Genomic DNA, 115343 nt, shown 5'->3' on the forward strand with positions numbered 1-115343 from the left:
GATGGCGATAGCGTGCGCAATGGCACCGAACCCGCTCTTGGCGAGGCGAGCCTTGATGAACTGATGGCGATCGGCAAAATCCCGAGGAGGTTGCCGTGTTCCGGTTCAACGAAGAACTGACGGCCCACACGCATCGCAGTTCGGTCGACTTCCGCATGGGCATCGGCGGGATGCCGATACTGGTCGAACAGGCGACCCGTCTGAACCCAATGATTTCCGCGCCGTTGCCTGCCTGATGCGTCTTCTCGCATCGGTTACTAACCAAGCTTGCTTACATGCCACGCCGGATTCGCTGCGCGATGATGCAGACAGGGCAAGTGGTTTGGCCGGGATTCGTGAGTATCTGAAGCTATGGATATTTGTGAATCCCGGCCGAGCCTCGGCAGGCCATCAGGGCTTGTATTCGAGAATCTTGAATACCTGTGTGAACGCTTGCCTGCTTCCTCGCAGGAGGGATACGCGCCCTTCGCGGAGCGCATGCGTAGGTGTGATTTCGCGCAAAGCCAGAGCCATGAACGTTTCCATGTCACACTGTATCTTGACGTCGGGGGGCTCTGCGCTGGGGCCGGAGCGGATCAGCACCTTCCCGTGGTTCACCGGGACATGGAAAACCTCCGCCCCCACATGGAACTCATACAACGTTTGCAAGGCGGCGCTCGCCGCAGGATCGCTCGACCCCGTCAAGCACAGTGCGATGAGCTCCGCACGGGCAGTGGACGGATCGATGCGTTCATCGAGCGGCAGGCGCAGACCCCAGAGCCCAAGCGCAATCACTGGTTTGCGCAGTTGTTCGCCCATTTCCGTCAGTTCATAAGCTGGCGCTGCGGCGGGCGTTGGCAACGTGGTCGGTTGGATAACATCGCTCTCTACCAGCATGGCCAGGCGCTCGGAGAGCCGGTTTGCGCCCATGGCAGGCAAGATCGCCAGCAGATCCTTGAACCGCTTCGGACCCAGCAAGAGTTCGCGGATCACGAGAAGCGTCCAACGATCGCCGAGGACGTCTAATGCCCGGGCCATTGGGCAAAGTTGACCGTAGGTTTTGTTTGGCATGTCACATTGTACAAGGCCCTGCTTAAGCAAAGCCGGTTGGAAGGCGATGGCCACGGATCAGGCAGGAAATTAGTGGCGCGGCCTCGCGGACACCTGCATCCGTAGTGCATCAATTTTCCAGACAAGGCGCGCCCTACCATCGCGGATCTGCCGTCGGGTTGGGTATTCGCTGAGCCATTTCCGGAAACTCCCCGGGGGCAACACGCCCAGTGCACACGCCTGGTCGTCCCAGAAGCCGATGACGGGCCATGCTATCGCCGCCGCAGCGAAAGGGACATTCATTGTCGTGGCTTCCCGCGAGGAGACGCCATAAGCCGCGCGGCGGTCCGATCGAACGGCAGCGATACCTCGAGGTCCTGCGATGTCAACGTCGCAACCGGACTCCTGCGTTTGTCCCAGTGTGCTGAGTGCACATCACACATTCTACTATACTATGTGTATAGTTGTAGTGCTATACTAAACGTATAGTATTGCGGTGATCGTAGCGTGGGTCCCGCATCTTTGCTCTTCGCCCCGTTCGGATCCTGTCCGACGCTGAGCCCCGACAAGCGCGGTGCGATGGTTGGTCGACTGAATGAGGACTTCGCACTATGACTATGGATGCCCGAATGAGGAGAAGACACGGATTTCATTCGTACGACTCGATCCCCCGAGATCGACGTCGATCGCGTTCCGTCGCCGACTACGCTGCTGCAGGAGTCCGCTAACAAGCCAGTTTTCCGGATCGGTGAACGAGCGCTGATCCATGCCGATGTCGACCGGCTCTCGTCTGCGTTTGCCGAGTACTTCCAGAAAGTGGTCGGGCTGAAAACGCGATTGGGTGTCCGTGATGCTGCCGCCCCCCCGTCGTTCCCGATTGCCTTCAATGCCATTGCAAAATCAGCAGCCGACTTGGAGGGGAACTCCACGACATTGTCGTGAGCGCGATAGGACGCAAAAGTCGGACTCTGAATTGTGACTACTAGAACCAGGAAAACGGAGACAAACGATGAAGGCCTTATTCGCTAATGTGCGCGTGGAGAGCCCGACCGGCGCAGGCTCGAGGTGCTCGCGATGAATACTCCCTATGAATTTGACTACATTGTCATTGGCTCGGGTTTCGGTGGTAGCGTGTCCGCCTGCCGCCTCACTGAAAGGGGCTATTCGGTTGGTGTGATGGAGATGGGGCGGCGTTGGACTGCAGAAGATTTTCCCAAGACCAACTGGGACGCGCGTCGCTGGATGTGGCGACCTGGTCTGAAAATGTTCGGCTTTTACAACATGCGTCTCTTCCGCCACGTCATGGTCCTGAGCGGGAACGCAGTTGGCGGTGGTTCCATCACATACGCGAACGCCTTGCTGGTGCCGCCCGACAAGGTGTGGGACGAGGGTTCGTGGGCTGGCCTGAAGGACTGGAAACGGATCATGCCAGAGTACTATGCCATGGCGGAACGAATGCTCGGCGTAACCGAGAACCAATTTCTGGGCGAGGCCGATTTTCGGCTCAAGAAGATGGCGGACTTGCAGGGCGTAGGCAATACGTTTCACAACGGCCGTGTAGGGACGTTCTTTGCGCCAAAAGGCGAGGCCGGCGGCAAAACCTATGCTGATCCCTACTTCGGCGGCGGAGGTCCGGAGCGCGGGACGTGCGTCGGTTGCGGTGGCTGCATGGTGGGTTGCAAGCACAACGCCAAGAATACGCTCGACAAGAACTATCTCTATTTCGCGGAGAAGCGTGGTGCGCAGGTTTTCGCCGAAACCAGGGTGGTGGACGTGCGCCCGCTCAACGGCAAGGAAGACGGAAGCGACGGCTACGAGGTCTTCACTGAGTGTTCGACTACCTGGTTCAACAAGCAGCGACGCAGCTTCCGCTGCCGCGGGGTGGTATTTGCCGCGTCTTCATTGGGCACGATGGAGTTGTTGTTCCGGCTCAAGCAGAGCGGCTCCCTGCCGCGCATCAGTGATGACCTCGGCAAGCGCGTGCGCACTAATGCCGAGTCTCTCGTCGGCGTGCGCTTTCCGGCGAATGACAAGAGCATGTCGCCCGGCGTGGCTGGAGGCGCAGGCATCTATATCGACGAACGGACGCACATCGGTGCGGTGCGTTACCCGGAAGGTTCGGACGCTACAGGTCTGATGATGACCTTGATGACTGGCGGGCGTGCCGGATGGACGCGGATTATTACCTGGCTATGGACGCTGGTGACACATCCGGTGAAAGCAATGCGCGTGCACAACCCTTTCGGATTTGCACGCCAGACCATCCTGTTCGTTGTAATGCAGACCGTGGACGCCTTTATCAACATGCAGTTCAAGCGCCGCTGGTACTGGCCGTTCAGAAAGCGATTGTGCACTGAGGGGGGCCCGATTCCCACCTTCATCCCTGAAGCCAATGCGTTTGTTGAAAAGGGGGCAAAGGCACTGGGCGGCATTCCTACCACCTTATTGACCGAGATCCTGTTCAACATCCCCACCTCGGCGCACTGCATGGGTGGGTGCGCGATGGCGGACTCTCCCGAACGCGGCGTGATGGATGTCCAGAATCGCGTCTTTGGTTATCAGAATCTACTGGTGTGCGACGGCTCGATGCTCAGTTCCAACCTGGGCGTGAACCCCAGTCTGACCATCACCGCGCTGACCGAGCACGCGATGTCCCACATTCCGACGAAATCGTCCCTTGCAACCTTCCATCCGAGTGCTCTCCATGGCCAATCCGTCCTCATTTAACGTCAGCCCGCTGAGCCAGCCGTTTCGCTTGCCCAATGGCAGCGTGCTCCGCAACCGTCTCGCCAAGTCATCCATGAGCGAGACGCTGGGTACCTATGACAACCGTGCGACACCCAGGCTCGTCGAGTTGTATCGGCGTTGGGCTGCTTCCGGTGTCGGCTTGCTGCTGACCGGCAACGTCATGATCGATCGCCGTGCGCTCGGCGAGCCTGGCAATGTGGTAATTGAGGACGAGTCCGATATGCTCGTCCTTAGGCAATGGGCTCGCGCGGCCACCGACCAGGGCGCGGCCCTGTGGGTGCAACTCAATCATCCCGGCAAACAGTCCCCCAAAGGACTAAACGTCAGCAACCTCTCGCCGTCGGCCATTCCGTTTCGCGAGGACATGGCGGCGTTTTTCGAGACCCCGCGCGAAGCCAGTACCGCAGAGATCCGCGATATTATCCAGCGCTTTGGGCGCAGCGCCGCGATCTGCAAGAGCGCCGGCTTCAGCGGCGTGCAGATCCACGGGGCCCACGGCTATCTGATCAACCAGTTCCTGTCACCGCATCACAATCGGCGCACTGACGAATGGGGCGGCAGCCCTGAGAATAGGCGCCGCTTCCTGATGGCAATCTACGCCGAGATCCGCCGCCGGGTCGGCAGCGATTTTCCAGTCGGCATCAAACTCAATTCTGCCGACTTTCAGCGCGGCGGCTTCTCCGAAGAGGAGTCGATGGCCACCATCCACGCGCTTGCCGATGCGGGCATCGACCTGATCGAGATTTCTGGCGGCACCTACGAGGCTCCGGCCATGAGCGGTGCTTTCCAGAAACCGCAAAAAGCGTCGACGGTGGCGCGCGAAGCGTACTTCCTGGAGTTCGCTGAGAAAGTGCGCACGAGTATACCGGTGCCTCTAATGGTCACTGGCGGCTTTCGGACGGCCGACGGCATGAATGCAGCATTGCGATCCGGTTCGCTAGATATTATCGGTTTGGCGAGACTGCTTGCTATCGACCCTGAAGCGCCGGTTGCGTTGCTGCAGGGTCGCGATAGCCCGCAGCGCGTACGGCCGATCACCACAGGGATTAAACCGGTGGACCGCATGGGCATCATGGAGGTCCTTTGGTACACGAGGCAACTCAGGCGTATTGCAGACGGGGGCAATCCACGACCCCAGGAAAGCGGCCTGGTGGCATTTCTCAAAAGCCTGATGCGCAGCAGTTGGGGCAACTATCGCACCAAGCGCATGCGGGCTTGATCGTTGACACGATCTTTCCACTATTACCGTCGTCAAAAAAGATCAATGGAGATTAGTGCAATGCGTCATGTACTGAAGTCAGGTGTCCTTGGAATAGTCCTGGCAGCAATTCTCATTTCCTCGACAGTGCGGGCGGCTGAAGTATCGTCAGATAACGCGACGATGAGTTTGCCGCCACAGCAACAGGAACACGACGTCAGCTGGAAAGACGTGCCAACGCAGACCATCACTGCAGGCGGAGTGGACTTCGCGTATCGGGAGCTTGGGAAGGAACATGGTGGCACACCGGTGATCTTCCTTACTCACTTGGCTGCTGTGCTGGACAATTGGGACCCTCGAGTGGTGGATGGCCTCGCGGCGGAGCATCACGTGGTCACATTCGACAATCGGGGTGTCGGAGCTTCCAGTGGCTCACCATCGAATTCGATTGAGCAGATGGCTGATGATGCAATCAACTTCATCAAGGCCATGGGGTTCAAGAAGGTAGATCTTTTTGGCTTTTCGATGGGCGGCATGGTTGCCCAGGAAATCGCGCTGAAGCAGCCGCAACTCGTCCGCAAGATTATTCTCGCGGGAACGGGGCCTGCTGGCGGGGAAGGCATCAGTGCCGTGACCAGCGTTACATTTTACGACATGTTCCGAGGTTTTCTCACCGGCCAGGATCCGAAGCAGTATCTGTTCTTCACCCGTACGCCGAACGGTATCGAAGCTGGAAAGGCGTTTTTGGCTCGCTTGAACGAGCGTTCTGAACACCGCGACAAGAAAATCTCCATGACCGCTTTTTTGGCTCAATTGGAGGCGATTCGCGCATGGGGCCGGAAAGAGCCGGAGAACCTGTCGGTGGTGCAGAACCCGGTGTTCGTTGTCAACGGCGATAGCGATCGGATGGTCCCAAGCAAGAACTCGGAAGATCTGGTGCAGCGCCTGCCGAACAGCATGCTCATCATCTACCCCGATTCGGGCCATGGCGGGGTGTTTCAGTTCTACGCCAACTTCGTGCCCAAGGCGCTCGAGTTCCTTGCCCAATAAGTTTGAAGATAGCGGCTACGCGAGCGCTCGATCGACCCAGGCAGGCTTGGGCGAAGAAAGGCACGTTTGAGGTAACAGACGTCTAATTTGCCAGTTCGCACCGAACATGGGCCTTTCACTTTCGAACTTTAAGAATCGTAAGGAGTCCAGCATGACTGATATTTCTCGTAGTCACGCATCTGCCGAGGGGCAGGCCGATATATTTAAAAAATGGGTTCAATATTTCGGTGCGACTGACCCCAGGGACCTCGATCTCGGAATCTTAATGGCTGTCCACGAGTGGGTCATGGACGGTTTGGAGCCGAATGGTCAAAGACAAGAACGATAGTCGGTCATGAACAGGGGGTATCAGTTGTCGGAGGTCCAGGCGGCCATTAGTGCTACGTGTCACTTTGGTTTAGCGGACTTGTCGCTACCATGATTGGGCGCCGGTTCGCGCCCTGTCGCGGACGGGCCCAGTGACGCGAGAATCTTGTCGCGGCATACAGTCAGGATTTCGTCGGCCAGTGGCGAATCATCCGGGCACGCGCGCGACATCACAATGGCACCGACCGCATGCGCCAGTATGTCGAGGCAGTTGGCTCGCGCCTGCGCCGAGTCTGCACCGTCTGAAGAACAACGTTCGTGGCGCAGCGCCTCCAGCAGTCTCTCGATGCCGTCCGCAAATGTGGCTCGGACCGCTTCAGGTTGACGCGCGGCATCCCCACCCAGCGCAGCCATCGTACAGCCGGTTGCGCGCGAGTCACGGTGCTCGCGCGCGAGATACAGCCGCACGAACTCCGACTCGTTCATACCAGCGGACAGCGCGGCGGTTTGCGCGATACCGCAGGCTGCCGATTCCGCCATCAGATCGGTCTTCGAGCGGAAGTGCTTGTAGAAGCCGCCGTGGGTGAACCCAGCGGCGCCCATCAGATCGGCTACTCCGACCCCATCATAGCCGCGCTCCCTGAACAGGGTGGACGCTGTTTCAACAACGTGGGCCCGGTTGGCCTGGGCCTGTGCCTTAGTGACCTTCACTTTTGCTCTCCCGTGGGCTTGTTCCTTCGTGAAGGCCTGACTATACATTGATGTTGGTCGTCATCAAAGCCTTGACACGTTAGATTATGATCGTCATCATTGCAGCCATTCCCAACACCAGACGCTGGAACAACATGTCCGAGAAAACGCTTTTCGAGCCATACGCCCTCGGTGGCCTGACGCTCACCAGTCGCATCGTCATGGCACCGCTGACCCGCAACCGTGCCGGCGCCGGGTTGGTACCCAGCGAGCTGGCCGCGACCTACTACGCCCAGCGCGCCACGGCCGGCCTGATCATTACCGAGGCCACTCAGGTTTCGGCCCAGGCCCAGGGCTATCAGGACACTCTCGGCCTGTACACGCCCGAGCAGATTGCTGGCTGGCGCAAGGTCACGGACGCCGTACATGCCAAAGGTGGACGCATCTTCGTGCAGCTGTGGCACGTTGGCCGCGTTTCGCACACTGACCTGCAACCTGGCGGGACGGCGCCGGTCGCACCTTCCGCCATCCGCGCCGAGACGAAGACGTTCGTCAACAACGGATTTGCCGACGTGTCCGAGCCACGCGCCCTGGAACTCGCCGAGCTGCCGGGCATCGTGAGCGACTTTCGACAGGCTGCGGCCAACGCTATTGCCGCCGGCTTCGACGGAGTGGAAATTCACGGCGCCAACGGTTATCTGCTGGAGCAGTTCATCAAGGACGGGGCCAACCAGCGCACTGACGCCTACGGCGGCTCGATCGAGAACCGTTCGCGCCTGTTGCTGGAAGTGGTCGCCGCAGTGGTCAAAGAAATCGGTGCCGAGCGCACCGGCGTGCGCATCTCGCCGGTTTCGCCGGCAAACGGCATTTCCTGCAGCGATCCGCAACCGCAGTACGACTACATCGCCGAACAACTCAGCACGCAGGGCATCGTCTATCTGCACGTGGTCGAAGGTGCGACTGGCGGCCCACGCGAGGTCGCCGCGTTCAACTATGACGCGCTGCGCCGCCGTTTCAAGCAGACCTATCTGGCCAACAACGGATACGACTTGGAATTCGCCACCACTCAACTCAATGAGGGCAGCGCCGACCTGTTCGCGTTCGGCCGTCCGTTTATCAGCAACCCGGACCTGGTCGAACGATTGAAGGCCGGCGCACCCCTCACGCAGCTCAACCCGGCGACGCTCTATGGTGGCGGCTCTGTGGGCTACATCGATTACCCGACCATCTCCGGCTAAGGCCCGCGCCCTTGATTGCACCTCCGCCAGAAGAACCCTTGCAAAGGAAGGTACCCGTGACCACGCTTCCAGCCGTTCTCATCACCGGGGCCTCCAGCGGCATCGGTGCCACCTACGCCGAGCGCTTCTCTCGGCGTGGCCATGACCTCGTCCTTGTCGCACGTGACAAGGCGCGACTCGATGCCTTGGCCGTGCGCCTGCGTGAGGAAAGCGGTGTGGCCGTGGAAGTGCTGCAGTCCGACCTGACCCAGTCCGCCGACCTGTCCGCACTCGAGACTCGGCTGCGCGATGACAATCGAATAGGTATCCTGATCAACAACGCCGGCGTGGCTCAGTCGGGCGGCTTCGTGCAGCAAACGTCTGGGAGCATCGAACGCCTGATCACGCTCAACACGACGGCGCTGACGAGGCTCGCAGCCGCGGTCGCTCCACGCTTTGTGCAGTCCGGTAATGGCTCGATCGTCAACATTGGCTCGGTGGTGGGTTTCGCGCCAGAGTTCGGCATGTCGATCTACGACGCGACCAAGGCATTCGTGCTGTTCCTGTCGCAGGGCCTGAACCTGGAGTTGTCGCCCAAGGGCGTCTACGTGCAAGCGGTATTGCCGGCGGCGACGCGCACGGAGATATGGGAGCGCGCTGGTGTCGACGTGAACATGCTCCCCGAAGTTATGGAAGTCGGAGAGTTAGTTGATGCGGCACTAACTGGGTTCGACCGTCGCGAGCTGGTCACGATTCCGCCACTGCACGTAGCCGGGCGGTGGGACGCACTGGATGGCGCGCGCCAGGAACTGATGTCGGACATTCGACAAGCACACGCGGCCGAGCGCTATCAGCGCGACGCCTGACTATTTCCGCTTCTGCCTTAGTCGAGAGTCAGGCCGTGCCTTATCTGCAAAAAGCCGTTTCTTGCATCCTGACGCTGCACGCGGCGGTTGTTTCACGGTTGGCCGTGGCCAGTAATGCGAATACAGCAAACGGCGGTACGACTGATACCACGAGAACTTTGCCCCCAAAGCGTTGGCACTCCTGGCGCAGTGAATTTGCGAAGCTCCGGCAACGAGACCGACATCTCGACAGAGGTTCTCAACAGGTGACTACATGACTGACAACCATATCACTACGCCCACTCGCTTCGTGGATGTCGACGGAACCCGATTCGCCTACCGACGCTGGGGTAATACAAACTCTTCGCAGCCGCCTTTACTGTTCCTGCAGCATTTCCGCGGTGGAATGGACAACTGGGATCCATTGATGACGGATGGCCTTGCTCAAAGCCGCGAAGTCATCCTCTATAACGGCCGCGGCATCGCTTCATCCGGCGGGCAACCACGAACACGCATTGAGGACATGGCCGATGACGCAGCGGCCTTCGTTCGCGCGCTGGGCGTGCAGCAAGTCGACGTTTTGGGCTTCTCGCTCGGAGGGTTTCAGGCGCTGGACCTGACCTGGCGCCATCCCGAGCTAGTGCGCAAGCTGATGCTGCTGGGCACCGGGCCACGCGGGGGCAATCCCGAAATGGAGCAGCGCGTGTTGACCACAGCGGTCAATCCGGTCCCGGAGTTCGAAGACTTCCTCTACCTGTTCTTCGGCCGATCAGCAGAGGCCGAGCAGGCAGCAAGGGAGTTCTGGAAACGGCGTCATATGCGAGCCGACCAAGATCCGCCATCCTCGCCGGAGGTCTCGATCGCACAGATCGAGGCCAACATGCTGTACATGCCGAGGCTCTCGGAAGACGATCCTTTCGCGTATCTGCGTAGCATCCGGCAGCCTACGTTCATCCTCAATGGCGTGAACGACGTGATGGTCCCGACGGTTAACTCCTTCTACATGGCTCGCAACCTGCCAAACGCCCAGTTGTTCATTTACCCAGACGCCGGCCACGCTGCGCAGTTCCAGTACCCGCAACGCTTCCTGGGTCACGCGGTCCAGTTCCTGAGCGAGTGACGCGACGGTCGTCATAGCCCGAAGGCACTTTTCTCAAATCTAAAGGATGTCCGAAATGCTCAAGTTCAAGTTCCTGTTATGGGCATTCGCCCAGATGCTGAAACGCAAGATCAGGACCGACTCCAACGCCGCACGCTACGTCGCGTCCAAGAGCTTGGTATTCCAGATTCGTACGGTTTCGGGTGCCGGCCGCTACTTTGTTATCAAAGATGGCACCGTCCGGTCCTTTGCAGGACTGGCAACGACTCCTCGATTCACGCTCACCTTTACTAGTGCCGCCAAAGGCTTCGAGATTCTGTCGGCCAAGGATGCCCAAGCGGCTTTCCTCAGGGGGGTGGGCAGTAAAGACTTAACCATCAGTGGCGACTTCCGGGAAGTGATGTGGTTCCAGGGCCTTACTGCCTTCCTGCACCTCCCGAAAGTCGTCTTGCCTTACGACCGCACCGCTTTCTGAGTTGCCATGAAGCCAGATCTGCTGAACCAGCGGTTGCGCCTGAACGTCATATGAAACGGTCCACGACGCGATCCAAGGAAGTCACGCACGAGCGCATCGTCGAAGTTGGCGCACGCGCGATCCGCCGCTGTGGATATGACGGCATTGGCATTGCGGACATCATGAAAGAGGCCGGCCTCACCCACGGCGGGTTCTACGCGCATTTCGCCTCGCGTGAAGCCATGCTGGCCGAGTTGGCGGACCGCGCAGGAGCCGAGGCCATCGCCACTTTTTTGCACTTCACGGCCGCCGTGCCTGCCGAACAATCCCTGCAGGCGCTGTTGCACGCCTATCTGTCCAAAGAGCACGTGAAAAACCCGGAGGTCGGTTGCCCGATCGCCGCCCTGGGAACGGAAATGCCGCGTCAGGCGCCGGTGGTTCGACGCGCAATTACCCGCCGCATCAAGGAAATGATCGACATGGTGTCCCGCCAATCGGCCGACTGGGGCAAGCCCGGTGCGCACATGCGCGCCCTGGCGACCGCCGCAACGATGATTGGGGCGGTCGTCCTGGCGCGCGCGGTCGACGAAGAACCGCTGTCCAGATCGTTGCTGGAGGCGGCGCTGGAGCATCTCGCCCCAGCGGCGGATTGAGTTTCGATCGGCTTTTTTTTCCCCGTCAGCATGATGCTCGACATATCAAGGCGGAACCCAAGGAATCAATGATGAAGAGCATCAACCCAGATACCCAATCGGCGACGTCCTATGCCAACGCACAGAACAACCAGGTCAGGGCGGGCGGAACCACCTTCGCTTACCGCGAACTGGGCCCGCGCGGCGGCATCCCGCTGATCCTGCTTAACCACTGGGGGGCCGTGCTGGACAACTTCGACCCGCGCATCGTCGATGGCCTGGCACGCAAGCATCGCGTTATTGCGATCGACTACCGGGGAATCGGTTCTTCCGATGGCATTGCACCCGTGACCGTGGACGAGATGGCTCGCGACACCATCGCGTTGATCCGCGCGATGGGTTTCGATCAGGTCGATCTGCTCGGCTTTTCGCTCGGCGGCTTCGTGGCGCAGGACGTGGCGCTCAAGGCGCCGGACCTGGTGCGCAGGCTCATCCTCACAGGCACGGGGCCCGCGGGCGGCCAGGGCATCGATCGCGTGGGGGCGATGTCCTGGCCTCTGATGCTCAAGGGCCTGGTGACGCTGCGCGATCCCAAGACCTATCTGTTCTTCACCGCCACCGCCAACGGCCGGCAGGCAGCAAGGGCATTCCTGAAGAGGCTCAAGGAACGCAAGGCGGGACGCGACAAGGGGCCGAAACCCGGCGCCTTGCTTCGCCAGCTCAAGGCGATCAAGGCCTGGGGCCAGCAGGCGCCGCAGGACCTCACCCGCCTGCACATGCCAGTCCTGATCGCCAATGGGGACAATGACATCATGGTGCCCACCGCATTGAGCCACGACATGGCCCGCCGCATTCCCAACGCGCAGCTCGTCATTTACCAGGACGCTGGACACGGAGGCATCTTTCAGTATCACACCGACTTCGTGATCAAAGCACTGGAGTTTCTGGCGCAATAAATCCTTTGCGATCAGCGACAGGTGAAGTCCCCATGACGCTCAGCAGAATATGCAGTTCGAACAGGTCTCGTCGAAGACAGGCCTTACCTTACTTCACAGAGATTTGGAGAAACAGATGAAAGCAGTCCGGTTTCATAAGACAGGCGGACCAGAAACGCTGATCTATGAGGAGGTGCCCGATCCGACACTCGCCGACGATGAGGTCCTCATCCGCGTCGAAGCAGCGGGAGTGAACTTTGCCGACGTCATGCGTCGGCGCGGCGACGACTATCCTGAGCCGTCCCCAACCCCCTTCACGCTGGGTGCTGAAGTGGCCGGCACGGTTGCCGCCGTCGGGAAGGCCGTGACTTCGCTCCCTGTCGGCACGCCGGTGCTGGCCGCCCCAGGGGCAGGTGGTTATGCACAGTATGTCCGCGTGCCCGCCGCCATCGTGATACCGCTGCCTCCGGGGCTCGACTTGTTACGCGCTTCGGCGCTGGTTGCCCATGGCCTGACCGCCGCGCTGGTCCTGCGCAAGGCCGCTCGACTGGCGCCGGGCGAAACCGTATTGGTGGAGGCTGCGGCAGGCGGAGTGGGGTCGCTCGCCGTGCAACTGGCCAGGCTGTATGGCGCCGGCAAGGTCATCGCGGCCGCCAGCAGCCCCGCGAAGCGAGCCCTGGCCGAGCGCCTGGGGGCTGATGCGTCGGTGGACTACACCCGCCCCGACTGGGCCGAGCAAGTGCGCGCACTGACCGACGGCAAGGGCGTGGACGTGGTCCTGGAGACGGCCGGCGGCGACAACGTCGCCGAGGCGTTCAAGGCATTGGCTTCGTTCGGGCGCCTGATCTTCATCGGCCAGTCCAGCGGCAAGACCAGCCTGATCGACCCGTGGAAGCTGACCGTCCCCAATCACACCGTCACCAGCTTTTACGTCGGCGCCTACCTGGCTTTCCCCGATCTGATCCAGGCGACGTTGACCGAACTCATCGGACTGGTTTTGTCGGGCAAAGTGACTCTGCAAACGGAGACGGTGTTGCCGCTCTCGCAGGCCGCCGAAGCACATCGCCTCCTCGAAGGGCGCAGCACGACCGGTAAGGTCGTGCTGCAGCCTTGGGCATGAGCTGGATTCCGTCCGAACTCTGCCCATAACTTAATCAACATTGAATTTAATGCATCATGAAAGCGCTCACCTTCAAACGCTATGGCAAGTCACCCGAGATCGGGTTCGCCGATGTGCCTCGCCCCACGCTCAAGCCTGATGAACTGTTGGTCCAGGTGCACGCGGCGGGATTGAATCCGATCGACAACATGATTCCGGCGGGAACGTTCAAACCCGTCCTCAAGTTCGAATTGCCGGCCACACTGGGCAGCGACATTGCCGGCGTAGTGGTTGAAGTCGGTAGCCGTGTGACGCGTTTCAAGCCGGGCGACGCAGTCTTTGCCAGCCTCTTCGATCTCGGTAGGGGCTCGATTGCCGAATTCGCGGCGGTGCCGGAGAGCGTTGCCGCGTCGAAGCCGGTCAACCTCGACTTTGTGCAGGCTGCCGCCGTTCCGATGGTCGGGCTCACCTCCTGGCAAGCGTTGAAGGAGCGCGCCAATCTTCGCGCTGGCCAGAAGGTTTTCATCCCCGCCGGGTCGGGTGGTATTGGCACGTTTGCGATCCAGCTGGCAAAGCACTTCGGCGCCAGGGTGGGAACGACCACGAGTACCGGCAACGTCCAACTGGTAACGAGTCTGGGCGCAGACGAAGTCGTCGATTACAAGAAGCAGGAATTCGAGAAAGTGCTGCGCGGCTACGACGTCGTGCTCGGCACTATAAGAGGTGATGCGATTGAAAAATCCATAGGCATCCTCAAGCCGGGGAGCAAGATTGTGTCGCTTATCGGGCCACTGGATGCAGCGTTCGCCCGCGCCCGCGGGCTGAACTTCATTCTGAGGTTTGTATTCGGGCTAATGAGCCGCAAGATCATGCGTCTAGCAAGAAAGCGGGACGTCACCTACTCATTCCTGTTCGTGCGCCCCGATGGCGGCCAACTCTCCGAAATTGGCGAGTTGCTCAAGTCAGAACGCATCCGTCCTGTGATTGACAAGATATTTGCGTTTGAGCAAGCGAAGGAAGCGCTTGAATACCTTGCCCAAGGGCGCGCCAGAGGCAAGGTCGTCGTCAAAGTCAAGTGACGCGCCAAACGGTTGGCTGCGGATGTACGTGCCGCAGCGACGCAGGCCCTTCCGTATGGCTGCAGGCAAGCGGGTCGGAACTCTGTCGACACCGGCACGACGTTGATGTTGCACGCGTGCTTTCCGCGCGGTGTCGGCTGTTCTCAAAGTCGCTGGCTCGGATTATCAGAGACTTCAGGGCTGCGAGGCGATTGCCAGGCCAGCACCGGAGTGAAGGCATGTCCGAACATGTGTACGTTGTTCTATATTTGAAACAATGACGCCAGCCGGGATTTCCCCTGTTGCGAGCGTCTGGAGGTGCCGCGCAACATGCGCGAACTCACATGCACTTCTCAGGAGCGCGTCAACATGTTTGTTGCGAACAGATCGAACCCGGTTCCCGAAAGGCTCCCCTTGCACGTCGAGGAAATCACGCCGTCGTGGCTGACGTCGGCGCTCGCGCGCGGTCATGAGGGCGTGACGGTCGAATCACTCACCGTGAGCGATGTGATGTACGGAACCGCTACCAAAGTCAGGGTGCATCCTGTCTACAACGCAAGAGGGCGCGAGCTAGGCTTGCCGGAGTCGTTGATCGTGAAGGGCGGTTTCGTTCCAGAATATCGGAATCTGAACGCCTACATATACGAATACGAGGCGAGGTTCTTCAAGGAAGTCCATCCTCACATGCACGCGAACGTACCGGCCTGCTTTTACGCAGAGACGGACGCTCGAAGCGGGCAGTCTATCGTGATCCTCGAAGATCTAAGCTCACGGAACGTTGAATTCTGCCGCGTGCAAAAGCCGCTCACATTTGCGCAGGCCGCGGCGAATCTGGACGCGCAGGCACGTTGGCACGCGGAGTTCTGGCAATCGCCGGAACTCGATAGTGGTGGTGAACTGGCCTGGCTGGCGCCGCAGGATCCGCTGCCCGATGGCGAGTCAGGCACGTATCACTGGGGCCAGTTGAAACCCGATGTTTTCGCAAGCTATACGCAGTTGCCGCGCGGGGCTGCCGTGCCAAAGCGGTTTCATGATCGGGACTGGATGGAGCGCGCGTTGCTCGATCTGCGCGCTTTCGACCGAATCGGGCCGATGACGCTTCTCCACGGCGACGTTCACCTCGGAAATCTCTATTTCGACCGCGACGGCACGCCCGGCTTTCTCGACTGGCAGTCGTATCGGCGCGGACCGTGGGCCCATGATGTCACGTATTTCCTGATCTCGGCATTGGACATCGCGGATCGACCGCGATGGGAGCGTGCGTTGCTCGAGCACTATCTCGAGCGGCTTGCGTTTTACGGGGTGAAGGAGCCGCCGTCATTTGAAAGCGCGCTCGAAGCGTATCGGCGGCACATCGTCTACGGACTGTTCTTCTGGCTCGTGAACCCGGTGGAATGGCAGGTGGAAGTCAACAATTGCGCAGTTGCCCCGCGATTCGCAATGGCAGCGCTCGATCACGAGATTCATGACCTTATCGGCCGATAACAACCTTCGGGGGCGTTGAGCGGCACGGCCAGGCGTGCCGCTACCGAAGCCGCATCGCGTATGGCGCTTGACGTTGTCTCCTCAGCAGGGTACATTTTTTAGACCATCATTCAAAAATGTGAATGATGTGATAATGATGAGGAGGCAAGCATGTCGGAGATGGTCGCTCGACGCAGCACGACCTGGCACAGGGTGTATGCGTGGGCTGCGCTCGGTGCGCTTTTCGCTTTTGCACAATTCTACGCCTACGTGGCATGGATTCGTTCGGAGGACTTCCGCCCCGTCGAACTGGGCGCGGACCCGATTCCGGAATCCGTGAAGGCGACGATCGACCATTACCAATGGGTCAGCGTGCTGCTATTGATTCCGGTGGCAATCTGGTTCATCTACGGAATCGTCAAAAGCCGCCGCATCGACGCGGTGCGTCTCATGATGATCGGCTGGCTCTCCGCATACTGGCTCGACCCGTGGTTGGACTTCCTTCGGCCGATGTTCACCTATAACGCCTATGCGGTGAATTTCGGCTGCTGGTGCCGATTCATTCCGTTCTGGCAGTCGCCGCATGCCCGCATTGCTGAGCCAGTCCTGATCGACGCGCCAAGCTACTTCTACACGTTCACAGGCACAGCGGTGGTCGCGCTATGGGCGATGCGTGCGGTCCGCCAGCGTTGGCCCCGTGCAGGTAACGTTGGACTCACGCTCGCGGGCTTCGCTGCCATCTGGATGACGATGGGTCTGCTCGACATCGCTGCCAGCCGCTTCATGGGATTCGATGCGTGGCCGGGCGCGTTTCAGCGTGTTTCGTTCTGGGGCGGTCACTACTACCAGTTTCCGGTTTACGAGTTCCTGCTGTTTCCGTCCGCCTTCGTGGCTTCTGCGTTCCTTCTGATGAGCGTCGACAACAACGGTTACACGGCGATCGAACGAGGCGTCGATCGTCTCGAGTGCCATTCTGCGGTTCGCACGGCGCTGCGCGTGCTGGCCTTCGTCGCGTTTTGCAATGTACTGAATCTTGCCTACACGACTGCAATGGGTGTGCACGCGGTATATGCGGATCCGTGGCCGACGGATGTGCCGAGTTGGCTGGCGAACAATCGATGAACAACCGGAACGCTCAGCGCTTCGACAACGTCGAGTATTACGTAGAAGACGACGTGGCCGTCGTCGCGATGAGCCAGCCGCCGGTCAACGGGCTGGGCCTCGGAGTTCGTCGCGGGCTCGTCGCTGCGTTCGAAGCGGCGCGGCACGATCCGGAAGTTCGAGCGATCGTGCTCAAAGGCTGCGGTCGTGGCTTCTCTGCAGGCGGCGACATCCGCGAATTCGGCACGGCCGCTGCGGCGGCAGCCCCCGCGTTATCGCTGCATGTTCATCCGGTGATCGAGGCGAGCGAGAAGCCGGTTGTCGCCGCTATTCACGGATTTGCCATTGGCGGTGGGCTGGAAACGGCGTTGGTCTGCCATTACCGGCTTGTCGCAGACAATGCGCAGATCGGGCTGCCGGAGTGCAGGCTTGGTGTGATCCCTTTGTCCGGGACGCAGCGTTTGCCGCGTGTGCTGGGCCTCGCAAAATCGATCGAGTTCATTCTCGGCGCGCAAATCGTGTCCGCGAGTACGTTCGCCGGAACAGCGCTATTCGACCGAATCGTCGAGGGCGATGAGCAGCACGTGTTGCGCCTGACGATCGAACTGGCGCGAGAGAAGATCGGCAGCGCGGCGTTGCCATTGATACGCCGGTTGCCGTTGCCGGACCACGATCCGGTTTCCGTTATCGCTACGGCGCGCGCGCGCCTCGCCTGTGGCGATGCGATAGAAAGCAAGTGCCTGGATGCCATCGCTGCCGCCGCCGAGTCGGCTGATCTCGAAGCGGGCCTGGCCGCGGCGCGTACGATTTACGATCGGCTCGCTGCGTCCGATGAGGTGTCGAGGCAGCGAGATCGTTTTTTCAAGTCGCGCCAGGACAACCACGCGCGATAAGTGCCGACTGAACTGCCGTTACGTGGAAAGCTGCTTGCGCAGGTCGCCTTTTCGCACTTTTCCCGATGGCGTGCGCGGCAGTTCTGTAACGATGCAAAGATGCTCGGGGGTCTTTTGCTTCGCCACGCCCGCGGCGGCAAAGTGGGTCTGAACTGCGCTCAGGTCGAGTGCCGAGTGTTCGTGCAAGACGACTACGGCACAGACTCGTTCGCCGTATCGGGCGTCGGGTTGCGCCACGACGGCGACATCGCGTACGGCGGGGTGAGTGGCAAGCACGCGCTCCACTTCGAGCGACGAGATGTTTTCTCCACCGCGAATCACGATGTCCTTCTTTCGGTCCGTGATGGTCAGGCAGCCGCTTTCGTCGAGATGGCCAATATCGCCAGTCCGGAACCATCCGTCGCGAGTGAATGCCGCCGCATTGAGCGCCGGGTCGGTGTAGCCGACGAACAACTCCGGTCCCTTGATGAGAATCTCGCCGTCGTGTCCCGCAGGCAGGTCGCGGTCCAACTCGTCGACAACGCGCACCTGAGAACCGGGCTGAACGCGCCCGTCCGAATTGGCTCGAATTTCAAAAGGCGAATCGGCCCAGCCAACGCTCACCGTCGAGTGCTCGGTCAACCCATAAGCGCGTGTTCCCGTAAATCCGGCGCGGTCGGCCAGCGCGACGTGCTCGGGCGTGACGCCCGTGCCGCCCAGACCGTAAGACACAAGCGATGCCAGGCTGCGGCCGTCGTGATGAGCGGCATCAAGGAGTCCTTGAAGATGGAACGGCGTGCCGCCTGAAAGGCGCACGCGATGCTCTTCGATGAGTCGCGCAGCGAGCGAGGCGTCCCATCGGTCCATGAACACCATCTCCGTGCCGGTGACGAACGGGCGCAGCAGAAAATTGAAGCCTGCGATATGTCCGGCGGGGAAGGGTGTGAGGTAAGGCCCAGACCCGTCGATGAACGGAATCTGCCACTCTGCGCCAACGGTGCGATGCGAGTGCTGAACGCCTTTGGGTGAAGCCGTGGTCCCCGATGTGTACAGCAGCAGGCAGATGTCTTCCGATGTTGGCGCGTCCCCGAGATGCCGATCGTGCGTTGTCGCCGCGAGCCGTCGCAGCGCATCGAACGTGATACCGTTCGCGGGCGCCCGATTGCCAACGACGATAACGCGCTCCAGATCGGGTGGGTCGCCTAGCGCCGCGACACGCTCCAGGTAGTCCGTGCCGCACCAGAGGTCGGGTACGCAAAGAAATCGGGCGCGCGACTGCCGAAGGATGAAGCCGACTTCGGCTGGACCGTAGATGTGGACGATCGGTACGAGCACGGCGCCGATCTCGAGTGCAGCCAGATACAGAAGCGCAGTCTCGCGTTGTGTGGGGAGCTGTATCGCGATCACCTCGCCTCGACGCAGGCCGATCGCTCGCAGCGCCTTGCATATTCCTCTCGCGTCGTGCAGCAAGGACTGCGTGGTGCACGTGTAGGCGCCGCCCTGGGTATGAAAATGGAGCGGCGTGGCGCCGTGCTGTTCGACGGCGCGCGCGATCAGAGCCGAGAGAGGCAACTCACTTGTCCAGGTTGCAGTTGTGTCGGGTTTCATGCCAGCAACGCTCGTAAGAGGCTCACCAGCGCGAGTGGCTGGTCAAGCATCATGTGATGGCCTGCGCGCGACATCGTGATGGGTCCCTTCGCGCCAGGAATCGCCGCTACGATGTGGCGCGCGCGATCCGCGCTGACCACGCTGCTGCACTCGGCGTGAACGTAGCTGACGGGAACCGTGATGCGGGTCAGCAGGTCTTCCTCGCCTTCGACCGGCTGGAGATCCCGCAGCTTCGGGTCGAAACGCCATACCCAACCTTCGGCGGCTTGGCGAAGCGATGTCTGCGCAAGATGTTCAAGAAGCCACGGCTCGCAATCCTGCTCGGGGATGAGGCGAAACCGGCTGACGGCGGTTTGCCAGTCCGGATAGGGGCGTGGAGGCGGGCGTCGTTCCACGGCAGGCAAGCTATCGCCGCGTAGCATGAAATACGAATCGAGCACGATGGCATGCGAGAGACGATCGGGAAAAGTCGCGCACGCCTGCAGGAGACGAGATCCGCCGAAGCTGTGGCCGACTGCAACGCACGGACCGGAGCCGATTGCGTCCACGACGGCTACGAGGTCGCGCACGAAAATGTCTGCGCTGTATTCCTGCCTGTAGCCGCTGTCACCCATGCCGCTGAAATCCAGAGCGAACACGCGAAAGCGGTCGGTGAAAAACGGCGCAATGAAGTCCCACCAGTGCGTGTGTCCTAGAAATCCATGCGCGAAGACGAGCGGAGGTTTGCCTGTGTCTGCGGCGTTCCAGGAGACATAGTGCACTGCGGCCCCGCTGGCTTCGGTGAAGTGGGAGCGGCGTGGCTGGCTCATGGCGAGATCGAACCAGGAGGGGGCACTGACATTCATTGCGGCTCTTCCATTGCTCAAGGATTGTTTCGCAGACCTGTCACGCAAGCGGGATGTGCTGTCGATTCGCGTCGATCCAGTCTGTCATCGAGGTCAGCTGGATACCACGTTCGGAGAGCGAATCGATGTCGACGCGATACCCGACCGCGTTGATCCATTCCTGCGCGTTCACCCAGCCCGGTGCGAGGCCCTTTGCTCGCGCTTCGTCCGGCGAGACGTGCGAAACGCCAATCTGTGTGCCAAGAACCTGACCGAGGCGAGCTCCCACTGCGGACATCGTGAGCTTCTCCGAAGCCAGCGGCACAGTCTCGCCATGCCAGCGTTGCGCGTCGTTGAGCGCGCTGGCTGCGAGCGCACCCACGTCGTCGGCGGCGACCCAGTCGAGCCGGGTATCGGGCAGCAACGCGCTGAGCAGCAAGCCCTCGCGCAGGTGCGGGAACATCGCGCGCGCTTTCGGCTCAGCGAGATTGTCCATCATGAATGCCGGTTGCAAGACCGTCCATGATTCGAAACCCGCAGAGCGAACGGCCTCTTCGACGTCCCATTTGTCCGTCCAGTATTTTTGATTCCAGCGCTTCTCGTTCCAGTCTGGAAACGTCAAATGATTGCCTGCCTGCGCCACGGAGGTATGAACGAATTGCGGGACGCCCGCGTTGCGCGCTGCGTTGATGAGCGCGAAACCCTGGCGGCGCTCCCTGTCGCTGCGATCGAAATCGGGGAGGAGAACGGAAAAGACGGAGCTGACGCCCTCCATCGCTTTTTCGAGCGACTCACGGTCGTCCAGATCCCCCCTTAGGCCCTGCGCATGCATTTCGATGAGTGCCCGTGCAGTCGGCGAGTCTGGATCTCGTGTCAGAAAGCGCACTGTACGTCCAGCCGCAAGGAGGCGACGAGCGGTAGCACCCCCTTGCGCGCCAGTAGCGCCGATGACGAGTGTCGCGTCGGATGAATCGGTCATGATTTTCCGGTGGTCGAACTATAGAGGTAGGCCAGCCGTGTCGTGGTTGGGCACATAGCGCACGAAGTCACTAGCCATGCGACCGGTCATTGAGGAATCGCCTGGAATCGCGCTTGTGTTCTAATATTAGCACGGTGTTCAGAAAAATATGCGGTGGCGAATGCGCGGGCGCCAAGGGGCGCGGAGCGGAAAGACGAAGCGTCGCCTTTCCGCGCGATAGCACGATCAATGCTGCGGTCGCAGCGTTTGAACGAGGCCGCCTTCATGTGCGACGATCACTTCGCAGCCCGGCTGATAAACGTCGGCAATCTCGTCGCCGCGTACGCGGTTGCCCTGGAAGCCGCGCAAATAGCTCGTATCGTCGAGCCGCAAGACATGGTCGCCATCCGCGTCGCGCACGACGATCTGGTCAGGCGCGATAGACGTCAGCGTGCCCACATAGGGCAGCCGCGGCGCGAACGGGAAACTGCCGCCTTGCGGCAGGATGCGCGTGTCGAGCGAAAGGCGGAAGCGGTCGGAATGATTGCTGAGCCCGGAATGCGGCGTGCGCCGGCTCATCAACAGGACGTCGCCCAGACGGTAGTTCGTGCGGCGCCATGCTTCTTCGGGCACGCTCGCAAGGTCGATGGGAATGATCTTGTCTCCGTCCTTCTTATGCAGGCACGGAAGCTTGTGCAGCCCTTCCGCTACGGCCAGTCCACCAACTTGCGCGTCGATATCGCTGAGTGGAATCCAGCAAATGATGAAGTCGAGGCGGTCGCTGTAGATCGCATCTTCGTGAATGAAGTCGAAGCGTGTGCGGTTTTTGTCGATGGCGGGCGGCGAAGTGCGGTATTCGGTAAACGGCACCCAATAAAGCGGTACGTCGAAGAGCCGCTGGAAGAATGCGCGAGTTGCGGGATCTTCCATCACGGTTCGCGCTGCGCGCTGCTCATTCATTTCCTTCACGGGAAAGAAGCTGAAATTTTCGCGCTCCTTGCCGGTCCATCGCACGTCCCGATCGTTACGGTCCACGAAACCGTTGCGGTCGAGGTGGTCAACGAGCAGCGCGCGCATGCGTTCGAGCGGCTCGTGGTCCAGTACGTCGCGGAAGAACAGGTAGCCGTCTTCGTCCCAGCGTTGTTGCAGCGCGGCGTGATCGCCGAGCAGATCGTTCGAAACGTTGAATTCGCGCATCGTCGGCACGATATCCACGATTGGTGTGCTCACAAATTGTCTCCTCAGGTCGCGGGGGCGCTTTGCCGCTGTCTCACAGCAATCCGCGTTCTTCCGAAGTGCGGGTGGTAGTGTCGATGCCCAGTTCCCGCAGCGTCTCGAGTACCGCCGTGGTGGCGGAGGCGACAGCCGGGAAGCCTGCATACGGCAGCGCCTGGATGAGCACACCTTCGAGCTCTCGTGCGCTCAGACCGTTGCGTACTGCAATGCGGACGTGGTTTTTCAGTTCGAATGTCTGCCGGTTGGCAATCAGGATGCCGAGCGTCACGAGGCTGCGCTGTTTGCGCTCGAGCTTGTCGTCGCCCCATACGTCCGCGAACGCGTAATTGACGGCAAGGCGTGAAATATCGGCGCCGAAGCCGTTGGACTCGCTTGCGGCCCGCAAGCCGGCTGCCTTGTCCTCACCCATGATTTCGCCGAATACCTTTAAACCATAGGCGTGCTTTTCTTCGAGGGTCTTCATTTGCGTCTCCTGTTTTACCGCGGCGGCGCGGCTATGGGTGGCGGGTAGCGGCTCCGCTTTTCCCGCCATTCTTTTCGCTGGCAATATTGACGATGATGCGTGCTAAGATCGCCGCGAAAGAGGATCAAATTCTGCATATAAGGGGATCGAAATTCGCAAGCCCGCCACCCCGACCGAGCCAGTGAAAGACGTTGCCGCGCTCGTGCTGCCGGGCAGCTACCTGTCGAGCGTGGGCGCGCTGGTGGATGGGTTCGCGCTCATTGCGCGACATGTATTTACGCAGTTCGCGCCGCCATACCGCCACACGATGAAGACGCAGGTGCGCCTGTTGAGCGCCACCGCGGGCAGTCTGGAGTTCGCCGGCGGCCGGAAGATGGATAGTGACGGCGACTTGCTGGGCGACGCCGAGTACAGCATCGTCTACGTCCCGGCCTTTGCGGTGGCCAGCGAGGAGGCGCTCGTTACGCTGCTCGACCACGCACAGCCGGTGACGGAGTGGCTGCGTTGGCAACGTTCCCGGGGCGCGGTACTGGCCGCAAGCGGCACAGGGGTATTGCTGCTCGCTCAGGCAGGCCTTCTCGACGGTGGCACTGCGGCTGTCCCGCGCGTGCTCAGGGGCTTGCTGCGCTCGCGCTATCCCAAGGTGCGCGTGGACACCGGCGCCACGATCGCGGAGCACGGAGGCGCGCACACCTGCAGCGTGCCGGCAAGCGAATGGCAACTCGTGGCGCGCCTCGTCGATCGTGCGATTTCATCGCATACCGCTCAATGGCTCGCCTCGACGACAGGCACGGATGGCGAGCGCGAGGAAGGCCGCCTGTCGAGCGACGATCCGCTCGTAAGCAGCGCGCAGTTCTGGCTCGCACAGCGTTTCGCCCAGGACTTCAAAATCAGCGAACTGGCGGACGTGCTGGCCGTCAGTCACGCTACGTTGCTGCGCCGCTTCTCACGAAGCCTCGGCATGACGCCGCGGGCTTATGCAAGCTCATTGCGAATCGAGTCAGCAAAGCGCATGCTGCGCAACACTCAGGTCTCCATCGAGCAGATCGCCGTCATGGTTGGCTATTCAGATGTGCGCGCGTTTCGCAACATCTTCCACAAATACGTTTCGATGAGTCCTTCCGCGTATCGACGGCGCGGCGCCGGCCACGAATGAAGAATGAAGCTGCCCGGCATTCAGGCGTCAAAGGTGTCGAGTTCCGCCTTGCCGGTATCGGTCGAACGAAACTGTTCGAGCAGCTAATCCACCAAAACCCTGACTTTCGCGGGCAGATACTGGTGATGGGGGTAGTGCACGTAAATGCGCGGCCCCGTGCCATCCGCCTCGTCGCCGCGCACCCGGTATTCGGGAAGCACGATCTTGAGTGCCCCGGTACGCAGATACGGTAGCACCACGGGCACGGATGACGGCGTGATCCCTGCGCCGCTGAGCGCCGCGACGAGGCTGGTATCCGGCTGGCCTGCCACGGTTAGACGCCCGCGGGGATGGTGGACGCAGGTCTACGTCAAGTTCGGATGCACCCGATACCGCCTACGTTCAAAAATGTGACCAGGGTTCATCCGTAGTGCACTGCAACGGGACAAAGGCGATATGCTGGCGGCACCCTCGATATCGAAGTCATATCAAGCCATGGAATTGCGGCATCTCAGGCACTTTGTAGCGGTTGCGGAGACCCAGCACTTCGGGCGTGCGGCTGCGCGCCTCGGCATGGCGCAGCCGCCGCTCAGCCAGTCGATCATGCGGCTGGAGGAACAGCTTGGCATCAAGCTGCTCGAACGCACGCCGCGCGGTGTGACCCTCACGCCCGCGGGATCCGCGTTGCTCGCGGAAGCCAAGCCGCTGATCGCGCAAGCGGAATTAGCCGAGCGGCGGGTACGCCAGGCAGCCGACGAACTGGCGAGCCTGAGCGTAGCGTTCGTGCCGATGTGCGCGCTACGCATCATGCCGCTGGCCATTCAGGGGCTGCGCAAGCAATGGCCGGGTGTCGATGTCCGGTTGATCGAGCGTGGTAGTGCCCTGACTGTCGCGAGCGTGAAAAACGGCAGCATCGACCTGGGCGTGGTCGTGACCAGCGCGGCGGACGTCTCGGGTCTGGAAAGCGAAGTGATCGAGCGCCTGCGCGTGGTGGCCGCGGTCCCCGCGAAGTGGCCCGTCGCCGCGCAGCGTTCGATTCGCATCGCGGATCTCGCTCGATATCCGCTCATCATGTTCCCTCAGCAGATGTCGCAACCGCTGTTCGCCGCGTTCGAAGCAGCACGGCGCGAGGAGGGCTTGTCGCCGCGAGTGACCCAGCAGGCTCGCCACCCCTATACGATGCTCAACCTCGTCGCTCACGAGCTGGGTGTCGGTTTGATGCTGGACTCGGCGCGATACTTGCCCGTGGAAGGTGTTGCTTACGTTGATATAGAAGATGTCCCGGCATCCGGCGAAACGGAAGTGTCGCTGGTGTGGGCGGATAGACCCCACAAGCCCTGGCACCGCGCGATGCTCGACATCATGCGCGAAATCGCGTCGCCGACCCCGGTGTGACGCGCGCAGTCGCGCCGTTGAACCGATTCATTCTCGCTGCTCCTCGCGCCATTCGTTTCTGCGTTCACCTTGACACCCCAAGGTGGGGTGTTTATGTTTACGAATGACGTTCACAAAATAACCCGCTCGCGTGGCGAGCCAAAGGAGGAGCAGTGAGTACGAATGTGGCGAGTCTTTTCAGTCTCGATCAGAAAGTGGCGGTGGTGACAGGGGCAGGTTCGGGTATCGGCCGCGAGACGGCGCTGTTGCTGGCGTCGGCCGGCGCCGCTGTGGTCGCGGCGGACCTGAACGAGGAAGCGGCGCAGGAAACGGTCAAACAAATCGAAAGCGCTTCCGGTAAGGCAATTGCCGTCAAGGTGGACATCGGCAACGAATCCTCGATTCTTGCGATGTACGAAACCGTGCAGGCGGAGCTCGGGCGTCTCGATATTCTCGTCAACAATGCGGGTATCTATCCGAAGACGCAATTCGTCGAAACGTCGGCCGAGAAGTGGGACAAGGTTCTCGGCGTGAACCTGCGCGGCACCTTCCTCTGCATGCGCGAAGCGATCAAGCGCATGCAAGCGGCCAAGCGCGGCGGTTCCATCATCAATATCTCGTCGGTGGCTTCGCTGCAGCCCGTGATTTTCGACAACGGCGATTACGGCGCATCGAAGGCGGGCGTCAATAACCTCACCAAAGTGGCCGCTCTCGAATTTGCAGCAGACGCAATTCGTGTAAATGCAGTGTTGCCCGGCGGCGTGGCGACCGAGGGCGCAGCTGCATCGACCAAGGTCCATCAGGCAAGCGGCCCGATTACGCAGCCCGGCCGTATGCCCCTGGGCCGCATTGGCGTCGCCTCCGATATCGCGCGCGCCGTGCTGTTCTTTGCCTCGCCGGCATCGGACTATGTCACCGGCCAGCTCCTGGCTGTCGACGGCGGTTTCCAGGTTTCCTGATCGCCCCTCGGCGGCCCGTTATTCGCGTTGCGAAGCCGCATCGGCGATGCGGCTTGGGGCTGCCTTTTGCTTTGCCCAAATTGAATACGCTCCGTTGCGCACACTTGACCGTGTGCGTAGCGTGCGCTCGCGCATACGCACCACGCTACGCCCTGGCGGCTGGTGAAAATACCGACACAATTAATTGAACGAGTTGTTGCATAACGGAACTTCGTCACCTACGATGTCGACATAGAGGCGCCGCGAAAGCGCCCGCGTGGCATAAGCCTGATCGGAGACATGCGATGTATCTGCTCGACAGCGATTTACGTGGCCCTCTCGCGGACTACACGTTCCACTATCGGCGCCAGCCTGCTGGCAGCCATCCTCCCTCGTCGGACGAATCGGATCGCGCAAAACAATCGAATTGGGCGGCGCGTGCGCTGGGTGCGATGGCGCACCGTATCTTCGGCAAGATGCGCATGGAGGGGGCGGCACGATGAAAACGATGCCTGGCGAGCGCGCTCGAGAAGCGCGCAGGGTATGGCTCCCGCTTATCCTCTTGTCGATTTCGGCAGCGGCGATCTGGCTGCTGCAACGCGACTTGCGCATGGAAGAGTTGGGCCGTTCGGCGCTGTTCGACGTTGTGATGACGATTGCCGTGCTCGGTGCGACGGCATTCGCGGGCCTCGTTGGGTGTGCGATTGCGAGTCGCGCGCAAGAAGAGGAAACCGATTTGTCGACAGGTGAAGGGTATTGCTTCATTGGCGCGGTGATCGGCGCGGTGGTCTTTTTCGTCGCCATGACTTACTAACGGTAGAAACCATGAACGAAGAGTTGAGCGCACGCGTGGAGGCGCTGTTGGACAAACAGGCCATACTCGAATGCGTGCACCGCTATTGCCGCGGGGTCGACCGCATGGACCGTGAGTTGACGCTGTCGGCGTACCACCCGGATGGGATCGATGACCACGGCGCATTCGTTGGCAATGCAAAGGAATTCGTAGATTGGGCCTTTGCGTACCATACCGAGCATCAGCTCTCGCACCACCATATGGTGTTCAATCACAGTGTCGAACTGAAGGGCGACGAGGCGCACGGGGAAACGTACTGGCTTTTCTTCGGCGAGAATCGCGTCAAGCCGGACACGCTTGCGGTGGGGCGCTATATCGACCGCTTCGAAAAGCGCAATGGCGTGTGGGCGATTGCCGCTCGCGTCTGCATCTCGGAGGCGATCAACGAGCTCACGCCTGCCGTAGTGCCTGCTGCGTGGCGCGAAATCTTGATGAGCAATGGCGTGAGTTCACGAAATCGCCAAGACGTCTCTTACGAGCGGCCTCTCACGACACGTCAGCCCAGCGAGGTTTAGGGGCTTGCGTAAGCGTCGCGCGAAGCTTGTCACGAATAACCTGCATCTCATGCAAGCCAACGTCGGCGTGGAGCCGACGTTGGCTTTTAGCTATTGGGCAACGGCATGATCGTGCTGTGGCCTACGATAGACAGGAACTCCCGGCGCGTTGAAGGATCGTCGCGAAACGCACCCAGCATCCGGCTCGTCACCAGCGACGCGCCGGGCTTATGCACGCCGCGCGTGCTCATGCACTGATGCGCGGCTTCGAGGATCACGGCGACTCCCTTGGGCTGCAACACTGTGTTCAACGCATCGGCGATTTGAACGGTCATCTTCTCCTGAATCTGCAGACGCTTGGCATAGATGTCGACGAGGCGCGCAAGCTTGGAGATGCCGACCACACGATGCTCAGGCAGGTAGGCAACGTGGGCGCGCCCGATGATGGGCACCATATGGTGCTCGCAATAGCTTTCGAAGCGGATGTCCTTTAGTACCACCATCTCGTCGTAGCCATCCACTTCTGAAAACGTCGTAGCAAGAATCTGCATCGGATCGGATTCGTATCCCGAGAAGAACTCGCGATACGCGCGCGCGACGCGTGCGGGTGTTTGAATGAGACCTTCTCTTTCGGGGTCGTCACCCGCCCATCGGATAAGCGTTCGCACGGCTTCTTCCGCCTGATCCCGCGTGGGGCGAACCGACGCTTCCTCAGCGCCAATTTTTTCGTCTCGCTTGTTCATCAACTCTCCTGATCATTCATGCCTCGTGCAATCCGACGCACGTGCGCGTGTTCGGCACACCCGTATCGGCAACGTGAATAAAGTGTATATAATTGCACGGTGTTCGTAAATACAAACGCACGTGCCGCGCTCGACGGCCTGCACGCTGCGGAAGCAGGTTGCACTTACATCACAGGATCAGTACATGAAAACGCGCATTACCGAGTTGCTTGGGATTCGATATCCCATCGTTCAAGGCGGCATGATGTGGGTGGGCCGCGCGGAACTGGCCGCTGCCGTCTCGAACGCCGGTGCGCTCGGCACCATCACCGCGCTCACGCAACCCACGCCGGGGGCGCTGCGCAACGAGATTGGCCGCGTTCGATCGATGACGGATCAGCCGTTCGCCGTGAACCTGACGATACTGCCGACGATCAAACCGGTTCCGTACGATGAGTACGTGCAAGCGATCGTTGAGAACGGCGTGAAGGTCGTCGAGACGGCGGGACGCAATCCCGAGCCGTACATGCCGGCGTTCAAGGCTGCGGGTATCAAGGTCATCCACAAATGCACTTCCGTGCGTCACGCGCTGAAGGCGGAGGCACTGGGGTGTGACGCCGTGAGCGTGGATGGCTTCGAATGTGCGGGTCACCCAGGCGAAGACGATGTGCCCAACCTCATTCTGTTGCCGGCAGCCGCCGCGAAACTGCGCATTCCGATGCTGGCATCGGGCGGCATCGCCGACGCGCGCGGCATGGTCGCGGCACTCGCGCTCGGTGCGGACGGCATCAACATGGGCACGCGATTTATGGCCACGCAGGAAGCGCCGATTCATGAGAACGTCAAGCGCAGGCTGGTCGAGAACGACGAGCGCAACACGGCGCTGATTTTCCGCACGCTGAAGAACACCTCGCGCGTTTTCAGAAATTCGGTAGCGGAGAAAGTGCTGGAACTCGAATACAAGGAAGGCGCGACCTTCGCGGATCTCAAACCACTCGTGAGTGGCGAGCGCGGAAAACGCATGTACGAAACGGGGGATACGGAAGATGGAACGTTCCCCGCTGGTCTCGCGATCGGGCTGATCGAGGATATTCCCACCTGCGCGGAACTCGTGAGCCGGATGGTCGCTGAGGCGCGCGCACTCATCCACGGCCGGCTGGCTGCGTTCGCAGAAGACAACTGAGCGTCCTGTAAGGCGTCTTTCGAATACGCCTGCCCGTGCCCGGATTGAAAACGGGCGTGGGCAGGCAGTTTGTATTCAGCAACGCGGGGCTTGTTCGTCTAACCGGTCGAGATGAGCAAGCAGCGAGCGGGCCGCGGCTGGCCAGAGCTTTGCCGGTACGTCGTCGTAGGCATGGCGTAGCCAGTCATCGATCGAGCCGTTCGGCAGTGTCTTCACTGCCTGCGCGATCTTTGCTTCCCGCGCCATGCGGTGCGCCTTGAGGCGCGCGATCTGCTCGCGCGCGCAGTCGAGCACGTAGCCGTGTGCAGGCAGAATGAAGTCGATCTTATGTTCAACGCAGATCGCGTCCAGCCGGTCCAGCGACGCGAGGTACGCAGTCATGTTGCCGTCGGGTGGATCGATGATGGTCGTGCTTCCATTCAGGATGTGGTCTCCGCTGAACAGCAAACCGTCCTCGACGAGGACGAGACACACGTGGTTGCTCGCGTGCCCCGGTGTCGGAACGACAAGCAATCCATGTGTCTCGCCATCACCGGCAAGCGTGAGCCACTCACCGTCGCGCAGTTCGCGGTCCGGGACGAAATGGCTGCTCGCCCTGACAAAGGGCCCGGACGGCAGACCGAGGACCGTTGGCTTGTTCGTGCACATGGCCTGGAGTGGCCGCGCGCCGGGCGCGTGGTCCGCGTGCGAGTGCGTGCAGACGATCATGCGTATGTCGCCACCGGTTGCCGCAAAAATGCGCTGGAGGTGCGCCCGATCGTCAGGCCCCGGATCGATCACGATGAAGCCGGATGCCGCCGTGCCGATGATATAGCTATTCGTGCCTGGTCCCGTCATCATGCCGCCGTTCGCGACGGTCAACCGCATCACATTTTTCAGAAGCGGGACGGCTTCGGTCGATCGCCAGTCGAGCGCGTGAAGGACCTGGCCGTCAGGACACACGAGGCGAAGCTCCCCGTGCGGCGCGTCGCCTTCCATGCAACGCACGACGCTGCCGGCTTTCAAGCCACCGCGCGGACAACTGCTCCACAGCGGTCTTTCACCGGCGCATGCCGCAAGCAACGCTTCGACCGAGTCGAACGAACGAAGCCGTTCGAGCGTGCGCACGGTTGGGAAGATCATCGCGAAGTCGCCTGCAGCGTGGCGCGCGAGCGCATCGGAGGGATTCACCCACACCGGTTCGAATTGCTCGGCGCCGTCCGCGACAGCGGTTTGTCCAGCAGGCATGCGCGCCACGAAAAACTGCACGTCGAAGCGCCGGGGCAGGTCGCGGTCGGTGATCCAGTGCGCAAGCGGATAAATGCAGTCGGCTGCGAGTGTGAGGCTTCGCCGCGCGCAATGTTCCTCGATCGCCGCGCTTCGGTCGAGCGTCGCGATATCGCTGTCGTCGACGAACGCGCCATCGCTTCGCCGCGCGAGCAACACGCCTAGCTCCTCGAATGTCTCGCGTATGGCGGCCACGGCCTGAACCGCCTGCGCTTCGTCTTGTGTGCCGCGCCGTGATGCGCACGCGGCGATGCGGGCATCGGATGGATCGATCGCTCCACCAGGAAAGACAAAGGCGCCCGGTGCGAAGCTCGCTTGCGCCGAGCGCCGCGTCATCAGCACTTCAATAGCGGCCGAACCTTCGTATTGCGCGTCGCGCAGCAACAGCATCGTTGCCGCCGGACGTGGTGAAACGGGTTGTCGTTGCGGGTGGAGCAGTTGTTCGGGGCGTACCACGTCACTCCCTCTGATTCAATGAATAACCGCTTGCGTAGCCCTAAATGCGTTCGAAGACCGCCGCGATGCCCTGGCCGCCGCCGATGCACATCGTGACGAGCGCATAGCGGCCACCGCAACGGTGCAGTTCGTGAATTGCTTTCACCGCAATGACGGCGCCGGTTGCGCCGATGGGATGGCCGAGCGAGATGCCCGAACCGTTTGGATTGACCCGGGCGCTGTCGAATTCTAGCTCCTTCGCGACGGCGCAAGCCTGCGCGGCAAATGCTTCGTTCGCTTCGATCACGTCCAGATCCGCCACGGTCAAGCCCGCGCGTTGCAATGCCTTGCGTGTTGCAGGCACCGGGCCAATGCCCATGTATTGAGGATCGACGCCCGCGTGTGCCCAGGACACGAGCCGCGCGAGTGGACGAAGGCCGCGTTGCTCGGCAGTGCGGCGCGCCATCAGCAGGACTCCCGCGGCGCCGTCGTTGAGGCCGGACGCGTTGCCGGCCGTCACGGTGCCGTCCTTCTGGAATGCGGGGCGCAACTTGGCGAGATCCGCGGCGGTCGTGCCGGGCCGAACGTGTTCGTCAGTATCGAAAACGCTTTCGCCCTTTTTCGTGCGGAGTGCTACAGGCACGATTTGCTCGCAGAAGTGTCCATCGTGGATGGCTCGTGCGGCGCGCCGGTGCGACTCGACGGCGAGTTGGTCCTGGTCGTCGCGTGAAACGCCGTACTTCTTCGCGACGTTCTCCGCAGTCACGCCCATATGGCAAGCGCTGAACGGATCGGTCAACGCGCCGACCATCATGTCGATCAGGCGGATGTCGCCCATGCGTGAGCCCCAACGCGCGGCAGTGGCAACGTACGCTGCGCGCGACATGCTTTCCGCGCCTGCGCCGATGGCGATTTCGGTTTCGCCGAGCGCGATGGCCTGGGCGGCTGAAATGATGGCCTGGAGGCCGGAGCCGCACAGCCTGTTGAGTGTCAGCGCCGGGGCGTCCGCACTGACGCCGCCCTCGAGCGCGGCTACGCGCGCGAGGTACATGTCGCGAGGCTCGGTATGGATCACATTGCCGAACACCACGTGGCCGACATCGTCACCCGGCAGATTCGTGCGGTCGAGCAGCGCGCGAACGACTGTCGCGCCAAGCTGCGTAGGCGGAACGCTCGCTAGCGCACCACCAAAATCTCCAATTGCAGTGCGCACGGCAGCAGTGACGACGACCTCATCCGACATGATGGCTCCTTGATCCGACGCTCGGCCACGATCCGTACGTCGTGTTTGGAAATATGAATGACGTTCACAAAGTAGCGTATTTTTGGTTTTATGTCCACGTGATTGTGCAGTGCGCAAGGACGGGATCGTGTCGCCCATTTCAACGAGTATTCGCGCCAGATGCCGGTTCAGCATCGGGCCTTTCTTGTGGATGACAACCGGATAGACGTGCGTTCGATTTCGCGTTATGCTGGTTCAACATTATGATCAGCGTTCAATTATTGGTTATTTTGGACGTGCGAGATTTCCGTCTGCCGAAAGGTGGTGCGAACGCTCGCAGGACATGGCTTGCCAAATAACAACAGGACGATTCAGATGGATGCAGGTACGGCTTCGCACGATGCCCTCATGGATGTACCGTTTCGCCCCATTCGCCTCGGCAGCATGGAGGCGATAGTCGAGCGCAGACCCGATGGCAGCGTAGTGTACGAACTGAAGGAACCGCTCGAACCGTATCCCGTCCGCTTGACGGAGCGGCTCGGACACTGGGCGAGCGTTACGCCCGAGCGCGCATTGCTCGCGCGCCGCACGCCGGATGGCAAGTCGTGGGAGTCCCTCACCTACAAGCAGGCGTTCGACGGTGCGCGTGCATTGGGGCAGGCGCTGCTCGATCGAGGGTTGTCCCCGTCGCGTCCGTTGATGATTCTTTCGGATCGAAGCTTCGAGCATGCGCTCTTCGCGCTTGCCGCATTGCACGTCGGGATTCCTTATATTCCGGTGACCCCAGCGTATTCGCTTTTATCGCAGGACTTTTCGAAGCTCAGGCAACTGGCGGCTGTGTGCACACCAGGGCTCGTGTTCGCGGATGACGGCGCGCAGTATGGCCGCGCATTGCGCGAGGTATTCGGTGACGTGGAGTGCGTCGTCGTCGGCCCGTTGCCGGAGGGCCGTGCCGGTTCGCGTGTCGCGGAGTGGCTGAAGACGCCGGTTACCGCCGATGTCGAAAAGGCGTTCAACGCAGTGGGCCCGGACACGGTGGGCAAGATCATGTTCACTTCGGGTACGACGGGCGCACCGAAGGGGGTGATCTACCCGCAACGCATGTTGTGCAGCAATCGCCAGCAGGTCGCGCAGGTGTTCGCGTTTCTTCAGGACGGGCCGCCGGATCTCGTCGACTGGCTGCCGTGGCATCACACCTTCGGTGGCACGCATAACTTCGGCATGGTGCTGTACGGTGGGGGTACTTACTACCTGGACCCCGGCAAGCCAACGCCGGAGGAAATTGGCCCGACCGTGCAGGCTTTGCGTGAAATCGCACCGGTGGTCTACCTCAATACGCCTCAAGGGTTGGCTTCGCTCATTCCGCATCTTCAAGCCGACAAGGCATTGCGCGAGAAATTCTTCAGCAAGCTCGCGCTGATCTACTACGGCGGCGCAAGTCTGCCGGAGTACATCTGGGCCGAACTCGACGAACTCGCCGTGCGCACGATAGGCCAGCGCGTGCTCATCATGTCGGGGATCGGCGGCACGGAAGCAGGCCCCACGCCGATGTCGGCAGCCTGGGACCCGCGGCGCGAGGCGATTGCGGGGTTGCCCGTGCCCGGCGTCAAGGTGAAGGTGGCGCCAGTTGGTGCGAAGCTGGAGATCCGTTTCTTTGGCGACTGTGTTACGCCAGGGTACTGGAAAGATCCCGAGCGCACCGCCGCCTCGTTCGACGAGGAGGGCTATTTCCGCTCCGGTGACGCCGCAACCTTCATCGACCCGCAGCGTATCGAACTCGGCCTGCGCTTCGATGGCCGCATTGCGGAAAATTTCAAGCTGTCCACGGGTACATGGGTCAACGTCGCCGAGTTGCGTCTGCATGCGTTGAACATTTTCGGCCCGTATGCGCGCGACATCGTCATTGCGGGGCACGACCGCGATTACCTGACCGCAATCGTATTCCCCGACGTCGAAGCGTGCCGTGCGCTGTGCGACGACCTTCACGAGCCTACGCCGAGCGTCGATCAGATCGTCAACAGCCGTGGTGTGCTGGCGTTCTTCCAGACGGGCGTCGACAAACTCGCGGCGCGCCCCGGCGGCAGTTCCGCCCGTATCGCGCGCATCGTGCTCGAAAGTGAGCCGCCCACGCTCGACAACGGCGAATTGAGCGCGAAGAGCGCGATTAGCCAGCGCAACGTGCTCGAGCGGCGTCGCGGCGTCGTAGAGGAGCTTTATCGCATGCCGCCCACGCCGCGCACGCTGGTCGGCAATGCCGGCGCTGCCGAAGCAGATCCTGTTCAACGTATCGAAAACGCTGGAAGCTAAAGAATATGGATTTTCGCGTAGATCCGGCCGACATTGCGTTCCGCGAAGAAGTTCGGGCTTTTCTCAAAGAGCACCTGCCGGTGGATATGGCGTTTCGCGGCCAGCAGGGCTTTCTCGCAGGCGACGACGATTCCCAGCGCTGGACGCGCATTCTGCATGAAACACGCGGATGGTCGGTCCCGCATTGGCCCGTTGCCGACGGCGGCACCGGCTGGACCGCGATGCAGCGCTACATCTTCGAGGAAGAATGCTATCTGGCGGGCGCTCCCGCGCAGAATCAGGCGGGTGTATCGCTCGTCGGACCCGTCATTTGCGAGTTCGGAAACGAAGAGCAGAAGCGGCGCTTTCTTCCGCCGATTCAGCGCGGCGAAGTGTTCTGGGTGCAGGGCTTTTCGGAGCCGGGTTCGGGCTCCGATCTCGCATCGCTGCGCACGACGGCGGTTCGCGATGGAGACCACTACATCGTCAACGGACAAAAAATCTGGACGAGCTTTGGCGCCTATGGCCAATGGAACTTCGTGCTGGTACGAACGGACAGCGAAGCGAAGCCGCAGAAGGGCATTTCATTCCTGCTGCTCGACATGGCGACGCCGGGTGTCACCGTGCGGCCCATCGGGTCGCTCGATGGCTGTCACCACCTGGCCGAAGTGTTTTACGACAACGTGCGCGTGCCCGCCGAAAACCTGATCGGCGAAGTGAACAAAGGCTGGGGGTATACGAAGTTTCTGCTCTTCAACGAGCGCGCGTTCCTCGGCGCCGAAGCACCGGCTCTCAAGCGCTATCTGCGCAAGATCCGGCACTACGCATCGCGCGAGCGCGCGGCGGGCAGGCCATTGATTCAGGACCCGACGTTTGCGGCGCGTCTCGCGCAGCATGAACTGGAGGTTCGGGCGATTGATATGGCGGTGCAGAAGATTCTGCATCAAGGGATCGACGAGCGCAGCGGCGGCATGGCAATCGGGTCCATGCTCAAGGTGCGAGGCTCGGAACTTCACCAGAAGCTCACGGAGATGTTGCTGGAGGTGATCGGCGACTACGGCGCCGTGTTCTACCCCGATCCGAATGAAGAGCACGCGCTGCGCGATGCATCGTTCATCGGGCCCGAATACGCGCCGGGTCTCGCCGCCGAGGTTTTCTACCGGCGCGCTTGCACGATCTACGGCGGCACGGCCGAAATTCAGCGCAACATCATCGCGAAGGCGATGTTCGATCTGTGACGCATGCGTCGATCCCCGATCATCCGTCGATCGCCGTTATGGGCGATCGCGTCAATTGCCGGTAGAAAGAGGGTGCAGCATGGACTTTGAGTTGAGCGACGAACAGCGGATGCTGCAGGAAAGCGCGCAGCGCTTCGTGCAAAAGAGCTATACGTTCGAACATCGCAGCAATCTGGCTTCGCAAGGCGGCGGCTTTTCGCGCGAGACATGGCGCGCGCTCGCGGAAATGGGCTGGCTTGGCATCGCGGTGCCGGAGGAAATGGGCGGGCTCAGTTTCTCGCCTGTGGAAAGCGCCATCGTGGCCGAGCAGATCGGGCGCGCACTGGTGCTGGAACCCTACGCGATGTGCGGCGTGTTTCCGGCTGCGCTCGTTACGCGCTGCGGGCGCGAAGGGCAGCGCGAAACCATGCTCGGGGAAATCGTCTCCGGCGAAGCCGTTTACGCGGTTGCGCATAGCGAGCGCGAGGCGCGAGGCCAGGTGCACTACGTCACGGCCACGGCGAAGAAGACGGCGGACGGCGCTTGGCGCCTGGACGGCTACAAAACGCTCGTGGTCGGCGCACCCGTTGCCGACCGCTTGCTCGTCGTCGCTCGCACCGCGGGTGCAGCCTGTGACAAGGACGGCATCGGCATTTTCCTCGTCGATCCGAAGCAGGCTGGCGTGACGCTCAAGACGTGCACGCTGCTCGACGGTACGCCGTCGGCCGATCTGCTGCTCGAAGGCGTGATCGTGGCGGATGCCGATGTCGTCGGCGAGCAAGGCCGTGCTTACGAAGGACTGCAAGCAGCAGTCGACGAAGCCATCGTTGCGATTTGCGCGGAACTGGTGGGCAATATGGAAGACGCCATCGAACTTGCTTCGGAATACCTGAAAACGCGCAAGCAGTTCGGCGTTTTAATTGGCAGCTTCCAGGCGCTGCAACACCGTATGGCCGACATGGCGATCGATGCCATGCAGGCGCGAGCAACACTGCACCGTGCATTGCTTGCGCTCAGCGAAGACAGCGCGAAGCGAAGCGTGGAGATCTCGGGTTGCAAGGCGCAGACTACGCGCAGCGCGAAGTTCGTCACGCAGCAAGGCATTCAGTTGCACGGCGGCTATGGCATCACGAACGAATACAAGGTGGGTCATCACTATCGCCGCCATCTGGTGCTCGACGCGTTGTTTGGCAACATGGACTATCACCTGAATCGCTACGCATGCCAGATTCAACACGAGGCATTGGCGGCGGCGGCTTGAACCTTATCGAGGCACTGCCATGGACGCAAAAAGAACCGATTTGCTCGGCACGACGCGTGAGAATGCCGTACTCACGCTCACACTGAACCGCCCCGAGGCGCGCAATGCGCTGAACCTTGCGTTGACCGAAGCGCTGGTCGAAGAACTACGCCGCTTCGAATCCGACGAAAGCCTGCGCGTGCTGATCGTGACGGGTGCCGATCCGGCCTTTTGCTCGGGGCTCGATCTCAACGACTTCTCCGCGCCCGATGCGCCGCGCGCGCGAGTCGCGGAGATGATCGACATGTGGCCGCGCATCACCAAGCCGGTGATCGCGGCGGTGAATGGCGCCGCCGTCACTGGCGGGTTCGAGCTTGCAATGGGATGCGATTTCATCCTTGCGTCCGAGCGAGCGCGCTTTGCCGACACGCACACGAAAATCGGCGCACTCGCAGGCGGCGGCATGACAGCGCGGCTGCCCTATATCGTGGGCCCGAGGTGGGCCAAGCAGATCAGCCTGACGAGTGAGCCGATCGACGCGGCTACCGCGTTGCGGATTGGCCTTGTGAACGAGGTGGTCGGTCACGATCAGTTGATGGAGCGGGCAAAGGCGGTTGCGAAGACGATTGCGAGCCGTCGTCCCGACCTCCTCGCAACAGTCAAGCAAGTGATCGATCAGGGCGCGCTGGCAACACTCCAGGATGCCTTGCGCATCGAGAAGGCCGCGCTGGCGGAACGAAAGCAACGCGGCGGCATGGCGTGGCAAGTGCAGAAATAATCGATCCGCCGAACAAGGCGCGTAACCCGGGCGCGGTAGCGCCGGCTCATCCCACGACGGCAAACATGACAAATCTATACGGCCTTCCAGACGATATTCAAGTTACGGCAGATGGCGGCCTGCGCATCATCACGCTCAACCGGCCGGACGATCTGAACGCGTCGACGACGGAAATGCTGTTTGGTTATCCAAAGCTATTCGCGGCGTTGGCTGAAGATCCCGAGGCGCGCGTGGCGATTCTCACCGGCGCGGGAAGGGCATTCAGCGCGGGCGGAGACATGAATCACTTCGTCAAGACGCTCGACGACCCCGAGTTCGCCCGGCGTGTTCAGGAGAATGCACGCCAGACCATACACGGCTTCATCGACGTGCCGATTCCGATCATCGCGGCGGTCAACGGCCCGGCGGTGGGGTGGGGCGCGACGATGGCCACGTTGTGCGACATCGTTCTGATGTCCGAGAAGTCGTTTCTGGCCGAACCGCATATCAACATCGGTCTTGTCGTCGGCGATGGTATTTCGGTAGCGTGGCCGCTCTACACGAGCCTGCTGCGGGCGAAGGAACTGATCTTTACGGGCGATCGCATCACCGCGCAGCAGGCGGTTGAATACGGACTCGCCAACCGCGTCGTGGAGCCAGGCAAGCTGATGCACGAGGCGTTGGCGCTTGCCGAAAAACTGCTCGAACAACCACGTCACGCGCTGCGAGAAACCAAGAAGCTGATGAATCTCCACCTCCATCGCAGTGCCGCGCAGATGCTCGACACGACGCTTGCGCGCCAGCTTGCGGCAACGCTCAGCAATGAGCATCACGAGATTGCTTCAGCGTTCATCGCCCAGCAGAAACGCAAACAGGGCTAATTGGCACGGTGATTCTCCTTCATCGGCACACCATTCTTATGTGGAGTACGCATGGGCTCTTCGCTTTTCGACTTGACCGATAGGGTCGCCATCATCACAGGATCGAGCCGCGGCATTGGGTACGCCAGCGCGCTCGGCATGGCCGAGCATGGCGCAAAGGTCGTCATTTCCGGCCGCAATGCCGACGCCTGCGAATCCGCCGCGCAAGCAATCAACGAACAGATCGGCAGCCGCGTGGCCATGCCGTTTGCCTGCAACATCGGGCGCAAGGCCGAGCTGCAACATCTCGTGGAGGCAGCGAACGGCGAGTGGGGCAGAGTCGATATCGTGATGGCCAATGCGGCAATTCATCCGTGGATCGGATCTGCCCTCGACCTGCAGGACGAAACGTTCAACAAGTTCATGCAGGTCAATGTACAGAGCAATATCTGGCTCGCGCAGATGACCATGCCGGGCATGATCGAGCGCGGCTATGGCCGCTTCATTTCGGTGGCATCGGTGGTCGGGCTGTTCGGCGACGCCGTGACGGGAACCTACGGGCTCACCAAGGCCGCCGACATGCAACTGGTGCGAAACCTCGCGATGGAATTCGCCGCGAAGGGGGTCACTGCCAACTGCATTGCGCCGGGCACGTTCAAGACCGAGATGGCACGATCGCAATGGGAAGACGAGGCGATGGTCGAATGGTACCGTGGCCGCAATCCGTCGCAGCGCTTCGGCGAAGTCGAGGAGATTGCCGGGCTCGCCGTGCTGCTGGCGTCGCCCTCGGGCGGCTATATCAACGGCCAGACTATCGCGGTGGACGGTGGCCACACGATCTCGTTTCGCTGACTTACGCGAGGAAACCGCATCGTGCGCCCACAGATGTACAAGACGCGAATCACCGATCTGCTCGGCATTCGCCACCCCATTCTTTGCGGCGGTCTCGGGCCACGCGTGTCCGACGCCCGATATGTCGCGGCGGTCGTCAATGCAGGCGGCATGGGGTTCATCGTCGGTGCCGGCTTTCCCGATGCCGACGAATTTCGCAACGAGCTGCGGACCTGTCGCGAACTCAGCGGTGCGAAGAATTTCGGCGTCAATCTCTACATTTCACGGCAAGCGGGCGGTGTGGAGCGCGTCAAGCAGCAGATCCGCATTCTGATTGAAGAAAACGTCGCCTGCGTGGAAACGGCGGGTGCGAGTCCGGAAGCGGTCGTGCCCATCCTCAAGGAGGCGGGCATCACGGTTTTGCACAAGGTGCCTGCTGTGCGCTATGCGCATACGGCTGCGCGGATGGGCGTCGACGGTGTGATCGTCGTCGGCAACGAGTGCGGCGGACACCCCGGCATCTATCAGATCGGCAGCATCGTGCAGGCCGCGCAGGCGCCGCGGGAAGTTGGCTTGCCCGTTGTGATCGGCGGCGGCATCGGCACGGGGCGGCAACTTGCAGGCGTGCTGGCGATGGGGGCCGACGCGGTCATCATGGGCACGCGCATGATGGTTGCCGAGGAGTTGTGGATTCATCCCGAGGTCAAGGCGACGGTGGTGGCGGGCGACGGCAGCGAGAGCGTCGTGGTCAAGTCTGCGATCCGTGATCACCATCGCGTGCTGCGCAACGAGAGCGCCGAGGCGGTCATGGAACTGGATCGTGCACAGGTGACCGAGTTCGAGCAATTCCGCCCTCACGTGATGGGCGCGCTTGCACACGATGCCTACGTGACTGGCGACACCCGCAAGGGCATGATCGACTACGGCCACGCGGCGGTCTTTGCCGATGCGGTGAGGAACGTCGAAGCCATCTTCGACGAGATGATCGACGACGCAGTGGCAGCGTCGAACCGGCTGAGCAAACTGATGATGTAGAAAGTTGTCATGGCGACGATAGAGCGTGCAGCGGGTCTGGCAGGTCCGGCACACGTGGCCCCTAGGCTACAATCTTACGCGTACTGGTTTCAATACCTGCAATGCATACGCAATTTCTATCGACACGCCATGAGCGCAGTGAAAAGGCCGCAGGCCACGCTTGAGGACGAGGCTTTACCACGTGCGAAGCGGGGCCGCCCATTCAAGGCCGACGCGGAGAAGCGCCAGGATGAACTGCTCGACCACACACTGGAGCAGTTCATGGCTGTGGGTTATCGAGCCGCGACCATGGACGGCATTGCGGCCTCGTTTGGCGCGAGCAAGTCCACGATCTACCGGCGCTACGGAAGCAAGGCCGGTTTGCTGAGCGCGGCGATGGAGCGCGGCGTTCCGCTGCTGCTCGATCCGCTTGCCCAGGTCTCCACCGATGCTCGCCGCTCGCCGCGTTCGGTACTGCGAGATTACGGCGAAATCATTCAGTCCTACCACTCCGATCCGAGCATACGCGCGATGTGGCGGGCGGTAAGCGAGGCGAGAGAAGAACTGGGAGACATGCTCGGGCACGTTGTCGAACAGCAGGACAGGGCGTTGGCTCCCATCGCCGAATATCTGGCTACGCTGGCGCGCAGTGGAAAGATCGTTGTTGCCGATCCGCGCGCGGCCGCTGCGTGCTTCGGCGCGTTGACGAGTGGCGGTCTCGCCAGCTTCCTCGGCGAGCCGCCTCGCGAAAACGAGCGGCGAGGCGCGATGGAGTTTGCACTCACGCTGTTCCTCGACGGCATACTGCCGCGCGCATCTGCCCGGAAATAGGTGAGGGCTCGCGCCGCTGCGCTAACCAAACAGTTTGCGCAGCGTGCCGCCCATGGGAACGGGGAGTGTCGCGCCTTCGTCGTAAGGCCAGAGCAGCATGCCGAGGGCGGCCGCGGCACCGCCGTCCACATGCAGTACCTGACCTGTGATCGACCTCGCGAGGTCGGATGCGAGGAACAGCACGGCATTGGCGAGGTCGTCCGCAGCAGGAGGAGTTTGCAGCGGGATGTACATTTGAAAGGCCTTCGCCCACCATTCAGGCGGGGCGCCGACGTTGAGCGAGCGCCATGGCTCGGGAATGGCTGCGGCGTTGCCCGCGCTAGGCGTCGTGTCGGGCGCGATCAGGTTCACGCGTATTCCAAGCGGGCCGAGTTCCCAGGCCATCGCCTTCGAGAAGTTCGTCGTTGCGGCTTTCGCGCCCGCGTAGACGGCAAAACCACCGGCGCCGCGATGTGCTTCGATGGTCGTGAAATTCACGATCGATCCGCCGCGGCCGCTGAGTTGTAGTAGCGGCACCGCGTGGCGCACGGATTCGATTACGTAGCCGAAATTGCGCTGAACGTCGTCGGCGCAATCGTGTTCCGTGCGCTCCATGAATGGCTGCATGCGCGTGCCGCCTACCACGTTCACAAGCACGTCGATGCCGTCGAAGAAGCGCGCGGTCTCGCCATAGAATTGCGCGAGCTGATCGGACCGCGTGGCGTCCGCATGCATGCCAAACACGCGGCGTCCCATCGTCCGCAACGCCGCCGATGTGCTCGCAATGCTTTCGTCATCGACGTCGCAAAACGCGATGTCAACACCGGCCTCGCCGAGTGCAAGCGTGACCGCTCTGCCAATTCCTGCCGCGCCGCCAATCAACACGGCTCTGCGCCCTTCAAGCGCGCCTCTGCGATCCAGAATTTCCATCGGCTCCTCCTGTCATTGTGATGTGGGTGAACGAGAACACATCGGAGTCCGCGTATTGAATAATGGTACTGAAGGTGCTATTGTTTCTCAAGGATATCAAAGCAATCTGCGGAAGACGTCGATCCTTGGAGGAACCTGCGTGACCGACATCGAACGACTCCTTGCAATCGAGGAGATTAAGCAGCTCAAAGCGCGCTATCTGCGCTGCGTCGATACGAAGAACTGGGAAGAGTTCGGCTCCGTGTTCGCGCCAGATGGCCAACTCGACATCAGCGACGACGTGCCCGGATGCATTCTCGCGGGCAGGGAGAACATCGTGGGTGCGGTCAGTGTGCCGCTTGCCGGATGCGTGAGCGTTCATCACGGCCATTGCCCGGAGATCGACATCACATCGAGCACCACCGCGAACGGCACGTGGGCGATGGAAGACACGTTGCGTTGGGAAGCGGACTCGGCGTATCCAAACCGTACGCTGCATGGCTACGGCCACTATGTCGAAACCTACGTGAAGATCGACGGCCAGTGGTCGATCAAGAACATGAAACTGCGGCGGCTACGCGTCGATGTCGGAGTGCAGGCATGAGTGCAATACACGTATCGGACGCACAATCGGCGATTCGCTTCGCCGGGCGCGTTGCGATCATCACCAGCTACCGGCGGCGGCGAAGCGGCGGCCGGACGAGGCTCGGCCTGTGACCAACGAAAAGAGAAAGTGAGACATGGAGAAGCGATCGTGACACGCAGAATCGGCATCATCGGCGCCAACTGGAGCCTGAAAGTGCACGGCAGCGCCTGGCGGCTGCTGCCGGATGTGGAGGTGGCGGCGGTCTGCACCGCGCACCGCGAGACCGCCGAAGCGGCGGCGCAGGCATTCGGCGTGCCGCGCGCGTATTGGAACGTCGCCGATCTCGTCGCCGATCCGACGCTCGACATCATCGATGTCGGCAGCAGGCCTGCATATCGCTACGAAATGGTCATGGCTGCCCTCAACGCCGGCAAACACGTGTATGACGCGCTGCCCTTTGCGGTCGATACGGCGCATGCCGTTGCGCAGAGCGAACTCGCCACGAAGAAGGGACTGGTTGGGGTCGTCGATGCACAGTTCCGCTGGGTGCCCGCAGCGATGCACATGCAGGCGCTGATCGCAGAAGGGTTCCTCGGCGAACCGCTCGGATTCAATTTTCAGCTGCTTCAGCCACTGCGCAACCACGATGGTTTCATCTATCCACACGCCTCCTATCCCGGCGGCGGCGTCTCGCCCTACAAGTGGCTTGCCGACGCGCAAAGCGGCGGCAGCGCATGGCGCAATTTCGGCAGCCACATGGTGCTCCTGCTCATGCCGCTGCTCGGGCGGGTGAAAGCGGCTACCGGTTCGGACACAACGGGCATCAAGCAATGGCGCCTGCCGGACGGCAGCGTATTCACGCCGGACACCGCCGATCTCGGCTGTAGCGTCCTGCGCATGGAAAACGGCGCGCTAGGCACGGTCCAGACGAGTTGGGCCGTGGCCGACGGTCCCGGCATCCGCGCGGAACTGTGGGGAACGAAAGGGCGCCTGCTCTATGTCGATCCCACGTTTGGCGATGGGGTTTCATCGCGTCTTTATGCGGGCAAGCCGGAACCATTCGAATTCGGCACCGCGGGAGGCGAGTGGCTCGAAACGCCTGCACACTATTTCGAAGTGCCGGGAACCGGGTTCTCGAAGGAGAACGCGCCTTCGTACATGGTGTCGATGGGATGGATGTTTCACGACATGCTCCAGGCCATCGAGCAAAAGCGGGCACCGTCACCCAGCTTCGAGGAAGCCACGCACGCGCACCAGGTGGTGGAGGCGGTGATCGAATCCGGCCGCAGCGGGCGGTGGATCGAGATCGGCGGTCGGTGAGGCTCGCAAGGGAAGCGCGGTCGCTATTCGAGCTACGTTCTCCTTCACTCCAGCAGGGCGTCGCGCAACCGATGTAGTTGAGACGGGTCGAGTCCGGCAGCGTCTTCGAGGTAACACTCTACCGAGCCGTGGCTGGCTGCCATCGCCGAGAAAGCCTCATCGAGATAGAGCGCATCGACGCCGGCTACAACATCGATCACCGACGCATCGAGTGCTGCGCCGAAATGGATGGCCATCGCTTGCGCAGCGGATTCGCGCAAGAGTCCATTGCGTGTGCTCCTCAGATAATCACGATAGATCGTATCGCGCGAGACGCCCAGCGCATGGAGGATGATGGCTATCAGAAATCCAGTCCGGTCTTTGCCCGCCGTGCAGTGGAAAATGATGGGCAGACAATCACCATCGACAAGGCGGGCGAACAGACCCCGGATCGAACTGGAAAACGCACTGGGCAAATTCCGGTAGGTCTGCAGCATCATGCGCCGGGCGCCATCCGCATTCGGGTCGTGCCTAAGGATTTCAAGTAGCGACGCTTCGCCCGCACGCAAATCGACTCCGACCTCGATGTGAAGTTCCTCCACGCCCTGAACGGGCAGCCATCGGTTTGGTGCCGCCTTCCGCTCCCGCTCGCTGCGCATATCGCAAACCAGGCGAATTCCAAGTTTCGCGACGATGTCGAGATCGCGCTCGCTCAGCCCTGAAAGGCTTCCCGAGCGGTAGATGAGGCCTGCGCGGACGCGCCGCCCATCTCGCGCGAGAAGTCCACCAAGATCTCGAAAATTCGGTGCTCCGTCTAGCATACTGCCGACCTCCATTTACCATGAGCCGTCGCCGAGGCAATAAGCGTTTTCGGGTGCCTCACGATCGACGTACACGCGCGAAAATTGAAATGAGGTGGGCTGGCGACGGCAGGCACGTGCGTCGCCGCTTTTTTGCTTCGTCTTACTTCACGTACTTACGGAACTCCGGCTTGCGCTTTTCGCGGAACGCATTGCCGCCTTCCTTCGACTCGTCCGTTTCGTAATACATCGCGAGCGCTTGCATCGCGAACGCACCGATGCCGCGGATATTCTCGGTATCGATATTGAACGAGCGCTTCGCCAGCGCGATGGCGGTGGGGCTCATCTGCAGAATCTCGTCGCACCACTTCTTCGTTTCGGCGTCGAGTTGCTCGGGGGGCACGACTGCGTTGATGAGGCCCCAGTCGAGCGCCTGTTTCGCACTGTATTTGCGGCACATGTACCAGATTTCCCGTGCGCGCTTCTCGCCGATGATGCGCGCGAGGTACGCGGTGCCGAAACCCGGATCGACCGAACCCACCTTCGGACCGACCTGGCCGAAAATCGCGGTCTCGGAAGCGATCGCGAGGTCGCAGATCGTCACGAGCACGTTGCCGCCGCCGATCGCGTAGCCGTTCACGCGTGCGATCACCGGCTTCGGAATGTCGCGGATAATGCTTTGCAGTTCCTCGATCGGCAGGCCCACGGTACCGCGGCCATTGTAGCCGTCGCCGGACTGGTCGCCGCCGGTGCAGAACGCCTTTTCGCCGGCGCCGGTGAGCACCACGACGCCGATATCCTTGTTCCATCCCGCGAGACCGAAGGCCTTGATCAGTTCTTCACAGGTGTTGGCGTTGAACGCGTTATAGACGTTGGGGCGATTGATGGTGATCGTCGCGACGCCATCCGCTTCCTTGTAGATAATGTCCCTGAATTCCATGTCGTATTCCGATGTTGTTTGTTGAGCAGGTTCGAGACGCCGGTTAACCGGCCATCGTCAGACCGCCGGACACGCTGATGACCTGGCCGCTGATGAAAGCGGCGTCGTCGCTCGCGAGGAAGGCAACCGTGCCGGGGATATCGCCCGGTTCGCCCATGCGGCCGAAAGGCACGGCCTTCACGAGCGCAGCCTTGATGCGCTCGCCTTTCTCGCCTTGCGCGAGGTTGTCGAGCAGCGGGGTCGCGGTGGGGCCGGGGCAAACGACATTGACGGGAATATGCTGGCGGGCCATTTCGCGCGCCATGGTTTTCGTGAACGCGATGAGACCGCCTTTGCAGAACGAGTACACGGCTTCCATCGAGGAGCCCACGCGTCCCGCATCGGACGAGATGTTCACGACGCGGCCACGGCCGCGCTCAGCCATGCGTCGCAACACGGCGTGGTGCATATTCAGCGGGCCGTACAGGTTGATGGCGACGACCTTGTCCCAGAACGGCTTCTCCGTTTGCAGGAAGAACGAACCCATGTCCCAGCCCGCGTTGTTGACGAGAACCTCGATTGGACCGAGTTCTTGCTCGACTTTGGCCACGGCGGCGTGCACGCCTTCGTGATCCGTGATGTCGACGCGGTACGCACGCGCCTTGCCACCCGCCGCCTCGATTTCCGCCGCGACACGTGCCGCGCCTTCTTCGTTCAGATCGAACAGCGCGACGGTCGAGCCTTCCTCGCCGAATCGCTTGCTGATGGCGGTTCCGATCCCGCCCGCGGCGCCGGTTACGATGACGACCTTCTCCTTGAGCCCCTTCATTGATTCCCTCCGTGATGTGCGAGGCGCTTTCGCGCCAGTTAGTCTTTGCTCAACGCTTCCGTAACGGCTTCGCGTTTTCCCGTGGCACGGGCGACGAGCGCGCTGGCTTCGCTTGCGCTATAGCCCGCTTCGATCAGGACTTCGATGCTGTGCTCGCCGAGATTCGGCGGCAGATAGCGAACGTTGCCGGGCGACTCGGAGAAGTGCACCGGGATCGAGGTCATGACCATGTCGCCTTCGGTCGGGTGATCGAAGCGCTGGAAGAAGCCGGTCTCCTTGATGTACGCATCGTGCATCAGGTCTTTCAGGTCGCGTACGGGACCGTGCGGAACGTCCGCTGAGGCAAAAATGGCATTCCATTCGGCCGTGGTCTTGTTGCGTATGGCGTCGCCGACGATGCGGTACAACTCGTTGATGTTGCGCATGCGCTCGGTCATGTGGGAGAAACGCGGGTCGTCCAGCAGATGCGCTGCATCGATTGCGCACAGCACGCGGCGCCATTGCTCGTTGTTCACCGCCAGCAGGCAGATATGGCCGTCTTTCGTCGCATAGGGTCGGCGGTACGGCGAGAACATGCGCGGATAGCCGAGCCCGGTGCCGTCATTGGAGCCCAGCGCGCCTTCCCAGAGATGCTCGAAAAGATTGAACTGCAGCATCGTCTCGAACATCGGCACATGGACGAGCTGACCGAGACCGGTACGCTCGCGGTGATAGAGCGCCATGCCGATTGATGAGGCCAGCACGTAACCGCAGAACTTGTCGACGATCACGGTGGGGAAGTAGCGCGGCGAGCCGTCAGCGTCACGGTTCATCGCGGCAATGCCGGTTTCGCCCTGGATCACGTCGTCGAAGGCGGGGCGGTCCTTGTAGGGGCCGTCGATGCGGTAGCCGGCGCCCGACGCGTACACGATGCGCGGGTTGCGCGAGCGCACGGCTTCATAGCCGATGCCGAGCCGCTCGGCGGCGCTCGGACGCATGCTGTGCACGATGACGTCGGCCGTTTCGACAAGCTTGAGCAGCGCTTCGCGGCACTCGGCCTGTTTGAGGTTCAGGATCACGCTCCGCTTGTTGCGGTTCATGATCGTATAGAACACGGCCATGTCGGGATTGCGGCCGGGACCGTTCTTGCGGTTCTGGTCGCCTTCGGGCGGTTCGATCTTGATGACGTCCGCACCCATGTCGCCGAGCAGTTGCGTGGCTACCGGACCGAGCACGTTGATGGTCAGGTCGATCACGCGCACACCGGCTAACGGGCCCGTGGCCCGTTCGAGGGGTTGTTGTGGATTTTCCATGCTCAGGCCTTGTATTCTTTGCCCTTCACGAGTCTGAGCGGCGTATACACCATCACCTCCGTGCCGTCCTGCTTGAACACGCGGTTACGCGTGCGTACCAGGCCAAGTCCTGGGCGCCCCTTGCTGGGCCGGCATTCGATGACTTCGCATTCCACATGAATCGTGTCGCCCACGTAGGTGGGACCCTTGATATCCAGCTCCATGTTGAGGAACGCGAAGCCGACGCCCTGCATGGTGGCCTGCGTGAGCAGCCCCTCCATGAGCGTAAACACGAGTGCCCCCGGCGCGACGCGTCCCTTGATCGCGGACTGCTCCCTTAGAAACTCTGTGTTGGTAAACAGCACTTCCAGCATGCCAGTCACGGATACGAAATTCACGACGTCCGTTTCGGTGACTGTGCGGCCCACGGTCTTGAACTTGCGTCCAACGGGCAGGTCCTCCCAGTGGATACCCAAACCAACCGTTTCGATTTCTTCCATTGCCTGTCCTCTGTTGTTGTCGCTCGCTTGTAAGCTCAACTGTCGTTTTTCAGTTCTTCTTGATGCGGCCCAGCACGTTGTCCGCGACGATGTTGCGCTGGATCTGGTTGGTGCCTTCAATGATCTGCACAACCTTTGCGTCGCGGAAATAACGGTTGATCGGGTACTCGTTGGAGATGCCGGCAGCGCCAAATAGCTGCACGGCGTCGGTCGCGACCTTCATGGCGACATCCGATGCGAACATCTTCGCCATCGCAGCCATGGGAGCAAGTTCGCGTCCGCTTACGCCCGCGTCGACGAGCGATGCGGTGCGGTAGACGAGCTGGCGCGCGGCTTCGGTCTGCGTAACCATGTCGGCGATCATCCAGCGCACACCCTGGAAGTTGCTGATGGTCTGACCGAACGCTACGCGATCCTGAATGAACTTGACGGCGTGGTCGATCGCCCCCTGCGCAATGCCGACCGCGCGCGCGGCAACGATGGGGCGGCTCGTGTTGAGCGCTTCCATTGCCACCTTGAATCCCTGGCCGCCTTCCGGCCCGAGACGGTCTTCCGTGCGAATGACGGCGTCGTCGAAATAGAGGGGGCACGACGCCACGCCGCGCGCACCCATCTTGTCTTCTTCATTGCCGATCGTGAGCCCGGGCGTGTTGCGATCGACGATGAAGAGATTGATCCCCAGCGGCTGTCCTTCCTCATCGAGCGTCTTTGCCGCGACGAGAATGAAGTCGGCAATGTGCGAGTTCGTGCACCAGATCTTTGAGCCGTTGAGTACATAGCTACCGTTCTTGCGGCGCGCCGTGGTGCGAATGCCGGAAACGTCTGAGCCGCTTTGAGCTTCTGTGATTGAGAGCGCGCCACGCAGGTCGCCGGAGGCGAGCCCGGGCAGAAGGCGTACCTTCTGTTCTTCCGTGCCCCCTTCGAGAATGGCGCCAAAAGGCGTCCATTGCACGACCAGCAAATAGCCGGTGTTGTAGCAAACCCGCCCGAACTCCTCGACGGCGATACAGGCCGACATCACACTGCCGGCGCCGCCATACGCTTCGGGAAACGGCAACGTGAAGAGGCCCAGTTCCTTAAGCAGTGCGTACATGTCATGGGGATACTCGGCTGTACGGTCGATCTCGTCGGCGCGCGGCGCCACACGCTCCCTTGCGACGCGACGGATGAGGTCGCGGATCTGAACCTGGTCGTCTGTTAGTTCGTATGTCACTTCGAGCTCTCTTGCTGGCGGTTTTTCCGGATCGGGCCTGGATTCGTCTTTCGGAGTGGGCAATCGTCGCCCCCGCTGACCACTCCCGAATTACCCCGGTCTCTTCAAAATGTTGAACAATGTTCGATAAAGTAAACGATGGACTAGATTGCCGTCAAGCGCAGAAACTGGCTGCCGCGGGTTTGTCCGAGGTGCGCCCGGATTTTCGCCGGGATGTAGTGTCAGCCTTGTGGGGCGGGGCACGACAGGGCTTTCCCGCCGTTGACAGCATGCTTCCGATGCGTTTAATATTTGGAACAGTGTTCGGTTATTTGTTCCATTTTGGCCCGACATAGCGGCTCGATTCGCGGGAGCCCCAAGGCAAAAACGATTTGGAGGAGCGGGGAATGGACTCTCTTTGTCCTGAAGTCGACTATCAGAAGTTTCTGGCCGAGGGCCGCTTGATGATCCAGCGCAGCCGCAGCAGCGGCCGCTATGTGTTCTATCCGCGCGTGGCCGAGCCGGTTACCGGGGCGCGCGATCTGGAATGGGTCGAGGCGTGCGGGAAAGGCACGGTTTATTCCACCACGGTCGTGCGCCAGAAGTCGCCCACGCCGAGCTACAACGTTGCAGTGATCGATCTGGAGGAAGGTGTGCGCATGCTCAGCTGCGTTGAGGGCATCGAGCCGGAGGCCGTGCGCATTGGCATGCCCGTGCAGGCGAAGATCGTCTACCGGGGGGATGCGGCACTGCTCGTATTCGAACCAGCCTGACGCCCGCTAACCCGCAACCGGCCGTCAAGAGCCGGTCGCACCTGATGAAAGGTAGATCGAATGGAATTCAACTTGCGCGGGCGTACCGCACTGGTGGCAGGCGCCACCTATGGGATTGGGGAAGCACCTGGGTTGTCGTCGATGGACCTTGCTGCGCGCGCTTCCGTCGACGCGCTGGCCCAGGTAGGGCTCACGCCCGGCGATGTCGATGGCCTGTTCGTGTGCACGCCCGACGACATGCTCTCGGGCCTCACGTTTGCCGAATACCTCGGTATTAACCCGAAGTTCACCGACAACAACCGAAGCGGCGGCTCGGCGTTCGAGATTTACGCACACACTGCGGCGATGGCCTTGTGTACGGGCCAGATCGACGTCGCACTGATCGCATACGGGAGCAACCAGCGCAGCGCGGCGGGCAAGCTCGTGCAGTCGTCGCGTCCCTCGCCGTGGGAGAGCCCGTACAAGCCGATGAATCCGGTCTCGTCTTATGCGCTCGCGGCAGCGCGGCATATGCACCAGTTCGGCACGAAGCGCGAACATCTGGCCGAGGTGGCCGTCGCCGCGCGCAAATGGGCGCAGCTCAATCCGGATGCGTACATGCGCACGCCCTTGTCGATCGATGACGTGATGGGCGCGCGTCTCGTATCCGACCCGCTTTCCGTGCGCGATTGCTGCCTCGTGACGGATGGCGCGGCGGCCGTCGTCATGGTGCGCGCCGACCGCGCCCGCGATCTGACCGACAAGCCCGTCTATCTGCTCGGCGCGGCGTCGGCCACGTCACACCGCGAAATTGCGAGCATGCCCGATCTCACGGTGACTGCGGCGGCGCAATCGGGCCGGCGCGCGTATGACATGGCGGGCGTGAACGCCGGCGACATCGATGTCGCGATGCTGTACGACGCGTTCACGATCAACACCATTCTGTTCCTCGAAGACCTCGGCTTTTGCCCCAAGGGCGAAGGCGGTCGCTTTGTTTCGGATGGGGCCATCGCGCCGGGCGGCCGGCTCGCGGTGAATACGAACGGCGGCGGCTTGTCCTGCGTTCACCCCGGCATGTATGGGCTTTTCCTGATCGAAGAGTCGATGCGGCAACTGACGGGGCGCGCCGGCGAGCGCCAGATCCCCGGCGCGAAGCTGGCCATCGCGCACGGCAACGGCGGCGTGCTCTCGAGCCAGGCCACGGTGATTCTCGGAACAGAGGAAACGCTGTAAGACACGCCGGCCGCCCAGGCCACTGTCAACAGCTTTGCATGGGATCAGAGTAAGCGCAAAAGCGCCAACTCTGATCGACAGCCTTGCATGGGATCAGAGTAAGCGCTGAAGCGCCAACTCTGATCGACAGGAGACGGACAGATGAGCGAAGAGACCGGCAGCGACGCGACAGAGATCGTCCAGGCCCAGCAAGACGGCGCAATCGCGATCGTCACATTGAATTACCCCCAACGCCGCAACGCGTTTTCATTGAAGATGCGCGAGACGTTGTATGCGCAACTTTATCGCCTGATGCATCACGAGGAAAGTTGCCGCGCAATCGTCCTGACCGGCGCAGGCAATACATTTTGTGCGGGCGGCGACATCTCGGAGATGCAGACGCGCAAGGTGCTCGAGTACCGGCAACGCAATGAACTGCCGCTCGATATCTTCAGACTGATGGTCGAAGGTCCAAAAGCGGTGGTCGCCGCGGTCGAAGGGTTTGCGTTTGGCGCAGGCCTCTCGCTCGCAGCGGCTTGCGACTACGTCGTCACATCGTCGTCGGCGCGCTATGCGAGCGCGTTCGTGAAAGTCGGGCTGCTGCCCGATACGGGGCTCTACTGGTCGCTCTCGCAACGCGTGGGCGGTGGCCTCGCACGAGAACTCATGCTGAGCGCGCGCGAGTTCAACGGCGTCGAAGCCGGTGAGACCGGTTTTGCGAACCAGGTCGTCGCGCCCGGCGAGGCGCTGAACGCGGCCTTGAAGGTGGCGCAACAGTACGCGGAATTGCCCTCGGTCGCCACCGCGCATCTGAAGGCCGCGCTCGCGACGGGCATCCGCACGCTCGACGAAGCGATCGAAGCCGAAGTCAACCTGCAGCCCATCCTGCGCCGCAGCCGCGAACACCAGGAAGCCGTGAGCGCCTTCATGGAAAAGCGCAAGCCGGTGTTCGTGGCCGACTGAAGGGAGCCAACATGAGCGAAGAACAAACGGCAGCAACCGAAACGGCGCCGCTGATCGAGGTGACCCGCGAGGGGCCGGTCGCGATCGTGACGTTGAACAATCCGCGACGCCGCAATGCAATGGGGCGCCAGATGCGCCAGTTGCTGCGTGACACGGTGCATCGTCTCATGGTCGACGACCCTGAGTCGCGCGCAATTGTACTCGCTGGCGCGGGCGAGCATTTTTGCGCGGGTGCGGACATCTCCGAGATGACGAAACGCACGATCCTGCAAAGCCGCGAGATCCTGGCGGAATCCTGCGTGGTGGTGCGCGAAATGCAGGCGGGTCCGAAACCCGTTGTGGCCGCGGTGGAAGGCGTGGCCTTCGGCGCCGGCCTGTCGCTCGCTGTGGCGGCCGATTACGTCGTCGCAGCATCGAGCGCGCGCTTTTGCGCTGCGTTTCTGCGCGTAGGGCTGATTCCGGATACTGGCATTCTGTGGACGCTTCCGAAGCGCATTGGCATGGCCCGCGCGAGAGAGATGCTTTCGCTTGCTACGGAGATCGACGGCAACAAGGCCGCGGCAATCGACCTCGCAAACGAAGTGGTCGAGCCGGGCGCGGCGCGCGCCAGGGCGATTGAAGTTGCACTCGGCCTCGCGGCCTTGCCGCCGCTCGGCGTGGCGCTGTTGAAGGAATCGCTCACCAACGCCGCGACGACCATGGAAGGCGCGCTGCGAGCCGAGATCGACTATCAGCCCATCCTGCGTCAGTCGAAAGACCATCAGGCTGCCTGCAAGGCATTTATGGAAAAGACCACACCGGTCTTCACCGGTGAGTGAGCGCGGGGACCCATGCGATGAGTATCGAGCAGAAGGAAATGACTGCGGGCGCCGACGAGGTCGTGAAGGTGCGCCGTGAAGGCGACGTGACCGTTGTCACGATGAACTATCCCGAGCGCCGCAACGCGTTCTCCATGAAGATGCGGCTCGCGCTGATCGAGGTGTTTCAGCGGCTCATGAACGACGACCCGGATACGCGCGCCATCGTGCTGGCGGGCGCGGGCGGTCATTTTTGCGCGGGCGGCGACCTCTCGGAAATGCACGCGGCCACGCCGCGATTGCTCGCGCTGCGTGAGCGCATCGCGGTGGGCGTGCGTCTGTTCAAGCTGATTTATACGGGCACGAAGCCCGTCGTCGCGGCAGTGGAAGGCACGTGTTACGGAGCGGGCGTCTCGCTGGCTGCTGCGTGTGATGTCGTGGTCAGCGCCGAGACGGCGAAATACTCGTGTGCCTTCGGCAAGGTAGGCCTGCTGCCCGACACCGGGATTCTCTGGACGCTCCCGCAAAAGGTGGGTGGCGGCAAGGCGCGTGAACTGATGCTGAAGGGCGATGTCATCGATGCAGCCACGGCGCGCCGTATCGGCCTCGTCAGCGAGGTGACGGCGAGCGGACACGCGCTCGATGCGGCGATCGAGGCTGCGGCTCGCTTTGCGAGCTATCCGCCGGTGACGCTGGCGCTCCTGAAGGCGAGCCTCGTCAACGCGGGCAACTCGATCGAGGACGCTTGCCGTCTGGAGACCGATCTCAATCCGCTGGCGCGTCAAACGAGCGATCACACGGAAGCCGTGAAGGCCTTCATGGAAAAGCGCAAGCCGGTTTTCACGGGCGCCTGAAGCTGTCGTTCTTCATTGCTGTCTCTACTGGAAGTTCAATGCATATGTTTACGCCTGACCTGCTGAAGAGCAAACGAATCCTGATCACCGGCGGGGGCACGGGGCTCGGAAAAAGTATCGGCCGACGCTATCTCGAACTGGGCGCCGATCTTGTCATCTGCGGCCGCCGCAAGGAAGTGCTCGATGCGACCGCCGACGAGTTTCGCGGCGTGGTGCCCGGCGCACGCATTACGAGTGTTCAAGCGGACGTGCGCAGCGCGGAATCCGTCGAGGCGATGATGGATACGATCTGGCAGGACGGCCCGCTCGACGTGCTGCTGAACAATGCCGCGGCCAATTTCATCGCGCGCACCGAAAGCCTTTCGCCCCGGGCGGTGGATGCGGTGCTCGACATCGTGCTGCACGGCAGCTTCTATTGCACGATCGCGGCGGGCAAGCGCTGGATCGACGCGGGCCACACGGGCAACGTGATCAGCACGGTCTCTACGCCCACGATGACCGGCTCGGCCTTTACGGCGCCGTCCGCTGCGGCGAAGGCCGGTGTTCTGGCGATGACCCGTAGCCTTGCGGTCGAGTGGGGCCCGAAGGGCATTCGCCTGAACGCGGTGGCGCCCGGACTCTTCCCGACGCCCGGTGCCTGGGAGCAACTGTATCCGCCGGGCTCGCAGGTCGAGCCGCAGGAGCGCTCCGTCCCGCTGCGCCGCTTTGGCGATCACACGGAACTCGCCGATCTTTACGCGTATCTGGCTTCGGATGGGTCCGGCTACATCACCGGCGACATGATCGTGATTGACGGTGGCCGCTGGATGCAGGGCGTTGGTGGCCCGACCTTCCGTGCCATGCAGGACTGGACCGACGAACAATGGGACGCCATGCGCACCCATGCGCGCAAGGGTTGAACGATGGGTCCGCTCGCAGGAGTCCGAATCATCGAGCTGGCCGGCATCGGGCCGGGCCCCATGGCCGCGATGTTGCTCGCCGACCTCGGCGCGACGGTGTTGCGCATCGAGCGTCGCCAGCCCGTCAAGCTCGGTATCGAGCGCCCGCTGCGCTACAACCTGTTGCTGCGCAACCGGAAGACGATCGCGCTCGACCTGAAAGACCCGGAGGCCGTCGAACTCGTGCTCTCTCTGGTGGAGCGCGCCGACGCCTTGATCGAAGGCTTCCGTCCTGGTGTGACCGAGCGCCTCGGACTCGGTCCGCAGGTCTGCCTCGAGCGCAACGCGAAACTCGCCTATGGGCGCATCACGGGATGGGGGCAAGACGGACCGCTCGCGCAGTACGCCGGGCACGACCTGAACTACATCGCGATCACCGGCGTGCTCAACGCGATTGGCCGCCGCGACCAGCCGCCTTCGATACCGCTGAACCTGATCGGCGACTATGCCGGCGGTTCGCTGTATCTCGCGATGGGGCTGCTCTCGGCGATCCTGCATGCGCGCAACGGCGGCGCAGGCCAGGTCGTGGATGCCGCGATCGTCGATGGCACAGCCAACCTTGCCACCACGTTCTTCGGCATGCAGGCTGCCGGAATATGGCGTGACGGGCGCGGGACGAATATCACGGACTCCGGATCACACTTCTACGACGTGTACGAATGCGCGGACGGCAAGTGGATCACGATCGGTCCCATCGAGGACAAGTTCTATCTCGAACTGCTGCGCCTGCTCGACATCGACCCGCGAACACTCGGCGCTCAGCTCGACGAAAGCAACTGGGCCGCCGCACGCGCACTGTTTGCGCTGAAGTTCAAGAGCCGCACGCGCGAGCAATGGACCGCGCTGCTCGAGCATTCGGACGCATGCTTCGCACCGGTGCTGTCGTGGACCGAGGCCCCCGAACATGCGCATCTGAAGGCGCGCGGCACGTTCATCGAAGTCGACGGCATCGTGCAGCCGGCGCCGGCGCCGCGCTTTTCCGCCACGGTGCCCGCGAAACCGACGGCCCCCGAAGCACCCGACGCGGCAACGGTCGATGCAGCGCTCGCCGCATGGCTCGAAGCGGGCCGCATTGGCGAGCTGAAAGAAGCGGGAACGCTGGCCTGAGCGGCACACGGCAGGCGACCCCAAAAAACGAAACGAGACACTCATGGATCTGCGATATACCGACGAGGAGCTGGCGTTCCGCAATGAGGTGAGAGCCTTCTTCAAGGAAGCGCTGCCCGCCGACATTCGACGCAAGGCTAGCCTGGGACAGCGTTATTCGGCGGCCGACCTGCGCCGTTGGCAGCGCATTCTCTACGAGCGCGGCTGGGCGACGCCCGCGTGGGACAAGGCGTGGGGCGGGACCGGCTGGAGCGCCGTGCAGCAATATATCTTCAAGGAAGAGCTGCACATGGCCCCGGCGCCCGAAACACTGTCGTTCAACGTGAACATGATCGGCCCGGTGTTGATCGCGTTCGGCAGCGAAGAGCAGAAGCGTCACCTCCTGCCCCGCATTGCGAGCCTCGAATACTGGTTCTGCCAAGGCTTTTCCGAGCCCGGCGCGGGTTCTGATCTGGCCGCGCTGCGAACCCAGGCGGTTCGCGACGGCGACCACTATGTCATCAACGGGCAGAAGCTTTGGACCTCGACGGCGCATCACGCCGACTGGATGTTCTGTCTCGTGCGCACGGATTCGAGCGGGAAGAAGCAACAGGGCATTACTTACCTGCTGATCGACATGAAGACGCCGGGCCTGACGGTGCGCCCGATCATCACGATAGACGGGCACCACGAAACCAACGAGGTGTTCTTCGACAACGTGCGCGTCCCAGTCGCGAATCGCATTGGCGAGGAAAACAAGGGCTGGGACTACGCCAAGTATCTGCTCGGCAACGAGCGCAGCGGCATTGCGCGCGTAGGCGTTTCGAAGATGCGAGTGCGGCACGCAAAGGACCTCGCGAAGCGCGTGCCTTGCGGTGACGGCGTGCTGTGGGACGACCCGCGCTTTCGGGAGCGGGTAGCGGCCGTGGAAGTGGAGTTGAAGGCGCTGGAAATGACGCAGATGCGCGTGATCGCCGAAAGCAGCGCGCAAGAGAGCCATGTGCCGGACCCCAAGACCTCGATCCTGAAGATCAAGGGTTCGGAGCTCCAGCAACTTTCCGCCGAACTGCTGCTGGAAGTGGCGGGTCCGGATGCGTTGCCGCTCGATGTCGACTTCCTGCGCGGTCTTGGCGACGCGGTTCGCGAGCCCGAATGGGCGCTTACGATCGCGCCGAACCACTACTTTGCGCGTCACGTTTCGATTGTGGGCGGCTCCAACGAGATTCAGAAGAACATTCTCGCCAAGTCGGTATTGGGACTTTGAGCGACGGTCGAACAGCGGAGAAGCATGGGCTATGGACTTTGATTTCACCGATGAGCAACGCATGCTCAAGAACAGCGTCGAGCGGCTCGTCAAGGACGAGTACGGTTTCGAGCAGCGTGCGAAGTATCTCGCGGAGCCGGACGGCTTCAGCCGCGCGCAATGGGCGCGCTATGCGGAGATGGGGCTGCTGGGTCTTTCGTTCGACGAGGAATACGGCGGCAGCAACTGCGGTCCTGTCGAAACGATGATCGTCATGGAGGCGTTGGGCCGCGGTCTCGCGGTCGAGCCGTACCTCGCAACGGTCGTGCTGGGCGGCGGCTTCGTGCGCCTTGGCGGCAACGCGGCGCAACGCGAGGCGATTCTGCCGCAGATTGCTCAGGGCGAACTGCTGATGGCCTTCGCGCACAGCGAAGCGCAGTCGCGGTACGACCTGGCGGACGTTGCAGCCACCGCGCGGCGTGAAGGCGACGGATGGGTGATTGACGGCGCCAAGCGCGTCGTGCTGCACGGCGGCAGCGCCGATCTCCTCGTGGTGTCGGCGCGGGTGTCGGGCAGCAGGCGCGAACGTGACGGCATCGGCCTGTTCGTGGTCAGGGGCGACGCGGCGGGCGTGACGCGCCGCGTATATCCGACGCAAGACCGGTTGCGTGCTGCAGACATCGAGTTTTCCAGCGTGCGCGTACCAGATAGCGACGTGCTGGGAGTCGCGGGTGCTGCGTTCCCGATCATCGAAACGGTCGTTGCACACGCAATCGCCGCGGTGAGCGCGGAAGCAGTCGGCGCAATGGCCGCCGCGCACGATGAAACCATCGAGTATCTCAAGGTCCGCAAGCAGTTCGGCGTACCTATCGGGTCATTTCAGGCGCTCCAGCATCGGGCGGTCGACATGCTGGTCATGGTGGAGCAGGCGCGCAGCATGGCGCTCTTCGCGACCATGATGAGCGAGGAACCGGATGCGGGGGAGCGGGATCGCAGCATGTCTGCCTCGAAAGTGCAGATCGGACGCTCGGGCCGCTTCGTCGGCCAGCAAGGCGTGCAGCTGCACGGCGGCATCGGGATGACCGAGGAGTGCAAGATCGGCCACTACCTGCGACGCCTGAGCGTGATCGATATCCAGTTCGGCTCGACCGAACATCATCTGACCCAGCTCGCCAATGCCGGCGGCCTGATCGATGCAGCAGTGTGAGCCGCGTATCCAGCCAAGTATACGGAAACCATTCATGAGCCGAATTACCCCTCCCGATCAATATCAGGAACTACGCGACGCCCTGCGTGACCTCTCGAAGGAATATCCCGATGAGTACTGGCGCCGCATCGATCACGAGCGCGTGTACCCGGAGGCGTTTGTCGACGCGTTGACGAAGGCCGGCTGGATGGCGGCGCTGATTCCCCAGGAATACGGTGGTTCCGGCCTCGGGCTAACCGAGGCGTCCGTGATCATGGAGGAGATCAACCGAAACGGCGGCAACTCCGGGTTCTGCCACGGCCAGATGTACAACATGAACACGCTGCTGCGCAACGGCTCGGTAGCGCAAAAGCGCAAATATCTGCCGAAGATCGCGAGCGGCGAACTGCGCCTGCAGTCGATGGGTGTGACCGAGCCGACCACGGGAACGGACACCACGAAGCTGAAGACCACCGCCGTGAAGAAAGACGGCCGCTATGTGGTCAACGGCCAGAAGGTATGGATTTCACGCGTGCAGCATTCGGACATGATGATCCTGCTCGCGCGTACCACGCCCTTGTCGGATGTGAGGAAGAAGTCGGATGGGCTGTCGTGCTTTCTCGTGGATCTGCACCAGGCTATTGGCAACGGTCTGACCGTGCGGCCGATTCCCAACATGGTCAATCACGAGACGAATGAACTGTTCTTCGACAATCTCGAGATTCCCGAAGAGAACCTGATTGGCGAGGAAGGCAAGGGCTTCAAGTACATCCTCGACGGGCTCAACGCCGAGCGTGCGCTGATTGCGGCCGAGTGTATTGGCGACGGCTACTGGTTCGTTGAGCGCGCATCGAAATACGCTAGCGAGCGTATCGTCTTTGACCGGCCAATCGGCATGAATCAGGGCATCCAGTTTCCGATCGCCGAGGCGTATATCGACGTGCGCGCGGCGGATCTCATGCGCTACAACGCCTGCGAACTGTTCGACAACCATCAGGCATGCGGCGCAGAAGCGAACATGGCGAAGCATCTGGCGGCCACGGCTTCGTGGAAAGCGGCGAATGCCTGCTTGCAGACGCATGGCGGCTTCGGTTTCGCCTGCGAATACGATGTCGAACGCAAGTTCCGCGAAACGCGGCTTTATCAGGTGGCGCCGATTTCGACGAACCTGATTTTGTCCTACGTCGCCGAGCATGTGCTCGACCTGCCGCGTTCATTCTGAGCATCGAGGGGGATCTCATGCACTTCGAGACCATTCTGTACGACGTCAAGGACCGTATCGCGACGATCACGCTCAACCGTCCTGAACACATGAACACCTGGAACGACCAGGCGGCGACGGAAGTGTACGAGGCAATGCAGGCGGCGGGTGCGGACCGCGGCGTGCGTGTCATCGTATTCACCGGCGCGGGGAAGGCGTTTTGCGCGGGCGGCGATATTCACAGCTTCGGCGGTGACCCCGCCGCGCTCATGACCAAGCTGCCGCGCCCATTCGACGTGCGTAAGCGCGCGGACTGGCAAACGCGTTGTTCGTATTACCCGGCCATTCCGAAGCCGGTGATCGCCATGCTCAATGGCGCGACCGTCGGCATTGGCCTGATTCACGCGCTCTTTTGCGACATCCGGTTCGCGTCGGAAGACGCCACCATTACCACGGCATTCGCGCGCCGCGGTCTGACCGCCGAATACGGCATGGCATGGATACTCGCGCGCCACGTGGGTCAGGCGCATGCGCTCGACCTGCTGCTGTCGGGTCGCAAGATCAAGGGCCGCGAAGCCGAGCGCATGGGACTCGTGAACCGTGCGATCCCGGCGGAGAAACTGGTCGAGGAGACTTACGCCTATGCGCGCGAAATGGCGGAGTACTGCTCGCCGCGCTCGATGCGCATCATGAAGGAGCAGGTCTGGGACGTGCCTTTCCAGACGCCCCACGAGGCGGTCATGTCCGCTGGTCTGGACATGCCGATCGCCAACCAGTGCGATGACTACAAGGAGGGCATGGCGAGCTTTCTCGAGAAGCGCAAGCCCAACTTCACGGACTACTGAGCACCTACAGGACACCCTCATGCTGAACTACGAAGTCGTCAAGAACTGGCCTATCGAAGACGTCACGCAGACGTACAGCGAACGCGACGTCATGCTGTATTCGCTGGGCCTTGGCCTCGGCGGAGACCCGTTGGACGCCGACCAACTGCGCTACGTGTATGAGAAGGACCTGCAGGCGATGCCGACTTGCGCGGCCGCGTTCGCGTGGCCGAGGTCGTGGATGCGCGACCCGCGTACGGGCATCGACTACCTGAAGCTTGTGCACGGCGAGCAGGATGTGCGCTTCATGCGGCCAATGCCGGTTGCTGCGACCATCGTCAGCAAGACCCGTGTGAGCCGCATCTCGGACAAAGGCGCCGGCAAGGGCGCGATCGTCGAGCTTCTGCGCGACATCGTCGACGCCTCGACGGGCGAGCAACTCGCGCAAGTCCGGCAGGTGTCATTCCTGCGCGGCGACGGAGGGTTCAGCGCCGAATCGGGCGTGAGCGACGTGCCGCCCGAAGCGCTTCCGCCGGTGCCGGAGCGCGCGCCGGACGCGGAATACGTCTTTTCCACCGGCGCCCATGCCGCGCTGATCTACCGCCTTTCGGGCGATGCCAATCCGCTGCACGCGGATCCGGAGGTGGCCTCGAAGGCGGGATTCAGCCGACCCATTCTGCATGGCCTCGCGACCTATGGCATGGCGGGCTACGCCGCGATTCGCACTTTCGCGGGCAACGATGCCACGCGTTTGAAGCGGCTCGCCTTGCGCCTGACTTCGCCGGTTTATCCGGGCGAAGAAGTGCGCTTCCAGTTCTGGCGGGATAGCGACACACGCCTGCATCTGCGCGCGCGCGTTGATGCGCGCGATGTGGCGGTGCTGAACAACGGAATCGTGGAAATTGCCTGAAAACGCGACTGGAGCCTGAAGATGGACCTGAAAGAGAGCCCCGCCGAGAAGGAATTTCGCGCCACGGTGCGTGAATTCGTCGCGACGCATCTGCCTCACGATATTCGCGAGCGCGTGCTGAACTTCCGCCATGTGCCGCGCGAAGACTACGTGAGTTGGCAACGCATTCTTGCCGGGAAGGGTTGGGGCGCGCCCGCATGGCCCGCACAATTCGGCGGCGCCGCCTGGAATGCGGCACAGCGCAACATCTTCGACGAGGAATGCTTCACCGCCGGCGCGCCGCGCCAGATGCCGTTCGGCCTTTCCATGGTCGGACCCGTGATTCAAAAATTCGGCACCGACGCGCAGCGCGAACGGTTCCTGCCGCGCATCGTATCAATGGAAGACTGGTGGTGCCAGGGCTATTCCGAGCCGGGCGCGGGCTCCGATCTGGCCTCGCTCAAGACGCGTGCGGATCGCATCGACCGTGACGGTCGGTCGTTCTACGTCGTCAACGGCCAGAAAATCTGGACCTCATTCGCGCAATGGGCGAACTGGATTTTCTGTCTCGTTCGCACGGACGGGAGCGGCCGGCCACAGGAAGGCATCTCGTTCCTGCTGATCGATATGTCGACGCCCGGTATCACGGTCAGGCCGATCCGCACGCTGGACGGCGGTCACGACGTCAACGAAGTGTTCTTCGACAACGTGGAAGTGCCAGTGAGCAATCTCGTCGGAGAGGAGCATCGCGGCTGGTCGATCGCGAAGTATCTGCTCGGACACGAGCGCACCAATATTGCCGGACTTGGTAACTGCAAGCGTTTCATGCGGCGTCTCAAGGAGATTGCGAGCACCGTGCGCAAGCACGGCAAACCGCTCATCGAGGACGTGCGCTTTCGCGATCGCATCGCTAAGGTGGAAATCGATTTGATCGCTCACGAATGGTCGCTTCTGCGCGTGGTCTCCGCCGAAACCGCAGGGCGTCCCATCGGACCGGAAGCTTCGGTGCTAAAGATCCGGGGTTCGGAGATTCAGCAGGAACTCACCGAATTGATCATGGAATGCGCAGGTCCCTATGCAGTGCCTTTCGTAAGCGAAGCGCTGGATGCGGAATGGCGCGGCGAAACCGCGAACGGCGAATTGCTCAACGCGCTGGCCGCGCACTACCTGGACTGGCGCAAGATTTCGATCTACGGCGGTTCGACCGAAGTGCAGAAAAACATCATCGCCAAGCAGGCGCTCGGCATCTGAGGACACGCCATGGACTTCACGCTGGTTGAAGAGGAACAGATGCTGGCCGATGTGGTCGGTCGCTTCGTCGAAAAGGAATACGACTTCGAGGCGAGGCGTCGTCTCGCCGCCACGCCGCAGGGCTGGTCGGATGCGCATTGGTCCACGCTCGCCGAAATGGGCGTGCTCGCGCTGAACGTGCCGCAGGACCACGGCGGGCTTGGCACGGGCCCGGTCGAGACCATGCTCGTGATGGAAGCCTTCGGCCGGGGACTCGTGCTGGAGCCGTTCGTTTCGTCGGCTGTGATCGGCGCGAAGCTCATCGGGCGCGCGGGACACGAGGCGCGCAAGGCGGAGCTGCTGGCCGGTATCGCAGACGGCAGCCTGAAGACCGCGCTCGCGACGCTGGAACCTGGCGCGCACTTCGATTTGTGGAACGTAGCGACGAGAGCCGAAGCAACGCGTGACGGGTACATCCTCAACGGCCGCAAGGGCGTCGTGCTGCATGGCGCCTGCGCGGACATTCTGCTCGTTTCGGCACGTACGGCAGGCGAGCAGGCGGACAAGCACGGTATCACGCTCTTCGCTGTCGACGCGCACGCGCAGGGTGTGAGCGTCAAGGGGTTTCCCTCACTGGATGGCCAGCGTGTCGCGGAAGTGGTGCTGAACGGCGTGCGAGTCGACCAAAAGGCGGTGATCGGCGCGATCGATCAGGGTTACCCGTTGCTCGAATGGACCGTCGATCAAGGCATATTCGCGCTGTGCGCCGAAGCCGTGGGCGCGATGTCGCGGCTGAGTGAACTGACTTTCGAGTATCTGCGCACGCGCAAGCAGTTTGGTTCGCCGATCGGCAAGTTCCAGGCGCTGCAGCATCGCGCTGCCGATATCTTGACCGCGGTGGAACAGGCGAAATCGATCGTCTATTTTGCGGCCGCCAAGCTCGGCGAAGACGATGACGTTGCCGCTCATCGCGCTGTGACCGCCGCGAAAGCGCTCATCGGGCACAGCGCGCGCTTCGTCGCGCAGCAGGCAGTGCAGCTTCACGGTGGGATGGGCATGACGGACGAGCTGGCGGTGGGTTGGTATGTGAAGCGCCTAACCTGCATCGACATGACGTGGGGAAACACCGAGCACCATATTGAGCTATACGGAGCGTTCCTGTAACCGCGGCTCGCACAGTAACAAGAAAGATTCATTCGGCCGTGCATAGCGGCCAATTCGAAGAAAGGAGACAACCTTATGTCAGCAGCTGGCCATGGCGCAACTCCGGAGCTGGCGCCGGTACCTGCGCACGTTTCGCCGGAACGGGTATTCGATATCGATATCTATCACCCGCCCGGAGCAGAAGACGACTACCATCTCTCGCTCAAGAAGCTGCACGCCGAAGGCATTCCCGACATTTTCTGGACGCCTCGTAACGGCGGCCATTGGATCGCAACGCGCGGCGACGACATCTATCACATCCTCAAGGACTACGAGAACTTCTCGTCGAAGCAGCTTACCGTGCCGCTGGTCGAGCATCAGCCGTTGCCACCGATCTTCTTCGATCCTCCGCAGCATACGGCGTATCGCGCGTTGATCGCGCCCGCATTCATGCCGCAGGCGATCAGCAAGCTCGAAGAAAAAGCGCGCGAAATGGCGATCGAGTTGATCGAAGACTTTTACCCGAAGGGAGAAGTGGAATTCGTCTCCGGGTTCGCGCAGCATCTGCCGATCGGCATTTTCATGAACATGGTGGCGCTGCCCGCCGAGGATCGCGAGTACCTCCTGAGCCTCGCCGACAAGATGGTGCGCCCGGTGGACGCCAGGGAAAAGCTGGGCGCGCTCGGCGCTATCTTCCAGTACCTGGGCGTGAAGATCGCCGAACGGCGCGCGAATCCGGGCGACGATCTCATCAGCAAGATCGTGAACTCGAAAATCGACGGGCGAGCCTTGACCGACGAGGAGGTTCGCGGTCTGTGCGGACTCGTGCTGATCGGCGGGCTCGATACCGTTGCGTCCGCAATGGGATTCATCGCCAGTTTTCTGGCTGGCAGCCCCGCTCATCGCAAGCAGCTCATCGACAATCCCGAGCTGACCCAAAAGGCCGTTGACGAGCTATTACGGCGTTTCCCAGTGGTCAACCAGGGGCGGCGGATTACCCACGATTTCGAGTACAAGGGCGTGCAACTCAAAGCGGGCGACATGATCATCATGCCGACCACGCTGCATGGCCTCGACGAGAGAAAATTCGACGATCCGCTTAACGTCGATTTTGCCCGGCCCACGCCGATTCATTCGACGTTCGGCAATGGTGCGCATCGTTGTCCCGGCTCGTTCCTAGCGCGCGTGGAATTGAAGGTTTTCCTCCAGGAATGGCTTAAGCGTATTCCTGACTTCCAGATCAAGCCGGGTGAGAAGGCGGGTGTCCACGGAGGGGTGAACGGCACGCTGTACCACTTGCCTCTTGTGTGGAAGGTGGCCGGCTGAGCGCATATCTGTAGAATCCGGTGCGCGCAGACCGCTACGCGCGCTGCGCGCGCCTGAACTTCAGGTTCATGGAGACGCTTTGCTCAGCGCACGCCAGACGACCTTCATGGCGTGACGGAATGAATCCCGCTCGGGTGTGTTCGTTCCCGACCGGCGTAGAAAGACGACCAGACCTTGCAGATGGGAAAGAAGCAGGGCGCCGCGCAGCGTACATTCCGCCGACGCCAAGGTTGGGTTGATTTCCGCGATCAGTTCCGCCAGAAGAACCTGAAAATCCGCAGTGGATTTGGCCATCAGGGCATGGAGATACGGTTCGTGTTCAGCCAGGCTCCAGGTTTCCAGCACAAAGGCGCTAACGCGATTGCCGCCGGGTGCCGTCAGCACAGAGAATGCCTCTTCGACGATCATGTCCAGCCGGGCCTCCGGTGGCCGGTGTTTGTCCTGCGTGATCGCCTGATAGTGTTCGAAATAGCGATTCGTGAATGCCTCGATCGTGGCCCGCAATAGTTCTTCGCGGGTGCTGAAATAGTGCTGCAGGGTCCTCAGCCGGATGCCTGCGTCGCTGGCGATGCGGCGTTGCGTGAATCCAGCGTTGCCTTCCGATGCGAAGACTTCGATCGCCACTTCAATGATGGCTGGCACACGTGTAGATCTGTTCCCTCGCCGCCGAGGCGCATCTGCTGCCGGCTTGTCGAGGTCTGCCGATGAGATGGTCAGGTCTTTCATCTGTTGTGCTCTCCTTGGCGTTTCCTGTCCCTCTCGCGCGCGTCGTAATGGCGAGACGAATAAGACTGGAAACTGTTCCCGCCCCCGATATTTACGTCTTCCGATTCGGATCGGACGGCGGCGAGTTTGATCTGATGATACCGCTAGTCAGGCGACGAATAAACAGTAGTCCGACGACTAATTGACTCCAGATCACATGCGGCTCTCGCCCTGTAGCATCACGCATGCTACTAGAAAATAGGGTGGACTTGTCCATACCGGCATTTCCCCTGGTACCGTTGAATCTTGATAATGGGTCTACTGACTACTAATATTTAGTCAGTAGACACATTTACGTCTGCATCACGCGGAACCTTCTGCGACGGCAACCGGAGCACGAGGAACACGGGTGTCTGGGCTGACTGGTTAGTGCCTCCATTTGCACCCGTGAGTGTGATCGTCAGAGGCGCGCAAGAGCGGTTGAAGGAGCAGGGCATGAAGCTTGGAGAAAGTTCTTTGCGTGCGCTCATCGAGAAATGGCTCGCACCCACTGCGAACACCCCGGTGCACGTGACCCGATGTACCTTCGCGAATTCGAGCCAGACGAGGTGTGTGCTCGCACGGTCATCCGCCTCGCAGGGGGACCTTTCGATATTCTTCTTTCGGCATGACGATGGGGCCTGGCGCGTGTTCCCTCCTGCTCCCCGAAAACCAGCAATGCACGCTAGCGCAGGAACTGGATAGCGGATTGCGAAAGTCGCGGTCGACAGCCGGCATATATGGAAGGACTGCCAAGGAAGGTGGTCTGGTCCCGTAAGCGCTTCGGTCGCTCGTGCAATTCTTCCTCCGTTCACCATTGAATCGAAAGACTAAACGCCGCGTCGTCCGTGACCGGTACCGCGCCGCTTGGGGGCGGCGATACTTGGCCGCGCCCGGCCTGCATGTCGATTCATGAACCGCCGCCGGCTTGTTGCGCGAAAGCTCCCATGGTTTGCGTCGCCAACCCGCGCAGGCGAGGCGGATGCCCCGCAAATGCAAGCGCCGCCAACACTCGTTAGCACAACGCGCGCCGTATGCAGTCGGCGCCACATTGGCCAAGGCATGCATGTACTGAGTTAAGCCGATGACAAAAATCGAACTCTCGTTTACCCAGGTTTGTGAACGGCGTTCGAGAAAATGTACCGCATAGGGGTGAGCGAGCGTTGACAGTCAGGTTTCGAGCGTTTATCTTTGCGAACAGCATTCGTATTCTGGTGATGCGCTGGGGGGGACCCCGAGACGCGATGCTGACGAGGTAGAGGCCGGTTTCGCTTCATTGCTAAAAGTCTGCGGCAGTCCAACGGCCTTGGCCTTTTCTGCGGCAGTTCGACAAAGAAAAGAGGAGACGCATGAAAAAGAAGAGCCTGAAGCCAAGTGCGATCAGCCTTGGCGTGCACGCAACCTGTATCGCGGCGGCTTGCGGGTTGTGGAGCGCGAACGCCAATGCATTTCACTTTGATGTGCCGAACCCGGACATCGACATGGAATGGGATAACACGGTGCGTGCGGATTACGACATTCGGCTTCAGAACCCGGATCACTTCTACACGAACAGTCCGACCTACGACGAAGGCGATCTGTCGACGCCGAGGTTCAGCACGATCCAGGCGATGCTGAACCTCTACAGCGAGTTCGATTTCAAGTACAAGGAGACGTCGGGCTTCCGCATCAGTATGGACGCGTGGTACGACCCGACGTTCAAGAATCACAATACGAGCAATCCGGCATTTCTGCCGAACTATCCCAACAACGAGTACACAAGCTACATCAAGAAGTATTACCAGGGACCGAGCGCCGAGTTGCGTGATGCCTTCGTGTTCAACACCTTTGACCTCGGCGGGCATTCTGTCAACGTCAAGCTCGGCCGCACGGCGGTTACCTGGGGCCAGTCGGCGTTTGCTACGCTGGGTGGCGCCAACTCGGTGGCGATCGGCCAGGCGCCTCTGGACCTGATGAAGCTGACGCAGAGCCCGAGCGCCTCGCTCAAGGAGATCGTGTTGCCGACGGCTCAGGCTGACGTGACGACGAACATTACGGATACGATCACCCTCGGGGCGCAATATACCTTCGAGTGGAACCACGATCGCCTGCCAGAAGGCGGCACGTATTTCGGCGGTGCGGATCCGATTCTCTATGGGCCGCCGGTGGCCAGCTACACGACGATTCCTGGACTGGGCACGTTCGCGATTCCGCGTGTACCGCCGACCAAAGGTCAGATCGGTGATATCGGTCTTGACGGCAAGTGGCGTGTTGATTCGCTGGCAACCACCTACGAACTGACGTATCGCCACTTCGCCATGAAGATGCCTTGGGCGGCCGTGCTCGTGCCGGGCGCTGGGCCGCAACTCTTTCCGGGCACCAATCTGCCGGGCGTCACGGCGAAATACGGCAACGACGTCAACCTGATCGGTCTGGGCTTCAATAGTGCTATCGGCAATGCCGCCGTGGCTGGCGAAGTCTCATACCGCTGGAACATGCCGCTCAATGCAGTCAACACGACGACGGTCAACGACGCGCCGACTGGCCGTACGCTGCATGGTCTTTTGAACGTTACGCAGTCGTTCGGCAAGTCGCCGTTGTGGGACAACATGTTCCTGCAGGCGGAATTCTCGTTCAATCAGTTGTTGAGCGTGCAGTCGAATGCGGGTAATTTCGCTAATTCCAGCTATGACACCACGGGCCAGTGTTCGGCATCGGGCAATTCTGCATTCAATAACTGCTCGACGCGCTTCTGGGCCGGTCTCGGCATCGGTGCGAGCCCGCAGTGGTATCAGGTATTCCCTGGGGTCGACCTGACGATGCCGCTGTTCGTCAATCTGAACCTGAAGGGCTACTCGTCCGTTATCTCGCCGGCCGCCGAGGCGCAAGGCCAGAATACGTTCGTGGTCGGGCTCGACTTCACGATCTACAACAAGCACGAGGTGGACATCACCTACACCTATTATATGAACAAGAAGGGGTACTCGACGGCGGGCGCCGCGACGGCTCTCGGCGCGCCCTACAGCGACAAGTCCTGGCTCGGTATCACGTATCAGACAACGTTTTGATAAAGATGGAGACAGCTGTGAAAAGATTCCCAAAGCTTCTTAAAACGCTTGCGGTTCTTGCGGCAATCTGGGCTTCGCCATACACGCTAGCCGCCGATAGCGGATTGACGCCGTTTGGCGCCGAGATCGCAGGAAACAAGGACGGGACAATTCCTGCCTATACTGGGGGCATCACGCAGGCTCCGGCCGGATTCAAACCGGACTCAGGAAAATGGGCGGATCCGTTTCCCGGTGAAAAACCCATTCTCCAGATCACGGCACAAAACTACGAGCAATACGCGGACAAATTAAGTGCGTCGGCAGTCGAATTATTCAAACGCTATCCGACTTACAGGATGGATGTCTATCCGACTCACCGCAGCGTTTCGTATCCCGACTGGTATTTGGAGAACTCCACCAGGAACGCTCAAACCGCGAAGCTTGAAAAGAACGGCCTTTACCTATCCGGAGCATTTGGCGGAAAACCGTTTCCGGTGCCGAAGAATGGGCAGGAAGCGTTGTGGGACTGGGAGTTGCGTTACGTCGGTACGATCCAACGCAATAACGTGAAAACGTGGTTGGTGGACTCGAGTGGTACGCCGATCCTTGCGGCGCAATTCAAGAGCTCCCTCTATTACCCGTACTTCGATATCAAGAAGGAGGATGAATTCCGGAAAAAAGCGGGCCTCGCAAACTGGTATTACGTGTACAACGACTACGCGGCACCGGCGCGCTTGATTGGCGATACGACCCTCTTCTGGTACTTCATGGACACGGCGGATCATGATCAGCAGTCCTGGGAATACAACCCGGGGCAGCGTCGTGTGCGGGTGGCGCCGGATCTCGCCTACGATACGCCGAACCCCGGCTATTCGGGCGCAATCACGATGGATGACATCCAGTTGTTCTACGGACGGATCGATCGCTGGGACGCCAAGATCGTGGGCAAGAAGGAGATGTACATCCCGTACAACGACTACAAGCAGCAGTATGAAACGCCCGCGAGCAAGATCCTCACACCGCATTTCGTCAATCCGGATCACGTACGCTGGGAGCTTCACCGTGTGTGGGTCGTTGACCTGAAGCTCAAGTCGGGTGCGCGCCACGTCTACGGCCGCAAGATGCTCTACCTGGATGAAGATGGCGGTGGCGGGATGATGGACGCTTACGACCAGTCGGGCAAGCTCTATCGCGGTGGATTCGAGACGACGGTGCCCGCCTACGACTACAAGGTTCCGTATTCACTCGGCAACTGGTTTTACGACTTCAATAGCGGCATTTACATCTTCGGCAGTCACCCTGCTGAGACGCCGGGGATTCTCTTTAACGTGAGCTTCCCGTCCGACTACTACACACCGGAACGCATGCAGTCTGCGGGTGTGCGCTAATTGCCTGCCGATGTAGGAGTGAGGTAATTAGTAGCGTCCTGCGTGGCCCCGCCAGGCAGGACGCTTCGGCAACGAAGTTCTACATGGGTGTTGGGTATCGAAAGTAGCGTTGTTGCTTTTGGTTCTGAGTTATTCAGGAAAGGGATGGTGAAGGCTTTGAAGAAGCCCCGGATGTTGATGAAGGCGCTAGCATTTGCAGCGGCTGTTTGCATGGCGCCGATGGCTGGCGCGCTTGAGAACGGGATGACGCCATTCGGCGCGCAAATTGCCGGCAGCAAGGACGGGGCGATTCCTGCGTACACGGGCGGAATTACGCAGGCGCCGGCGGGTTTTAAGCCCGACTCGGGAAAGTGGGCGGATCCGTTTGCTGGTGAGAAGCCGACGATGCAGATAACGGCGCAAAACTACCAGCAATACGCCGACAAATTGAGTGCCAGTTCGGTCGAGCTGTTCAAGCGCTACCCGACGTACCGCATGGATGTTTACCCGACGCACCGTTCCGTCTCGTACCCGGACTGGTATCTGGCGAATTCGGAAAAGAATGCGCAGAGTGCGAAGCTTGAAAAGAACGGTCTGTTCGTGGCAGACGCATTCGGCGGAAAACCGTTTCCTGTGCCCAGGAATGGGCAGGAAGCGATGTGGGACTGGGAACTGCGCTACGTCGGTACGGCGCAGCGCAACAATGTAAAGACGTGGCTCGTCGACACCAGCGGCACGCCGATCCTCGCGGCTCAATTCAAGAGTTCGATTTACTACCCGTATTTCGACCTCAAACAGGAAGATGCATTCAAGAAGAAGGGTGGCACTGCCGTCTGGCAGTACATCAACAATGATTTCGTAGCGCCGGCGCGAATGATTGGTGATACCACGCTTTACTGGTTCTTCACGGACACTGCGGATCACGACCAGCAATCGTGGGAGTACAACCCCGGTCAGCGTCGCGTACGAGTAGCGCCAGACCTGGCCTATGACACTCCGAACCCCGGCTACTCGGGCGCGATCACGATGGACGACATTCAGTTGTTCTACGGGAAGATCGATCGCTGGAACGCGAAGCTGATCGGCAAGAAGGAGATGTACATCCCGTACAACGACTACAAGCAACAGTACGAGACGCCTGCGAGCAAGATCCTGACGCCGCATTTCGTGAATCCCGACGATGTGCGTTGGGAACTGCACCGGGTGTGGGTTGTGGAATTGACGCTCAAGCCGGGCTCGCGCCACATCTACAGCAAGAAGACGATGTACTTCGACGAGGACGGCGGCGGCGGAATGATGGACGCGTACGACCAGTCGGGCAAGCTCTATCGTGGGGGCTTCCAGACTACGGTGCCTGCGTACGATTACAAAGTGCCGTATTCGCTGGGCAACTGGTTCTACGACTTCAATAGCGGTGTGTATATCTTCGGAAGCCATCCGGCCGAGTCGCCAGGCGTCTTCTTCAATAGCAGCTTTTCGCATGACTTCTTTACGCCGGAGCACATGCAGTCAAGCGGTATCCGGTAGTACGCGGTAAAGCAGTAAGCGCAGCAAACTTGCAGTGCCGGTCCGACCCGGCACTGCACGCCAAAATTACATAAAGCCCAGGACAGTTCGCGGAGTCGATCGGCAGTAACTGTGAAGGAGACGCAATGCGCAATACCATGTTTCGTTGGCTCGCCCTGGTGGCGGCAGCAGGCCTCGCGAGCAGTGCGGTTTATGCGGGGTTTGCCGACCCGATGCACTCGCCGGCAATCACCAACCCACGCGCTGCACACGAACCCGTGATGGCCGTTGCCCAGGCCGGCCAGCGACTGGTCGCGGTGGGGCCACGCGGCGTCATTCTCGTCTCGGACGACGACGCGGCGCACTGGCGCCAGGTGAACGTGCCAGTGAGCGCCGATCTTGTTGCGGTGACCTTCAAGTCCGCGACGCTGGGCTGGGCGGTCGGACACGATGGGGAAGTGCTCCATACGGTCGATGGCGGGAATACCTGGACGCGCCAGCTTGACGGCGAGCAGGCCGCGAAGCTGATGACCGACTATTACGCGAAGCAGCAGGGCGATTCGCCGGACTTGAAGGCCTCGCGCGAGGAGGCCCAGCGCTTCGTGGCCGACCAGGGCGGACGTCCTTTCCTCGACGTCTGGTTCGACGACGAGCGCTCGGGCTGGGTCATCGGTTCGTTCAACATCATTTTCCATACCGAAGACGGCGGCAAGAGCTGGGTTCCATGGTTTGACCGCGTCGACAACCCGGACGCCCTGAACCTGCATGCGATGCGGCGTATTAACGGGACGCTCTATATCGTGGGCGAGCAGGGCCTGCTGCTCAAACTCGATCCCGACAGGCAGCGCTTCGTTGCGGTGTCCTCGCCGTCCAAGGGCAGCCTCTTCGGACTCGCCGCGGCTGGCAACGCGATGGTCGTGTACGGGCTGCTCGGCAACGCCTACCGCTCCACCGATGGCGGCGCCACCTGGAGCAAGATCACGCTGCCAACCGGCGCGAGCATCCTCGCCTCAGCCGAACTCCCGAATGGTCGTCTGCTGCTGGCCACGCAGGCCGGCGAGCTGCTCGAGAGCACCGATCAGGGCGCAACGTTTCACACACTGGGCGCGAGCCAGCCGGGCGGGGTCTTCGCCATGGCGCTGCGCGACGACACCGCGGTGCTGGCCGGCGCAGCCGGACTGACGCGGGTCACATTGGCGAAGTCGCAATAAGGGGGAGCAGACATGGCTGGCGGCAACAATGCCCAATTCGACAAGATGCCCGTCGTGGCGGATCTTGCCCAGTTCGATTCGCGTTCTGGCAACGCGCTCGAGCGGCTGATCTTCAACCGGCGTCCCTGGCTGATGATCATCTGCGCGATCATCACCGCGGTGCTCGGGTTTCAGGCGACGCGGCTCGATGTCAATGCGAGTTTCGAGAAGATGATTCCGCTCTCGCATCCGTACATCAAGAACTATCTTGCCAACAAGGCGGACCTGAAGGGACTCGGCAACTCGCTGCGTATCGTCGTCGAGAATCCTTCCGGCGACATCTACGATCCGAAGTACCTGGCGGCACTGCGTCGCATCAACGATGCCCTGTTCCTGATTCCAGGCGTTGATCGCCCGGGCGTGAAATCGCTGTGGATGCCGATCGTGCGCTGGAACGTGGTGACCGAGAAGGGCTTCGCGGGCGGTCCCGTCATGCCGGACGGCTTCGACAGTTCGACTCAGGCGATTACACAGCTGCGTACGAACGTGGCGCGGGCCAATATCGTTGGCAGCCTCGTATCCAACGACCTGCATTCGAGCATGATCCAGCTGCCGCTGCTGGACCACTACGCCGATACGGGCAAGGCGCTTGACTACGCGAAGCTCTCGCGCCAGATCGACGAGGTCATCAAGACCGAAGGCCGGGGCGAGGTGCGCGTGCACGTGGTGGGCTTCGCCAGGCTGATCGGAGACCTGATCGCGGGTCTGAAGCAGGTGGCGATGTACTTTGGTATCGCCGCGGCGATTGCGCTCACCGTGATCTTTCTATACACCCGCTGCTATCGCAGCACGCTGCTGGTGGTGGCCTGCTCTCTCATCGCCGTGGTCTGGCAGCTGGGCATCATCAGCACACTCGGCTACGTGCTTGATCCGTATTCGGTGCTGGTGCCGTTCCTCGTGTTCGCGATCGGCGTGTCGCATGGCGCGCAGAAGATGAACGGCATCACGCAGGACATCGGGCGCGGCACGCACCGCTACGTGGCTGCGCGCTATACGTTCCGGCGGCTCTTCCTGGCCGGACTCACGGCGCTGCTCGCGGACGTCGTCGGCTTCGCCGTGCTGATGGTAATCGACATTCCGGTGATCAAGGACCTGGCCTTCACGGCGAGCGTAGGCGTGGGCGTGCTTGTCTTCACGAATCTGCTGCTGCTGCCGGTGCTGCTCTCGTATGTGGGTGTGAGTCCGTCGGCGGCACGTCGCAGCGTGCGTGGCGAGCAGAACGACGAACGCGGCACGTCGTCCGCGGGTGCGCTCTGGAACCTGCTGGACCGGTTCACCGAGCGCCGCTGGGCGGTGGGCGCGATCGTGTGCGCGGCGGCGCTCACGGCAGTCGGCTGGTCGATCAGCCAGCACCTGCAGATCGGCGACCTGGATAGCGGCGCACCGGAGCTGCGCCCGAACTCGCGCTACAACCTTGACAACGCGTACATCAACGCGCACTTCGGGCTGTCGAGCGATCTGTTCGTAGTGGTCGGCAAGTCGTCGCACGGCACCTGCGACGCGAACAACTTCCCGCTCGTGCTGGAGGCGGACCGCCTCGAGACCGCACTGCGCGGCGTTCCGGGCGTGCAGACGACGACCTCGGTGGGTGGCCTGACGCGCTGGATGACCTCGGGCTTCTACGAGGGCTATCCGAAGTGGTACACGATCGACCGTGTGCCATCGATCATCAACAAGACGGTCTGGCAGATCCTGCTGGACCATCCGGACCTGATCAGCCAGACGTGCGGTACGGCGCCGGTCATTGCGTATCTGACGGACCACAAGGCGGCAACGCTCTCGCGGGTGATGGAGGTGGCCGAGGAGTTCGCGAAGGCGCACAGTGATGCGGACCACCAGTTCCTGATGGCGGCGGGCTCGGCGGGTATTGACGCGGTGACGAACGTGGTTGTTGCGAAGGCGAACCGCACGATGCTGTTCATGGTGTACGCGGCGGTGATCCTGCTGTGCTTCATCACGTTCCGCAGCTGGCGCGCGGTGGTTGTGGCGGTCGTTCCGCTCGGCATTACGTCGGTGCTGTGCGAGGCGCTCATGGTTAAGCTGGGTATTGGCGTGAAGGTGGCGACGCTGCCGGTGATTGCGCTGGGGGTGGGGATCGGCGTGGACTACGCGCTGTACCTGCTGAGCGTGCAGCTTGCGTACCAGCGCACAGGGCAGCCGCTGAAGGTGGCCTACCGCCACGCGGTGCAGTTCACGGGCAAGGTGGTGGCGCTGGTGGGTGTGACGCTGGCCGCGGGGGTGGTGACGTGGGCGTTCTCGCCGATCAAGTTTCAGGCCGATATGGGCATCCTGCTTACGTTCATGTTCCTGTGGAACATGATCGGTGCGCTGATCCTGATCCCGGCGCTGTCGCATTTCCTGTTGCAAGGGATTTCCCGCAAGGCAGTGGCGAAACCCGCGGCGGCGGGTTCGTCGCAGGTCGAAGCCCGCAATGGCGAGGTGACCCTGCGGTCGTGACCGTGTGGCATGTGCCGCGTTACGCGGCACCGCCCGCAGAACGAATGTAGCGGGCCGCCATCTGCGAAGATGGCGGGCACGAATTGCGTGCAAGACAGGAGATGTCGGGGCGGACGGTGCTGGGCAGGCCTACACCACGGACATCGAGAAGCTCAGGATCTCCGAGACGCCGCCGTCTACCATCAGCATCTGGCCATTCATGTAGGAGCTGGCCTCGGAGGCGAGAAACACGGCTACGCCGCCGAGTTCTTCCGGGTTCCCCCAGCGTCCAACTGAGATATGCGAGCGGACGATCTCCTTCATTTGCGGATTCGATGTAACGGGCTCGGCCATATCGGTGAGGAAATAGCCGGGACAGATACCGTTGCAACGAATGCCGTGGCGGCCCAACTCCGCGCCGAGCGATTTCGTGAGCCCGGCGACCGCGTGCTTGCTGGCCACGTATGCCTGGAGCTTCTCCCGGCCGAGCACCGAAACGTAAGAGCCCACGTTGATGATGCGTCCGTGCCCGCGTTCGATCATGGGACGAGCGACTTCCTGCGCGAGCAGATACGCGGCCGTGACGTTGGTATCCATCGTCCTTTGCCACATTTCAACGCTCGACTGGAGAAAATCGCTCCATTCGCAAATGCCGGCATTGTTGAGCAGGACGTCGATGCGTCCATGACGCGCAAGGACGTTGCGTACGCCGTTTCTGATCGCGTCTTGATCCGTGAGATCGAACGGTTCGACGTCGACGCTGCCGCCCGTCTTCCGGATCGATTCCGCGGCAGTTTCCAGACTCTCGCGCGATCGCGCGCAAAGAATGACGGTCGCACCTGCCGACGCCAACGCACGTGCCATAGCGAAGCCGAGGCCGCGTGACGCTCCGGTGACGAGCGCAATCTGTCCTTCCAGTGAAAACAGTTTCATAGTCTGACTCCCATCGATCATGCAGTAGCTGCCTGCTGGTGGCGAATGACGATCTTGCCGAAATGCTGCTGGCTTTCGAGGTGCCGCAGCGCATCCGGTACGTGTGCAAAGTCATAAATCGAGTCGATTACCGGCCGCAGTTTGTGCAGGCCGATCGCGCGATTCATCGCTTCGAAATCCTGACGGGAACCGACGCGGATCGGCGCGATCGACAGGCCACGCGTGAAGAATCCCTCGCCCGGAGAGGGGGCGCCGGTTAGCAGCCCCACGACGCTGATCCGGCCGCCATCCCGTGTGGCGGCAACGGACTTGCCGAACGTTTGCGCGCCTCCCACCTCGACGACGACGTCGACGCCCAGTCCATCGGTCAGGCGCAGCACGGCGTCGTCCCATTGCGGCGTTTCGCGGTAGTTGATGGTAGCGTCGGCGCCTAATTCCGCGAGGCGTTTGACCTTCGCATCGCTCGACGAGGTGGCAATCACGCGAGCGCCGAACAGACGCGCAAGCTGCAGCGCGAAAATCGATACGCCGCCCGTCCCTTGTACGAGGACAGTTTCGCCCGGCAGAAGGGGCGCGTGCGTGCACAACGCGTTCCATGCGGTGACCGCGGCGCAGGGCAGCGTCGCAGCCTCCTCGTCGGAGAGATGATCCGGAACGCCAACCAGTTCCTCCTCGCTCAACACCACCTTGTCGCGCAGCATGCCTTCGACTATCGCGCCGCGGCCCAGCATATCCGCGTGTTGCGGACGCGCGCCGCCATGCCAGTTTTCCGCGAAATTCGCCATCACCCGGTCGCCGGGCTTGAAACGCCGAACGCCAGAACCGACTGCAAGCACGACGCCGGCGCCGTCCGAGGCGGGAATGAAGTTGGGCGCCATCCAGTCGCGAAACGCGCCGTTCATCAGCAACAGCTCGCGGAAGTTCAGCGAACTCGCATTGACCTGCACGAGGACTTCACGAGCGCCGGGCGGCGGTGGATCGGGTTCCTCGCGTAGCGCCAGGCCTGAGATTCCCTCAAAACGTTCGCATCGATAGAGCTTCATTCGTTGTCTCCATGGTGGTGAACGAGAGCGCCAAATTCGTTGCCGAACGACGCCTTGTTCATTCTTCTCGTTGACAGCCGTAAAAAGATGAGTTCAGAATATGGAACATTGTTCAACAAAGCGTTCGGAGCGTCAAATTGAAGATACTGGTCGCGGTGAAGCGCGTGATCGACTACAACGTGAAACCGCGGGTGAAAGCCGACGGTTCGGGTGTCGATCTGGCCAACGTGAAGATGGCCATGAACCCGTTCGATGAGATCGCGGTAGAGGAGGCGGTGCGCCTCAAGGAAGCGGGTATTGCGAGTGAAGTCGTCGTGGTATCGGCGGGAACTGCGCAATCGCAGGAGGTGTTGCGCACGGCGCTCGCCATGGGGGCGGATCGCGCAGTGCTCGTCGAAAGCGATGCCGACCTGCAACCTCTCGCAGTCGCCAAACTGCTGAGCGCCGTTGCGTCGCGGGAAAACCCGCAACTGGTGTTGCTCGGCAAGCAGGCCATCGACAACGACGCTGGTCAAACCGGTCAGAAGCTCGCCGCATTGCTCGGCTGGCCGCAAGCGACATTCGCGTTCAAGACGGAAGTGGACGGGCAGCAACTGCTCGTCACGCGTGAGATCGACGGTGGACTCGAACGCGTCGCGCTCGATTTGCCGGCCGTGGTCACGACGGATCTGCGCTTGAATAGTCCGCGCTACGTCACGCTGCCCAACATCATGAAGGCGAAGAAGAAGCCGCTGGAGACGCTGAGCCCCGGAGCGCTGAACGTTGACGTCGCGCCTCGTTTGAAGGTTCTCGAAGTGACTGAGCCGCCGGCGCGTAAAGGCGGCGTAATGGTTCCGGATGTTGCAGCGCTGATTGAAAAGCTTCGCAACGAAGCGAAGGTGATCTGATCATGACTATTCTCGTAATCGCCGAACACGACAACGCAACCCTGCAGCGCGCCACGCTCAACGCCGTCACGGCGGCGGGCGCAGCGGGCGGCGACATTCATGTGCTGGTGGCCGGCCACGGCGCAGCGGCCGTGGTGGAGCAAGCGGCAAGCATTGCCGGTGTCGCCGAGGTGCTGGTGGCGGACGCACCCGAGTACGCGCACGCGCTGCCGGAAAATCTCGCCTCACTCGTTGTTTCACTTGCCAGCGGCTATACGCATGTGATTGCCGCTTCGACGGCCGTGGGCAAGAACTTCATGCCCCGCGTGGCGGCGTTGCTCGACAGCGCGCAGATTTCCGATGTCGTCGCCGTCAGGGCGCCGGATGTATTCGTGCGTCCGATCTACGCGGGCAATGCACTCGCAACGGTGCAATCGTCCGATGCCATCAAAGTCATCACGATCCGCCCGACCGCCTTCGATGCGGCGGCCACCGGTTCGGGCACCGCGCCCGCGCGCGCGGTTGCCACGGCACCGGCCTTCGATAAGGCCCGTTTTGTCGGTCAGGAACTCACGAAGTCGAGCCGCCCGGAGCTTTCCGCGGCGAATATCGTCGTTTCGGGCGGCCGCGGCATGCAGAACGGCGATAACTTCAAGCTGCTCGATGCGCTCGCGGACAAGCTCGGCGCCGCCGTCGGCGCGTCGCGCGCGGCCGTCGACGCCGGGTTCGCGCCGAACGACTATCAGGTCGGGCAGACCGGCAAGATCGTCGCGCCCCAGTTGTATATCGCCGTGGGCATCTCCGGCGCTATTCAGCACCTTGCCGGCATGAAGGACTCGAAAGTCATCGTCGCGATCAACAAGGACAGCGAGGCGCCGATTTTTCAGGTGGCCGATTACGGGCTCACCGCCGATCTGTTCGAAGCGGTACCCGCGCTGACCGCGGCGCTCGATTGAGTTCGATTGACGTTCGCCCGGATTGACAGCAATCCTGGCGTAAGCCTAGCATCTGAACGCCGTTCACAGAAATTGCACCGATAGTTGCATATTGGCTACCGACCAGGCTGCAAGACGAGCGGCCGCTACATAAAAAGCCGGAACCGGCGCCTACGCCGGCCACATCAAGGAGATATCCATGGGTAACAGAGGTCCCGATTCGGGTGAGCACACGGTCAGACTCGATTTCGTCCCGAAGGACAGTTACCTGTCGAAGCAGTTTCTCGAGCGGGAGAACGAGCGCCTGTGGCCGCGCGTGTGGCAGGTTGCCTGCCGCCTGGAAGAGATTCCCAACGTCGGCGACTACGTGACCTTCGATGTGGCGGGCGAGTCGATCATCGTCGTGCGAAAGTCGGCTGAAGAGATCAAGGCCTTTTTCAACGTCTGCCAGCATCGCGGCCGCCGCCTGACCAACGGATGCGGCAAGGCCGCGAAATTCCACTGCGCCTATCACGGCTGGCAGTGGAATCTGGACGGCAGTGTGGCGCGCGTGCTCGACCGGCAAGACTGGGAAGGCTGCCCGGAAATGGCCGATGGCGATCTGCATCTCACCGACGTTCTGGTGGACACGTGGGGCGGTTTCGTTTTCATCAACATGGATCCGAACGCCGAGCCGCTCGCAAAATTCCTCGATCCGGTGCCGGAGATCACGAACTGCTTCGAGTTCGAGAAGATGCGCTACCGCTGGTACAAGTCGATTCGCCTGCCGTGCAACTGGAAGGTCGCGCTCGAAGCGTTCAACGAAGGCTATCACGTTGCCGCAACGCATCCGCAATTGCTCGACGTTGCCGGCGACGACGTAACGCGCAGCTTCGCCTACGGCCGCCACGGCATGTTCGGGTACTCGACGGCCACGCGCATGATCGGTGCGCCGTCGCCGCGCACCGGCAAGCCGATGCCGGAGGACGTGCGCCAGGGGCTCGTGAACTTCTTCCGTGTCATGGAGGAAACCCTCAAGGCGATCAACACCGCTCGCGACTATGAAGCCGCGAAGCGTTTGATGCATGAAATGTCGCCGTCGGGCAACCAGTTCGAAGTCCTTGGGAAAGCGATGGAGTTCCAGCGCGAAGCAGCCATCGCCGAAGGCGCGGGCTGGCCCGATATCACGTTCGAGCAACTCGGTCGCGCCGGTGCGGACTGGCACGTGTTTCCGAATCTCGTGTTTCTCCCGTACCCCGACGGCGCGCTGTTCTATCGCGCACGGCCGGACGGTGACAACCCCGATTCGTGCATCTACGACATCTGGTCGCTCCAGCGCTTCGCGCCTGGCGCGGAGCCGCCGTTGAAGCGTGAGTTTTATTATGGCGCGGACGACTGGAAGGAGAACGCGCAGGAGAACTTCGGCCTGATCCTGTGGCAGGACTTCCAGAACATGACTAACGTGCAGCAGGGTATGAAGTCGCGCGGGTTCAAGGGTTCGCGCACGAATCCGCTTCAGGAAACGTCGGTGTCGAACTTCCATCGCGCGCTGCGCGAATTCATCGCGCAGGAGGAGTGATGTCGGGGACCTGGGACGCAAGCTACGATTTCGTGGTGGTCGGGAGCGGTGGCGGTTCGATGTGCGCGGCGCTGGCCTGCAAGTCGGTGGGCAAGGAGGCGCTCATCATCGAGAAGTTGCCGAAGGTCGGCGGCTCGACCGGTTATTCGGGCGGGGTCTGGTGGTTGCCCAACAATCACGTGATGAAGCGCCACGGCGTGAGCGATTCGTATGAACGCGCGCGTCAATACTTCGACGCGGCGGTGACCTATCAAGGCCCAGGCACATCGGAGGCGCGACGCGAGGCGTATCTGCGCACCGGGCCGAAGATGGCCGAGTTCCTCGAACAGCACGGCATGCAGTTCGTGTACGCGGACGGCTGGTCCGACTACTACGACACGCTGCCCGGCGGAGAGCCGCGTGGCCGTTCGCTGCTGGCAAAACTGTTCGACGTGAAGGAGCTGGGCGAATGGGCGCCGCGTCTGTCGCGCTACAAAGGCCCTTCGATGCCGGCCAACTCGGACGAGTACCCGCAGCTCTTTCTGATGAAGCGGACGTGGGCCGGTAAGCGCAAGGCGATGCAGCTTGGCGGCCGCATGCTGTACCAGAAGATCTCGGGCAAAGAGCTGGTCGCCAACGGCGCGGCGATTCAGGGACGCATGTTGCAGATGGCGCTGCGCGCGAATGTGCCCATCTGGACCGACACGCCGGTGCGTGAACTCATTGTCGAGGACGGGCGTGTGACCGGCATCGTTGCGGTTCGCTGCGGCCGCGAGATGCGCATCCAGGCTCGCGAAGGCGTGCTGCTCAACACGGGCGGTTTTTCGCACAACGCGGAAATGCGCCGCAAATACCAGCCGCAGCCTTCATCGGCCGATTGGACCAACGCCAATCCGGGCGATACCGGTGAAATTCTGCAAGCCGCTATCGCGCTGGGCGGGGCCGTGGACTGCATGGAGGAAGCGTGGTGGGTCGTGACGTCGCTTGGCCCCAACGAAGAACTGCCCGAGGGGGCGCGTGCACCGGATGGATCGCCGCTGCCGTTCATGCATCACCTCGATCTTTCGCTGCCGTTTTCCATCATGGTTGATCAGGACGGCGAACGCTTCTGCGACGAAGCGGGGGCCTATATGGAAATCGGCCAGCGCATGTACCAGCGCCACAAGGAGACCGGCAAGGCCGTGCCCGCGTGGGTCGTCATGGACAGCCGGCAGCGCAAGTACTACCCGTGGGGCACAGCCATGCCGGGGCAGATTCCACAGAAGTGGCTCGACAGCGGCTACATGATCAAGGCCGATACGCTCGAAGAGCTGGCCGCGAAATGCAATATCGACCGTGACGGTCTGCTCAAGACGATCAAGCGCTTCAACGGCTTCTGCGAAACGGGCGTCGACGAAGACTACGGGCGCGGTTCGCGCGCATTCGATCGTTGCCACGGCGACCCGACCATTAAGCCGAACCCGAACCTCGCGCCGATCGAGGAGGGCCCGTTCTACGCGGTACGCATGTACCCCGGCGACGTCGGTACGGCGGGTGGCCTCGTGACCGACGAATACGCTCGCGTGCTCCGGGATGACGGCACACAGATTCCCGGCCTGTACGCCACCGGAAACTGCACGGCGTCCGTGGTCGGACGGTGCTATCCGGGCGCCGGCAGCAGTATCGGCGCGTCGTTCGTATTTGGTTATATCGCGGCGCTGCATGCGAGCGGCGCGCCAAAAATCTGGTGAGACAGGAGAGATACGAATGAATGCCTATCAGCCGCCCAGCAGTGAAGTCCTGGTCGACATTTACCGGCGCATGGCACTCATCAAGCAGAACGATGAGCGCTTTCGTGCCGTCATCAAGTCCGGCAAGCTGGTCATGCCGTACTACTCGCCGCGCGGCCAGGAAGTGATTCCCTCCGCGATGTCGGTGTGCCTCACCGACGACGACTACATCTGCACGATCTACCGCGGTGTTCACGACATGATCGCCAAGGGTGTGCCGCTCAAGGAATTGTGGGCCGAACTCGGCGGCCGCGTGACCGGCACCTGCAAGGGCAAAGGCGGCCCGATGCACGTTACCCATCCCGCTTCCGGCGTCATGGTGACGACGGGCATCGTGGGCAGTTCCATGCCCATTGCAAACGGACTCGCGCTGGCCGCGCAGATTCGTGGCGAGCCGCGGGTGGCCGTGGCTTATTTCGGCGACGGCGCGTCGAATATTGGTGCCTTCCACGAGTCGCTGAATATGGCTTCCGTCTGGAAGTTGCCGGTGATCTTCGTGTGCCAGAACAACGGCTACGCCGAGCACACCAAATACGCCTACGGCACTTCCGTGGCGAATATCGCGCAACGTGCGGTCGCTTATCAGATGCCCGGCGTAACGGTCAACGGCAACGATCCGATTGCGATGCACAAGGCGGCATGCGAGGCGGTCGATCGCGCGCGCAATGGCGGCGGGCCGACGCTCATCGAAGCGAATACCTTCCGCTTTCAGGGGCACGTGTTCGGAGACCCGGATGCGTACATGGACAAGCACGAAAAGGCTGCCTGGGTCGCCAAGGACCCCGTGCCGCTCTTCCGGCAGTGGCTCATCGACGCGAAGCACGCAACCGAAGAGCAACTGGCGGCGATGGAAGCGGATCACGAGGCGCAGATCGATGCTGCTGTCGAATTCACGTTGTCGAGCGAATATCCCGATGTCGCGGAGCTTCGGCGCGACATCTTCAAGGACGAGGTGATCGCATGAGCCAGGCACCCACGAACATCAACACCATCCAGGCAGTCAACTACGCGCTGGACGACGCAATGGCCGCCGACGCCAATGTGATCGTGCTGGGTGAAGACGTTGCCGATGGCCAGGAAGGCGGCATTGTCGGCGTGACGAAGGGACTGTCTTCGAAATACGGCACGTCGCGCGTGCGTTCGACGCCGATCTCCGAGCAGGCCATCATTGGTGCCGCGATCGGCGCGTCGATGGTCGGCATGCGTCCTGTTGCGGAAATCATGCTGATGAACTTCACGGCGGTCGCGATGGACATGATCGTCAATCACGCCGCGAAGCTGCGCTTCATGTCGGGCGGGCAGACTAACGTGCCTATCGTCATTCGCACCATGACGGGCGCGGGATTCGGCACGGGCGGCCAGCATGCCGACTACCTGGAGGCATGGTTCGCTCACGTTGCGGGCATCAAGGTCGTCGCGCCTTCCAACCCGGCCGATGCTTATGGCCTGATGCTCTCCTGCATCCGCGACGACGACCCATGCCTATTCATCGAGAACATGCCATCCTACTGGAATCCGGGCAATGCGCCGGAGCGCGGCGTGGCGATTCCGCTTGGTAAGGCCAACGTGGTGCGCGCAGGCACCGACGTGACGGTGATCAGCTACAGCCGCCGTGTGCAGGAGGTCATGGTTGCTGCCGAGGCGCTTGCGAAGGACGGCATTGCCTGTGAAGTGATCGATTTGCGCACTGTCTCTCCTTTGGATACCGAAACGATTTTGACTTCGGTTGCCAAAACCGGGCGCGCCGTCGTCGTGCATGAGGCGGTCAAGCCGTTCGGCGTGGGTGCGGAAATCGCATCGCGCATTTACGAAGCCCTTTTCCGCGAACTCAAGGCACCCGTACAGCGAGTGGGCGCGCAATTCTGCCCCGTGCCGTTCTCCAAGCCGCTTGAAGACGCGTTCGTTCCGGGCGTGGCCGATATCGAAGAGGCGGTTCGCGCCACGTTGAAATAACAGCGGCGCACACCCAAGGATTTTTATCATCAATAGAGCAAGGTTATGACCACACAAGTTCTGCTTCCCAAACTGGGCTTTTCGATGAACGAAGGCACGCTGGCCGAATGGCTGGCCGAAGACGGCGCAACCGTCAACGAAGGCCAGATTCTCTACGCGCTGGAGAGCGACAAATCGATTCAGGAAGTCGAGTCGCCAGCGTCGGGCACGCTGCGCATCGTTGCGCAGGTTGGTGAAGTGTATCCCGTCGGCACGCTGCTGGCGGAAATCGGCTGATCGGCTTCACGCCGTCAAGTACTCAAAGGTCGTTTGAAGAGGCATCCGCGATGAGTGTCGAATCCGTTGCTAACCGGCCGCAGGCCAATGCGAATGCCGGACCCGGCGAACCCGTAACGCCTGCATTTGGTGCCAATTTGCCGCCCTGGCCGCAGGTCGACTTCGCCGAATTCGGCGAGGTGGAGATCAAGCCGGTCTCGCGCATCCAGAAGCTCACAGGGGCCTTCCTGTCGCGCAACTGGCTCACGATTCCGCATGTGACGCACCACGACGACGCGGATATCACATCGCTCGAAACCTGGCGCAAGGCGCGCAACGAGGCGAATGCGGCAGTGAAGCTCACACCGCTCGTGTTTCTCATCAAGGCGGTGGTGCGCGCCTTGCAGGAGTTCCCGCAATTCAATGCCTCGCTCGACGGCGATGGCAAGAACATCGTCCTCAAGAAGTATTTCCACATTGGAGTCGCTGTCGACACCCGCTTTGGACTGCTCGTGCCGGTGCTGCGCGACTGCGACAAGAAGAGCGTCGAGGAACTCGCAACCGAACTCGCGGCGATTTCCCTGAAGGCGCGCGAAAAGGGCCTTTCGATGGCGGAGATGTCGGGCGGCTGCTTTTCGATCAGCTCGCTTGGCGGCTTTGGGGGTACCGGCTTCACGCCTATCGTCAATGCGCCGGAGGTGGCGATTCTCGGCGTGACCAAAACACGGCTGGCGGCCGCGCCCGCGGAAGACGGCGGTATTAGCTGGCGCAAGATGTTGCCCCTTTCGCTGAGCTACGACCATCGCGTCATCAATGGAGCCGATGCGGCGCGCTTCGCCGCATTCATCGGGACCGTGCTGGCCGATCCGCAGGCGTTCGCAGGCTAAGAGAACGAAGTGACAAAACAACGACGGGACTGAAATGAGAACCCTTGGCGAGATGATTGAGCGAAACGCTCGCTTGCATGCCGACCACACGGCGCTCGTGTACGCTGAGCGCCGTTTGACGCACGCTCAGCTGGCGGAGCGCGCGCGCCGCTTCTCGGGGGCGCTATATGAGCGCGGCCTGCGGCGTCAGGATCGGGTTGCGATCCTCGCGATGAATTGTGCGGAGTACTACGAGAGCTACCGCGCATGCGAGTGGGCAGGCTTCATTCTGGCAACCGTCAATTTCCGGCTGGCGCCAGCGGAGATTCTTTATATCCTCAAGGATGCGGCGCCCAAGGCGCTCGTCTTCGAGGCGCAGTACGCGGATGTCGTGGATGGGCTGCGTTCGCAATTGCCGGAAATCGAGCAGTACATCTGCATCGGCGACGCGCCGCAGTGGGCTGTTTCATTCGAAACGGTGATGGACGAGGGCCCGCTGGAAGGGCCGCCGATCCGTTCGAACCCGGAAGACTACGCCTACCTGATGTACACGAGCGGCACCACAGGGCGTCCCAAGGGCGTCGTCCGCACGCACCACGCCATGTGCGTGACCGCGGAAAGCTGCGCGCTCGTCACGGAATTTTCCGGCAAGACGCGCGTGCTGCAAACCACGCCGGCGTTCCATGTCGGCGGCATTGGTTTCGTCAATTCTGTGGCCTGGATGGGCGGCACGACGGTCGTGCATCGCGGCTTCGAGCCGAAGCAGATGCTCGAAACGATCGCCGAAGAACGTATCACCTTCACGTTCATGGTGGCCGCCATGCTTCAGGCGGTGCTCGACGTGCCGGAACTGTCGAGCTACGACGTATCGAGCATCGAGAACATCGTTACTGCGGCGGCGCCCGTGCCTGCGCCGCTGCTTTCGCGTGGCATTCAGGTGCTCGGCCCCGTGTTTTCGGTCCAATACGGCATGACCGAGAGCAACGCATGCTGGTTGCCTTCTCACGAGGTCAAGCCGCACGGCTCGCCGGAACAGGTTCGGCGCCTCGCATCGGTTGGGCGGCCGTGTCCCGGCATCGAACTACGCATCGTCGACGACCACGGCAACGACTTGCCGCAAGGCCAGCCGGGCGAGGTATGGCTGCGCTCGCAGACGCAATTGAGCGGCTACTGGAACAACAGCGTCGCGACGGTGGAAGCGCTGCGAGACGGCTGGTATCGCTCCGGCGACATGGGCTATCAGGACAAGGACGGCTATATCTTCCTCGTCGACCGCAAGAAGGACATGATCATTTCGGGCGGCGAGAACATTTACAGCCGTGAAGTCGAGGACGCACTGGTGCAGCATCCCGCAGTCATCGACGTGGCCGTGATCGGGGTTCCGCATGAGAAGTGGGGCGAATGTGTCAAGGCGATCGTCGTTTTGCGCCGGGGCGAACAAGCCAGCGAAGCCGAGCTGATCGAATTCTGCCGCGATCTGATCGCGAGCTACAAGTGCCCGAAAGCCATTGCGTTCGTCGACGAGCTACCGAGGTTGCCGACAGGCAAGATCAGCAAGGTGATTTTGCGCAAGCAGTTTGCGTAGTTGAACCGGCAATCGCTTCATTCAGAGAGAACCGATCATGGCCAAATGGCTAAAGAGTACGGAGTGCGTACAGTTCGAAGTCGCGGAGCGCGTTGCGCGCATCACGCTGAATCGCCCGGACAAGCGCAATGCCATCAACAATCCGCTGCTGCAGGAACTGAAGGCGGCATTGCTCGAAGCCGACGATCTGAAGTCGGTCAACGTGATCGTGCTTTCGGGCGCTGGCCGCGACTTCTGTGCGGGCTACGACCTCGTGACGACGTATACGGACCGGGCGGCGGAAGCCGTCGATCCAGGCGAGTATCGCGGCACGATTCGCAGTTTCGACGACGACTGCTGGTCGATGGAGCGGCAGGCGGAGACGGTCAATCTGATGGCCGAAATCCACAAGCCGATCATCGCGCAGGTTCACGGCAACTGTCTTGCAGGCGGCACGGATCTCGCGCTCGCATGCGACATGGTGATCGCCGCCGACAACGCGAGAATCGGTTTTCCCGCCACGCGCGCCAACGGCTCCCCCCCCGCGCACATGTGGTTCTATCACGTTGGTCCTCAGTGGGCGAAACGTCTGCTGCTTTCCGGAGACTCGCTCACGGGACGCGACGCGGCGAAGATCGGCCTCGTCATGGACGCGGTGCCGGCGGAGGAACTCGAAGCGGAGGTGGGCGAACTCGCACGCCGTCTGTCTTTCGTCGACGCCGATCTGCTGGCGGCCAACAAACGCATCGTCAACATCGGCCTGGAGTTGGCCGGTTCGCGCACGCTTCAGCGGCTCGCCGTGGAGAACGACTCGCGGGCTCACCAGAGCCAGGGACCGCGCCGCGCGCAGTTTAAGGCAGATATGGAAGCGGTTGGGCTCAAGGAAGCGCTCAAGCGCCGCGACGAGCCTTTCGGCGACGGGATGATCCGCCTGCACGCTCGTGGCAGTTGACGAACCGAACTCGAACGAACATCCGAACATCATGGACGTTGAACTCACATTGAATGGCGCGGTTGCGACACTGTGCCTGAACCGCCCCGAGAAGCTCAATGCGCTGACGCCGGAAATGCTCGAGCTGATTCTCGGCCACCTCGATCGCATCGAGCAGGACCCGGAGATTCGCGCAGTCATTCTCACCGGCGCGGGCCGCGCTTTCTGCGCGGGCGCCGACATCAAAGGCAGCGGCAGCGGCGCCACGCCGCCGCAAATGAGCGTTGCGCATGCGCGCGCATCGATGGCGGTGTATCAAAAGATCGCGCTGAGGCTGTACAACCTGAATAAGCCGATGGTCGCGGCTGTGCGGGGCGTTGCCGTGGGTATTGCATGGAGCTTCGCGCTGTGCGCGGACCAGTTGATCGTTTCCGATACGGCGCAGTTCATTCCCGCATTCCTGATGCGCGCCACGCTGCCCGAAGGCGGCATGGTGCATCTGCTTGCGCGTCATTGCGGCGAGTTTCGCGCCAAGGAAATCATGTATCTGAACCGCCGGCTGACAGGCAAGGAAGCGCTCGATATGGGTCTTGCCAGCCACTTCGTCGAGGACGGCGAACTCGACGCGGCAGCCGCGAAGCTGGCCGGCGAACTCGCGGCCGGCCCGACCTTTTCGCTTGGCCTGACGAAGCAATTGTTCCGGTTGAACACCGCAAGCATGGAAGAGTTTCTGGCCCAGGAACTGAACGCGGTAGCGCTCGCGGTGAATTCGGAAGACGCGGCGGAGGGCCGGCTGGCGGCGAGAGAGAAACGAGCGCCTGCCTTCCGTGGCCGCTGAGTTGGGGCGCCCGCACGAGCAGGGCGGGTCCGGCCAGTCTGATATACGGGTGCGTAAGAGATTCAGGAGTCGGGAAACATGAATTTTGAATACAGTAAGGAAGACGAAGCGTTTCGTCGGGAAGTGAGGCAGTTCTTCAAAGAGCATGCACCCGCCGATATTTCACGCCGGTGGCGCGTTGGCGTGCATCCGCCTGCGCGCAATGATATTCGCAAGTGGCAGGGCATTCTGTACGAGCGCGGCTGGGGTGCGCCCCATTTGCCGGTCGAGCATGGCGGCACCGACTGGAGCGGGTTTCGCAAGCATATCTTCATGGAAGAGCTGTACAACGCCGACGCCATGGACTACAGCTGGCAGTCCACGCATATGGTCGCGCCCGTCATCATCGCGTTCGGCTCGGCCTGGCAAAAAGAGCGCTTCCTGAAGCCGCTCCTGCGTGGCGACGAATTCTGGTGCCAGGGCTTCTCGGAACCGAACGCGGGCTCCGACCTCGCCGGATTGAGAACCACGGCGGTACTCGATGGCGACGAGTACGTCATCAACGGCCAGAAGATCTGGACGAGCGACGCCACGATTGCTGACTGGGGATTCTTTCTCGTCAAGACCGATACGACGGTCAAGCCGCAGCGAGGCATCTCGTTCCTGCTCGTCAAGATGGACACGCCGGGCATTACCGTGCGTCCGATCGTGTCAATCGAAGGCGGCAGGGGACTGAACGAGGTGTTCCTCGAGAACGTCCGTGTGCCGAAGGCGCATCTCGTGGGTGAGGCGGGCATGGGTTGGACCTATGCGAAGTACCTGCTGGAGAAGGAGCGCACGACAAGCGCGTTCCTGTACTTCAACAAACGTGAGTTGCAACGCGCGAAGGACATTGCCGCTCAGGAGATGGTCGACGGCGTGCGGCTGATCGATACGCCCGGGTTCGCGCGCAAGGTTGCGGAGATCGAAACGGATCTCATGGCGCTCGAGTGGTCGGTGCTGCGCATCCTCGCCGAAGAGAAGAGCGAGCGCAACCTCGATGCCGTGGTGTCCGCACTGAAGATCAGCGGGTCGGAAATGCAGCAGCGCGTGACGCAGCTACAGATGGACGCGCTGGGTCCCCGAGTGATGCGCTTCGACGACCACAGCGGCGCGCACGCCGATCCTGCGGTCGACGAAAACTGGCCAGATTACGTCGGCGGCCGCACGTCGGGCTATCTCATCGCTCGCGCATCCACCATTTACGGCGGTGCGCGCGAAGTGCAGAAGAACATCATTGCCAAACTCGCATTCGGACTGTAGCCATGGACTTCAACTTCTCCGAAGAACAATTGATGCTGAAGGATGGCGCGGAGCGCTACGTCCATCAGGAGTATGGATTCGAGGCGCGCACGCACATCGCGGCGCAGCAGGAGGGCTTCAGCCGCGAGCATTGGCGCGTATACGCGGAGCTTGGCTGGCTCGGACTGACCATGCCGGAAGATGTTGGCGGACTGGGGTGTTCGTTTGTCGAAATGGCGATCCTGATGGAGGCGCTCGGCCGCGGCATGGCGCTCGAGCCCGTCGTGCAAACGGCGCTGCTTTGCGCCACGATCATCGAGCGAGGCGACTCGCAGCCACAGCGCGAGACGCTGCTGCCCGCTGTCATCGAAGGCAAGTTGCTGCTTTCGCTCGCGGATAGTGAAGCGGGCAGCCGCTACAAGGTGGGTTGCCATGAGCGAACCCATGCTCGTAGAACCTCCTCGGGGTATCTCATCAGCGGCGCGAAGACGCTGGTGGTGGCCGGTGAGTCGGCAGATCAACTGCTCGTGACCGCGCGAGTGGAAAGCGCATCGCAAGGCGTTGCCGTGTTTCTTGTCGACCGTCGCGCTGCGGGCGCCACGTGCCGGCCGTATCGCCTGCTCGACGGTTCGCGTGCGGCGGATATCGATCTGCACAACGTCGAGGTCGGCGACGATGCGCTGATCGTCGGACCGGAGCGCGCGCTGGAGGTGCTCACGCAGGCAACGGAACTCGCCGTCCTTGCGAGCGTGGCCGAGAGTCTCGGCATGATGGAGGCGGTGATGGCCATCACTTCGGAGTACATCAAGGGACGCTCGCAGTTCGGCCAGCCCATCGGCAAGTTCCAGGCATTGCAGCACCGCATGGCGGAGATGTTCGTCGCCACGCAGGAAGCGCGCTCGATGTTGTACTGCGGAATTGCGCACCTGGACCGTCCGGCTGCCGAACGCAGCCGCGCCATCTCGGCGGCCAAGGCCGTTGCCGCGCGCGCCAATCGCTTCGTTTGTGCGCAGGGTATCCAGTTGCACGGCGGCATGGGGTTGACCGAGGAATATCCGATCGGACATTACTTCCGCAAGATGGCGATGATGGAAAAGATGTTCGGCGATATCGACTTTCATCTCGACCGCGTTGCGGCAAGCAACCGCACACCGGTAACGGCGTGAGCCCGGAGGAGCAGATCGTGCAACGCGTGAAAGACAAGATTGCGATTGTGACCGGGGCCGCATCGGGTATCGGCGCTGCCTGTGCCGTGAGGCTCGCGCAGGAAGGCGCCTTGCTGGTCGTGGCGGATCTGAATCTCGAAGGCGCGCAGGAGCAGGTTCGCCGTATCAAGGAGTCGGGCGGCCAGGCGGTTGCTGCGCGTGTCGATATCGGCGACGAAAGCTCGATCGAGGCGTTGTTCGATCTCACGCTCGAGGCCTGGGGCGGCCTCGATATCCTGCACAACAACGCCGCCGCCACGTCGCTTTCCAGTACGGTCGATGCGGCGGTCGAGGCGGTCGACGTCGCGGTCTGGGACGACACGATGCGCATCAATCTTCGCGGCACCATGCTGGCTTCGCGGCGCGCGCTGCCGCTCATGCGCTCGCGCGGCGGCGGTTCGATCATCAATACCTCTTCGGGCTCGGCTCAGGCAGGTGCGCTGGGGTACAGCGCCTATGGCGTCTGCAAGGCCGGCATCGAGAATTTGACGCGCTACATTGCCGCGCAGCACGGCAAGGAGGGCATACGGTGCAACGCGATCGCTCCCGGGCTGATCGTCACGCCGGTGACTCAGGCGTACTACGCGGGCGAACTCGGGGAAATGATGTTGAGCCACCATCTCACGCCTCGCCTCGGGCTGCCCGAGGACATTGCGCACGCGGTCGTGTATCTCGCTTCGGATGAAGCGGCGTTCGTCACGGGCCAGGTATTCAACGTTGACGGCGGACTGCTTTCGCACCAGCCTTACTATGCCGATGAATTCCGCGCGCGCTCGGCCGCAGCCAACGCTACGACGGGGGCGGCATGACGACGGACGCCAGCCTTCTTGAGCGTGTCGAACGCGTCGAGGCGCAACTCGCCATTCAGCAGTTGCCGGTTCGATACGCGCTCGCGGTCGATTCGCGCGATCTGGACAGCCTCGTGCAACTGTTCGCCGAAGACGTCAATTGCGGCCGATGGGGCGTGGGGCGCGCTGCGCTGAAAACGTTCTACGGGTCCGAACATATCCTGCGCGGCTTTTATCGCAGCATCCACCAGATCTGCGGCCACGCGGTCGATTTCATCGACGCCGACCATGCGACGGGCAGCGTATATTGCCGCGCGGAGCACGAGGACAACGGCTCGTGGGTGGTCATGGCGATCTGTTACTTCGATCACTATGTGCGGCGCGACGGGCAGTGGTATTTCGAGCGCCGCGAAGAGCAGCACTGGTATTCGACGGACTGGCTCGCACGTCCCGGCGCGCCGCGCTTCCAGAACTGGCCCGGCAAATATGAGGGTGACCGTTACCAGCCGCGTCTCCCGCAGGGCTTTCCGACGTGGGCGGCGTTCTGGAGCAGGAGCGAACAACCCGCCATCGACGCGTTGACGAAGGCGCCATAAGCGCCGCCGTAATCGTGTTTGCGCCTTCGGCGCTAGCGCGCGGGCGTGTGCATCAAAGCGCCGCTTCCCCGCGCAAAAGCACGTCGGCGCCACCGTCCGCGAAGGGAACCTGGCCCACCATGTAGCCATTGGCCGGACTGGCGAGGAACGCAAGGAGCGGAACGATCTGCTCAGCGCTCGCATAGTCCCGCACGGCGGTGGGTACACCCGCTGCAAGCGCCTCGCGGCCCTCGGCGGTTTCCAGCAGCGGCGCGACCATCGGCGTTTTCACAATGCCTGGCGCGATCCCGTTCAGCAACACCCCTTGGTCCGCCCAGCCGGGCAGCACGGCCGTGCGCCGTATCCATTGCGTCAGCGCGCGTTTGGACGACGCATAGCATTGAGCGCCGATTTTTGCGGCCTGTTCCCGCGCGGCGGTTTCGTCGCCGTCGAGGCACAACTCGACGAGGCGCGTATCGACGGGATGAAGCGAGGCCAGTGAAGAGATCACCACGACGCGGGGCTGCCTCGCGCGATGCAGGAGCGGCAACAGGCGCGGCAGCAGGTCCGCAACGCCGAAGTAGTTGACCGACACCAGCGTATCGCCGGCCACGGGGGGAGATACCCCGGCGCACGCGACCACCGCGTCGATCGATGGCGCAATCTCCAGCACGCGCGCGACGAGCGCTGCACGTTCCGCCGGGTCGGCGAGGTCCGAACACACATCGGCATTGTTCAGATCGACGCCAATCACCCGTTCGCCGAGTGCGGTCAAATGCCGGGCTAGCGCGGCGCCCATGCCGGAAGCCGCGCCGGTGATTAGCGTCGTGCGTGGGGCAGTCGTGGTCATGACGCTCAAGCCGCCGAGCCGGGCAGACGCACCACCAGGCCGTCCAGTTCCGGCGTCATGAAGATCTGGCACGTCAGACGGCTGTTTTCGCGCACGTCCATCGCACAGGTGAGCATGTCGACTTCGTAGGACTCGGCCGCTGGCATGTGGCCGCGCCAGGCTTCGTCGACGTAGGCGTGACAGGTCGCGCAACTGCAACTGCCGCCACAATCTCCGAGAATGCCCGGGACCTGGTTGTTCACCGCGGTTTGCATGACCGAGTCGCCAACGTTGGCGCTTACGCTGGCTTCGCTGCCGTCCGGCTGGATGAATCGAATGAGCGGCATGGCTTCTGGACCTCTGAAAAATTAGTTGGACTGGGGAAGCAGACTTTTCAACGGGATCGACTCGTCGGCGAGATCGGCCGCACGAACCGGAATTTTCTCGGCGACGAACCGCTTTGCCAGCATGAATTCGGGCGCACGGCTCACCGTGTCGGCTGCGAGCATCACGCCATCCTTGAGATAAAACGTCGAAAACGAGCGGCTTTCGGGACTGCCGCGCAGGACGAGTTCGTCGTAGCCCTGGGACAGCCCGACCATCTTGAGCTTCAGATCGTATTGATCGGACCAGAACCACGGCACGCTGTTATAGACGCGCTCCTTGCCGCACAGCGACGCCGCGGCGGTGCGGGCCTGCTCGAGTGCGTTCGGCACCGACTCCAGGCGCAGCCGGCGGCCGAGCGCGGGATTGGGATGGTTGGTGCAATCGCCGACCGCGAAAATATCCGGATCGGAGGTACGCGTATGCTCGTCCACCACGATGCCGTTGTCGACGGCGAGACCCGCGGCCTGCGCGAGTTCGGTGGCGGGCTCCAGTCCCACGCCGACGATGACGAGATCCGCCGCGACGCGCGTGCCGTCCGCGCAGCACACTGCGGCGACGGCGTCGCAGGACGCGTCGAGTTCGAAACTGCTCACGATCGCATTCGTGCGGATGTCGACCCCGGCCTCGCGGTGCACTTTCTCGTAGAACGTGGAAAGCTCGGGCGCGGTGACACGCGCGAGCACACGCGGCAATGCCTCGAGCACGGTGACATGCAAGCCGCGCTTCACGGCCACGGCGGCCACTTCGAGGCCGACATATCCGCCGCCGATGATCACGAGGCGAGAGCCCGCATGAAACTGGTTGCGAATGCGCGCGACGTGATCAAGCGTGCGAAGGTAGTGAAAATTCTGCAGCTTCTCGATGGCTTCGATACCCGGCAGCGCGAGTCGCCGCGCGCGGCCGCCGGTGGCCAGAACGACCTTGGCGTAGCTGATTTCGCTGCCATTGGAGAGCGTGACCCGCTTCGCGTCACGGTCGATGCGCTCCGCGCGCGTATTCGGAATGAACTCGACCCGTGCCTTGTCGTAAGTCGAAAGCGGTTTCAGGTAGAGCTGCTCGGCGGTCGACTCACCCGAAAGGAATGCCTTCGAAAGCGGTGGCCGCTGATACGGCAAATGCGGTTCTTCTCCCACCATCACGATGCGCCCCGTCCAACCCTGTTCGCGGATCGCGGTCGCGCATTCTCCCGCAGCGTGACCCGCCCCAACGATCAGCGCGGTGTTTTCTGCGTCTACAGCTGTCATAAGGCGAACTCCGTCTCGCACGGTCGCACTCGCTGCGGCCTTAGTTATTATGAATGATGTTCTAAATTGTGAACGACGATCGGCGCGGCTGTCAATGCTCATCAACCCCGCTCATCGACCCCGCTCATCGACCCCGCTCACGCACCCCGTTGGTCCCGCGGGGAGTTGACCATCGCCTCGATGCCGCCAACCGCAAAGCGGATCAAATAGGTGCGCATGCGCTCGATATGTGGTGCCGTAAGTGCGCGCGTACCGGATCGTGCTTCCTTCGCGTACAGCTCGTTGAGCACCAGATGAAACACGGACTCGACGAAATGCTGCACGAGTTCGACGGTTTCCCGCTTGGCGCCAGGCAGCGCCTTCGCGAAGGCGTCGCGGTAGCGCGCCGCCGCTGGCGCGTATTGGTCGTAGAACGGCGCTGTTAGGTCGGGGCGCTCCAGAAGACAGCCGATCTGGGTCAGCAGTCGCAGGTAATTTTGCCACCCCGGGTCGCCGCTTTTCAGATGCGCGAAGGCCGGCGCGGAAAGCGCGGTCACGATGGCTTCCACGTCGGGCCGCTCGCCATGCAGCGGAGCGAGCGCCGCTTCCAGCGATCCGATCACCTGCTGGCTGATCACGGCCGCGCGGCGGCCTATCGCCTGCTGGAACAGGGCGTCCTTGCTGCCGAAGTGGTAGCGCGCGAGGCTCAGCTCCATGCCGCAGCTCTGCATGATGTCGCGAATCGATGTACCAAAGTAACCGTGCATCGCGAACAGCCTTTCGGCCGTATCGAGAATGCGCTCGGGCGTTGTGCTGCGAGTCAGGGCGCGCGGCTCGTTGTTATCGGCGGCCGGGCTGCTGGCGGCTTGGGTATTCCTCGACGACATAGTTTCCCTTTCATTACGGGCGCAAACCGGTCAAGCGCCGGAGGCCCCTTCAACCGAATAATAAAACGTTCTTGCACAATCGTGCAAAATCGAACATAGTTCAACTATAGGTACAAACGGCAAGGCCGTGCACCTGCAATCGAACGACTAACGGAGACTGGAACCATGGCTGGCGCGCTGCGACTTGAAGACTTCGACGATCCGACGTTCAATCCCTTTTTCGAGGATTCGCTCGCTTACGGAGCCGATGCCAACCCGTATCCGCGCATTGCCGAGCTGCGCGAAAAAGGCACGGTTCAGGAAGGGGATTATCGTGTGCTGATGGGCGGTGCGGCGGACCTAACAATGTCCGATGTCGCGCACTACTGCGTATTCGGATACGACGAGGTATCGCAGGTGCTGGGCGATCCGGCGACGTACTCGAACAAGTCTTACGAGCGCAATATCGGCATCAGCTTCGGACGCAGCATTTCGACGATGGACGCGCCAGAGCACCCGCGCTACCGCCGCATTTTTCAGAAAGCATTTTTGCCGCACACGGTGGCGGCATGGGGCGACACATTGGTCGATCCTGTGGTAAACGAACTGATGTCGAAGTTCGTGGATCGCGGGCATGCGGATCTCGTCAACGAGTTCACGCTTCACTATCCGTTCAATATCATCTACCGTCAGCTCGCGTTGCCGCCGGAGGACGTGAAAATCTTTCACAAGCTGGCGATCGCGCAAACGCTGGTGTCGATCGACGTGGCGCACGGTGTGGAGGCGTCGACGAAGCTGGGCGCTTATTTCGCGCAACTCGTCGAGGCGCGCCGCAGCAATCCGGGCGACGATCTCGTCAGCGCGCTGGCCACCACGGAAGTCGATGGCGAATTGCTGCCTGACGAGGTCGTCATTTCGTTCCTGCGCCAACTCGTGAATGCGGGCGGCGACACCACCTATCGCGCAACCAGCGTGCTGCTGCTCGCATTGCTGCGCGCTCCCGCGCAGCTCGAGGCGGTGCGCCAGGATCGTACGCTGGTCGCGCAGGCTATCGAAGAGGCGCTGCGCTGGGACGGCCCCGTGTTGATGCAGTCGCGCATGGCGACGCGTGACGTCACGCTCGGTGGCGTCGAGATTCCCGCAGGCGCATTTCTCGACGTGCTGGCAGGCAGCGCCAATCGTGATCCCAGCCGTTTCCCCGATCCGGACAAGTTCGACATCTATCGCAAACCGGCTCACCGGCATTTCGCGTTTGCGTATGGACCTCACGTGTGCATTGGTCAACACCTCGCGCGTGTGGAGATGACGCGCGCGCTCAACGCGATCCTCGACCGCCTGCCCAATCTTCGTCTCGATCCGGACGCGCAGGCTCCGCAGATCAACGGCATCATGATGCGCGTTCCGCATTCGATTCCCGTCGTCTTCGGCTAATCAGAACAAAGCCGGCCTCACGGGCTTTGCACGAGGCCGACCGACAAGGCAAGTGCCGCCGGACAGCTCGCGCATAGAGTTGCCCGGCGCGCACCGACGGTGGAGAACGCATTGATGACGGAGTTTGACTATGTCGTGGTTGGCGCGGGCGCGGCGGGTTGCGTGCTCGCCAACCGTCTTTCGCAAAGCGGGCGCCATACGGTGCTGCTCATTGAAGCAGGACCCGAGGACCACAGTCCCCTGATCCGGATGCCCAAGGGATTCGGGAAGCTGCTGGGCGATCCGGCGCACGCCTGGTTCATCCCGGTGCAGCCCGACGACGGCAACGGGCACCGCAATGAAATCTGGCTTCGCGGCAAGATGCTCGGAGGTTCGAGCAGCATCAACGGCATGGTGTACATGCGTGGACATCCAGACGACTACGACGGATGGGGCGAACTGGGCGTGGAGGGCTGGAGCTGGCAGAACCTGGCGCCGTGCTTCAGGCAGATCGAAGATCACGCGCTGGGCGCCGACGAACTGCGGGGTTCGGGCGGCCCACTGAAAGTCTCGCCGTATGCGCAGCGCAACCGCATTGGCGACGCTGTTCTCGAGGCGTGCCGGTCGCTTGGCATTCGGCGCGTGGAGGATATCAACCGGCTCGATCACGAGGGCGTGGCCTATCTGATCTACACGATACGCAACGGGCAGCGGCAAAGCTCGGCCGAAGCCTTTCTGAAGCCCGCGCGTTCGCGCAAGAACCTCTCGGTCGTTACTGCGACGCAGGCCGCGCGAATCGTGTTTGACGGCACGCGCGCAACAGGCGTGCAATGCGAAAGCGCGGGGCAGCAGATCGTTTACCGTGCACGCCGCGAAGTCGTGCTGTCGGCTGGAGCGATCGAGTCACCGCGGCTTTTGCAGTTGTCGGGCATTGGCGATCCCGGCCATCTGCAGTCGCTTGGCATTCCGGTCGTGGCAGCGAGCCCGGGCGTCGGGCTCAACATGCGCGAGCACTATCTGTATATGGTGCAGGCGCGTTTGCGGCATTGGCGCAACTCGCAGAACCGGCAGTTCAGCGGCCTGCGCTTGTGGCGCAACGCGATGCAGTATTTCCTGTTCCGCCGTGGCGTGATGTCGCTCGGCTCCTATCAGGTGGGCGGCTTCGTCAAGACTGCTCCGGACGCGAAGCGCCCCGACGTTCAGTTGATGATGGCGCCGTACTCGATGGATTTCGGCGCGGCCAGCTATGCGTTCGAGACGTTTCCTGGCATGCAGCTTTTCAGCTATCCACTGCGTCCGCGCAGTGAGGGACACGTGAGGATCCAGTCGGCGGACTCCCGCGTGCCGCCCGAAGTCGTTGCGAACTATCTTGCCGATACGTACGACCAGCGGATGGCCGTCAACGCGTTCCGCCTCATGCGCAACGTGCTGGCCGCCGAGCCGCTTGCGAGCCTGCTCGATGGAGAGACGCGTCCAGGTTCCGCCGTTCAGACCGACGCCGAGATTCTCGACCTCTACCGGCGCGAGGGGCAGTCCGGCTATCACGCTTGCGGCACCTGCAAGATGGGCTCCGATGCGCTTGCCGTGCTCGATTCGCGCTTGCGCGTGCGGGGCGTTGAAGGCCTGCGCGTGATGGATCTCTCAGTGACGCCCACGATGATCTCCGGCAACACCAATGGCCCCATGATGGCGATGGCATGGCGTGCCGCCGGCCTGATCCTCGAGGATGCACGATGAGCCATCTCGAGGACTACGGCAGGCGCTTTGCGAACATTGAATTCGAGCGGCGCGATGGCGTTCTACAGGTACGCCTGCACACGGATGGCGGCCCGCTCAAGTGGGGCGCGCTCGACGGCAGCATTCACACTCAGCTAGGCGAGGCGTTTTATCAGATCGCACGCGACCTCGAAAATCGCGTAGTGATCCTGACGGGCACCGGCGATGCGTTCTGCGACGCCATGAACTACGCCGAGCTTCCGTCGGAACCGCTTGCGCAAATCTGGCCGCGCCTGCAGCGCGAGGGGCAGGACTTGCTCATGCAACTGCTGGACGTTCCGGTTCCCGTTATCGGCGCGATCAACGGCCCGGCGCTCATTCACGCCGAGTTGCTCGTGATGTCCGATATCGTGCTCGCGGCCAGTCACGCCGAAATCTCGGACCAGGCGCACTTCGTTCACGGCGTCGTGCCGGCGGATGGCGTGCAGATCGTCTGGCCGATGTTGATCGGCCATAACCGCGCTCGCCATTTCCTGCTCACTGGTGAGCGTATGACGGCACAACGCGCGTGGGAGCTTGGCGTGGTCGGCGAAGTCGTCGCGCAGGAAGCGCTGCTCGATCGCGCCTGGGAGATCGCCTGCGGCCTCGCGGCGAAGCCGATCGAAACCCTGCGTTATACCCGCGCGGTCTTTGCTCAGCCGTTCAAGCGTCGCATGGCCGACGAACTGGGCTACGGACTCGCGCTCGAAGGGCTCGCCGGCATTGCCGCGCAGTCTGGCAAGACCTAGCCCGTCAAAGCGACATGTTCACGAATGGGAGACACGATATGGATCTGGCAGTGAAAACACTACCTGGGCGAAATGCAATCGTTCAACAGGCGCTCGACCGCGCGACGCAGGAAGGCGGCGAGATCGGTGTGCAGGTGGCGGCCTATCTGAATGGCAGGCTCGAGATCGACGCATGGAGCGGCGTGGCCGATCCGTCCACCGGCCGCCTCGTTGACGGCGATACGCTCTTCAACGTCTATTCGGTGACGAAGGCAGTCGCGGCAACCGCGCTGCACATTCTGGCCGACCGCGGGCTCATCGAATACGACGCGCCGGTCACGCGCTATTGGCCGGAGTACGGTGCGCACGGGAAAGACAAGACGACGGTACGCGATGTGCTGACTCACCGCGCGTGCGTGCCGCAGATGCCGGACGGCGTGACGCCGGAACTGATGTGCGACTGGCAATGGATGACGCGCGCCATCGCGAACCTGGAGCCGCTCGCCGAGCCGGGCACGAAGACGCTTTATCTTTCGATGACCTTCGGCTGGATCGTTGGCGAGCTGGTGCGACGCGCCGACCCGAAGAAGCGCTCGCTGGGCCGCTTCGTTCAGGAGGAGATTGCGAAGCCGCTCGGTATAGACGATCTCTGGATTGGCATTCCCGACGAAGTCGAGCCGCGCATCGCTCGACTTACCGATGCAATAGTGCCAGTTCCCGCGGAATATCTGCCGCCGCTGTTCCTGCGCTCGATGCCGCAGCCGGTCGCGTTGACGCCACACGTGTTCGAGCGCCCGGACGTACGGCGCGCCGAAGTGGCGGGTGTTGGCGGGATCTTCAATGCGCGTAGTGAAGCGCGTTTCTGGGCGATGCTGGCATGCGGCGGCGAGCTGGACGGCGTGAGGATCCTTTCGAAGGAACTCGTGGCCACGCTGAATACGCCGCGCGCCAACAGCGAAGAGCCGGACCCGGTGATGTTCGGCTTTCCGATTCCGATCACAATCGGCGGCTTCTGGTTCGGCGGCAATCATCCGCCGGTGACGGCGGCGCGTTCGCCGCGCGCATTGTGCCATCCGGGGCAGGGCAATTCGATCGGCTGGGCGGATCCCGATACGGGACTCGCGGTGGCGATCTGCCACAACAAGCTGTTCAACCCGGCCACGCCGGAAGAAGATCCGTTGCTTCCGATCGCCGTTGCGATTCGTGAAGCGCTGGATCTGGAGTGATCGTCGCAATGGTCATGGATATTGCGCATTTGCAGCAATGGACCGGACGCACCGAGGAAGTGCGGGACGAGGTCACTCTCACGCCGATGGCGGCGCTCGGCGCCTTGCTCGACCGCGACGAGCCGCCTGCAGCGGCTGGCGATGATTTGCCACCTTTGTGGCACTGGCTTTATTTTCTGCCTGTTCATCGTCAGTCGATGGTCGGTACGGACGGCCATCCAAAGCGCGGCGGTTTCCTCCCGCCCGTCGACCTGCCCCGGCGCATGTGGGCGGGCAGTCAGCTCGAGTTTCTGCGGCCGCTGAAGGCGGGCAGCGCGATTGCGCGTCTTTCTCGCATCGAGAGCGTTGCGCACAAGCAGGGACGCACCGGCGATCTCGTGTTCGTCAAGGTCAAGCACGAGGTCAGCGACGGAGCCGGACTCGCGATCGTCGAACGTCAGGATATCGTTTATCGCGATCATCCGGCCGCGAGCGAAAAGCCGGCTGCGCCACAGGCTGCGCCCGCAGGCGCTCAGTGGGCGCGCGAGGTCGTTCCCGATCCCGTGCTGCTGTTTCGCTATTCGGCGCTTACCTTGAATGGTCATCGTATTCACTACGATCGGCCATACGCGACCAGCGAGGAGGGATACGAGGGGCTCGTGGTGCACGGACCGCTGCTTGCCACGCTACTCATGGACTCGCTGAGATCCGAATTGCCGGGTGCGCGCGTGGGATCGTTCTCGTTTCGCGCGATCAAGCCAGTGGTGGACACGTCACCTTTCTATGTCTGCGGCAAGCGGGACGAGTTGGACCCCGGCAAAGTGGGCTTGTGGATTTCGGGCAGCGATGGATCGTTGCGTATGGAAGCATCGGCCGTGCTCGCCTGATGTGATGAATCCGGTCCGCCAACGTGTTTGATCGTCCGCGGACCGGGCCCTGAACTGGAGTGTTATGCGTTCGTTTCTTTTTGTGCCTGGGAGCAAGCCCGAGCGATTCGCCAAGGCGCTCGCGGCAGGGGCCGATGCGGTGATCGTGGACCTTGAAGACGCCGTCGTCGACGCGGATAAGGCGTCAGCACGCGCACATGTCGCCGATGCCGCGCGAACATTTTCGGCTTCGCCGGTTCGTGTGCTGTTGCGCATCAACGGTGCTGGAACACAGTGGTTTGAGGATGACCTCTCGCTTGCGGCGTCTGAGTGTATCGATGGCATCGTGCTGCCGAAGGCGGAGAATTCGGCAGCGCTGACCGCTGTCGCGACGGCAGCGCAGAAGCCGATATGGCCGATCATCGAATCCGCCATGGGCGTCTGGAACGCGTTGGAAGTGGCGCGCATGCCCGGTGTTGAGCGGCTCATTTTCGGCTCGGTGGACTTCGAGCTCGATCTCGATTGCGATGGTTCATGGGATGCGTTGCTGCACGCGCGTTCGCGCATCGTACTGGCCTCGCGTGTAGCCGGAATTCAGTCTCCGGTGGATGGCGTAACCGTGGCGATCGATGACGAACGGCAACTTGCGGAGGACTCGTCGAAGGCGCGATCGATGGGTTTCGGCGGCAAGCTGTGCATTCATCCACGCCAGGTCGAAGCGGTCAACGCTGCGTTCAGCCCGAGCGCAGATGAAATTGCCAAGGCGCGGCGAATCGTCGAGGCGTACGAGCGCGCTGAAGGCGGGGCAGTGTCCGTGGATGGACGGATGGTGGACTTGCCGGTCTTGCTCAAGGCAAGACGCATAGTCGGCTTGTCCGAAAAGACCGAAAACGTGCGCGGTTCGGTAGAAAGATAAGGAGAACTGCGGGGCGGCCACTGCGCCGCCCGCGCCACCACCGAAAGATGTGGCGCGGGCGTTGTTCAACCGTGCTTACACCGGATCCCACGGCGTGAGCGCCATGGAGGGCACGTTCGGGAAGAAGCTCGACTCGAACGCCGGCATGACTTGCTCGGCAATCGCTTCGGGCGTCCAGCCGCCGTCGCGATGCAGCGAGCGGATCATGCGGATCTGGTTGAAGAAGTAGATTTCGTTGGCGCGCACGCCGAAGATCTGGCCCGAAACCTTGGCGGCCTGGTCGGAGGCGAGGTACACCGCAAGCGGCGCGATCTTGCGGGATTCCATGCGCTTGAGAATCTCGACGCGTGCCTTTTGCTCGGGCGTTTCCGAGGGAATCGAGGCCGTCATCGCAGTCCATGCCCACGGCGCGATGCAGTTAGAGCGCACATTGAATTTGGCCATGTCGAGCGCGATCGACTTCGACAGACCGACGACACCCATCTTGGCGGCCGAGTAGTTGGCTTGCCCGATATTGCCAATCAGACCGGACGTGGAGGTCATATGAACGAAGCTGCCGCCGTTTTGGGCCTTGAAATGCGGAGCCGCAGCACGCGCCACGAAAAACGACCCGTTCAGGTGGACGTCGACCACGGCCTTCCACTCGTCGAGACTCATGTTGAAGAACATGCGGTCACGCACGATGCCGGCGTTGTTGACCACACAGTCGATGCGGCCGAACGTGTCCAGCGCGGCCTGCACGATCTTCTGGGCCGAATCCCATTCGGCGACGCTGTCCGTCGAGGCAACCGCTTGTCCGCCGGCCTCCTTGATTTCCGCGACAACGCGCTGTGCGGCGAATTCGCCGGTTTCGGCGTTACGACCGAGGTCGTTGACGACGACCTTGGCCCCGTTCGCCGCGAATTGCAGCGCGAAATCGCGCCCGATGCCGGCACCCGCCCCCGTTACCACTACCACCTTGTCCCTGACGAAATCGCTCACTCTTGTCTCCGTTCGATACAGGCGTTGATGTAGAAAAGCTCGCCTCGGTATAATAGCAAAACTGAACGACGTTGCATAATATGAACGCTAGCGTGTTGACGCGGAGTGTGGCGATTCATCCATTTGAAGACGACGAAATGAAAGGAGACGCAAGATGAATGATACGAAAGGCTGGACCGTGCCAGACCACGTTCCGCGAGAACTCGTGGTCGATTTCGACTATATGAACCCGCCTGGCGCACAAGACGATGTTCATCTGGCATGGAAGTCGTTGCACGCGGGGCCCGACATCGTGTGGTCCCCTTACTATGGCGGCCACTGGATCGCCACGCGAGGCGAAGATATCGAGGCGATGCAGAAGGACCATACGCGCTTCTCGCATCAAAGCGTCAACGTTCCGCCGCTCAACGAGTCGCGGCTCGTGCCGCTCGAACTCGACCCGCCTGAGCACACTGCGTACCGCAACCTGATCACGCCCGCTTTTCTTCCACAGGCAATCGCATCGCTCGAGAGCGACGTGCGCAGCCTCGCAATCGAGTTGATCGAAAAGCTCGCTCCGCGAGGCGAATGCGAGTTCGTCTCGGAGTTCTCGAAGATCCTGCCGATCGTAATTTTCCTGCGTCTCGCAGATCTTCCGTTGAGCGATCGCGAGCAGTTGCTCGAATGGGCGGAGTGGGCCGTGCGCGGCAATCTCGAAGAACGCATCGAATCCCAGCACCGCCTTGGCGGCTATATAGCCACATGGGTGGAAAAGCGCAAGGCGCAGGCGGGCGGCGACCTGGTCAGCCTGATCGTCAACGCGCAGATCGACGGCAAGCCGATCAGCCCCGAGCGCATGTTCGGCATGTTCATCGTCGTGCTGTTCGGCGGGCTGGATACCGTCGCGTCGTTGATGGGTTTCATCGCACGTTTCCTCGCCGAGAATCCGGCGCACCGGCAGCAGCTCATCGAGAATCCGGAACTGATGGTGTCGTCGGTCGACGAATTGATCCGGCGCTTTGGCGTGGCGAATACCGCGCGACTCATTACTCAGGACATGGAATACAAAGGCATCCAGTTCAAAAAGGGTGACCAGATCCAGTTGCCGAACTCGCTGTTCGGCCTCGACGACCGTAAGTTCAGCAACCCGCTTGCCGTCGACCTCACGCGCAAGCCGGTGATGCATGCGGCCTTCGGCAACGGGCCGCATCGCTGCCCCGGCTCGTTTCTCGCGCGCACGGAGATCAAGGTGTTCCTGCAGGAATGGCTCAAACGCATTCCCGATTTCCGCATTCGCGAGGACGACAGGCCACGATGCGGCTCGGGCTCCGTCAACGGCATGCTTTATCTGCCGCTCGCCTGGGATGTAGCGCCCTGAAACAACTCCAACTCAACGACTCACAGAGCGATCATGAAAAAGTGGCAGTGCATTTTTTGCGGGTTTTACTACGACGAAGCAGCGGGACTTCCTGCGGAGGGCATCGCGCCCGGCACCCGCTGGGAAGACATCCCGGATGACTGGGCATGCCCCGAGTGCGGCGCGACCAAGGCCGACTTCGTGATGGTCGAGGTGGAGGCCTGAGGGTTAGGGTATGCGCACGCGCCAGGCCGTGCGCTTCGTCGCCCAGTGTCAAGCGCGCTCGAAGATTGCGGCAATACCCTGGCCGCCGCCGATGCACATGGTCTCGAGCGCATAACGCCCCTTTCGGCGCGTGAGTTCGTGCAGGAGCGTCGTCATGATCCGCACGCCCGTTGCGCCAATCGGATGGCCGAGCGATATGCCGGAGCCGTTCACGTTGAGCCGGCCGGTATCGTGCCAGTTCCAGCCTTTGAGGACTGCCAGCACCTGGCATGCGAACGCCTCGTTGACTTCGACGAGATCCATCTGATCGAGCGAGAGACCCGTGCGCGCCATGAGCTTCTGGACCGCAGGCACGGGGCCGATGCCCATGCGTGACGGCTCGCAGCCGGCGGCGGCCCAGCCGGTAAGCCAGGCGATGGGTTCGAGTCCGAGCGCTTCGAGGCGGTCTTCCGCGACGACTAGGCAAGCGGCTGCGGCGTCATTCTGCTGGCTGGAGTTGCCCGCGGTAACCGTGCCGCCAGGCGTCAACGCGCGAAGCTTGCCGAGACTGTCCATGCTGGCGTCCGCACGGAATCCTTCGTCCCTGGAAAAGAGGAGCGGTTCGCCCTTCTTTTGGGGAACGCTGACCGCAAGGATTTCTTCGGCCATGCGGCCCGACTCCCACGCCGCCGCCGCGCGCTGATGGCTGCGCAACGCAAATTCATCGGCGGCCTCCCGGCTGATGCCGTAGTCGGTGGCGAGATTTTCCGCCGTCTCGATCATGCCGGAGATATAGCCGAAGCGAGATTCGGGCTGCGAGCGCTCGCGGCCGCGTGCGAGACGGTCGTGAAACTGGACGGAGCCCGAACGGGCGCCCCAGCGCATGTCCGTGCTGTAGTACTCGATGTTGCTCATGCTTTCCACGCCGCCGGCCAGCACCACGTCGGCGGCGCCGGTCTGCACCATCATCGCCGCGGTGGCGAGCGCCTGCAGGCCGCCGCCGCAGCGGCGGTCCAGTTGCATGCCCGGCACTTCCACGGGCAGGCCCGCCTGCAGCGCGATCCAGCGGCCTACGCAGGGCGTTTCGCTGCTCGCATACGATTGCGCGAACACGACGTCGTCGATGCGAGCGGGATCGAGGCCCGCTCGCCGGATCGTTTCGTTTGCAACGAGTGCGCCGAGTTCTTCGACGGATACGCCGCGCAGGCTACCGCCAAAGGTGCCGACGGGCGTTCGTACGGGGGACACAATTGCTGCGCGTTTCATGGGACATTTCCTTGCAGGGTTTCGAGATTCTGATTCGGGCCAGATTGCGATCAGGCTACGAGTGTCTGACTGCCGGAGCGATTGGACGGCGGGGCGCCGGCCATCAGGTCGAGAGCGCCACGATGGTCCGGATGCGCGATCGCAAGCATGCGCTCGCGCCGTTGCCGCAACGTTAGTCCGCGCAGATCGGCAACGCCATATTCCGTCACCACGATCCCGGCGTCGCTGCGTGGCGTGCTGACCGGCCCGGTCAACGACGCGACAATGCGGGTAGCGCCCTTGCCAGCCGTGGAGGGCAGTGCGATGATCGGAACGCCGCCACGAGAGCGTCGCGCGCCGCGCAGGAAGTCCAATGCACCGCCCACCGCACCAACGTATACGCCCCCGGCAATTTCGGCGTTGATCTGCCCGCTAAGATCGACTTCGACTGCGGAGTTGATGGCGACGAAGCGATCGATGCTCGCGAGCACATGCGGGTCATGCGTGTAGCGGGTCGAACGAAACTCGATGGCGTCGTTGCGGTGCGCGAACTCGTGAATGCGGCGGCCACCCATCATCACGCCGGCGATGGTCGTGCCCATGTCGATGGTCTTGCGCGCATTGGTGATCACGCCGCTTTGCATGAGATCGGCGACTTTGTCTCCGATCGTGCCGGAATGAATACCGAGGTTTCGACGATCGGTGAGGCACGCAAGGATCGCCTCTGGAATCGCGCCGAGACCGAGTTGAATCGTGGCCCCGTCTTCGATCAAACTTGCCGTGTATTGCGCGATCGCCAGATCCGTTGCACTTGCTGCGCTGGGCGAACTTTCGGGCAGAGCCCGCGACGTCGGCAGGATGAAGTCGATCTCGTCGTCGCGAAGGTAGCGCTCGCCGTATGTCCAGGGCGCCTGCTCATTCACTTCCGCAACGACGACGCGCGCGTGCGTCAGTGCCGGAATCAGATATTCATGTGCAATGGACAGGCTATAGCGGCCCTGCGAATCGGGCGGCGCAAGCTGCAGCAGCAAGACGTCGATGGGAAACTGGCCCGACTCCATCATCTGTGGAAACTGCGAGTAGTGGCACGGAAGAATATCGAGTGAGCCAGCCTTGGCCAAAGCGCGGTTGGCGCCTGTGCCGCAGTACGAAACGAATTCAATGCAGTCTGCGTGCTCCGGGCGGCAGGTGTCGAAACTGCTGGCGCCCAGAAAAATCCGAAACGCTCCGATGCTATGCCGTTGCTCTAGCAACTTTCTCGTGAGCGGGAGGGGCTCAGCGTTCGATTGACCCCACGCGACGGTATCTCCGGGACGAACGATGGATGCGAAGTCGACGGAGTCCGCCTCTAGCAGTAAAGGCATGATGTTGTTCGCGTCAGTGCGTAGTTTGAGTCATTTGCGCAACGGCATGGGTCTCGTCGTGCTGCCCACGCACGGCGCCCGACGCGATGATTTCCGCGATCCGCTCTTCGCTGTATCCGATGCTGCGCAGTACGTCTTCCGTATGCTGGCCAAGGCGCGGAACGGCGAGCGGCGGCGCTGCAGGCTCCGTGCGGAAATGAATCGGGCTTGCAACGTGTTTGCGTCCGGACGGATCGCTTTGAATCATCGCGCGCTCATGCGCATGTGGATGGTCGAGCGCTTCGGCGAGCGAGAGCACAGGCGCGACGCTGATGTTTCGGCCCTCGAACCAGTCGAGCCATTCATCGAGCGTGCGGGTCAGGAAGGTACGCGTCAGGAATGCGCGCACCCGCGTCTGAGCTTCGCCGGCCGGACCGATGGCGTCGCCGACCAGGTCAGGGCGGCCGAGTGGCGTAAGCAGGTTAGTGGCAAAGCTGCGCTCCCGGCCGCCGAGGCAGAGCCATTTCGAATCGGCGGTCTCATAGCTGCTGAGCAGTGCGAGCCTGCTGTCGTCGTCTGGCGTCTCCTGAGATGAAACGTCCGGCGTGTTGAGCAAGTGGCCACTCAGATACGGCTGCGCCGTGAGCGCCGCATCGAAGAGCGAGATGTCGATATAGTCGCCGCGCCCTGTTTCCCGCGCGCGCAGGAGTGCCATCAACACAGCGGACAACGCCGTCAACGAACCGGCCAGCGCGGCGAGCGACGGCCCTGTGGTAACGGGCATCCCGCGGCTATCGCGCGGCAGCGTGCCCGCAAGCGCTTGAATCACCGGATCATGGGCGGGCAGCTGAGAGAGCGGGCCGTTCTGTCCAAATGCGGTCATCGCGCAATAAACGAGTCGCGGGTTCGTCCGGCTCACCGTGTCGTAGTCGATGCCAAGGCGGGCGGCCACCCCCGGCCGTGACGATTCGATCACCACGTCGGCCTCGTTCATCAGCTTGAGCGCCGCCTCGCGTCCATCGGGATGCTTCAGGTCGAGGGCGATGCTGCGCTTGCCGCGGTTGATCGCGGCGAAGAACGCGCCATCCGTGCCCGGCGCGCCGCGTGTGGGGTCGCCGGTGACCGGTTCGATCTTGATGACTTGCGCCCCGTGTTCCGCGAGATTGGCGGCGAGGAACGGACCCGGCATGAACTGTGACAGGTCCACGACGCGAAGACCGGTGAGTTTCATGCGAGAGCGGCTCCGAAGCCGAGCTGGCGTTGCGCGATCGCGGCAGCCTCCTTCACGATGCGTTCGATCAATTCCGCACAAGTCGGCAGGTCGTGGATGAGACCGGTCACGATCCCGGCGGGGAACGCGCCGCCTTCGACTTCTCCCGTGACGAACGCGTCCATCCAACGCTTTGCTCCGGTCAGCGCGTAGAGGTCGGCATGCGTCACGTGCCCGCTGTGCTCCAGTTCGAGCGCGGCGAGGCTCACGCTATTCTTGATCACACGGCTTGAATCGCCGAGCGAGCGGCCGACCACCACCGTATCGCGCTCCGTCGCTTCCAGCAGACGTTGCTTGATCGCCGGATGGACCTGCGATTCTTGCGTGAGCATGAAGCGCGTGCCCATATTGATGCCGTCCGCACCGAGCGCCAGAGCCGCCATCAGACCGCGCCCATCGGCGAAACCACCGGAGGCGAGAATCGGCACCTTCAGCTTGTCGGCGGCGGCGGGAATCAGGATCAGTCCCGGGATATCGTCTTCACCGGGGTGCCCCGCGCATTCGAACCCGTCGATGCTGACGGCGTCTGCGCCGAGCGATTCGGCCTTCACCGCGTGGCGGACCGTGACGCACTTATGGACGACCTTGACGCCGTGCGCCTTGAATTCGGCGATGTATTTCGCGGGATTGCTGCCTGCCGTTTCCACGACCTTGACACCCTGCGAAACGATGGTGCGCACATACGCGTCATAGTCGAGACCGGCATTCGCGCCGAGTACGGTCAGATTCACACCGAACGGCTTGTCCGTGAGCGAACGCACTTTGTCGATTTCACGCGCGAGCGCGTCGGCGCTTGCATGCGTATGCGCGGAGATGAACCCAAGACCGCCCGCGTTACCTACGGCCGCTGCCAGTTCAGCGCGCGCCACCCAGCGCATGCCGCCTTGAATGATGGGGTATTGAATGCCGAGTAATTCAGTAATACGGTTGACGTAGGTTTTCATCACGTGCCTGTAGTCTGGGGAGGGAGTGTGGGTGCCAGAGAAGGGCGCTGGATGCGCGCGGCCTGGCGTGCTCGGTTAGCGACGGCAGAAGTGGCTCTTTTTTCTCAGCGATTCAACAATCGCGGAACTGCGGCTTGCGTTTTTCGGCGAAGGCCGCCATGCCTTCCTTGCGGTCTTCGGTGGCGAAGGTCGAATACGCCATGCGCCGCTCGAACAGGATGCCTTCGGCGAGGCTCGATTCGTAAGCACGGTTGACGCACTCTTTCGCCATCGCCACGACCGGTTGCGAGAATCGCGCGATTTCGTCGGCTGTTTTCAGCGCTTCGCCGACGAGCGTATCGACAGGAACGATGCGGCTCACGAGTCCGCATCGTTCGGCTTCGACAGCGTCCATCTTGCGGCCGGTGAGGATCATCTCCATCGCCTTCGATTTACCGAGCACGCGCGTGAGGCGTTGTGTGCCGCCGGCGCCGGGAATGGTTGCGAGGGTGATTTCGGGAAGGGCGAAACGCGCGTTGTCGGCGGCCAGAATGAAGTCGCACATCATGGCCAGCTCGCAGCCTCCGCCCAACGCGAGACCGGCGACGGCGGCGATGACCGGTTTACGGCAACGCGAGGTGCGCTCCCAGTTCGAAGTGATGAACTGGTTCTTGTAGACGTCCATGTACGTCCATTCGCCCATCATCTTGATGTCGGCTCCGGCGGCGAATGCTTTTTCACCGCCGGTGAGCACGATCGCGCCGATGGCAGGATCGGCCTCGAGGCCGTCGAGTGCGGCCGTCAGCTCGTCCATCAACTGGTTGTTCAGGGCGTTATAGGCTTGCGGACGGTTCAGCTTGATCAAGCCGGTCTTGCCGTGAATATCGACGATGATCGTCTCGTAGGCCATGGTCTTTCCTTGCGGGAATCAGGGTGAACACTTAAGCCAGCATCGGTATCTGCCCGGCCTTGGTTGTATTGGCTGTGGCACCCCGTTCAGACTGCATCGGGGCGTGCCGCGCGTTGCCAAATTTGTGAACGACGTTTATGATTCTGAATGTGTGACCCGGCTTTGTCAATTGAGCCCATGGTCAGATTCGCTAATGGAAAACACCGCGAGGAGACAGTGCATGACGACTCGTCACGAGGACGGACAGATTCGCGTTGAACAACGCGGGAACCTGCTTTTGATAGGGATCGACCGGCCGGAAAAGCGCAACGGCTTTACCCCGAAGATGTTCAAGGAACTGGCCGCCGCTTACACGCGGCTCGAGAACAGCAGCGATCTGTTCTGCGGCCTGGTCTATGCCGAAGGCGACCACTTTACGGCGGGGCTCGACATGCCGAAGATCGCGCCGCTGCGCCGTGAGGGCAAACCCTTGCTTCCGGAGGGCGAGGTCGATCCGTTCAATTTGCGCGCGCCGCTGCGCACCAAGCCGGTCGTCATCGCTCTCAAGGGAATCTGCTTTACGGTCGCGGTCGAATTGATGCTCGCATCGGAAGTGGCCGTGGCCGCGGATAACTGCCGTTTCTCCCAGCTTGAAGTGAAGCGGGGGATCATGGCAGGTTGTGGTGCGACGTTCCGCATGGTCCAGCGTGCCGGCTGGGGCAACGCGATGAAGGTGCTGCTCACCGGCGACGAGTTCACTGCCGAGGAGGCGCGCCACATGAACTTCGTTCAGGACGTCGTGCCGGCGGGCCAGGAGTTCGACCGCGCGCTGGCTATCGCAGAGCGAATCGCCGCGCAGGCGCCGCTCGCCGTGCAGGCCACGATGCAGAACGCGCGCGTTTCACTGGGGCAAGGCTGGCAGGATGCCTACGCGACGATTCAGTCGACCCAGCAGTTTCTCTACAACACGGAAGACGCAAAGGAAGGCGTTCAGTCCTTCATCGAAAAGCGTACGGCGAAGTTCGTCGGACGCTGATGCATGGCTTGCGGCGCGGCCGGTATGAATTCAAGGGGACAGTTTGATATGACGAAAGGCGCGTTGGCGGGGGTTCGCGTACTAGACCTGAGCCGTATTCTCGCGGGGCCCTGGGGTGCGCAGATGCTGGCGGATCTCGGAGCGGAGGTCATCAAGGTCGAGCGTCCGGGCAAGGGGGACGATTCGCGGCAGTTCGGCCCGCCGTTTCTCATGGATCGCGAGGGCAAGGTCACGCGCGAGTCGACGTTCTTTATCAGCGCGAACCGCGGCAAGAAGTCGATCACGTGCGATATATCGACGCCCGACGGTCAGGCGCTGATACGCTCGCTGGCCGCGCATTGCGACGTGCTGCTCGAGAATTACAAGGTTGGCGACCTTAAGCGTTATGGGCTCGACTATGAGAGCCTCAAGCTCGTCAATCCGCGCCTGATCTACTGCTCGATAACAGGGTTCGGACAAACCGGGCCGTACAGTCCGCGCCCCGGATACGACTCGATTTTCCAGGCGATGGGCGGTCTGATGAGCGTCACGGGCAACGGCGACGACGTGCCAGGCGGAGGACCGATGAAAACCGGGCCCAGTCTCGCGGACATCCTTTGTGGACAGTACGCGGCGTCCGCGATCATCGCCGCGCTCTATCATCGCGACGCGGCGCAAGGCGGCAGTGGGGAGGGGCAGTACATCGACCTGGCGCTGCTGGACGCGATGATCGCCGCCACATCGCACTACGCAAGCCAGTACCTCGTTTCGGGGCAGATTCCGATCCGGCGCGGGACGGAGGGGAACGGCGGCATGCCGTCGCGCATGTTCCGTTGTGCCGATCGCGACATCATGATCGTTGCCGGAAACAACGAGCAATACGCGCGGATGTGCAACGTCCTCGGGCACCCCGAACTCGCCAACGACCCGCGATTCAGCGAGATTGTGCTGCGCGTGAAGAATCGTCGCGCGCTTGGCGAAGTGTTCGAGCCGCTGATCGCCGAATGGCAAAGCGACGAACTGCTGGCAGCATTTGACGCGGCTGGGGTGCCGGCGGGGCCGATCAACAATCTGGAACAAGTGTTCGCCGATCCCCATGTGCAGGCGCGTGCGATGTGTGTTGAAGTCGCCCATCCGCTCACCGACGAGGCGGTCCGTATGGTTGCCAATCCGGTGAAGATGTCGGGCACGCCTATCGATTCGTACGGAGCGCCGCCGATGCTCGGGCAGCACACGGACGCCGTGCTGCGTGATGTGCTGGGTATGTCGCAATCCGATATCGATACCTTGCGCGAAAAGAAGGTACTTTAGAAAGCAGGATCTTGCGAAGCGCAGCCCTTCGGGGCTGCGCTCTCTTGTGGACTATCCATATCAATCAGGATAACGAATGTCTCTGTCGTTGCGAGACATTCGAGGATGGTTGCGGGATTGCTCGATCCCTCGGCAGCCAACGGGTTTGTTTCGTATCACGCTTTTGCAGTCAGGGGTTCTTTGATCCCCAAACGCAACGGCGCAAAAATAACCTTGGCTCGGTGTCCCGCAGCCAAGGCCAAACTCCACACGCTCTCGCGAAGTGTGCCGGAGGAGAAAGATGTGACCACTCTCAATCGTCTTGGTACGCGTCTCTCGCGAACTCACCATCGGATCGAGGTATCTCAGTTAATGCAACTTATAGTTCAATTAAATTTTCTGCGCCGCTGCGAAATGCAACTTCCCGTTTCATATATTGCAACTGTGTTCAAAAAGACGCACTAAAGCATTGACTGTCCGCCGTCCACACTGATAGTCTGCCCGGTTATGAAATTAGCGTCGTCACTACACAGAAATGCAACTGTTCGTCCAATATCGAGCTCAGGATCGCCGAAGCGGCCAAGAGCGATTTCAGTGAGATAGCGCGTGCGTTCCTGGGGATTGGCTTCGAGATAGGCTTCAGCGGCTGGCGTGAGCGCCGCCGGGCAAATGACGTTGACGGTAATGCCATAGGCACCCCATTCGCGCGCGGCAACACGTGAAAGTCCACGAATGCCCTCCTTGGTTGCGGCGTACGCGCCGAATCCCTTGAGCCCCTCGATACCTGTGCGCGAGCCGAAGTTGACGATGGCGCCGCAGCCCTGTGCCTTCATGTGCGGCAATACTGCCTGCATGAAATACAGCGTGCCGTACAAGCCAGACTCGAGTGTGTTGCTCCAGTCATCGTCGGTAACGGACTCAAGCGACACACCCGGGCTGCTACTTTGTGCGTTGTTAATAAGCGCGTCCACGCGTCCGAAACGCTCAATTGCAAGTTCGACCGTGCGCACGGCGTCGGCTCGATTGCGCGTGTCACCAGGCACGACGAGCACTTGCGAGCCGATGGCGCTCAATTCCCCGGCAGCGTGCGTGAGTTTGCTTTCCGTGCGGCCAGTCAGCACCAGACTCGAGCCCTCGGTGGCAAGCGCGCGGGCGATGCCGAGTCCAACGCCTTGCCCGCCTCCGGTCACGATGGCGACCTTTTCTGCCAGTTTTTTCGTGTGCATGAGTGATCCAGAAGTGAAGTTTGATGCTGCAGTTCGACGCACGTGCGTGCCACGTGAGTGTTGCAGAAACCGTCGCCCGAGCGTTTCAATTTTGTGAACGTCGTTCAACTATATCTCAACTTGGACGAGAGGTTGGCCTGGCGTATTCCCGAATTCGGACGGTGGAAAAGTGTGCCAAATTGTGATCGTTGTAAAACTATGTGAATAGTTCACGTATAATCGATGGAGTCAATTCATGGGGAAAATCATGTTGAAAGAGACCTCGGCGCCGGCGGATCGGGATGTCAGCGGGCCGCGCTCGCTGACCCGACTCCTCG

General features: G+C 61.8%; 111 protein-coding genes (1 of these 111 cut by a window edge). 79 read left to right on the forward strand and 32 right to left on the reverse strand.

Translation table 11 applies throughout. From position 1 onward, the window contains the following. Positions 1–95 precede the first annotated feature (95 nt). Positions 96–236: a hypothetical protein gene (locus M3A49_RS11335; protein WP_266228760.1), complete on the forward strand. Its 141-nt coding sequence runs from the start codon at positions 96–98 to the stop codon at positions 234–236. A 154-nt stretch (positions 237–390) separates the two neighbouring features. Here the strand turns inward: M3A49_RS11335 and M3A49_RS11340 are convergent, their stop codons facing one another. Further along, complete coding sequence (locus M3A49_RS11340) at positions 391–1050, reverse strand: winged helix-turn-helix transcriptional regulator (RefSeq protein ID WP_323183138.1); 660 nt, start codon at positions 1048–1050, stop codon at positions 391–393. Positions 1051–2103: 1053 nt separating this feature from the next. Between M3A49_RS11340 and M3A49_RS11345 the strand changes: the two genes are divergently transcribed. The 4 genes from M3A49_RS11345 (at position 2104) to M3A49_RS11360 (ending at position 6353) form a co-directional block, all read left to right on the forward strand. Beyond that, the gene (locus M3A49_RS11345) at positions 2104–3756 is read left to right on the forward strand and encodes a GMC family oxidoreductase (protein ID WP_266228761.1); all 1653 of its coding nucleotides are present in this window, start codon (positions 2104–2106) and stop codon (positions 3754–3756) included. Next, the gene (locus tag M3A49_RS11350) at positions 3734–4996 is read left to right on the forward strand and encodes an NADH:flavin oxidoreductase/NADH oxidase family protein (RefSeq protein WP_266228762.1); all 1263 of its coding nucleotides are present in this window, start codon (positions 3734–3736) and stop codon (positions 4994–4996) included. The genes M3A49_RS11345 and M3A49_RS11350 overlap by 23 nt, the downstream gene beginning before the upstream one ends. Before the next feature lie 60 nt (positions 4997–5056). Beyond that, positions 5057–6025 (forward strand): alpha/beta fold hydrolase, encoded by a 969-nt coding sequence (locus M3A49_RS11355; protein WP_266228763.1) that lies wholly within the window; start codon positions 5057–5059, stop codon positions 6023–6025. 151 nt (positions 6026–6176) lie between these two features. Then, complete coding sequence (locus M3A49_RS11360; RefSeq protein ID WP_266228764.1) at positions 6177–6353, forward strand: hypothetical protein; 177 nt, start codon at positions 6177–6179, stop codon at positions 6351–6353. 59 nt (positions 6354–6412) lie between these two features. Here M3A49_RS11360 and M3A49_RS11365 read toward each other — a convergent pair whose 3' ends face one another. Beyond that, positions 6413–7042: a TetR/AcrR family transcriptional regulator gene (locus M3A49_RS11365; protein WP_266228765.1), complete on the reverse strand. Its 630-nt coding sequence runs from the start codon at positions 7040–7042 to the stop codon at positions 6413–6415. 134 nt (positions 7043–7176) lie between these two features. On the opposite strand from M3A49_RS11365, the gene M3A49_RS11370 reads away from it, so the two are divergent. The 11 genes from M3A49_RS11370 (at position 7177) to M3A49_RS11420 (ending at position 17818) form a co-directional block, all read left to right on the forward strand. Beyond that, complete coding sequence (locus tag M3A49_RS11370; RefSeq protein ID WP_266228885.1) at positions 7177–8259, forward strand: alkene reductase; 1083 nt, start codon at positions 7177–7179, stop codon at positions 8257–8259. Between the two features lie 56 nt (positions 8260–8315). Next, positions 8316–9104 carry an SDR family NAD(P)-dependent oxidoreductase gene (locus tag M3A49_RS11375; RefSeq protein WP_266228766.1) on the forward strand — a complete coding sequence of 263 codons (789 nt, stop codon included), beginning with the start codon at positions 8316–8318 and terminating at the stop codon, positions 9102–9104. Between the two features lie 253 nt (positions 9105–9357). Beyond that, positions 9358–10203 carry an alpha/beta fold hydrolase gene (locus M3A49_RS11380; protein WP_266228767.1) on the forward strand — a complete coding sequence of 282 codons (846 nt, stop codon included), beginning with the start codon at positions 9358–9360 and terminating at the stop codon, positions 10201–10203. Between the two features lie 55 nt (positions 10204–10258). Then, positions 10259–10657: a helicase gene (locus tag M3A49_RS11385; protein WP_266228768.1), complete on the forward strand. Its 399-nt coding sequence runs from the start codon at positions 10259–10261 to the stop codon at positions 10655–10657. A 50-nt stretch (positions 10658–10707) separates the two neighbouring features. Continuing rightward, the gene (locus M3A49_RS11390) at positions 10708–11289 is read left to right on the forward strand and encodes a TetR/AcrR family transcriptional regulator (protein ID WP_266228769.1); all 582 of its coding nucleotides are present in this window, start codon (positions 10708–10710) and stop codon (positions 11287–11289) included. Between the two features lie 71 nt (positions 11290–11360). Next, on the forward strand, positions 11361–12224 hold the full coding sequence (locus M3A49_RS11395) for an alpha/beta fold hydrolase (RefSeq protein ID WP_266228770.1): 864 nt from the start codon (positions 11361–11363) through the stop codon (positions 12222–12224). Between the two features lie 115 nt (positions 12225–12339). Then, a complete protein-coding gene (locus tag M3A49_RS11400; protein ID WP_266228771.1) occupies positions 12340–13323 on the forward strand; it encodes a quinone oxidoreductase family protein in 984 nt (327 codons plus the stop codon). Positions 13324–13379: 56 nt separating this feature from the next. Then, positions 13380–14381, forward strand: a complete 1002-nt coding sequence (locus M3A49_RS11405) for an NADP-dependent oxidoreductase (protein ID WP_266228772.1) — start codon at positions 13380–13382, stop codon at positions 14379–14381. Positions 14382–14954: 573 nt separating this feature from the next. Further along, a complete protein-coding gene (locus M3A49_RS11410; RefSeq protein ID WP_266228773.1) occupies positions 14955–15845 on the forward strand; it encodes a phosphotransferase in 891 nt (296 codons plus the stop codon). Between the two features lie 150 nt (positions 15846–15995). Next, on the forward strand, positions 15996–16946 hold the full coding sequence (locus M3A49_RS11415) for a spirocyclase AveC family protein (protein ID WP_266228774.1): 951 nt from the start codon (positions 15996–15998) through the stop codon (positions 16944–16946). A 53-nt stretch (positions 16947–16999) separates the two neighbouring features. Next, positions 17000–17818 (forward strand): enoyl-CoA hydratase-related protein, encoded by an 819-nt coding sequence (locus tag M3A49_RS11420; protein WP_266228775.1) that lies wholly within the window; start codon positions 17000–17002, stop codon positions 17816–17818. An 18-nt stretch (positions 17819–17836) separates the two neighbouring features. Here M3A49_RS11420 and M3A49_RS11425 read toward each other — a convergent pair whose 3' ends face one another. From M3A49_RS11425 to M3A49_RS11445, 5 genes are all read right to left on the reverse strand, one after another. Beyond that, on the reverse strand, positions 17837–19369 hold the full coding sequence (locus M3A49_RS11425; RefSeq protein WP_266228776.1) for an AMP-binding protein: 1533 nt from the start codon (positions 19367–19369) through the stop codon (positions 17837–17839). A 32-nt stretch (positions 19370–19401) separates the two neighbouring features. Further along, positions 19402–20250 carry an alpha/beta fold hydrolase gene (locus tag M3A49_RS11430; protein ID WP_266228778.1) on the reverse strand — a complete coding sequence of 283 codons (849 nt, stop codon included), beginning with the start codon at positions 20248–20250 and terminating at the stop codon, positions 19402–19404. A 40-nt stretch (positions 20251–20290) separates the two neighbouring features. Further along, positions 20291–21208 (reverse strand): NmrA/HSCARG family protein, encoded by a 918-nt coding sequence (locus M3A49_RS11435; RefSeq protein ID WP_266228779.1) that lies wholly within the window; start codon positions 21206–21208, stop codon positions 20291–20293. Positions 21209–21433: 225 nt separating this feature from the next. Further along, positions 21434–22417 carry a phytanoyl-CoA dioxygenase family protein gene (locus tag M3A49_RS11440; RefSeq protein ID WP_266228780.1) on the reverse strand — a complete coding sequence of 328 codons (984 nt, stop codon included), beginning with the start codon at positions 22415–22417 and terminating at the stop codon, positions 21434–21436. A 40-nt stretch (positions 22418–22457) separates the two neighbouring features. Then, positions 22458–22886 carry a carboxymuconolactone decarboxylase family protein gene (locus M3A49_RS11445; protein WP_266228781.1) on the reverse strand — a complete coding sequence of 143 codons (429 nt, stop codon included), beginning with the start codon at positions 22884–22886 and terminating at the stop codon, positions 22458–22460. Positions 22887–23067: 181 nt separating this feature from the next. Here M3A49_RS11445 and M3A49_RS11450 point away from each other — a divergent pair, with 181 nt between their 5' ends. Further along, positions 23068–24042 carry a GlxA family transcriptional regulator gene (locus M3A49_RS11450; RefSeq protein WP_266228782.1) on the forward strand — a complete coding sequence of 325 codons (975 nt, stop codon included), beginning with the start codon at positions 23068–23070 and terminating at the stop codon, positions 24040–24042. Between the two features lie 83 nt (positions 24043–24125). On the opposite strand, the gene M3A49_RS11455 is transcribed toward M3A49_RS11450, so the two are convergent. Beyond that, positions 24126–24353 carry a hypothetical protein gene (locus M3A49_RS11455; protein ID WP_266228783.1) on the reverse strand — a complete coding sequence of 76 codons (228 nt, stop codon included), beginning with the start codon at positions 24351–24353 and terminating at the stop codon, positions 24126–24128. 163 nt (positions 24354–24516) lie between these two features. Between M3A49_RS11455 and M3A49_RS11460 the strand changes: the two genes are divergently transcribed. The 5 genes from M3A49_RS11460 to M3A49_RS11480 all read left to right on the forward strand — a co-directional run bounded on the left by M3A49_RS11460 (position 24517) and on the right by M3A49_RS11480 (position 27701). Further along, complete coding sequence (locus M3A49_RS11460; protein WP_266228784.1) at positions 24517–25416, forward strand: LysR family transcriptional regulator; 900 nt, start codon at positions 24517–24519, stop codon at positions 25414–25416. Positions 25417–25568: 152 nt separating this feature from the next. Beyond that, entirely contained in the window at positions 25569–26354 is a 786-nt protein-coding gene (locus M3A49_RS11465) for an SDR family NAD(P)-dependent oxidoreductase (protein ID WP_266228785.1), read from the forward strand. Positions 26355–26638: 284 nt separating this feature from the next. Then, positions 26639–26836 carry a hypothetical protein gene (locus M3A49_RS11470; protein ID WP_254353342.1) on the forward strand — a complete coding sequence of 66 codons (198 nt, stop codon included), beginning with the start codon at positions 26639–26641 and terminating at the stop codon, positions 26834–26836. Beyond that, positions 26833–27147, forward strand: coding sequence for a hypothetical protein (locus M3A49_RS11475; protein ID WP_254353341.1), 315 nt, complete (start codon positions 26833–26835; stop codon positions 27145–27147). Before M3A49_RS11470 ends, M3A49_RS11475 begins: the two co-directional genes overlap by 4 nt. 11 nt (positions 27148–27158) lie before the next feature. Beyond that, entirely contained in the window at positions 27159–27701 is a 543-nt protein-coding gene (locus tag M3A49_RS11480; RefSeq protein ID WP_266228786.1) for a nuclear transport factor 2 family protein, read from the forward strand. 86 nt (positions 27702–27787) lie between these two features. Here the strand turns inward: M3A49_RS11480 and folE are convergent, their stop codons facing one another. Next, positions 27788–28423, reverse strand: a complete 636-nt coding sequence (folE, locus tag M3A49_RS11485) for a GTP cyclohydrolase I FolE (RefSeq protein ID WP_254353339.1) — start codon at positions 28421–28423, stop codon at positions 27788–27790. 184 nt (positions 28424–28607) lie between these two features. On the opposite strand from folE, the gene M3A49_RS11490 reads away from it, so the two are divergent. Further along, positions 28608–29585, forward strand: a complete 978-nt coding sequence (locus M3A49_RS11490) for an NAD(P)H-dependent flavin oxidoreductase (RefSeq protein WP_266228787.1) — start codon at positions 28608–28610, stop codon at positions 29583–29585. 75 nt (positions 29586–29660) lie between these two features. Here M3A49_RS11490 and M3A49_RS11495 read toward each other — a convergent pair whose 3' ends face one another. Further along, positions 29661–31307, reverse strand: a complete 1647-nt coding sequence (locus M3A49_RS11495) for an MBL fold metallo-hydrolase (protein ID WP_266228788.1) — start codon at positions 31305–31307, stop codon at positions 29661–29663. 40 nt (positions 31308–31347) lie between these two features. Continuing rightward, entirely contained in the window at positions 31348–32529 is a 1182-nt protein-coding gene (gene bktB / locus M3A49_RS11500; protein WP_266228789.1) for a beta-ketothiolase BktB, read from the reverse strand. Positions 32530–32883: 354 nt separating this feature from the next. Here bktB and M3A49_RS11505 point away from each other — a divergent pair, with 354 nt between their 5' ends. The 8 genes from M3A49_RS11505 to M3A49_RS11540 all read left to right on the forward strand — a co-directional run bounded on the left by M3A49_RS11505 (position 32884) and on the right by M3A49_RS11540 (position 41544). Then, a complete protein-coding gene (locus M3A49_RS11505; RefSeq protein ID WP_266228790.1) occupies positions 32884–34815 on the forward strand; it encodes an AMP-binding protein in 1932 nt (643 codons plus the stop codon). A 5-nt stretch (positions 34816–34820) separates the two neighbouring features. Beyond that, the gene (locus M3A49_RS11510) at positions 34821–36032 is read left to right on the forward strand and encodes an acyl-CoA dehydrogenase family protein (RefSeq protein WP_266228791.1); all 1212 of its coding nucleotides are present in this window, start codon (positions 34821–34823) and stop codon (positions 36030–36032) included. A gap of 79 nt (positions 36033–36111) precedes the next feature. Then, positions 36112–37272 (forward strand): acyl-CoA dehydrogenase family protein, encoded by a 1161-nt coding sequence (locus M3A49_RS11515; RefSeq protein ID WP_266228792.1) that lies wholly within the window; start codon positions 36112–36114, stop codon positions 37270–37272. 19 nt (positions 37273–37291) lie between these two features. Continuing rightward, positions 37292–38029: an enoyl-CoA hydratase gene (locus M3A49_RS11520; RefSeq protein ID WP_266228793.1), complete on the forward strand. Its 738-nt coding sequence runs from the start codon at positions 37292–37294 to the stop codon at positions 38027–38029. Between the two features lie 65 nt (positions 38030–38094). Then, positions 38095–38889 carry an enoyl-CoA hydratase/isomerase family protein gene (locus M3A49_RS11525; protein WP_266228794.1) on the forward strand — a complete coding sequence of 265 codons (795 nt, stop codon included), beginning with the start codon at positions 38095–38097 and terminating at the stop codon, positions 38887–38889. Between the two features lie 51 nt (positions 38890–38940). After that, complete coding sequence (locus M3A49_RS11530; RefSeq protein WP_266228795.1) at positions 38941–39720, forward strand: SDR family NAD(P)-dependent oxidoreductase; 780 nt, start codon at positions 38941–38943, stop codon at positions 39718–39720. A gap of 21 nt (positions 39721–39741) precedes the next feature. Further along, a complete protein-coding gene (locus M3A49_RS11535; protein ID WP_266228796.1) occupies positions 39742–40734 on the forward strand; it encodes an NAD(P)H-dependent flavin oxidoreductase in 993 nt (330 codons plus the stop codon). A 9-nt stretch (positions 40735–40743) separates the two neighbouring features. After that, positions 40744–41544: a TetR/AcrR family transcriptional regulator gene (locus M3A49_RS11540; protein ID WP_266228797.1), complete on the forward strand. Its 801-nt coding sequence runs from the start codon at positions 40744–40746 to the stop codon at positions 41542–41544. A 21-nt stretch (positions 41545–41565) separates the two neighbouring features. Here the strand turns inward: M3A49_RS11540 and M3A49_RS11545 are convergent, their stop codons facing one another. After that, positions 41566–42453, reverse strand: a complete 888-nt coding sequence (locus M3A49_RS11545; RefSeq protein WP_266228798.1) for an SDR family NAD(P)-dependent oxidoreductase — start codon at positions 42451–42453, stop codon at positions 41566–41568. 139 nt (positions 42454–42592) lie between these two features. Here M3A49_RS11545 and M3A49_RS11550 point away from each other — a divergent pair, with 139 nt between their 5' ends. Together M3A49_RS11550 and M3A49_RS11555 are read left to right on the forward strand one after the other, a co-directional pair. Further along, complete coding sequence (locus M3A49_RS11550; protein WP_266228799.1) at positions 42593–43036, forward strand: nuclear transport factor 2 family protein; 444 nt, start codon at positions 42593–42595, stop codon at positions 43034–43036. Positions 43037–43186: 150 nt separating this feature from the next. Beyond that, complete coding sequence (locus M3A49_RS11555) at positions 43187–44338, forward strand: Gfo/Idh/MocA family protein (RefSeq protein WP_266228800.1); 1152 nt, start codon at positions 43187–43189, stop codon at positions 44336–44338. A gap of 44 nt (positions 44339–44382) precedes the next feature. Here the strand turns inward: M3A49_RS11555 and M3A49_RS11560 are convergent, their stop codons facing one another. The 6 genes from M3A49_RS11560 to M3A49_RS11585 all read right to left on the reverse strand — a co-directional run bounded on the left by M3A49_RS11560 (position 44383) and on the right by M3A49_RS11585 (position 49849). Then, positions 44383–45138, reverse strand: a complete 756-nt coding sequence (locus tag M3A49_RS11560) for a tyrosine-protein phosphatase (RefSeq protein WP_266228801.1) — start codon at positions 45136–45138, stop codon at positions 44383–44385. Between the two features lie 142 nt (positions 45139–45280). Further along, the gene (locus tag M3A49_RS11565) at positions 45281–46057 is read right to left on the reverse strand and encodes an enoyl-CoA hydratase-related protein (protein ID WP_266228802.1); all 777 of its coding nucleotides are present in this window, start codon (positions 46055–46057) and stop codon (positions 45281–45283) included. Between the two features lie 43 nt (positions 46058–46100). Then, positions 46101–46865, reverse strand: coding sequence for a glucose 1-dehydrogenase (locus M3A49_RS11570; protein WP_254353323.1), 765 nt, complete (start codon positions 46863–46865; stop codon positions 46101–46103). Positions 46866–46903: 38 nt separating this feature from the next. Further along, positions 46904–48157, reverse strand: coding sequence for a CaiB/BaiF CoA transferase family protein (locus tag M3A49_RS11575; RefSeq protein WP_266228803.1), 1254 nt, complete (start codon positions 48155–48157; stop codon positions 46904–46906). 2 nt (positions 48158–48159) lie between these two features. Continuing rightward, on the reverse strand, positions 48160–48636 hold the full coding sequence (locus M3A49_RS11580; protein WP_254353321.1) for a MaoC family dehydratase: 477 nt from the start codon (positions 48634–48636) through the stop codon (positions 48160–48162). A 49-nt stretch (positions 48637–48685) separates the two neighbouring features. Beyond that, entirely contained in the window at positions 48686–49849 is a 1164-nt protein-coding gene (locus tag M3A49_RS11585; protein ID WP_266228804.1) for an acyl-CoA dehydrogenase family protein, read from the reverse strand. 386 nt (positions 49850–50235) lie between these two features. Between M3A49_RS11585 and M3A49_RS11590 the strand changes: the two genes are divergently transcribed. The 15 genes from M3A49_RS11590 to M3A49_RS11660 all read left to right on the forward strand — a co-directional run bounded on the left by M3A49_RS11590 (position 50236) and on the right by M3A49_RS11660 (position 65472). Further along, positions 50236–50601, forward strand: a complete 366-nt coding sequence (locus tag M3A49_RS11590) for a Zn-ribbon domain-containing OB-fold protein (RefSeq protein WP_254353319.1) — start codon at positions 50236–50238, stop codon at positions 50599–50601. Between the two features lie 60 nt (positions 50602–50661). Continuing rightward, positions 50662–51813: a thiolase gene (locus tag M3A49_RS11595; RefSeq protein WP_266228805.1), complete on the forward strand. Its 1152-nt coding sequence runs from the start codon at positions 50662–50664 to the stop codon at positions 51811–51813. Between the two features lie 141 nt (positions 51814–51954). Beyond that, the gene (locus M3A49_RS11600) at positions 51955–52755 is read left to right on the forward strand and encodes an enoyl-CoA hydratase/isomerase family protein (protein ID WP_266228806.1); all 801 of its coding nucleotides are present in this window, start codon (positions 51955–51957) and stop codon (positions 52753–52755) included. Positions 52756–52766: 11 nt separating this feature from the next. Then, entirely contained in the window at positions 52767–53573 is an 807-nt protein-coding gene (locus M3A49_RS11605; protein ID WP_266228807.1) for an enoyl-CoA hydratase/isomerase family protein, read from the forward strand. Between the two features lie 17 nt (positions 53574–53590). Then, positions 53591–54406: an enoyl-CoA hydratase/isomerase family protein gene (locus tag M3A49_RS11610; RefSeq protein WP_266228808.1), complete on the forward strand. Its 816-nt coding sequence runs from the start codon at positions 53591–53593 to the stop codon at positions 54404–54406. Positions 54407–54450: 44 nt separating this feature from the next. After that, on the forward strand, positions 54451–55305 hold the full coding sequence (locus M3A49_RS11615; RefSeq protein WP_266228809.1) for an SDR family oxidoreductase: 855 nt from the start codon (positions 54451–54453) through the stop codon (positions 55303–55305). A gap of 3 nt (positions 55306–55308) precedes the next feature. After that, positions 55309–56451: a CaiB/BaiF CoA transferase family protein gene (locus M3A49_RS11620; RefSeq protein ID WP_266228810.1), complete on the forward strand. Its 1143-nt coding sequence runs from the start codon at positions 55309–55311 to the stop codon at positions 56449–56451. Between the two features lie 43 nt (positions 56452–56494). After that, positions 56495–57694, forward strand: a complete 1200-nt coding sequence (locus tag M3A49_RS11625) for an acyl-CoA dehydrogenase family protein (protein ID WP_266228811.1) — start codon at positions 56495–56497, stop codon at positions 57692–57694. A 31-nt stretch (positions 57695–57725) separates the two neighbouring features. Further along, the gene (locus tag M3A49_RS11630) at positions 57726–58880 is read left to right on the forward strand and encodes an acyl-CoA dehydrogenase family protein (protein ID WP_266228812.1); all 1155 of its coding nucleotides are present in this window, start codon (positions 57726–57728) and stop codon (positions 58878–58880) included. Positions 58881–58914: 34 nt separating this feature from the next. Next, positions 58915–60081, forward strand: coding sequence for an acyl-CoA dehydrogenase family protein (locus M3A49_RS11635; protein ID WP_266228813.1), 1167 nt, complete (start codon positions 58915–58917; stop codon positions 60079–60081). 17 nt (positions 60082–60098) lie between these two features. Next, positions 60099–60905, forward strand: coding sequence for an enoyl-CoA hydratase (locus M3A49_RS11640; protein WP_266228814.1), 807 nt, complete (start codon positions 60099–60101; stop codon positions 60903–60905). Between the two features lie 19 nt (positions 60906–60924). Beyond that, positions 60925–61794, forward strand: a complete 870-nt coding sequence (locus M3A49_RS11645; RefSeq protein WP_266228815.1) for a MaoC/PaaZ C-terminal domain-containing protein — start codon at positions 60925–60927, stop codon at positions 61792–61794. 21 nt (positions 61795–61815) lie between these two features. Then, positions 61816–63024 (forward strand): acyl-CoA dehydrogenase family protein, encoded by a 1209-nt coding sequence (locus M3A49_RS11650; RefSeq protein WP_266228816.1) that lies wholly within the window; start codon positions 61816–61818, stop codon positions 63022–63024. A 9-nt stretch (positions 63025–63033) separates the two neighbouring features. Beyond that, the gene (locus M3A49_RS11655; RefSeq protein WP_254353306.1) at positions 63034–64167 is read left to right on the forward strand and encodes an acyl-CoA dehydrogenase family protein; all 1134 of its coding nucleotides are present in this window, start codon (positions 63034–63036) and stop codon (positions 64165–64167) included. A 75-nt stretch (positions 64168–64242) separates the two neighbouring features. After that, complete coding sequence (locus M3A49_RS11660; RefSeq protein ID WP_266228817.1) at positions 64243–65472, forward strand: cytochrome P450; 1230 nt, start codon at positions 64243–64245, stop codon at positions 65470–65472. A 66-nt stretch (positions 65473–65538) separates the two neighbouring features. Here the strand turns inward: M3A49_RS11660 and M3A49_RS11665 are convergent, their stop codons facing one another. Next, positions 65539–66198, reverse strand: coding sequence for a TetR/AcrR family transcriptional regulator (locus M3A49_RS11665; RefSeq protein WP_069266531.1), 660 nt, complete (start codon positions 66196–66198; stop codon positions 65539–65541). Positions 66199–67565: 1367 nt separating this feature from the next. Between M3A49_RS11665 and M3A49_RS11670 the strand changes: the two genes are divergently transcribed. The 5 genes from M3A49_RS11670 (at position 67566) to M3A49_RS11690 (ending at position 75822) form a co-directional block, all read left to right on the forward strand. Then, the gene (locus tag M3A49_RS11670; RefSeq protein ID WP_266228818.1) at positions 67566–69263 is read left to right on the forward strand and encodes a DUF1302 domain-containing protein; all 1698 of its coding nucleotides are present in this window, start codon (positions 67566–67568) and stop codon (positions 69261–69263) included. Positions 69264–69280: 17 nt separating this feature from the next. Further along, positions 69281–70630, forward strand: coding sequence for a DUF1329 domain-containing protein (locus M3A49_RS11675; protein ID WP_266228819.1), 1350 nt, complete (start codon positions 69281–69283; stop codon positions 70628–70630). Between the two features lie 144 nt (positions 70631–70774). Continuing rightward, positions 70775–72136, forward strand: a complete 1362-nt coding sequence (locus tag M3A49_RS11680; RefSeq protein WP_266228820.1) for a DUF1329 domain-containing protein — start codon at positions 70775–70777, stop codon at positions 72134–72136. 125 nt (positions 72137–72261) lie between these two features. Beyond that, the gene (locus M3A49_RS11685; protein WP_266228821.1) at positions 72262–73326 is read left to right on the forward strand and encodes a WD40/YVTN/BNR-like repeat-containing protein; all 1065 of its coding nucleotides are present in this window, start codon (positions 72262–72264) and stop codon (positions 73324–73326) included. A 12-nt stretch (positions 73327–73338) separates the two neighbouring features. Continuing rightward, positions 73339–75822, forward strand: coding sequence for an efflux RND transporter permease subunit (locus M3A49_RS11690; RefSeq protein ID WP_254353300.1), 2484 nt, complete (start codon positions 73339–73341; stop codon positions 75820–75822). Positions 75823–75951: 129 nt separating this feature from the next. Here M3A49_RS11690 and M3A49_RS11695 read toward each other — a convergent pair whose 3' ends face one another. Beyond that, positions 75952–76734: an SDR family oxidoreductase gene (locus M3A49_RS11695; RefSeq protein ID WP_266228822.1), complete on the reverse strand. Its 783-nt coding sequence runs from the start codon at positions 76732–76734 to the stop codon at positions 75952–75954. A 17-nt stretch (positions 76735–76751) separates the two neighbouring features. Beyond that, positions 76752–77777 (reverse strand): zinc-dependent alcohol dehydrogenase family protein, encoded by a 1026-nt coding sequence (locus M3A49_RS11700; protein WP_266228823.1) that lies wholly within the window; start codon positions 77775–77777, stop codon positions 76752–76754. Positions 77778–77914: 137 nt separating this feature from the next. Here M3A49_RS11700 and M3A49_RS11705 point away from each other — a divergent pair, with 137 nt between their 5' ends. The 15 genes from M3A49_RS11705 to M3A49_RS11775 all read left to right on the forward strand — a co-directional run bounded on the left by M3A49_RS11705 (position 77915) and on the right by M3A49_RS11775 (position 93140). Beyond that, positions 77915–78664 carry an electron transfer flavoprotein subunit beta/FixA family protein gene (locus tag M3A49_RS11705; protein ID WP_266228824.1) on the forward strand — a complete coding sequence of 250 codons (750 nt, stop codon included), beginning with the start codon at positions 77915–77917 and terminating at the stop codon, positions 78662–78664. 2 nt (positions 78665–78666) lie between these two features. Continuing rightward, a complete protein-coding gene (locus tag M3A49_RS11710; protein WP_266228825.1) occupies positions 78667–79599 on the forward strand; it encodes an electron transfer flavoprotein subunit alpha/FixB family protein in 933 nt (310 codons plus the stop codon). Positions 79600–79777: 178 nt separating this feature from the next. Further along, positions 79778–81136, forward strand: a complete 1359-nt coding sequence (locus tag M3A49_RS11715) for an aromatic ring-hydroxylating oxygenase subunit alpha (protein WP_266228826.1) — start codon at positions 79778–79780, stop codon at positions 81134–81136. Further along, the gene (locus M3A49_RS11720; protein WP_266228827.1) at positions 81136–82845 is read left to right on the forward strand and encodes an FAD-binding protein; all 1710 of its coding nucleotides are present in this window, start codon (positions 81136–81138) and stop codon (positions 82843–82845) included. Before M3A49_RS11715 ends, M3A49_RS11720 begins: the two co-directional genes overlap by 1 nt. A gap of 16 nt (positions 82846–82861) precedes the next feature. After that, the gene (locus M3A49_RS11725; protein ID WP_266228828.1) at positions 82862–83848 is read left to right on the forward strand and encodes a thiamine pyrophosphate-dependent dehydrogenase E1 component subunit alpha; all 987 of its coding nucleotides are present in this window, start codon (positions 82862–82864) and stop codon (positions 83846–83848) included. Beyond that, a complete protein-coding gene (locus tag M3A49_RS11730) occupies positions 83845–84837 on the forward strand; it encodes an alpha-ketoacid dehydrogenase subunit beta (protein WP_266228829.1) in 993 nt (330 codons plus the stop codon). The genes M3A49_RS11725 and M3A49_RS11730 overlap by 4 nt, the downstream gene beginning before the upstream one ends. 45 nt (positions 84838–84882) lie before the next feature. After that, on the forward strand, positions 84883–85113 hold the full coding sequence (locus M3A49_RS11735; protein WP_254341490.1) for a lipoyl domain-containing protein: 231 nt from the start codon (positions 84883–84885) through the stop codon (positions 85111–85113). Between the two features lie 50 nt (positions 85114–85163). After that, on the forward strand, positions 85164–85979 hold the full coding sequence (locus tag M3A49_RS11740) for a 2-oxo acid dehydrogenase subunit E2 (RefSeq protein ID WP_266228830.1): 816 nt from the start codon (positions 85164–85166) through the stop codon (positions 85977–85979). 34 nt (positions 85980–86013) lie between these two features. Next, the gene (locus M3A49_RS11745; protein ID WP_266228831.1) at positions 86014–87543 is read left to right on the forward strand and encodes a class I adenylate-forming enzyme family protein; all 1530 of its coding nucleotides are present in this window, start codon (positions 86014–86016) and stop codon (positions 87541–87543) included. A gap of 37 nt (positions 87544–87580) precedes the next feature. Beyond that, positions 87581–88474, forward strand: a complete 894-nt coding sequence (locus tag M3A49_RS11750; RefSeq protein WP_266228832.1) for a crotonase/enoyl-CoA hydratase family protein — start codon at positions 87581–87583, stop codon at positions 88472–88474. 31 nt (positions 88475–88505) lie between these two features. Further along, positions 88506–89291 carry an enoyl-CoA hydratase/isomerase family protein gene (locus M3A49_RS11755; protein WP_266228833.1) on the forward strand — a complete coding sequence of 262 codons (786 nt, stop codon included), beginning with the start codon at positions 88506–88508 and terminating at the stop codon, positions 89289–89291. 78 nt (positions 89292–89369) lie between these two features. Then, on the forward strand, positions 89370–90572 hold the full coding sequence (locus tag M3A49_RS11760) for an acyl-CoA dehydrogenase family protein (RefSeq protein WP_266228834.1): 1203 nt from the start codon (positions 89370–89372) through the stop codon (positions 90570–90572). 2 nt (positions 90573–90574) lie between these two features. Further along, positions 90575–91717, forward strand: coding sequence for an acyl-CoA dehydrogenase family protein (locus M3A49_RS11765; protein ID WP_266228835.1), 1143 nt, complete (start codon positions 90575–90577; stop codon positions 91715–91717). A 17-nt stretch (positions 91718–91734) separates the two neighbouring features. Beyond that, positions 91735–92565, forward strand: coding sequence for an SDR family oxidoreductase (locus M3A49_RS11770; RefSeq protein ID WP_266228836.1), 831 nt, complete (start codon positions 91735–91737; stop codon positions 92563–92565). Further along, on the forward strand, positions 92562–93140 hold the full coding sequence (locus M3A49_RS11775; RefSeq protein WP_254353286.1) for a nuclear transport factor 2 family protein: 579 nt from the start codon (positions 92562–92564) through the stop codon (positions 93138–93140). Before M3A49_RS11770 ends, M3A49_RS11775 begins: the two co-directional genes overlap by 4 nt. A 52-nt stretch (positions 93141–93192) precedes the next feature. Here the strand turns inward: M3A49_RS11775 and M3A49_RS11780 are convergent, their stop codons facing one another. From M3A49_RS11780 to M3A49_RS11795, 4 genes are all read right to left on the reverse strand, one after another. After that, positions 93193–93969, reverse strand: a complete 777-nt coding sequence (locus M3A49_RS11780; protein ID WP_266228837.1) for an SDR family oxidoreductase — start codon at positions 93967–93969, stop codon at positions 93193–93195. Positions 93970–93974: 5 nt separating this feature from the next. Beyond that, positions 93975–94295, reverse strand: a complete 321-nt coding sequence (locus M3A49_RS11785) for a 2Fe-2S iron-sulfur cluster-binding protein (protein ID WP_069268796.1) — start codon at positions 94293–94295, stop codon at positions 93975–93977. Between the two features lie 21 nt (positions 94296–94316). Continuing rightward, positions 94317–95579 (reverse strand): NAD(P)/FAD-dependent oxidoreductase, encoded by a 1263-nt coding sequence (locus M3A49_RS11790; RefSeq protein ID WP_266228886.1) that lies wholly within the window; start codon positions 95577–95579, stop codon positions 94317–94319. A 137-nt stretch (positions 95580–95716) separates the two neighbouring features. Further along, on the reverse strand, positions 95717–96445 hold the full coding sequence (locus M3A49_RS11795; protein WP_266228838.1) for a TetR/AcrR family transcriptional regulator: 729 nt from the start codon (positions 96443–96445) through the stop codon (positions 95717–95719). Positions 96446–96610: 165 nt separating this feature from the next. Between M3A49_RS11795 and M3A49_RS11800 the strand changes: the two genes are divergently transcribed. The 6 genes from M3A49_RS11800 (at position 96611) to M3A49_RS11825 (ending at position 103304) form a co-directional block, all read left to right on the forward strand. Continuing rightward, the gene (locus M3A49_RS11800) at positions 96611–97855 is read left to right on the forward strand and encodes a cytochrome P450 (protein WP_266228839.1); all 1245 of its coding nucleotides are present in this window, start codon (positions 96611–96613) and stop codon (positions 97853–97855) included. Positions 97856–97969: 114 nt separating this feature from the next. After that, positions 97970–99571 carry a GMC family oxidoreductase gene (locus tag M3A49_RS11805; protein WP_266228840.1) on the forward strand — a complete coding sequence of 534 codons (1602 nt, stop codon included), beginning with the start codon at positions 97970–97972 and terminating at the stop codon, positions 99569–99571. Next, positions 99568–100338, forward strand: coding sequence for an enoyl-CoA hydratase/isomerase family protein (locus M3A49_RS11810; protein ID WP_266228841.1), 771 nt, complete (start codon positions 99568–99570; stop codon positions 100336–100338). The genes M3A49_RS11805 and M3A49_RS11810 overlap by 4 nt, the downstream gene beginning before the upstream one ends. A 50-nt stretch (positions 100339–100388) precedes the next feature. Then, positions 100389–101543: a serine hydrolase domain-containing protein gene (locus M3A49_RS11815; RefSeq protein WP_266228842.1), complete on the forward strand. Its 1155-nt coding sequence runs from the start codon at positions 100389–100391 to the stop codon at positions 101541–101543. Positions 101544–101551: 8 nt separating this feature from the next. After that, positions 101552–102409 (forward strand): FAS1-like dehydratase domain-containing protein, encoded by an 858-nt coding sequence (locus tag M3A49_RS11820; RefSeq protein WP_266228843.1) that lies wholly within the window; start codon positions 101552–101554, stop codon positions 102407–102409. Between the two features lie 64 nt (positions 102410–102473). Beyond that, complete coding sequence (locus M3A49_RS11825; protein ID WP_266228844.1) at positions 102474–103304, forward strand: HpcH/HpaI aldolase/citrate lyase family protein; 831 nt, start codon at positions 102474–102476, stop codon at positions 103302–103304. 75 nt (positions 103305–103379) lie between these two features. Here the strand turns inward: M3A49_RS11825 and M3A49_RS11830 are convergent, their stop codons facing one another. Next, positions 103380–104285, reverse strand: a complete 906-nt coding sequence (locus M3A49_RS11830; RefSeq protein ID WP_266228845.1) for an SDR family NAD(P)-dependent oxidoreductase — start codon at positions 104283–104285, stop codon at positions 103380–103382. 154 nt (positions 104286–104439) lie between these two features. Between M3A49_RS11830 and M3A49_RS11835 the strand changes: the two genes are divergently transcribed. Beyond that, the gene (locus M3A49_RS11835; protein ID WP_266228846.1) at positions 104440–105642 is read left to right on the forward strand and encodes a cytochrome P450; all 1203 of its coding nucleotides are present in this window, start codon (positions 104440–104442) and stop codon (positions 105640–105642) included. Positions 105643–105675: 33 nt separating this feature from the next. After that, positions 105676–105846 (forward strand): rubredoxin, encoded by a 171-nt coding sequence (locus M3A49_RS11840; RefSeq protein ID WP_008917747.1) that lies wholly within the window; start codon positions 105676–105678, stop codon positions 105844–105846. Positions 105847–105894: 48 nt separating this feature from the next. On the opposite strand, the gene M3A49_RS11845 is transcribed toward M3A49_RS11840, so the two are convergent. The 5 genes from M3A49_RS11845 to M3A49_RS11865 form a co-directional block, all read right to left on the reverse strand. Further along, positions 105895–107091: an acetyl-CoA C-acetyltransferase gene (locus M3A49_RS11845; RefSeq protein ID WP_266228847.1), complete on the reverse strand. Its 1197-nt coding sequence runs from the start codon at positions 107089–107091 to the stop codon at positions 105895–105897. Positions 107092–107141: 50 nt separating this feature from the next. Continuing rightward, on the reverse strand, positions 107142–108434 hold the full coding sequence (locus M3A49_RS11850; protein ID WP_266228848.1) for an acetyl-CoA hydrolase/transferase family protein: 1293 nt from the start codon (positions 108432–108434) through the stop codon (positions 107142–107144). Between the two features lie 13 nt (positions 108435–108447). Then, positions 108448–109644 carry a CaiB/BaiF CoA transferase family protein gene (locus M3A49_RS11855; protein WP_266228849.1) on the reverse strand — a complete coding sequence of 399 codons (1197 nt, stop codon included), beginning with the start codon at positions 109642–109644 and terminating at the stop codon, positions 108448–108450. Beyond that, positions 109641–110627, reverse strand: coding sequence for an NAD(P)H-dependent flavin oxidoreductase (locus M3A49_RS11860; RefSeq protein WP_266228850.1), 987 nt, complete (start codon positions 110625–110627; stop codon positions 109641–109643). Before M3A49_RS11860 ends, M3A49_RS11855 begins: the two co-directional genes overlap by 4 nt. A gap of 112 nt (positions 110628–110739) precedes the next feature. Continuing rightward, positions 110740–111516 (reverse strand): enoyl-CoA hydratase, encoded by a 777-nt coding sequence (locus M3A49_RS11865; RefSeq protein ID WP_266228851.1) that lies wholly within the window; start codon positions 111514–111516, stop codon positions 110740–110742. A 220-nt stretch (positions 111517–111736) separates the two neighbouring features. Between M3A49_RS11865 and M3A49_RS11870 the strand changes: the two genes are divergently transcribed. Together M3A49_RS11870 and M3A49_RS11875 are read left to right on the forward strand one after the other, a co-directional pair. Then, entirely contained in the window at positions 111737–112531 is a 795-nt protein-coding gene (locus M3A49_RS11870) for a crotonase/enoyl-CoA hydratase family protein (RefSeq protein ID WP_254353270.1), read from the forward strand. A gap of 48 nt (positions 112532–112579) precedes the next feature. Beyond that, the gene (locus M3A49_RS11875) at positions 112580–113821 is read left to right on the forward strand and encodes a CaiB/BaiF CoA transferase family protein (protein WP_266228852.1); all 1242 of its coding nucleotides are present in this window, start codon (positions 112580–112582) and stop codon (positions 113819–113821) included. A gap of 440 nt (positions 113822–114261) precedes the next feature. Here M3A49_RS11875 and M3A49_RS11880 read toward each other — a convergent pair whose 3' ends face one another. Next, the gene (locus tag M3A49_RS11880; RefSeq protein WP_266228853.1) at positions 114262–115026 is read right to left on the reverse strand and encodes an SDR family NAD(P)-dependent oxidoreductase; all 765 of its coding nucleotides are present in this window, start codon (positions 115024–115026) and stop codon (positions 114262–114264) included. A gap of 235 nt (positions 115027–115261) precedes the next feature. Here M3A49_RS11880 and M3A49_RS11885 point away from each other — a divergent pair, with 235 nt between their 5' ends. After that, a protein-coding gene (locus M3A49_RS11885; RefSeq protein ID WP_254353267.1) for an IclR family transcriptional regulator crosses the window boundary here: on the forward strand, positions 115262–115343 show its 5' portion. The gene runs 725 nt beyond the window's last position; only the first 82 of its 807 coding nucleotides appear in the window; its start codon is at positions 115262–115264; its stop codon lies off the right edge, out of view.

Source organism: Paraburkholderia sp. CNPSo 3076 (assembly GCF_026343935.1).
Lineage (GTDB): Bacteria > Pseudomonadota > Gammaproteobacteria > Burkholderiales > Burkholderiaceae > Paraburkholderia > Paraburkholderia nodosa.

Excerpts from the sequence above, each read along its gene's own strand:
- M3A49_RS11590 (WP_254353319.1), top strand. The coding sequence starts at position 50,236 with ATGGACTCTCTTTGTCCTGAAGTCGACTATCAGAAGTTTCTGGCCGAG.
- M3A49_RS11445 (WP_266228781.1), bottom strand. The coding sequence starts at position 22,886 with ATGAAGACCCTCGAAGAAAAGCACGCCTATGGTTTAAAGGTATTCGGC.
- M3A49_RS11570 (WP_254353323.1), bottom strand. The coding sequence starts at position 46,865 with ATGAAGGGGCTCAAGGAGAAGGTCGTCATCGTAACCGGCGCCGCGGGC.
- M3A49_RS11645 (WP_266228815.1), top strand. The coding sequence starts at position 60,925 with ATGCTGAACTACGAAGTCGTCAAGAACTGGCCTATCGAAGACGTCACG.
- M3A49_RS11505 (WP_266228790.1), top strand. The coding sequence starts at position 32,884 with ATGGATGCAGGTACGGCTTCGCACGATGCCCTCATGGATGTACCGTTT.
- M3A49_RS11840 (WP_008917747.1), top strand. The coding sequence starts at position 105,676 with ATGAAAAAGTGGCAGTGCATTTTTTGCGGGTTTTACTACGACGAAGCA.
- M3A49_RS11400 (WP_266228771.1), top strand. The coding sequence starts at position 12,340 with ATGAAAGCAGTCCGGTTTCATAAGACAGGCGGACCAGAAACGCTGATC.
- M3A49_RS11825 (WP_266228844.1), top strand. The coding sequence starts at position 102,474 with ATGCGTTCGTTTCTTTTTGTGCCTGGGAGCAAGCCCGAGCGATTCGCC.
- M3A49_RS11795 (WP_266228838.1), bottom strand. The coding sequence starts at position 96,445 with ATGTCGTCGAGGAATACCCAAGCCGCCAGCAGCCCGGCCGCCGATAAC.
- M3A49_RS11490 (WP_266228787.1), top strand. The coding sequence starts at position 28,608 with ATGAAAACGCGCATTACCGAGTTGCTTGGGATTCGATATCCCATCGTT.
- M3A49_RS11345 (WP_266228761.1), top strand. The coding sequence starts at position 2,104 with ATGAATACTCCCTATGAATTTGACTACATTGTCATTGGCTCGGGTTTC.
- M3A49_RS11690 (WP_254353300.1), top strand. The coding sequence starts at position 73,339 with ATGGCTGGCGGCAACAATGCCCAATTCGACAAGATGCCCGTCGTGGCG.
- M3A49_RS11695 (WP_266228822.1), bottom strand. The coding sequence starts at position 76,734 with ATGAAACTGTTTTCACTGGAAGGACAGATTGCGCTCGTCACCGGAGCG.
- M3A49_RS11405 (WP_266228772.1), top strand. The coding sequence starts at position 13,380 with ATGAAAGCGCTCACCTTCAAACGCTATGGCAAGTCACCCGAGATCGGG.
- M3A49_RS11730 (WP_266228829.1), top strand. The coding sequence starts at position 83,845 with ATGAGCCAGGCACCCACGAACATCAACACCATCCAGGCAGTCAACTAC.
- M3A49_RS11710 (WP_266228825.1), top strand. The coding sequence starts at position 78,667 with ATGACTATTCTCGTAATCGCCGAACACGACAACGCAACCCTGCAGCGC.
- M3A49_RS11630 (WP_266228812.1), top strand. The coding sequence starts at position 57,726 with ATGGACTTTGATTTCACCGATGAGCAACGCATGCTCAAGAACAGCGTC.
- M3A49_RS11800 (WP_266228839.1), top strand. The coding sequence starts at position 96,611 with ATGGCTGGCGCGCTGCGACTTGAAGACTTCGACGATCCGACGTTCAAT.
- M3A49_RS11360 (WP_266228764.1), top strand. The coding sequence starts at position 6,177 with ATGACTGATATTTCTCGTAGTCACGCATCTGCCGAGGGGCAGGCCGAT.
- M3A49_RS11525 (WP_266228794.1), top strand. The coding sequence starts at position 38,095 with ATGACAAATCTATACGGCCTTCCAGACGATATTCAAGTTACGGCAGAT.
- M3A49_RS11615 (WP_266228809.1), top strand. The coding sequence starts at position 54,451 with ATGTTTACGCCTGACCTGCTGAAGAGCAAACGAATCCTGATCACCGGC.
- M3A49_RS11810 (WP_266228841.1), top strand. The coding sequence starts at position 99,568 with ATGAGCCATCTCGAGGACTACGGCAGGCGCTTTGCGAACATTGAATTC.
- M3A49_RS11845 (WP_266228847.1), bottom strand. The coding sequence starts at position 107,091 with ATGAAACGCGCAGCAATTGTGTCCCCCGTACGAACGCCCGTCGGCACC.
- M3A49_RS11640 (WP_266228814.1), top strand. The coding sequence starts at position 60,099 with ATGCACTTCGAGACCATTCTGTACGACGTCAAGGACCGTATCGCGACG.
- M3A49_RS11415 (WP_266228774.1), top strand. The coding sequence starts at position 15,996 with ATGTCGGAGATGGTCGCTCGACGCAGCACGACCTGGCACAGGGTGTAT.
- M3A49_RS11835 (WP_266228846.1), top strand. The coding sequence starts at position 104,440 with ATGAATGATACGAAAGGCTGGACCGTGCCAGACCACGTTCCGCGAGAA.
- M3A49_RS11780 (WP_266228837.1), bottom strand. The coding sequence starts at position 93,969 with ATGACCACGACTGCCCCACGCACGACGCTAATCACCGGCGCGGCTTCC.
- M3A49_RS11390 (WP_266228769.1), top strand. The coding sequence starts at position 10,708 with ATGAAACGGTCCACGACGCGATCCAAGGAAGTCACGCACGAGCGCATC.
- M3A49_RS11755 (WP_266228833.1), top strand. The coding sequence starts at position 88,506 with ATGGACGTTGAACTCACATTGAATGGCGCGGTTGCGACACTGTGCCTG.
- M3A49_RS11860 (WP_266228850.1), bottom strand. The coding sequence starts at position 110,627 with ATGAAAACCTACGTCAACCGTATTACTGAATTACTCGGCATTCAATAC.
- M3A49_RS11560 (WP_266228801.1), bottom strand. The coding sequence starts at position 45,138 with ATGCTAGACGGAGCACCGAATTTTCGAGATCTTGGTGGACTTCTCGCG.
- M3A49_RS11805 (WP_266228840.1), top strand. The coding sequence starts at position 97,970 with ATGACGGAGTTTGACTATGTCGTGGTTGGCGCGGGCGCGGCGGGTTGC.
- M3A49_RS11685 (WP_266228821.1), top strand. The coding sequence starts at position 72,262 with ATGCGCAATACCATGTTTCGTTGGCTCGCCCTGGTGGCGGCAGCAGGC.
- M3A49_RS11620 (WP_266228810.1), top strand. The coding sequence starts at position 55,309 with ATGGGTCCGCTCGCAGGAGTCCGAATCATCGAGCTGGCCGGCATCGGG.
- M3A49_RS11520 (WP_266228793.1), top strand. The coding sequence starts at position 37,292 with ATGGACGCAAAAAGAACCGATTTGCTCGGCACGACGCGTGAGAATGCC.
- folE (WP_254353339.1), bottom strand. The coding sequence starts at position 28,423 with ATGAACAAGCGAGACGAAAAAATTGGCGCTGAGGAAGCGTCGGTTCGC.
- M3A49_RS11850 (WP_266228848.1), bottom strand. The coding sequence starts at position 108,434 with ATGCCTTTACTGCTAGAGGCGGACTCCGTCGACTTCGCATCCATCGTT.
- M3A49_RS11350 (WP_266228762.1), top strand. The coding sequence starts at position 3,734 with ATGGCCAATCCGTCCTCATTTAACGTCAGCCCGCTGAGCCAGCCGTTT.
- M3A49_RS11530 (WP_266228795.1), top strand. The coding sequence starts at position 38,941 with ATGGGCTCTTCGCTTTTCGACTTGACCGATAGGGTCGCCATCATCACA.
- M3A49_RS11740 (WP_266228830.1), top strand. The coding sequence starts at position 85,164 with ATGAGTGTCGAATCCGTTGCTAACCGGCCGCAGGCCAATGCGAATGCC.
- M3A49_RS11430 (WP_266228778.1), bottom strand. The coding sequence starts at position 20,250 with ATGAATGTCAGTGCCCCCTCCTGGTTCGATCTCGCCATGAGCCAGCCA.
- M3A49_RS11475 (WP_254353341.1), top strand. The coding sequence starts at position 26,833 with ATGAAAACGATGCCTGGCGAGCGCGCTCGAGAAGCGCGCAGGGTATGG.
- M3A49_RS11370 (WP_266228885.1), top strand. The coding sequence starts at position 7,177 with ATGTCCGAGAAAACGCTTTTCGAGCCATACGCCCTCGGTGGCCTGACG.
- M3A49_RS11435 (WP_266228779.1), bottom strand. The coding sequence starts at position 21,208 with ATGACCGATTCATCCGACGCGACACTCGTCATCGGCGCTACTGGCGCG.
- M3A49_RS11870 (WP_254353270.1), top strand. The coding sequence starts at position 111,737 with ATGACGACTCGTCACGAGGACGGACAGATTCGCGTTGAACAACGCGGG.
- M3A49_RS11670 (WP_266228818.1), top strand. The coding sequence starts at position 67,566 with ATGAAAAAGAAGAGCCTGAAGCCAAGTGCGATCAGCCTTGGCGTGCAC.
- M3A49_RS11605 (WP_266228807.1), top strand. The coding sequence starts at position 52,767 with ATGAGCGAAGAACAAACGGCAGCAACCGAAACGGCGCCGCTGATCGAG.
- M3A49_RS11820 (WP_266228843.1), top strand. The coding sequence starts at position 101,552 with ATGGTCATGGATATTGCGCATTTGCAGCAATGGACCGGACGCACCGAG.
- M3A49_RS11545 (WP_266228798.1), bottom strand. The coding sequence starts at position 42,453 with ATGGAAATTCTGGATCGCAGAGGCGCGCTTGAAGGGCGCAGAGCCGTG.
- M3A49_RS11855 (WP_266228849.1), bottom strand. The coding sequence starts at position 109,644 with ATGAAACTCACCGGTCTTCGCGTCGTGGACCTGTCACAGTTCATGCCG.
- bktB (WP_266228789.1), bottom strand. The coding sequence starts at position 32,529 with ATGTCGGATGAGGTCGTCGTCACTGCTGCCGTGCGCACTGCAATTGGA.
- M3A49_RS11655 (WP_254353306.1), top strand. The coding sequence starts at position 63,034 with ATGGACTTCACGCTGGTTGAAGAGGAACAGATGCTGGCCGATGTGGTC.
- M3A49_RS11725 (WP_266228828.1), top strand. The coding sequence starts at position 82,862 with ATGAATGCCTATCAGCCGCCCAGCAGTGAAGTCCTGGTCGACATTTAC.
- M3A49_RS11775 (WP_254353286.1), top strand. The coding sequence starts at position 92,562 with ATGACGACGGACGCCAGCCTTCTTGAGCGTGTCGAACGCGTCGAGGCG.
- M3A49_RS11635 (WP_266228813.1), top strand. The coding sequence starts at position 58,915 with ATGAGCCGAATTACCCCTCCCGATCAATATCAGGAACTACGCGACGCC.
- M3A49_RS11340 (WP_323183138.1), bottom strand. The coding sequence starts at position 1,050 with ATGCCAAACAAAACCTACGGTCAACTTTGCCCAATGGCCCGGGCATTA.
- M3A49_RS11760 (WP_266228834.1), top strand. The coding sequence starts at position 89,370 with ATGAATTTTGAATACAGTAAGGAAGACGAAGCGTTTCGTCGGGAAGTG.
- M3A49_RS11540 (WP_266228797.1), top strand. The coding sequence starts at position 40,744 with ATGGCGACGATAGAGCGTGCAGCGGGTCTGGCAGGTCCGGCACACGTG.
- M3A49_RS11510 (WP_266228791.1), top strand. The coding sequence starts at position 34,821 with ATGGATTTTCGCGTAGATCCGGCCGACATTGCGTTCCGCGAAGAAGTT.
- M3A49_RS11865 (WP_266228851.1), bottom strand. The coding sequence starts at position 111,516 with ATGGCCTACGAGACGATCATCGTCGATATTCACGGCAAGACCGGCTTG.
- M3A49_RS11380 (WP_266228767.1), top strand. The coding sequence starts at position 9,358 with ATGACTGACAACCATATCACTACGCCCACTCGCTTCGTGGATGTCGAC.
- M3A49_RS11660 (WP_266228817.1), top strand. The coding sequence starts at position 64,243 with ATGTCAGCAGCTGGCCATGGCGCAACTCCGGAGCTGGCGCCGGTACCT.
- M3A49_RS11460 (WP_266228784.1), top strand. The coding sequence starts at position 24,517 with ATGGAATTGCGGCATCTCAGGCACTTTGTAGCGGTTGCGGAGACCCAG.
- M3A49_RS11735 (WP_254341490.1), top strand. The coding sequence starts at position 84,883 with ATGACCACACAAGTTCTGCTTCCCAAACTGGGCTTTTCGATGAACGAA.
- M3A49_RS11385 (WP_266228768.1), top strand. The coding sequence starts at position 10,259 with ATGCTCAAGTTCAAGTTCCTGTTATGGGCATTCGCCCAGATGCTGAAA.
- M3A49_RS11765 (WP_266228835.1), top strand. The coding sequence starts at position 90,575 with ATGGACTTCAACTTCTCCGAAGAACAATTGATGCTGAAGGATGGCGCG.
- M3A49_RS11745 (WP_266228831.1), top strand. The coding sequence starts at position 86,014 with ATGAGAACCCTTGGCGAGATGATTGAGCGAAACGCTCGCTTGCATGCC.
- M3A49_RS11715 (WP_266228826.1), top strand. The coding sequence starts at position 79,778 with ATGGGTAACAGAGGTCCCGATTCGGGTGAGCACACGGTCAGACTCGAT.
- M3A49_RS11355 (WP_266228763.1), top strand. The coding sequence starts at position 5,057 with ATGCGTCATGTACTGAAGTCAGGTGTCCTTGGAATAGTCCTGGCAGCA.
- M3A49_RS11680 (WP_266228820.1), top strand. The coding sequence starts at position 70,775 with ATGGTGAAGGCTTTGAAGAAGCCCCGGATGTTGATGAAGGCGCTAGCA.
- M3A49_RS11595 (WP_266228805.1), top strand. The coding sequence starts at position 50,662 with ATGGAATTCAACTTGCGCGGGCGTACCGCACTGGTGGCAGGCGCCACC.
- M3A49_RS11600 (WP_266228806.1), top strand. The coding sequence starts at position 51,955 with ATGAGCGAAGAGACCGGCAGCGACGCGACAGAGATCGTCCAGGCCCAG.
- M3A49_RS11470 (WP_254353342.1), top strand. The coding sequence starts at position 26,639 with ATGTATCTGCTCGACAGCGATTTACGTGGCCCTCTCGCGGACTACACG.
- M3A49_RS11610 (WP_266228808.1), top strand. The coding sequence starts at position 53,591 with ATGAGTATCGAGCAGAAGGAAATGACTGCGGGCGCCGACGAGGTCGTG.
- M3A49_RS11480 (WP_266228786.1), top strand. The coding sequence starts at position 27,159 with ATGAACGAAGAGTTGAGCGCACGCGTGGAGGCGCTGTTGGACAAACAG.
- M3A49_RS11750 (WP_266228832.1), top strand. The coding sequence starts at position 87,581 with ATGGCCAAATGGCTAAAGAGTACGGAGTGCGTACAGTTCGAAGTCGCG.
- M3A49_RS11580 (WP_254353321.1), bottom strand. The coding sequence starts at position 48,636 with ATGGAAGAAATCGAAACGGTTGGTTTGGGTATCCACTGGGAGGACCTG.
- M3A49_RS11650 (WP_266228816.1), top strand. The coding sequence starts at position 61,816 with ATGGACCTGAAAGAGAGCCCCGCCGAGAAGGAATTTCGCGCCACGGTG.
- M3A49_RS11790 (WP_266228886.1), bottom strand. The coding sequence starts at position 95,579 with ATGACAGCTGTAGACGCAGAAAACACCGCGCTGATCGTTGGGGCGGGT.
- M3A49_RS11700 (WP_266228823.1), bottom strand. The coding sequence starts at position 77,777 with ATGAAGCTCTATCGATGCGAACGTTTTGAGGGAATCTCAGGCCTGGCG.
- M3A49_RS11395 (WP_266228770.1), top strand. The coding sequence starts at position 11,361 with ATGAAGAGCATCAACCCAGATACCCAATCGGCGACGTCCTATGCCAAC.
- M3A49_RS11880 (WP_266228853.1), bottom strand. The coding sequence starts at position 115,026 with ATGCACACGAAAAAACTGGCAGAAAAGGTCGCCATCGTGACCGGAGGC.
- M3A49_RS11565 (WP_266228802.1), bottom strand. The coding sequence starts at position 46,057 with ATGGAATTCAGGGACATTATCTACAAGGAAGCGGATGGCGTCGCGACG.
- M3A49_RS11625 (WP_266228811.1), top strand. The coding sequence starts at position 56,495 with ATGGATCTGCGATATACCGACGAGGAGCTGGCGTTCCGCAATGAGGTG.
- M3A49_RS11875 (WP_266228852.1), top strand. The coding sequence starts at position 112,580 with ATGACGAAAGGCGCGTTGGCGGGGGTTCGCGTACTAGACCTGAGCCGT.
- M3A49_RS11575 (WP_266228803.1), bottom strand. The coding sequence starts at position 48,157 with ATGGAAAATCCACAACAACCCCTCGAACGGGCCACGGGCCCGTTAGCC.
- M3A49_RS11515 (WP_266228792.1), top strand. The coding sequence starts at position 36,112 with ATGGACTTTGAGTTGAGCGACGAACAGCGGATGCTGCAGGAAAGCGCG.
- M3A49_RS11665 (WP_069266531.1), bottom strand. The coding sequence starts at position 66,198 with ATGAAAGACCTGACCATCTCATCGGCAGACCTCGACAAGCCGGCAGCA.
- M3A49_RS11720 (WP_266228827.1), top strand. The coding sequence starts at position 81,136 with ATGTCGGGGACCTGGGACGCAAGCTACGATTTCGTGGTGGTCGGGAGC.
- M3A49_RS11785 (WP_069268796.1), bottom strand. The coding sequence starts at position 94,295 with ATGCCGCTCATTCGATTCATCCAGCCGGACGGCAGCGAAGCCAGCGTA.